Genomic DNA, 115,343 nt, shown 5'->3' with positions numbered 1-115,343 from the left:
TCTACGGTATCGGCTGCTGTAACCCCTAGTCCGACCATAACATAAGGTTTGTCTAGTACTTCTGATGGACGGAAATTACTGTGGTATATGTGCAGCGCCTGAAGTAAATACTCAGGTGCAAAATGGCTAGCAAAGGCAAAAGGCAACCCTAGCTTGGCTGCTAGCTCAGCACTAAAGCCGCTGGAGCCTAAGAGCCAGATGGGAACATTTAAGCCTTCCCCAGGAACCGCGCGTACTCCAGCTGGGCGCGATCCTGCTCCTGCAGGGTCGAAGTAAGCTCTTAGCTCACTTAGCTGCTCAGGGAATTCACTGCCATCGCTTCCGAGCCCGCGACGCAGCGCACGGGAAGCTGGTTGATCAGATCCGGGTGCTCTGCCCAGTCCAAGATCGATCCGTCCCGGATATAGAGATTCGAGAGTCCCGAACTGTTCGGCAATAACAAGTGGTGCGTGGTTGGATAGCATAATGCCACCAGAGCCAACACGTATACTTTGGGTGCCACCAGCAATATGTCCGATCAAGAGTGAGGTAGCAGAGCTGGCAACTCCGATCATATTATGATGTTCAGCGAACCAATACCGATGATAGCCCCACTTCTCAGCGTTCCGAGCTAAATCTAGAGAGTTATGAAAAGAGTCTGCCGCGGTCCCTCCTTCCACAATAGAAGCCAGGTCCAGTATGGAGAATCGAATGTCACGAGGTTGTTTCAATGTTATCCCTCCTATAATAAATGCTCTATGCTCATAGAGCAGTATTTGTAGCTACGAATATCGCTACTCGGATAGTATACCATGTAATAAAACTATATACACACTTTAAGTAAGTCGTTTATCTTCCGAGTGGAGAAAGAGGAAGAAAGATGAATTGTTTAAAGTGATGTAAGCGCTTCAAAAATTCTATTGTTATTTCCAATCGGGCTTGCTATAATCACATCGAAAAGTTCCCTAAAAAAGGAAGTTATCATTATGAAGCCAACCATAAGAGATGTTGCCAGAATGGCCGAGGTGTCGATTAGCACAGTGTCACGTGTTATGAATGCACCGAATTCGGTAGTGGAGAGCAAACGGAATCGAGTGATGGAGGCTGTAGAACGATTGCGGTATCAACCTAATTCATTTGCACGTGGTTTGATTTACAAGAAGTCCTTTACACTGGGCCTGCTTATTCCGGATATTGAGAACCTGTATTTCGCAGGGGTGATTCGGGGGATGCAGGATGCTTGTATCAAGCTTGGGTATAGTCTAATGATCTGCAATACGGACCGCGACAAAGAACGACTACTGTCCTATATTGATAACTTCCATGAGAAGCAGGTGGATGGAATTGTATTCGCCAGTGATTTTCTTTACCCTGAGTATCATGACAAATTGGTCGGTTGTAGAATTCCATTTGTGCTAGTGTCCTCGCATTCCGATGAGTTCGACATTCCAAGTGTGGAGGTGGATGATGAAGCGGCTGCCTATGATGCGGTAAAGTTCCTGATTGATTTAGGTCATAAAGACATTGGTATGATTGGTTTTAACCATGATAATTCCGTATCAGGACCACCACGCTATGAGGGATTTGTAAGAGCACTAACAGAGTCAGGGCTACAGCAGAATATTGTGAAGAGCAAATATGCCAGTCACCGGTTTGAACATGCTTATCAAGCTGCGCACGAACTATTTACGGATTACCCTGAGCTAACTGCTGTTTTCTGTGTTGCTGATGAATTCGCGATGGGGACGATTTCTTATCTGAAGGATCGTAATATTCTTGTTCCAGGTCAGGTATCCGTGATTGGGTTTGATAATCTAAGGATGTCGGGTATGTTCATCCCGAAGCTAACTACGATTGCACAGCCAATTTACGAGTTAGGGTATCGTGCGGCCGAGAAGCTGCATGAATTGCTTACAACAGGTGAAGTGCAGGTATTGAATGAGAAGATGGAGCATAAGCTGATTGTGCGGGAATCTACACGAGAAAAATAGGGGTAGTTCACTTCTGTACCACCCTCTGAAAAGCTTTTCAGAATTCAGCGCTCGTCTTAAGCAACATTTGAATATTTGCTTAGACAATAAAAATAATTTTTACCAAAACATTTCAAATACAGATTGGAAACGCTTACTTCATGTGATACTATAACAAATGTAAGCGCTACAATTAATTGGAATTTGTTATTGGATTCTTTTTTAGTATAGATCCTTAGATTCTGAAAAGCTTTGCAAGGAGGTGATCTGCTACAAGCTGCTTATACATGCCAGGGTACCGGATGATTGAGTCAGAAGCAATCTCTAAAACCATTAAAGGGGATGTACAAAAGATGAAGAAAACCTCAGGACGTAAAAAGTCATTGGCTTTAGTACTGTGTTTATCCTTCACTATGATGCTGAGCGCATGCGGCGGAGGCAATAACAACAATGCAGCGCCTACAGATCCACCTACGGCGACTACCAGCCCAACAGCAGATAACACTGAGAAAGCTACAACTGCTCCTAGCACCGAGCCATCGGGATCTCCGCTAGAGCTAGCCATGAAGGGCGACTATAAAGGAACTAAAGTAACGATGTTCGGCCCCTTCGTAGATGCTGACCAAGTGAAATTTGAGAATAGTATTAAAGAGTTTGAAGAGAAGACAGGAATTGATATTCAATACGAGGGCTCAAAAGAGTTCGAAGCTACGATAAACATTCGAGTAGACGGTGGAAATGCTCCGGATATCGCTGATTTCCCGCAGCCGGGACTGCTAGCCTCGATTGCTAAGACTGGCAAGGTTATCGATTTAACTAACGTGCTGGATCAAGCCAAATTGACGGCTAATTACAACAAGAGCTGGCTTGATATGTCTAATATGGACGGGAAAGACGGCAAGATCATGGCGGGGATCTGGAACCGCAGTAACGTAAAGAGCTTGGTCTGGTATCCAAAAAAGCAATTTGATGAAGCAGGCTACAAGGTTCCTGAGACATGGGATGAGATGATGGCTCTGACGGAACAAATTGCGAAAGATGGTGATCCTGCTTGGGCTATTGGAATCGAGAGTGGTGCTGCAACAGGCTGGCCGGCAACAGACTGGGTAGAAAATATAATGCTGCGCACAACTACACCTGAGAACTACGATAAATGGGTAAAAGGTGAGCTGCCATTTACCTCTCCAGAAGTGAAGAATGCAGTTGAAACCATGTCCAAAATTTGGCTCAACAAGGATTATGTCTATGGTGGTGCAAAATCCATCGTGACGACATCGTTTGGGGATGCCCCAGCACCAATGTTCAATAATCCTCCTAAAGCATGGTTTAATATGCTCGGCAACTTTATTACAAGCTTCTTCCCTGAAACCGCAAAGGTTGATGTAGATTATGATTGGTTCTACCTGCCGCCTATTGACCCTCAATATGGTAAACCAGTACTAGTTGCTGGCGATATTTACGCGATGTTCAACGATCGTCCTGAAGTTCGTGCAGTTATGGAATTCTTTACTACAGGAGAATCCATTAAGAGCTGGGTGCAATCGGGCGGCGTAATTGCTCCAATGAATGATGCTTCCCTGGATTGGTATACCTCAGAATCCGATCGCCGGATGGCGAAGCTGGTTCAGGATGCTTCCACGCTGCGCTTTGATGGCTCTGACCTGATGCCGGGCAAAGTGGGCGCAGGTACCTTCTGGAAGGGCATGACCGACTACGTAAGCGGTACTGCGACGCTGGATCAGGCGTTGGAACAAATCCAGTCTGGCTGGAACAACTAACCTAATATTGAAAGCACACAGTTAAAAGAGGGGCAGCGAGATTTGAAGGTTCTCTGCCCCTCTTTTTGTTTTCCAAAGCACGAGTATAGGAGGAGCTGGAGCTAATATGGGTGGACAATCACAACTACAACCACAACCACAAATGAAGCCACAATTAAAAGCCAAGCAGACGGTAAGCCTTAGGGCGGTATTGCTGTCTCTTTTAGTATTAATAGCCAATGTTGTTGTTAATGGCTCGATCTTTTTATTCTTTCGGGATTCAACGCTAAATCCGCTACTAACGGCGGTTCTGGCTGTTCTATGGGGGGTTCTGGGTGTTTATCTGATCTATTACACACTTACCTGGGCAGTCGAGCAATATCCTGATTACGTACGCCGAAAGGTATTGCCTTATATTTTTATTGGTCCGGCAGTGATTATATTGGGGTGGCTATTGGTGCTGCCTGCGCTGCGGACGCTGTATTTAAGCTTTTTCAATGCTTCTTCAGAGAAATTTGTGGGTCTCAGCAACTATGCAGCGATCTTTAGCGACCATCTAATGGCGACGGCACTGCGTAACAACTTGCTTTGGGTATTCGTTGGTACACTGGCATGTGTAGCTTTTGGGCTCTTGATTGCAATTCTTGCCGACAGAAGCAGCTATGAGAAGCTAGCTAAATCGATCATTTTTATGCCGATGGCTATTTCATTTGTAGCCGCAGGCGTTATTTGGAAGTTTGTATATTACTATCAACCCGGCGATGAACAAATTGGACTTTTGAACGCCATCGTTACTTATTTTGGGGGAGAACCACAGGCATGGACGAGTATGCTTCAGCCGTGGAATAACTTTTTCCTCATCATCATTCTGATCTGGATGCAGACCGGATTTGCGATGGTGATATTCTCGGCAGCTATTAAGGGAGTTCCTGACGACATATTGGAAGCTGCACGAGTGGATGGTGCTAATGAGGTGAAGATCTTCTTTGGAATCATGATCCCCTACATTTCAGCAACCATTCTGACTGTGACAACGACCATTATCGTCTTTACATTGAAAATATTTGACGTCGTCATGGTGATGACAGGAGGTCAATACGATACAGAGGTAGTGGCTACACAGTTTTACCGCCAATTCTTTATGTACCGGAATTTCGGTTACGGCTCCACGCTGGCTATTGTTCTGCTGATCGCGGTGTTGCCTGTGATCATAATCAATCTACGTCAGTTCCGTAAGCAAGGGGGATTCTAATGGCCGGGAAAAAGAAGAGAAAAGGCAGCAAGACGATTGTTAATATCGTGCTGGGTGTGATTTGTTTCATTTGGTTGCTTCCGACCCTTGGGCTGTTCATTTCCTCCTTCCGTCCGGCTGCCGATATTCTGCAGACTGGATGGTGGAAAGCTTTTCCCCATCAGGAGTGGAAGGCTGGAGAGACCCTTCAGCTATCGAAAGATATGGATCTGCGGGAGCCGATCGAGGTGAATGGCAAAACCTATACAGATGATCAGCTGAAGGCAGGCGTGAAGGCCGATGGCAGTCGTTTGATGTGGGAGAACCGCAGAGCGCGTACCATAAATCAACAGGAACAAGGCTGGAAAATGACACCGGATCTCACATTGGATAACTACAATAACGTGCTCTCGGGCAAGGAATACAAGCTCAAGCAAGCCGATGGCAGTGAAACGGTGCAAAAAGGCACCGGATTGTCGCAAGCCTTCTGGAATACACTGACGATTGCTGTTCCAGCGACGGTCATTCCGGTGTTAATTGCTTCTTTTGCCGCCTATGCTTTTGCTTGGCTACGTTTTCCTGGGCGCCGCACACTTTTTGTCATCATTATCGCTATGCTCGTTATTCCAATACAAGTGGCACTTATTCCAGTGCTCAAAGATTATACAGCTCTTGGACTGAACGGAAGTTACTTGGGCATTTGGCTGGCGCATACGGCCTTTGGATTACCGCTGGTTACCTACTTTATGTATAACTTTATCAGTCAGCTTCCTAAGGATTTGTTTGAGTCAGCTTTTATGGATGGGGCGAGCCATTTCACTATTTTCAGTAGGCTGATTCTACCGTTATCTGTGCCCGCACTGGCTTCTATCGGAATCTTTCAATTCCTATGGGTGTGGAATGACTATTTAGTCTCGCTGATTTTTATCGGCAATCAACCGTCAGTGCAGGTCATGTCGATGAAGATCGCCGACTTAGTAGGCTCACGAGGCAACGACTGGCATTTACTCACCTCGGCTGCATTTATCTCCATGCTGATGCCGCTCGCGATTTTTTTCCTGCTGCAAAAGTATTTCGTCAGAGGGCTTATGGGTGGATCAATAAAAGGTTGATTTGAACATTGCAGGAATTATAAGGATGAAGTATAGCTAATTGAACAAAACTGTGTCAGGAGGAGCATAGAGAGATGAAGATGAAACCATACGTACATCCGGCTGCGGTGTATCCTTACCGGGAGTGGAGTCTTGATGAGGAGACTTATGATGAAGAGAACAATCAAAGAAGCGAAAGTGTATTTGCTCTGGGTAATGGATACATTGGCATGCGCGGTAATTTCGAGGAAGGTTACCATGGCCACTCGGGCTCATCTGTAATAGGGAACTACTTGAATGGATTTTTTGATTCCGAGCCTATTGTGTATCCAGAGGGAGCTTATGGGTATCCTTCCCGCAACCAAGCTATGCTGAACGTGACGGACGCCAAGATTATTGAACTCAGCATTGAGGGTCATACCTTTCATTTGAACAGTGGGCAAGTGCACCGTTATGAACGGAAGCTGGATATGCGAAATGGGATCTTGCATCGGCAGGTAGAATGGGAATCTCCTGCCGGACACAGGGTACAGCTGAACATTCGTCGGATGGTGGCCATGCAGCATAAACATTTAGCGGCCATAGATTACGAGGTCAAGGCATTGAATTTTGAGGGAACCCTAACGTTTACTTCATCGATCGATGGTGAGATCCAAAGGCCGGAGGTCACGGATGACCCCCGGCTGGGATCAGGGAGTAAGGAACCCAATTTGCTGCTAGTCGAAACCGGGCATGAGCTCGAGCAGTCCTTTTTGTGGATGAAGCAGAGGACGCGGCATACCGGGTTTGCTCTTTTAACAGGGATAAGCCACAGTCTGAATTGTAGCGCTGGATATGAAAGGCTCGTGCAGCAAGGAGATCAGCGATTATCCATGCAATGGGTTGTTCCAGTGGTAATGGGGGAAAGGATCTCCCTGACCAAGTACATTTCGTATCACACTTCTAAGGATTATGCAGAAGACGAGCTGTTAGGCAGGTGCTTAGAAGTGCAACACTTGGCGGAGAACTGTGGGTTTGAAGCGCTAGTTCATGAACAACGGGCTTTTCTGGATCATTTCTGGGCACATACCGATGTGGAGATTCAGGGCGATCTTGCGCTTCAACAGGGTATCCGTTTTAATGCTTTTCAATTGCTGCAATCCGTAGGACGCGACGGGGTTACGAACATCGGGGCCAAGGGCCTGACGGGTGAAGGATACGAAGGTCACTATTTCTGGGATACTGAGATGTATATGATACCCTTCTTTACATTTACACAACCGGAGATTAGCCGGAAGCTACTCGAGTTTCGTTATGCTACGTTAGATAAGGCACGGGAACGGGCAGCAGTGATGTCTCAGAAGGGAGCACTGTATCCTTGGCGCACCATAGACGGGGCTGAGAACTCTTCCTATTTTCCGGCAGGAACAGCACAAATGCATATTAACGCGGATATTGCCTATGCCATTAAACAGTATGTGCGGGCAACTGGCGATTATGAGTTTCTGGTCCTGGAGGGGGCGGAAATGATATTCGAGACCTCCCGCTTTTGGGTGGATCTGGGTCATTTTAATCCGGCCAGGGAGGGTGCGTTCTGTATTGACGCAGTAACGGGTCCCGATGAGTATACAGCTATCGTTAACAATAATGCATACACTAATCTTATGGTGCGGGATCAACTCTATTATGCATATGAGATAGCCAGACTGTTAGGAAAGCAGTATCCGGAGCATTTTGAACGTCTGAAGGGCAAGATTGGTCTGACTGAGGAAGAGCCTGATGATTGGCTGGTCGCCGCAGAAAAAATGTATGTCCCTTTTGATGAGAAGCTTGGCATCTATGCTCAGGATGATACGTTTCTGACTAAGAAAAAGTGGGACTTTGAACATACGCCAGCGGATAAATATCCACTTCTGCTTCATTACCATCCGTTGGTGATTTACCGCCATCAGGTGCTCAAACAGGCAGATCTGGTGATGGCCATGTTTCTGTTAGGTGATCAGTTCAGCTTGGCGGACAAGATCCGCAATTACAATTACTATGAGCCGCTAACGACACATGATTCTTCTTTGTCACCGTGCATTCACAGTATTATTTCTGCTGAGATTGGTGATTTAACGGGGGCGTACGCCTATTTTGACCGCACGGTACGGATGGATTTAGATGATATTAATCGCAATGTGAAGGACGGGCTGCATACTGCTGCTATGGCAGGATCTTGGCTGTCGATTGTGAATGGGTTTGGTGGGATGCGCTTATGTGGCGGTATGCTATCCTTTAATCCTGCCTTGCCAGCACAATGGGATAGCTATCGGTTTAAAATAACAAGCGGTGGGCATTTATTGGATATTTATGTTGATAGTAAGGTAGTGATCTATACACTACTGACAGGTGAAGTGGTTGAAATTCTACATAAAGGGAGCCTTGTGCAGTTAACTGTAAAGAAGCCGGTGTCCCTTTCAAATGTGAAGCAGCTTGAAGCTGTTATTTTCGAGCTGGACGGGATTATTACCGATTCTAGTGAGTATCATTATCTGGCCTGGAAAGCCTTAGCCGATGAGCTGGCGATTTCTTTTGATAGAGAGAAGCATGTACGTCTGAAGGGCCATAGTCGAATGGAATGTTTAGAGATTCTACTGGAAGGAAGCGGTCTGAATTTACCCCAACCGGTAAAAGGAATGCTCTGCAATAAAAAGAACGAAAAGTATAAACAGCTGATTCAACAAATGACACCGGATGATTTGCACCCGGGTATCCATAGTCTTCTGACCGATTTGAAGAAAAAGCGAATCCCTGTCGGACTGGCTTCCGTTAATGAGAATGCGATGCTGATTCTTGAACGATTGAAGATCGGGCGCTTGTTTCAGGCGATTGCTGACCCTAAAAACATCCGTATGGGCAAGCCAGATCCGGAAATTTATTTACAGGTTACCGAGATGCTGGGCATATCACCTGACTGCTGCGTAGCTATCGAAGATACAGCGGAGGGGATAGCTGCCATCAAAGCCGCTGGTATGAGGTCCGTTGGAGCCGGAAGTCCATCCTTGAAAGAGAGTGCTGAGCTATGGTTTCCTTCTACCGCGGAGTTACATGTGGAGGAATTGGTACAGCTGTTCAAATAATGAAAAGCCGTTCCCCTGAAAAGCAGCAAGCCTCCCTGGTCATAGCCCCGTCAAGTAGACAGTAAAAAAGAAGCCTTTTAAGCGGCGATCTGGTTCCGGTACTCTTCCGGAGACAGGTCGCCGAGTTTTTTCTGGAAGCGTTCCTTGTTGTAGTAAAGGATGTACTCCTTAACCAAATGTTCAGCATCTTCAAGATTCTTGGGTTTCTCCAAATACAATTTTTCGGTCTTAAGGTGAGAGAAGAATGACTCTATACAAGCATTGTCGTAGCAATTCCCCCGGCGGGAGTCGCTACCGACCAAACCCTTGTCCTCTAAAACCTGGGCATACGTCCGAGTAGTGTACTGAAAGCCCTGGTCTGAGTGCAGGAGAGCCTTTGAGTCTTGGAGAGATTTCACAGTATCTACCACTAGCTTCAAGTCATTCCGGACAGAGATTCTCCAAGCCACAACCTCGTTGTTGTACAGATCCATCACTACAGATAAGTAGACAAACTCGTGGCCTGTACGGATATAGGTAATATCCGTGACTAATTTTTGCTGAAGAGCGTGGGCTGTGAATTTCTGGTTGAGTACGTTTGGAAATAAGACAGAAGGCTTACGCCCGGCAAACGGGCGTTTCTTGCGAATCACTGATTGGATGCCTAGCTCTCTCATCAACCTGCGAACTTTCTTATGGTTTACGGGAAATCCCTCTTTGCGAAGCGCTGTACGCATTCTCTTATAGCCATAGGCAGGACGTAGCCGATGAATGGCTAAGATATGTTCCTTGAGGTTCGCATCCTTCTCTTGGCGTGCTTCCCGCAGGTCAGAGGTCTTTTTCCATTTGTAGTATGCAGCCCGGGACAATTCAGCCAGTTTGCACAGCCAAACAATCGGGTATCGCTCGCTCATTTCTTGAATGGATTGGCACCGGGTATTTGTATCCAACTTCCCTCCCCATGTAGATTGGGATTGAGCTTTTTTAAGTATTCGACCTGTGCCTTCAAATACGCGATTTCTTCGTCTTTACTGTCAAAATGTTTTCTTCCACCTTTTCCGCGTCGGTCCTCAAAGGTCTCCCCACTTTTAAATTTACGTATCCACCTCACCAACTGAGCATCGCTCTTGATGTCGAGTTTTTCTAGAATTTGTGAATAGCTCATATGCTCCTCTAAGTGAAGTCGAACCGCCTCGTTCTTCAACTCTTCTGAATACTTCGTAAACGTCTGCCCTTTTTTAGCCATGAAAAATCCCCTCCGGTCGACTGTGTTAAACACATGATACCATGTGCTCTTTTTTCACTGTCAACCATGAGGGGATAATACCATCCAAACCACTTGGAGGCTTGCTGCTTTGTCTATTTTAATACTTTTCGTACCAGCTTGATCTTATTCCCATAGGGTGGGTACACAATCCCGAGGTCGATTCGTGTGCCTCTCTTAACGATGCTTTTGCGGTGGGAAAAGACTTCAAAGCTGTGCTTCCCGTGATAACCGCCGATTCCAGAGTTGCCTACCCCACCAAACGGCAAGCTAGCGTTCGCCACATGCGAGATCGTATCATTGATGCAGCCTCCTCCGAAAGAGACTCGGGAAAGCACCTCTTGTTCAACATTTTTATCCTCTGTGAACAGGTAAAGCGCAAGTGGTTTTGGGTGCTCGTTAATACTCCGGATAGCTTCATCCAATTGATGATATTCCAATATGGGTAGGATCGGACCGAAGATCTCATCTTCCATAGAAGCGTCAGTCCAAGCCGCAGGATAGATTAGTGTAGGTTCAATATAACGTTCTTCTGAAATGACGGTTCCGCCCATAACCACCTTTTCCCGATCCCGTTCAATGAGACTGGCGATTCTTTGCAGCTGGCGCTCATTTACGATCCGGCCATAATCTGTATTCGGCTGCGCATTTGGACCGTAGAATTCAGTAATCTGATGTTTGATTTTGGTGATCAATTCATTAGCAATGTCCTTATGAACGAGCAAATAATCGGGGGCGATACAGGTTTGACCGGCATTTAATAATTTTCCCCATACGATTCGCTTCGCTGCAACATCAAGATTGGCTGATGTGTCGACAATGACCGGACTTTTCCCGCCAAGCTCCAAGGTTACAGGCACTAGATTCTTCGCAGCGGCTTCCATCACGATTTTGCCGACCGGAACACTGCCCGTGAAGAAAATATAATCAAACTTGGCATGGATCAGCAGATTGGTGGTCTCTTTTTCCCCCTGAACTACGCGAATATACTGGGGTTCGAAGGTCTCCTGAATGAGCTGCTCAATAACAGCCGTGATGGATGGTGTGCTCTCTGATGGCTTGAGGACAGCGCAGTTTCCAGCGGCAATGGCGCCTATAAGCGGTTCGATCAGCAACTGAAATGGATAATTAAAAGGACCTATAATGAGCGCGGTACCGTAAGGTTCACTTAAGATATAACTCTTCGCAGGAAATAAATGCAGTGGTGATCTAACCTTTACGGGCTTCGCCCAACGTTTGATATGCTTCATCATGTAACCTAGGCTGTCCAAGGTGAAGCCAATCTCTGTGGCATAAGCCTCGAACTCACTTTTTCCTAAATCCTGTTGTAAGGCAGTGATAATGCGAACCTCGTATCGTTTAATACTGTCTTTAAGTTTCTGAAGCTGACTAAGCCGAAAGGCAACCTCTTTAGTTGCGCCACGATTAAAAAAGTCCTTATGCTCTTCAAGCATCACTTGAATACTAGCCGTTGTATGTGTTGTCATAATACTCCCCTCCTTCATTATAGTAGTTCAGACTATGGGAGCCGATAAAAGGCGAAAGGCTTTCCAAAGCGGAAGGAATCACTTGCCTCATCCAGCTTGCTCACTGTTTCTTCGTTAAGCTGAATGGAGGTACTATGCAAATTCTGTTCCAGCTGCTCCACGCGTGTAGCCCCAACAATAACTGTCGAGACGGCAGGACGATTCATGAGCCAAGCTAAGGAAAGTGCTGTAGGAGAGGTTCCCAGTTCTTCAGCTATCTGCCCCACTTTGTTCCCCAGTTCGATCCGTTCATGATTCAGGAATCTTTTGAAATTAGGATCGGTATCTGCTCTGGATCCTGAAGGTGCGGAACCGTTTGAATTATATTTGCCTGTGAGAATTCCGCCCGCCAGTGGAAAATAAGGAATAATCCCTACACCTTGATCAAGACAAAGGGAGAGAAGCTCATTCTCCGGGGTCCGATCCGCTAAGGAATAGCTACACTGAATTGAAATATATTTAGCGAAGCTCCGTGCCTCACTAATTCCAATCGCCTTCATTAATTGCCATGCTGTATAGTTGGAAGCCCCGATATAGCGTACTTTTCCTGAAGATACCATATCGTCCAAGGTCCGTAACGTCTCTTCGAGTGGCGTATTGGGATCGAAGGTGTGAATCTGGTATAGATCGACATAGTCCGTTTTTAGGCGGCGAAGACTATCTTCTAATTCCTGCATCAAATGGCGCCTCGAGGAGCCGCTTCCGTTAGGTCCGTCATTCTTAACTAAGCCTGCTTTAGTGGCGAGAACAGCCTCATGTCTTCTACTTTCCAAGGCCAAACCGATGATTCGCTCAGATTCGGAGCCGGCGTAAATATTAGCGGTATCGATAAAGTTAATGCCATGATCCAGCGCAGTATGTACGATCTGAATGGAGGTCTCTTGATCTGCCCTTTTACCAAAAGCGTTTGTCCCCAGTCCCAATGCGGATACTTGTAGTCCGCTATTTCCAAGTCTTTTAAAGTTCAACTTCAGCACTCCTCATCATCCATTTCTTTAGGCTTAGTAAAAAGATCCAGAGCTGTCTCCATGAACATCTTTACAGCTATGGAAGTATCGGTAAGCGAGCTGACTGCGATATGTATATCTCTGTAGGCGTCGGGCTGCAGTTCACGGGTTACTACATTTGGAGGTAAAGATAACAAAGATAGCTCAGACATCACACCTACAGCCAGCCCCTCTTGAACCATATTAAGAGCTGTTGCATAGTTATTAACCACATATTTTACATTCAGATAGCTGCTGCTTCTGCGGAATAAATCTACCACCGGTGGTTCATAACCTGCTTTACAGATCAGCATAGGCTCACCCGCTAATTCTCTCACACCTATGACAGAACGCTCGTGCAAAGGATGGTCATCTCTGATTACAGCGTACAGCTTTTCTCTATATAGTGGGATGGTTTCGAACGCCTCGCAAGGAGCGAGCAATAAGCCAACATCAATTTCTTTGGATTCCAGCCATTCTCTGACTTCGGCGATAGAGCCCTCCTGCAGGCTAATCGTAATATTCGGATATCTTTCAGTGATAGAGCTAATAATCTTCGGTAAAAAATAGGCAGAAGCCACTGGAAAAGCCCCAATTCGAATGCTTCCCTTCTCAAGCCCCCTCTCGGCGGAAATCTCCTGATTGACCTTATCAAAGCCCATTAGAATTTCACGAAAAATAACAAGGATACGCTTGCCGATGTCAGTAAGCATTAGACCGTTCCTTCGATCTCGAAGTAATAGCTTTACATCCAGTTCGGCTTCTAAAGAGGAAATTGCTCGACTGACAGCAGGTTGGGTCATATTCAGTTCTACACCAGCTTTGGTAAAACTACCGCTTTCCGCGATTTTGACGAACAAACGAATTTGATTATTGTTCATAACAAATATGATATGCCCCTTATGAGTATTATTCATTTCATTTATATTCTTAATTATTGTATCATTTGTGATGAATCTACACCAAGGAGTGAATACATGAATCAGCAGAAGCAAAGCATCATCCTTCTTATATTTTTGGTGATTGTATGGGGCATAAATTGGCCTATATCGAAAATCGCCTTAGACTACGCTCCACCCTTATTATTTGCAGGTATCCGAACCGTCATCGGCGGATTCATTCTGATTCTAATTGCACTTCCTAAGATGAAGGAGCTTCGCTTCAAGCAGCTATGGCCGATCTATCTGACCTCGGCTATATTAAGTATCGTGTTTTATTATGGATTTCAGACAATTGGCTTGCAGTATGTACCCGCAGGATTATTCTCGTCCATTGTATTTCTGCAGCCGGTATTGCTGGGCATTTTTTCATGGCTGTGGTTAGGAGAGAGTATGTACGGGCTCAAAATGGCAGGTCTGTTGCTAGGGTTCATCGGAGTAGGCTCCCTCAGTATTGGAGGACTTAACGGAAGCATCTCTGTATGGGGAATTGTGCTTGCTTTAGCCAGTGCTTTGAGCTGGGCATTAGGAACGGTATATATGAAACGAAATGCTGTGCGCGTGGATATGCTATGGATGACCGCTATGCAAATAACGATCGGTGGTATCATTTTGCTACTTTCGGGATCTGCTACAGAGAAGTGGTCGGATATCACCTGGAGTGGAACGTTTATAGCCGATACACTGTTTATTGCAGTCTTTGTGATCGCTTTAGGCTGGTTGATCTATTTCAAGCTGATTAACGAGGGAGAGGCAGGGAAGGTCGGATCATTCACTTTTTTGATTCCACTGATCTCGATAGGTACTAGCGTAGTCTTTTTAAATGAGCAGATTACTTTGAATCTTGTGATTGGTCTATTGCTTATTGTTAGCAGCATTGTTCTGGTGAATGTGAGGATAGGACGTGCCGCGAAGCAGTCGGTTTAGTTAATTTATGTGGTGATTGTAGTAATCAGGGGCGTATGAGGGCATATTGATGAATAGGCAAGCATAAACGCCTTCGGCATCCTTATATTTGAACAAAAGGGACACTCCCGAAGCTTATAGCTTCTGGGAGAGTCCCTTTTTAATAAAACGTAAAGCGCGTGCGACTTCAGCCGTTGAGGGCCGAGTGGCTACAACATAAGTAGCAGATTTAGCACGCTCTACTTCCTCCAGCACCCGGTTTAAGTGACTGAAGACCGCACCAAGATCACGAATGCTTGATAGCGAACAATTCCCTTGTAGTTCAGAGAAACTGGCCAATTGCAGGTCACGAGCACGCTCTATACAATCGGCAAGAGAACGTTGGCATTCGGCGTCTGATAAGGTTCTGGTTCCATAAAGAGCAATGCAATCTGCGGTTGATTCCAGCACATCCTTCATCCAGTCCGAAGAGGCGTGATGCGCTGGCAGAAGACGAATATCGTCGGCGATTTCTTTGACGTAGGAATGAATGCTTTTTAGATGTGAGGTAGCCTGTATGAGTCCCTTCAGTTCACCCCGGCACTGATAATGTGTGAGGGTATAGAACATTTCTTTCTGTTCCCGGCTGCTATTCGACAGGAGTTTACCTGCTTCCTCCAGCAAATTATCTTTCGGAGAATCACGTCTTACGCCTACGAGATCTTTTAATGCATCCGCAAGTAGAAGACTTCCTTCGAATGCCAATGCTTTTACCTTGACGAACCTGTTCGGCGGCACGATAATCATATTGATGACAAGGGCGATCAGCACACCAATAAATGTTTCCCCTATTCTCCAAAGCACGTAGTCATTCTGGTAAAAAGTAAGAGCTAGAACGGAAGTAACACCCACCTGTGAGACAGCTTGAATGTTCATCTTACAGGCCGTAGCGATGCCAATCCCGATGAGTAGAATGAGCAGGATAGAAAGCCCACCTACATCAAAAAACTGGCCAACAATTAGGCTAACGATCCCGCCAAGAATAATGCCGATCAGGCGGTAGATTCCTTTTTCTAGCGATGCTTTAACACTGGCTTGGGTGATGAGGATAGCCGCAAGGGGTGCAAAGTATAAATATTGGCTACCATATATGCTGTGTACGGCGACCCATGAAAGTGAAGCGGCCAGCGTAATTCGTATCATGTAAAGTGAGAAACCATATTTTTCAAGGCGGTCTTGTAACCCCTCGTTCATTATCATTCATCTTCTTTCGGAAAAAAATGAAAAAACTGTCTGGTCTTTCAGTTCGTTTTCATTATAACACCTTAAAAAAGGCTTGGAGGACTGGATATTTTACAAAGTTGTTAAGTTTACGCATTCCTTCTCCATGTAAGCTATCGCATATAATGGTACAATCTAATATGCTATATCTATTGGAGTGTCGAATGAGAGGAGGAATTGTCGCTTATTAGCGCTGAGCATGCCCATTCGATTGTTCTCCGCGAGATGCGGGTAAAATAGTATTGTGATACTTTAGGCAGGGAGGTTGTTAGCTATAGCTATTCAGGAAGGCACCATTATTTCATTTGAAGAGGTTACCAAGCAATATGACGACGAAGATCCGGTGTTAAAAGGAGTCAGCTTTGAGATAGAGCGCGGCAAATTCTATACACTACTTGGTCCATCAGGCTGTGGTAAAACGACTATTCTACGATTGATCGCTGGGTTCGCAGAGCCAACAAGCGGTTCTATCTATTTAAACGGTAAAGTGATCAACCACATTCCAGCCAATGAGCGGCAGGTCAATACGGTATTTCAGGATTACGCATTGTTTCCACACCTGAACGTATTCGAGAATGTGGCTTTCGGACTGCGCATTAAGAAGCTTAAGAAAGACGTCATCACGAAGAAGGTGCAGGAAGCGCTAAGTTTCGTTAACCTTGTGGGCTACGAGCAGCGTGCCATTAACGAAATGTCCGGTGGTCAACGTCAGCGCGTGGCCATTGCTCGTGCGATTGTGAATGAGCCGCAGGTTCTTTTGCTGGACGAGCCGCTATCTGCGCTCGATCTGAAGCTGCGAACAGAGATGCAGTACATACTGCGTGAAATGCAGCAACGACTTGGCATTACCTTTATTTTTGTTACACATGACCAGGAAGAGGCACTCGCGATGTCCGACTGGATTTTTGTCATGAACAAAGGAAAAATCGAACAAAGCGGAACACCTAATGATATTTATGATGAGCCAATTAACCGTTTCGTAGCTGATTTTATTGGCGAGTCCAACATTGTTCCAGGTGTTATGATTGAAGACTATCTGGTGGAGTTTAACGGGCGCCGCTTTGAATGTTTCGATGCTGGTCTTAAATCTAACGAATCTGTGGAGATTGTTATACGCCCCGAGGATTTGGAAATTTCAACGCTGGAACAGGGTAAGCTACGTGTGCGAGTGGATTCCCAGTTGTTCCGGGGTGTCCACTATGAAATCAGTTGTTATGATGAATCCGGACATGAATGGCTTGTGCATTCTACACGTAAGGCGACGGTAGGTAGTGAAATTGGCCTTTATTTTGATCCGGAAGCGATTCATGTTATGCGTTTTGGTGAAACGGAGGAAGAGTTCGACAAACGTCTGGAAGCTTACGGCGAGGTGGAGAGTCATGAAGAATAAGGGCAGATCGTATTATCTCATCCCTTATTACCTGTGGATCGCCTTGTTTGTAATCGCACCAGTACTGCTTGTCATCTATTATTCTCTATTTGATCTGGATGGGCATCTTACGCTAGATAACTACGTGAACTTCTTTACACCTGTGTACTTAAAAATGACGCTGACCTCATTCTGGTATGCGTTTTTGATTACAGCATTCTCTTTGCTGGTCGCCTATCCGGCGGCATATCTGTTGACGAGAACGAAGCATAAGCAGCTATGGTTATTGCTGATTATTTTACCGACATGGATTAATTTGCTGCTGAAAACTTACGCTTTTATCGGCATATTTGGTACGTTCGGACCAATCAACAATTTCTTTGATCTGCTTGGAATCGGAGAACAGCAAATTTTGTTTACGGGCTTCAGCTTTGTATTTGTATCTGTGTATATCTTTATCCCATTCATGATCTTGCCGATTTACAGCGCTTTGGAGGATCTTAATTTATCCTTGCTGGATGCGGCACGTGATCTGGGTGCTTCAGGCTGGACGACGTTCCGGCGCGTTATTTTTCCATTGACCATTTCGGGTGTACGTTCCGGATGTATGGCGGTATTCATACCAGCGCTGTCCCTGTTTATGATTACTCGTCTGATTGCAGGCAACAGGGTCATTACACTCGGTACTGCGATTGAGCAGCATTTTCTGGTCACACAGGACTGGGGCATGGGCTCCACGGTTGCAGTGTTTCTGATTGCTATTATGGCGCTGTTCATGATTATTACCGGCGGATCGCGGAAAGGGGTGCGGAATGAGAAATAAAAACGGGTTCTCCAATCTGTACCTAGTGCTAGTGTTCGCTGTTCTGTATGCGCCAATCTTCTATCTGATGTACTATTCGTTCAACAGCGGGGGGACGATGCACAAGTTCGAGGGCTTTACGCTGGATTACTACCGTGAGGTCCTTCAGGATACCCGTCTGATTATCATCATGATCAACACGCTTGTAATCGCGCTTCTGTCCTCGGCTATCGCCACGCTTATCGCTATTATTGGTGCATTGGCCATTAAGAGTGTACAGAACCGCCGTGCTAAAAACACCTTGTTATCTCTGAACAACGTGTTGATCGTTAGTCCGGATGTCATTATCGGTGCATCGTTCCTGATCCTGTTCACCATTGCAGGCATCAAGCTTGGCTTCGTGTCCGTCCTGCTTTCGCATGTCGCGTTCAGTGTACCGATTGCCGTGTTGATGATTCTGCCGCATTTACAGGATATGAGTCCTTCACTGACGGATGCCGCACGTGACCTCGGCGCAAGCCGCAAGGATGTTCTGACTAAGGTTATTCTGCCGATTATCAAACCGGGGATCTTTAGTGGATTCTTCATGGCACTTACGTATTCACTGGATGACTTTGCAGTTACGTTCTTCGTAACGGGTAATGGTTATTCGACGCTATCGGTTGAGATTTATTCCAGAGCTCGGCAAGGGGTGTCGTTATCCATTAATGCGCTATCGACACTGATCTTCCTGTTCACGATACTGCTCGTTGTCGGTTATTACTTCCTGACCCTTAAGAAGAACCGTCAGAATACCTCGGAAGCTGTGGCGGAAGCGGGGGTGCCTAGATGAAACAGCTGGTAAATGCTTTTTTGGCGATCATGATCACGGCATTCGCTCTAATGTACTTGGGCTCCTGGATGAACTCGAGAGAGGGCTATTCCGGAGGGAATACACTGACTATCTATAACTGGGGCGACTATGTCGATCCTGATCTGTTGAAGGAATTTGAAAAAGAGACCGGATTAACGGTCATTTACCAAACTTTTGACTCTAATGAAGCTATGCTTACCAAAGTGGAGCAGGGTGGAACTACTTTTGATGTCGTAATTCCTTCGGATTACGCCATTGCTAAGATGAAAGAAGAAAATTTGCTCATACCGCTGGATCATAGCAAGGTTCCGAATCTAAAGAATATTGATCCGCGGTTTATGGACCTTTCCTTCGATCCTGGCAACAAGTATTCCGTGCCTTACTTCTGGGGAACCGTCGGGATTATCTTCAACCCGGAGATGACCAAAGGGATGGACTTCACCAGCTGGGATTCCCTCTGGGACAGCAGGCTGAAGAACAACATTTTCTTGGTGGATGGAGCACGCGAAGTAATGGGTATGGCTTTGAACAGCCTGCACTATTCCGTTAATGACCGGGATGAGGCTCACCTGCAAGAAGCGCTGACCAAGCTGAATAGGCTGTCTCCTAACGTTAAGGCGATTGTCGGAGATGAGATCAAGATGCTGCTTGCCAATGAAGAAGCTGCGGTCGGGATTGTGTGGTCCGGTGATGCTTCTGAGATCATGGATGAGAATGATAAATTGGATTATGTAGTGCCTGAGGAAGGCTCGAACAAGTGGTTCGATAACATGGTCATTCCACGAACTGCGGATAATGTGGATGGAGCGCATAAGTTCATTAACTTCATGCTTCGCCCAGATGTAGCGGCTAAGAATGCAGAATACGTAGGTTATTCCACACCTAACATCCCTGCGCTGGAGCTACTTCCGAAGGAAACTTCCGAGGATACCCGTTTCTATCCACCTGCTGAGATTACGGATCGGCTTGAGGTGTATGATAATCTTGGTAAACGGATGCTTGCTCATTACAATGAGCTCTTCCTGAAGTTTAAGATGAATAAAAAGTAAGTCGTTTGGAGGTAAAGTCAAACGACTTCAAGAGCGTCTACATGCGGATTACCGTGTTAGACGCTCTTTTTTGAAATATAAGAAAGTATAAGTTTTGCGTTTTCGTGAAACGATCATCACCCTTTAAATGATGCCGAAGGCGTTCCTTCTTGGCTGGAAGTATATTGTAGTATAATGGCTAGGATGGATAACAGGAAAAGAGGGTACGAATGCCTACTATACTAGTTGCTGACGACGATGCGAACATTCGCGAACTCGTCTGTTTATTTCTACGTAACGACGGATTTGACACAGCCGAAGCTGCAGACGGCAAAGAAGCGTTAGCCGTTTATGCCTCAAAGCAGGTTGATCTTGTTGTACTCGATATCATGATGCCGGTTATGGATGGGTGGACGTTATGTAAAGAGCTCCGAAAAGCCAATCCGGATCTTCCCTTGCTTATGCTAACTGCGAGAGGTGAAACATGGGAGAAGGTGAAAGGCTTCGAACTGGGGACAGACGATTATTTGACGAAGCCATTCGATCCGCTGGAATTGACGGTTCGTGTTAGATCCTTATTGAAGCGATACAAGATTGGCTCTACTCAGACGATCCATTTCGGTGACGTCATCCTTGATCGCCAGACCTATAAGGTGATGAGAGGGACGGAGTCATTCACGTTGCCACTCAAGGAGTTCGAATTGCTATATAAGCTCGCTGGAACACCCGGACAAGTCTATACGCGCGAGCAGCTAATCGATCAGATTTGGGGGATTGATTACGCTGGAGATGATCGAACGATAGACGTGCATATTAAACGTCTACGCGAACGGTTTGCGACTACACTTGATTTTCGAATCGAAACGGTGCGGGGGCTTGGCTATCGGCTTGAGGTTTACGAATGATCAAATCCTTATACACGCGTGTTGTTCTAACCTTTCTGATCTCCGTGATCGGAGGCACATTGATTGCTTTATTTGTGACGACCTGGGTATTTCAAGATAAATTAAACGAAAACCTGCGCATTCCATTACTTCGCTTCGGTTCAGACATTGCCAGCATATACGAAGCCTTACCATTACGTGAGGCGGATGCACTCGTAAGTGGAATGAAGCAGCTTGATTCCTATCATATTCGAATTTACGATGAGAACGGCGAGTACCAGTCTTACGGAGTGCTTAATGGAGAGAGCCCTGCTACCGTGACTAAGGAGCAATTAAAGAAAGTATTGGAGGGGCAAGCTGTTCAAGTTAAACCGAATATGGCTTCTTCCAACCTCTTAGGGCTGCCTTTAAAAACTGAAATGGGAACGAAGGCGATGTTTGTGGAGCCGCTTGTGCCTCCTACTATGTCTTCTACGAGGAATTTGCTATTTACTTTTTTGGCGTATTCGTTAATAACGGGAAGCGTGTTGATACTGGTCGCTTCCATGTTTCTAGTGAGACCGATCAAAAGGCTGACAAAGGCGACTAGGCGTATAGCAACTGGGGACTTCAACGTCGAATTGAATATTAAGCAGACGGGTGAGCTAGGTACCTTGGCTAATAGCTTCGAGGAAATGATGCATGATCTGCAGCAGCTTGAGCAAATGCGCAGGGAGTTCGTAACGAATGTATCGCATGAGGTTCAGTCTCCGCTCACCTCCATATCTGGTTATGCTATTGCGCTCAAGAAAGTTGCCCTCACAGAGGATGAACGGAATCGTTATCTCGATATTATTATTGCTGAAGCGGAGCGGATGTCCAAGATGAGCGATAGTCTGTTAAAGCTGAGTGTGCTTGAATCACAATCCCAACAACTGCGACTTATCACGTTCAGTCTTGACGAACAGATCAGACGAGTAATTGTGGCGATACAGCCCCAATGGTCGGCGCGCAACATCAGTTTTGAGCTTGATTTGAAACTAGTAGTCGTATGGGCTGACCATGATTTGTTAAGTCAGGTGTGGACGAATCTCCTTGGAAATAGTATCAAATTCTCCAAGGATGACAGTGTGATTAATGTCAGCATCAAACAAGATTTGAACAATGTAACCGTCCGAATATCCGACACTGGCATTGGTATTTCTCCCGAGGACCAAGAGCGTATATTTGAACGCTTCTTTAAGGCTGATCGTTCCCACAGTCGCAAGTATGGCGGTAGCGGGATGGGACTAGCCATTGTTAAACAGATCGTATCGCTTCATAAAGGGGATATCCGAGTGGAAAGCGAACCTGGCCAAGGAACGACTATCATCATTACCTTGCCAATTATAGCGCCCACAGCGTAATTAGCGTTCAAGGGTATTCTTGCGAGAGGTTGAACGCGCGCCTCATTGTTCATACTACGGTAGCACAGGTAAGATTTCTTGCTTGCGCTGCCGTAGTATTTTTTTGCCTATTCATATTTAGTTCATATTGTGGTCATGAGGAGTACATCATCGTTGGTTAAGATCTCATTAGCGAAACGTTAAGGCGACTTAATAAATAGATTAGGACAGGAGAAGATGAGGGTGACACAAACAGAGGTGATAAAAACGGGGAATGAAAAGAAAAAGCATAAAGTACGTAACCTGTTGCTTAAAATATTAGGAGCTATAGTAATTTTGATCGTGCTTTTTCTAGCCGTTGTTTATACGGTTAATGTGATAAGCAGCAAATCTGATCAGAAAAAAATACATCAATATGGTCAGTTAGTTCCTGTTGACGGAAAAAGTATGAATGTTTTGATCCAAGGTGAAGGTGAACAGACTATTGTGCTTTTACCGGGCTTTGGAACAGGTGCGCCAGCGCTTGATTTTAAACCGTTGATCGATGAATTATCACCTTATTACAAAGTAGTGGCAGTTGAACCGTTTGGGTATGGACTCAGTGATGAAACTAAAAAAGAACGAACCACAGAGAATATCGTAAGTGAAGTTCATGAAGCCGTACAGAATCTTAACATTGACCAATACATTCTAATGGGTCACTCGATTGCCGGTATTTACGGACTAGAATATGCGAAGAAATATCCAAACGAAGTGAGTGCATTTGTGGGGGTTGATAGTAGTGTTCCTGAGCAAGGTGGTATGGATGTTAAATTCCCAATAAAAAAATTAAAGCTGCTCAAAGATTCAGGTATGCTTAGATTGGGACTGCAATTAAGTGGTGACCCTTATGATGGACTGCCATTTGATGATAAAACCAAAAAACAAATGAAATTGATCTCACTCAAAAATATGAATAATTCCACTACCTTAAATGAAATGGAACATATATATCCTAACTTTGTCGCAGCCAGAGGATTAAAATTCGACAAGAATCTTCCCATTATATTCTTTATACAAGCGAATAATACAGGTGTGAAAGATTGGATTCCTTTACATGAAGATCAAGTTAAAGACTCTGTGCATGGAAAAGTGATGACATTTGAGGGTGGACATTATTTACACCATTCCAGATCCAAAGAAATCGCTGAGAACCTAAGGATATTCATGGGAGAAATTAAATAAAAATAAGAAAACGCTCCGGCTTTCCTCCTATAAGGAAAATCGGGGCGTTCTTTGCGCTTAAGGGCGGAGATTATTTGATGCCGATTCTCATCCGATAGCTGACCAGAACCTCTAGGGTGCGTCCTTGAAAATGTTGTTCAACCGCAGCTGTGAAGTCTGCAATGTCCTGATCGAGCAAGGTAGCGTCCTGTTTCAACACGGTTCGTATTCCGCCTTGACTCAGAGCGAGTCCTACATAGCGCTGCGCATCGCAGGATTCAAGATTATGAAATACGATCTCTCTTGCAAAAGAGAAAGCTCCACTAGTCTGAATCCGTGACAAATGCCCTTCTTTGTCCCATTTATGTGCTCTCTCAGCATCAGGTAAGAGTGAGGCGAGCAGTTCCTCGGATTTGGAGATCAGTTGGTTGTAACGTTCTTCTACCTTCTGTTGAAGGGGGAGAGGCCAGTCGCAATCGTAGGCAGCGAAGACACCACCTGTTCTCAAGACCCGGGAGATTTCTCGAAGTGTGCTTTCAGGATCCATCCAGTGGAATGACTGTGAGCAGGTCACTATGTCTACGCTGTCCACTGCAAGTGGAAGCTGGTTAGAATAACCTTGTACAAAAGTGATGGATTGAGGATCTTCTATCCGGCTTAATTTATCGATTGCTTTTCCCAGCATATCTGGATTCGGTTCAATGCCAATTACGTTGTCCGCGGCATCCTTCCACAGAAAAGTAGACAAGCCCGTGCCGCAGCCTATATCTGCGACGACTGAAGGTGTGCTGCCTAAGTAGTCGGTCAGCAGCTTGATGATCATGGCAGGAGCTTCAGGACGGTAGCGGTCATAGTCCTCTTGAAAGCCGAGAAATCGATCGATGTTTTGTTTGCTATTGTTTTCAGGTATCATGTGATCCTCCTTCATAGAACCTATTTATAGGTCTATTGTATAGCCATCGCTTCGCCATGCCAAATAATGGATCAAAGCAATCGCGGGGAATGTCTCAGAACAAGCATAAATGCCTTCGCCGTCCTTATAAGGACGGCAAGCGTTTAAGCGAGAAATATAAGACATAAAGATTGTGTGAAACTTATACTTTCTTATATTTTAAACAAAAATCCCCGGAGGACACCTTATGGTGTACCGGGGATTGTGGGTGATGTCTAGTTTTAAAGTGCGCTAAGAACGTCTAGCAAATGCTACCGAAGTAATGCAGGATCGATGGCAGGTACAAGTCCTTCTGCTGCAGCACGATTTAGTAAGGAGGTGATTGCAGCGTAGCCGTCATCGCCTAGATTCATCGAGAAGTCGTTCACATAGAGATCAATGTGAGATTTAGCCACTTCTGGAGCGAGCTCTTGAGCGTGGCTAAGCACATAGTCTCTAGAATCAGTAGGATGATCCCACGCATATTGTAGAGAGCTGCGAATCCAGCCAGTGATGGCATCGGCATCCAGATCGCGGCGAGCAATGATCGCGCCGAGTGGAATCGGCAGTCCGGTATCGCTTTCCCACCAGCTGCCCAGGTCAGTCAGCATATTAAGACCATAAGATGCGTAAGTAAAACGGGCTTCGTGAATTACCAGTCCAGCGTCGATATGTCCATCGCGTACGGCAGGCATGATCTCATCGAAAGGCATGACGACGATTTCGCCAATCCCTCCCGTTATATGCTGTGCTGCCCATAATCTGAAGAGCAGATAAGCTGTAGAACGTTCGCTAGGTACGGCAATTCTTCGTCCAGCGAGCTTCTCGGGACGTTTAATCGCGGTTGGGCCACTTGCTGTAAGAAGCAACGGCCCGCAGCCACGACCCAGTGCGCCGCCGCATGGCAGCAATTTGTAGCGCTCAAGAACCCAAGGTAGAGCGGCATAGGAGATTTTAAGGACTTCAGGTCCCTCTCCATTAGCAGAAAGCGTGTTGGTAATATCAATGTCGGCATAGGTTACATTAAGTTGTGGTGCATTCGGGACAAGCCCGTGTGCCCAGGCATGGAATACAAAGGTATCGTTAGGGCAAGGGGAAAAAGCGATATTAAGCTCAGTTGTCATTACAGCACCTCCAATAGTATAGCGGCTGCCGCCGTTAATGCTTCCATTGCATCGCCGATCTTCCAGGCGGCCCGGTCGCGGGGACCGACCGGGTTCGAAATGGCGCGGAGCTCCAGTACTGGGAGCCCTAGCGCCTCAGCGGCCACGGCAACTCCGTGGCCTTCCATCGCTTCCGCGACGGCACCGGGATGCCGCGCGATGAGGGCGGCGGCCGTCTCCGCGGTGCCGGTCGCCGTCGAGACCGTAAGCACGGTCCCCGTGCTTACGGTCAGTCCGGCCGCTGCCAGCGCGGCCGAAACAGCCTGTACCGTGCCGCGGTCAGCCGGCACGGACACGCTGCCGAAGCCGAGCTCGGCAGCGCTGCGGAAGCCCTCCGGCGTCTCGGCCCCGAGGTCGGCGGCAATCATCTCGCTGGCAACGACCAGCGAGCCTAAAGGTGCCACCCCCGGGAATCCGCCGCCGATCCCGGCGCTGATTACGCAGCCGTAAGATCCGGCTGCGAGTGCTGCGGCGGTTCCCGCCGCCGCCGCTGCCGTACCTGCGCCGGCAGCAATCACATGGAACCTGTCGCTGCCTTGTAGGCCGCGCAGGACCGCGTCTCGCTCTGCGGCTACAGCTGTTACGATCAACACGCGTCGCGCACCAGCTTGTTCCTCCACCATCAGGTTGCCTCCTTTGAGAGAAGTGAAATCGCTTACTAAATAGTCATTCGTAAAGACAAGAATACGCCGTTTTAAGGGTCAGGTCAAACTTAGAGTGATTTTCATCACGCTCTTAAAAAGTCGTAGAAAGAACATTAACAGCTCGTTAAGCACCTTATGTTATCTTTTTGGAGTAGCGAGGTTGACAAAGGTAGTGTGAGGAAGTATAGTTATCTTAACTTAAAGATATTTAATGTAAAGACATTTACTTTATATTGAACAACATCGCTGTCAAACTGGAGGTGGGAATGATGAGTAATACCGAAGAGAATGTTCGTAATACAGAGAATACTACGGAGATGGATCAGGCGTCTTCTTTAAAGTTATTTGTTGTATTATCTAAGGCTTACAGAAGCTTGATGGATCAAGCTGTGAAGGATATGAAGAGTTATGGGCTGGCATCCGCCGAGTTCATGGTGCTTGAGGTGCTGTATCACCGGACCCGTATTCCACTACAACAGATCGGGGAGAAGATTCTCGTTACGAGTGGAAGCATCACCTATAATATCGACAAGCTGGAGAAGAAAGGTCTGCTGAAACGTGTGCCGTGTAGTGAGGACAGACGCGTGACCTATGCGGAGATTACGGATGCAGGGCGTGAGCTGTTCGATAAGATTTTCCCGCGTCATGTGGCTTCGATTCATGATTTGATGCGTGGACTGGATAAGGATGAGAAGGGTCAGGCGATTGAATTACTGAAGAAGCTAGGCAAAGGTGTGTAGGAGCGCTGAAATATCGCATCAAGGACATTTTTATATGGTCGGAAGCAGTTCGCTGCTTCTAACCACTGAAAGACAAAAATTTTTATCATATATCTTAACGTTAAGATAATTAAATCAAAGAAAATTGGAGTGGATTAACAATGATAAGTGTAGGAATATTATTGATGAGATTAGTGATCGGGATTGCGTTCATAGGACATGGTGCACAAAAGCTATTTGGATGGTTTGGCGGGTATGGCCCGAAGGGCACAGGCGGCTGGATGGAGTCCATCGGTATTAAACCGGGCGTTACGATGGCGGTATTGGCAGGACTTATGGAACTGATAGGTGGATTTATGTTTGCGGCAGGCCTTCTGACGCCTGTTGCAGCGGTGTTGATTGTAGCCACCATGCTGGGTGCCATCGTTAAGGTGCATGCGGCGAATGGCTTCTGGTCCACTTCGAATGGAATTGAGTTTCCGCTTACGGTACTGGTAGTTGCTGCAGGTATAGCACTTACAGGGCCAGGTTCGATTTCTCTGGATGCATTGATTTTTAACTAAGAAGGGGGTTTATCATTATGACACTTCAAACTGCAGGAATCCATCATATTACCGCTTTTGTTGGAGATGCTCAACGCAACGTTGATTTTTACGCCGGTATTCTAGGACTACGGCTTGTGAAGAAGACGATTAACTTTGACGCTCCGGAAGTTTATCATTTATATTTTGGGAACGAACAGGGTGCACCAGGAACGATCATTACATTCTTCCCATCTCCCGTTGGGCGTAAAGGCAGAATCGGCGCTGGTCAGGTTGGTGTAACCACTTATGCAATACCTGTCGGTTCTCTGGCTTTCTGGCAACAACGTCTTGCTGCATATCAAATTTCGGTCACCCTTAGCAATAGAATCTCGGAAACCTATCTATCCTTCGCTGATTATGACGGTTTGCGCATTGAACTCGTGGAACGTGAGGAAGGACCGCTTAGTAAGTGGTCTTTCGGAGGGGTTCCAACGGGGCATGCGATCAAAGGGTTCGGTGGCGCTGTGCTCTACAGTAACAATCCGCTGCAAACGGCAGAGACGCTTGTCCATACGATGGGAATGGAGCATATCGCAGATGGAGACGGGTATAGTCGATATAGAACTACTGGAGATTTGGGTAATATTATTGATCTGAAGACAACACCAATTCCGCTAGGTGCAGGAGGTACAGGTACGGTTCACCATATCGCTTGGCGAGCACAAGATGACGCTGAGCAGCAGGAATGGGGGCTTCATGTGCAGAGTCATGGACACCATCCGACACCGGTTCAAGACCGCCAATACTTTAATGCGATCTATTTCCGCGAAAGAGGTGGAATCCTCTTCGAGATTGCTACGGATCCTCCGGGCTTTGCCCGTGATGAAGCGGTGGATGCCCTAGGTGAGAAGCTGATGCTGCCATCTTGGTATGAACCGCATCGTGCGGCTATCGAAGAAAATTTAAGTCCTTTTCAAATAAGAGAAATTGAGGTGAAGCAGGGATGATTCATGTATTCCATAAAGGTAAAGATGTAACGAAACCCACGCTTGTATTATTTCACGGTACTGGAGGCAATGAGCAGGACTTGCTGCCGCTTGCCGGGTTGTTATCTCCTGATTCATCGGTGCTAGGCATCAGAGGGAATGTGCTGGAGAATGGTATGCCGCGGTTCTTCCGACGGTTAGCCGAAGGGGTATTCGATGAAGCAGATCTAATCTTCCGTACTCACGAGATCAAGCAGTTTCTGGATGAAGCCGCAGCGCAATATGGATTCGATGCCAACAATCTGGTAGCCGTGGGTTACTCTAACGGTGCGAACATTGCGGGTAGCCTGCTGTTCCATTATAAGGATGTTTTCCGCACTGCAATTCTACTGCATCCGATGGTACCACTTCGGAATATTACGCTTCCTTCGCTGGAAGGAGTATCTATCTTCATTGGTGCAGGCACAAATGATCCACTTATCGCTTCTTCGGAGACTGAGGATTTGGAGATTATTTTACAGAAGGCAGGCGCAGAGGTTACAACACACTGGGGCAACCAAGGTCATCGCCTGAGTGTTGCTGAGGCTGAAGCCGCTAGAGATTGGTTGCAAATGCGCAGCACATCTACAAATGCATAAAACAATCAGAATAACCGCCGAATGGCGGTTATTCTTGTTATACAGGCACCTATAACCCTCCATAAAAGGATTGATCAATTCACTTCCTTTACGTTAGTATGAAGAATACAAAAAAAGGCCCAAGGGTTGCTTTAGAAAGGTTGAAGTAAGGATTATGATTGGAATTCAAAATGCTAATAAGCTTGCCGCAGATGGACCCTCACGGAAGCAGAGATTACAGCTGGCTGTGATCCTCGGCTCCATTACAACAATCGGCCCGTTGTCGATTGATATGTATTTGCCGGCACTGCCTACGCTTGTCGCGGATTTCGGTACGACGGCTGCTTTAGTGCAGCTTAGTCTGACCTTCTTTTTGCTGGGGCTTGCTTCAGGTCAGTTGGTCGCTGGACCGCTGAGTGATGTATATGGCCGCCGTCGTCCGCTGCTTATAGGTATGTTCATCTACGCCGTTTCCTCAGTGCTATGTGCTTTTAGTCCTTCGATTGGCCTGCTGATCGTTTTGCGGTTTATTCAAGGTCTTGCTGGTTCAGTGGGGGTGGTTGTCTCTAGAGCGGCTGTTCGTGATTTATATAGTGGCTCTGAACTCACGAAGTTCTTCTCACTATTGATGATTGTGAATGGTCTCGGACCGATATTAGCTCCAGTTATTGGGGGCCAGCTGTTAAGGGTGACTACATGGCAAGGGATATTCCTCGTATTATTTGCTGCCGGAATTATTTTTTGTTTAACTATTTTATTGCGCTTGCCGGAGACGCTGCCGAAGGAGCGACGCTCTAAGAGTGGACTGAAGGGTACACTGCTTACCTTCCGGGTATTACTGGGCAACCGTAAGTTTATGGGTTATGCCTTGTCTCAAGGTTTCGTTACGGCATCTATGTTCGCGTATATCTCAGGTTCTTCTTTTGTATTGCAAAATATTTTTGCGGTTACCCCGCAGGTATATAGTCTGATCTTTGCAGTGAATGGAATCGGGATTATTATTACTGGCCAAATTGCCGGTAGACTTGCTGGAAAAGTAAGTGAGACTAAGCTGTTACTCAGTGGACTATTGCTCTGTACGATGGGGGGCATCTTGCTACTGCTGACGGTTCTAGTAGGAGGAGGACTGATCCCTATTCTGATCTGTCTATTTGCGGTTGTCTCCAGTGTAGGGATTGTCGGAGCGACCAGCTTCTCACTGGCGATGCAAGATCAAGGTGAAACTGCAGGCAGTGCCTCGGCATTAATCGGATTAATCCCCCTGTTGCTAGGTAGCTGTGTAGCGCCACTTGTGGGTCTTGGGGGCGTTGAGTCCGCTCTTCCGATGGCGATTGTGATGGCATGTACGGGAATTCTCTCGATTCTATCTTATGTGCTGCTTGTTAGACGAGGAAAAGCAAGCTCCTAGCAGTCTAGCATTGTAACCTGGCAAGTAGTACTTTCAGCAAACTTTCAGCGGGTCTTAACGTTCCTTACTTGCAAAAGGATTATATTGGTGGTAAGGAAGGGAGGGATAACCATGAGTATATCAGCAGTCTCAGGTTCCACATCGTATACTACCTCGACATCTAGCACTACAGATACCAGTACGCTTGAGAAACAAAAGGCGAAACTGGAAGCAGAACTGGACAAGATTAATGCCAGCTCAGACGATGACAAGACCAAGGAAACGAAAACGAAGCAAATTGAGCAACAGATTAAGACCATCGAGGCACAAATCTCGCAGAAGTCTCAGAGCAGTACTTCCTCTGCTAGCAGTGTTGTAGAGGCACCTGCCAAACCTGCGAACAATACGCTTGCTGCAGCAAGTCCGCAAGAGATAGCTACCGCAACAACGGATAGTAAAGGCAGATTTGATATTCGAGTATAAACGCTAGTTAAACCCGTGCTACATAACAGAGAGGACATCCTTTGCCGTGAGGGATGTCCTTTTTGTTGTGCAATTTTATGTGTAAACTACAGTCTCAATGTTCTTTAGCTAAATAGAATTTCACTAACATTTTTTAACTATTGCAGGGATTATGGCTGTGCTGGCAGTCTAATGTAGTAGGTGTTGATTATCATGGGTTTTTTATTCCAATAATTGTTATAATGAAATGGTTGTAAAAATTGTCTAGCACAACGTGTGTCGGCGGTAAGGGTAGGTGGCCTAATGCAATCAAAACAACAAACATTAGAAAGATTCAAAATTGTAAGGCTGTTCTTAACCATCTATCGGATTCGGGCGGTGAGAGCTCTCTTTCCAGTAGCTATCATAGCGCTGGTGTATTGGGAGGGGCAACATGAGCTGAAGCAGGTTCATTTAGGACTTATTATGCGTGAGCTAAGAAGAGTGCCTACATCTGCCGTTTTGCAAATGATCGGATTTGCACTTCTCGCAGTAGCTGTAATGAGTGCTTATGATTATTTGATACGAGCACATTTTCGTTTAAAAGTAGGGCTGTGGGACACCTTCCGTTATGCTTGGATAGCTAATACATTTAATAATTTAATTGGTTTTGCAGGTCTGGCTGGAGTGGGTTTAAGGACGTTGATGTACAAAAAAAGCGGAGTGTCAACTTCCGTCCTAACGCCGGCAATCGTATTTTTATCACCACTCATGATTACCGGGTTATCTTTACTTTCTTGGGCAAATATTTTTGGTTTACTCCCGGCAACGGCATTGCTGGAAGAGCATCATTGGTTAGTATTTGCGGTATGGGGGATGGCGCTTTATTTGCCGTTTTTTGTGTTTGTACAGCGCTCTGCTCTTTATGCAAAGTGGATTAACCGGGGACAAGGTAGAACACCCTGGCTTACAGTAGTTGCCTCTGTGGGTGCCTCCTTTCTGGAATGGAGTTTTGCTGGTGTAACGTTTTGGACAATCAGTAGTCATCTTTTGCACGAGGTACACTTTCCAGTTATATTCGGCATCTTTACGATTGCTGCTATCGCAGGCATCTTGAGTATGGCGCCTGGTGGTATCGGTGCTTTTGACCTTATTGCATTGCTGGGTCTTACGCAGCTTGGATTTAAAAGTGATCAGGCCATGGCAGTGCTTGTTATTTTTAGATTGTTCTATTATCTCATTCCATGGCTGATCGGATTGGTGCTGGCGGCACTGGAATTTGGTCTGCAGGGAAAAAAGGGTCAAGATCGTTCAGCTCCAGGGTTCGAACCCGCTCTTAACATTTGGCAGAGGATTTGGGGTTGGCCGGGTCAGTATACCTTTCTGAGCGATCTTGGTGTGTGGGCTCTAGGCAAGCTTGTATTAGCTAGCGGGCTTATTCTCTTACTATCAACAGCTACGCCCGGATTGTTGTACAGACTGAAGATTACAGAGGAAATATTGTCATTCTCGATCATGCAGCTCTCACATCATTTATCTGTACTTATTGGCTTTATGCTCATTTTGTTGTCGAGAGGCATTACATTACGGGTTCGTAGCGCGTACATCTGGACCAGCATTTTATTATTTTCCGGGTCTGTGTTTGCGGTGGCTAAAGGCTTTGATTATGAAGAGGCGCTGTTTCTGCTCCTCGTTGCACTCATTCTGTGGATCTCCAGATCTCGGTTCTACCGGATCAGTGCTCCCGTAAGCAGACAGAGTACGATTTGGTGGCTTGCGCTTACTTCAGTAATTGCCCTAAGCTATTATCTATTGGGCAGCCATGTCCATCGTGGATTTCTAAAGCATCTCCCGCCCGGTGTAGAGCCAGAGTGGCTACAGCGGCATAGTCATGTTGCTTTTACAGCCGTAGGGGGACTAGCTTTCTCTTGGATCATTCTTACTTTGCTGATCACCCTTAGACCCCATCGTAAACCGGAGGAGTTATTCGGAAATTTTGATATGGCAAGGCTGAAAAACTTCCTAGGTGAAGTTCAAGGCAATACCTTAACTCATATGTTGTTTTTGGGTGATAAAAGCTTCTTCTGGGCGCAAGAAGGCAAGGTGTTGCTCGCTTTCGCTAGGGTTAGGGATAAGCTTGTAGTCCTTGGTGATCCATTGGGAGAGAGAAGTCTCATGAATGAGGCAATCAGTGAATTTAGACAAGCTGCAGATAAGTACGGTCTGGTCGTAGTTTTTTATCAGGCCACACCTGATTTCTTATCGATCTATCATGAGCAAGGATATCGCTTTTTTAAGCTGGGGGAAGAGGCATTAGTAACGCTCGATACCTTTACGCTCAGTGGCAAAAAGAACAGTGATTTGCGAAGCGTATGCAACCGTTTTGAACGGGAAGGCTATGCCTTCGAAGTTGTAGAAGCACCGCACGCTGAAGATTTGTTACGAGAGCTGCGATCCGTGTCAGACGAATGGTTGAATGGACGCACTGAAAAGGGATATTCACTGGGCTGGTTTAACGAGGCCTATCTACAGCTGGCTCCCGTCGTACTGCTGCGGAATTCCAAAGGGATGATACTGGCATTTGCTTCTATTGCACATGGGTATGATCAGGGCATGACCCTATCGATTGATTTGATGCGCCATCGTAAGAATGTGCCGAACGGGACGATGGATTATTTATTTGTCCGTTTGCTGGAATGGGCGAAATCTAGGGGATATCATCGATTTAATCTAGGTAATGCTCCACTGTCCAGTGTAGGTGAGAATGTTGGGGCTTTGAAAGAGGAGAAATTGGCTCATCTCGTATTTAAAAGAGGGGGGCATTGGTACGGCTTTGTCGGACTTCGCCGATATAAAGAAAAGTTCAGCCCCGAGTGGGAACCGCGTTACTTGGCTTATCCGGCTTCCATAGCGTTGCCGATCCTGACGCTGGATCTGGTGAGGTTAGTATCCCGTCATCCAAAGGCGGAGGAATAAAGGGAGACAAGCGTGAAGTCTCTATGTACATTGGCCTAACTAAAGAAGAGGGTGCCGTCTCAAAGTAGTTTTAGCTACTTGGGTACGACCCTTTTTTTGCGTTGAAGGTTAATTGAAGTTTCAAATGATGGTTTGAGTAAAACACCAATACAACAATTAGGGAATTTCTCCCTGAAATTCTAAGATTACAGGTCATTAGATTTATAATTAGGGAAAATATCCCTAAAATTCATCTGATTTGGTGGGAAATCAAGGCATTACCCTAATTTTTAGGGAGGAATTCCCTAATTTAGTTGATTATAAGCGAATATCGAATATTTTTAGGGAGCTTTTCCCTAATTAGTGTTAAACCCACTCCGCCCACCGCACATCCCCGCTGCATATCCTCATCATCGTCTGCCATCATCACCCAATCTGAAAAGGTTTAATGGTTAAGTGAGATCTTTACTTGGACTATTCCATAAAATAGATGAAGCTGCCCCGTAAGCAGCATTCACTACTTTCGAGAGCAGCCTCATCTATTTTGAGTAACACAACCTTTATTTTTTGTCGACTTTTTCATCAGGCAGAGCCCAGACAGATACGCTGCCACCGTTGACCGGGAAAGTCGCCCAGCCATCTTTTTCAATCGTTATAGTCGCCTTGTGATTATGAGTGAAATCTACCCATGCTTCACCCGCGCGTTGTTCCCCTACGAACATTCTTTTCTGACCGTTCTCACCGTTACTAATCACAACCGCACAGCCGGAGCGTTCGATGTCTTTCACGCCGAGTCGTGTCCAGCCAATCGTGTTGGGATGATCGAAATAATCCTTCTGCTCACCATAGGCTTTGTGATAGCGGGTATATAGCAGCGGGTCTATCGCCTCTTTTTTGCCTGCGACAGGTGTAGGTCCCTCGATCCCATAATAATCTCCATAAAAGACCACAGGATATCCATCGCGTCGCAGTAGGATAAGTGCATAGGCACTTTGCTTAAACCAATCATCTACCCAAGATTCCAGAGCTTCATGGGGTTGAGAATCATGATTATCAACGAACGTTACAGCATTGGTAGGATGGGTCTGCACCAGTGTGTCGTCGAGGATTTTGGTTAAATCAAAGTTTCTACCCCCCAAGGAAGCTGAATGCAGCTTGTAGTGAAGGGAGACATCGAAGAGGTCGATCTTATAATCGACGGTATTTAGAAATTGTCGGCAGGATTCTAAATCCGAATTCCAGAACTCACCCACGATATAGAAATCCTTCTCACATTTATTAAACATTTCTACCGCGAATTGTTTCACAAACTCATGGTTGATATGCTTGATGGCATCTAAGCGAAAGCCGCTGCAGTGGAGCGTGTCCACCAGCCATTTTCCCCATTGGATCATTTCTTTTTTGACTTCTGGATGACTGTAATCAATATTTGCGAACATTAGATAATCGTAGTTGCCGAACTCGTCATCAACATTCTGGTTCCATGTTTTATTCTCGCCTGCGATACGGAATACACCTGTTCGCCCCGACTTGGCGTCAAAATCAGTGCCGTTAAAATGATTGTGATTCCATTTAAAGGAAGAGTGTTCATCACCGCGGCCGGGGAAGGTGAATTTAGTCCAGCCCTCAATCTCGAAAGGCTTGGAGATTTCTTTCATCCGGTCATTAGGGTCGACCTCGATCACCTGGAAGACTTCCTTTTCATCCGCTCCTGCCTTGTGATTCATGACCAAATCAACGTACACGGCAATGCCGTTTTTTTGACATTCCGAAATGGCTTCAATCAGTGCTTGTTTGGTGCCATATTTGGTGCGTACCGTACCTTTTTGGTCATATTCGCCCAGATCGTATAGATCATACACGCCATAGCCTGTATCGTCGGCGGAGACGGCCTTTGTCACAGGAGGTACCCAAACAGAATCAATGCCTACGGCTTTTAGTGCGGAAGCTGTTTCTTTCAGGCGATCCCAGTGTTTCCCATCCGCAGCAACATGCCATTCAAAAAATTGCATCATTGTATGGTTCCTCATTATTTCTTGCGCCTCCATATCCATAAAGCGAATTTTTTCTACACTCTGATTAGATTTTCAGATAACTCTTATTAAACGTAAAAACAGACTATGAAAAATAAGGCAGGCTGATGAATGCGCTGGGAGGGACAAAGATGCGATTTATATAGGCTTGAAAAGTGTAATTTCTGACCTCTGGGAGAGGTGGACAGCATTGCGTCCGTTTCGTTTGGAACTGTACAGAGCATGGTCAGCTTCTGACAGTAGCTCTTCTAGAGTGGCTTTAGGACTTAGGGCTTCTACTACTCCGAAGCTGGCAGTCACGTTAATGGACCCGATGAGCGTATACAAGACACTTTGTTCAATATCTGCGCGGATAGTTTCGCAGAGTTGTGCGGCTTGCTTCAGCGACGTATCTGGCAAACAGATCACAAATTCCTCACCGCCATAACGTCCGAAGATGTCACCCTCCCGGATATGTCTGTTGCATACCTCGACAATGTGCTGAAGGGCTTGATCTCCATATTGATGTCCGAATCGATCATTAATGCTTTTGAAGAAATCTACATCCAGCAAAATAATCGATAGTGAACTCCGATTGCTCGCGGCCTGAACAAGAAGCCCTCGGCTCAGCTCCAAAAAATAGGTACGGTTATAAATCCCCGTCAGACTATCCATCGTAGCCAATTGACGCAGCTTATCTTGAAGCAGTATTCGTTCAGTTACGTCAATCAGCATGATCATTTGTCCTGCTATGTATCCCCCTTGTTTCTGTACGGGAGAGGACCGGATTTGGTAGTAACAAATCTCGTCTCCTTTGATCCAAGCAACTTCCCGTTCTTCACGTAGCAGTGGCTCTGTATCCATAACATAGGACAAGGCATCTTTGCCGGCATTAAGAAACAGTTGAGCCAGCGGTTTACCAATCGCCGAGGAATTAAGTCCTTCTATCATATCCGCGGCTGCGCGATTGTAATCGACGAGCATGTCCGAACGATCGGTGACAAGCACCCCATCTCGCATGCTTTCAAACAGATTCTCACGGGCGATAGGTGCAGCTGTTAGCATACCTCTTGATAGGATAGCCCAGATATATAGGGTGGAAGTGATACTCATAATGATGGGAACGGGATCCATCCCGTAGGGAGTCAGGCCCATTAAATATAAAAAAGAGCCTAACGTTGGAAGGCTTAGTCCAATTAGAATGGTAACGATTTGTCTCCGGTATACCCGTTTCATCCGGTTCCACTGCCATAACATAAGGCAGATAGCTGCCAGTAGACAGCCAAAAGTAAAGCTGCCGTGAACGATATACCAAGGTCCCATCACTACATCAACGAGTGGGGAGGGCGTATTGTCTCGCAAATAAATGGATTTATAGAAGAGGTGGTGGTAATCATTGGTCCACACCATCAGTGTTGTGATGAACGGTATTATATACAGCGCTGCTCGCATGCCCTTTTTAATTAGACTCTCCAGCCCTACGAAATGCATCACCATAATAAGGCTGGCGGGCGCTATAAAAGGCATCCCCAGGTACTCTACTTTAATCCAAAAACCCATTTCCTCCAGTGTTTTGCCCGACAGTTCTAGTGCGAAGCCGAAGGTATAAATCGCGGAAGTGAAGGAGCTTATAACAAAGGCTCTAATTCCTAAGAAATCCGTTTTTTTATAATAGGCGAAAAGGGCTAGTAAAACGCTCAGGACACCAGATATAGCCACAATAACAATATAATTCGAAATTACAGATCCCATGGGTCTATTGTCTCCTACTGAGGAAAGATATGGATAAATATTACCACAAATCTACAAATATTTAAAAATCACTTCATTTGAAACTCGAATAAATGTCCCCCTAGACAAAATGACGTGATTTAGCGGGAGCTATTTTACTAATTGTCTAATGAGAGTCCAGTGAGCAGCGTGTAACATGTTAGTTAATACTACACAACAGAAGATTTTAACTCGACACACTCTCTAATGAGTCAGATTAATTAACATTAATTGCATAGCTTATTTTGATAAGGGGGGGCTGAGGATGTCATTACTCGCGACAAATATTCCTGAAATTCAGCTGGAAAATGTTGAAATGCGCTATAGGGCAGAAGCTGCGGAAGTGCTTGCACTGCATCAGGTGAGTCTTGATATTGCAAAGGGGGAGTTCGTCTCACTGCTCGGACCTTCAGGATGTGGCAAAACAACGCTTTTGAGACTGATGGCCGATCTCATCGCGCCAACGGGCGGGAACATTGTAGTCGCTGGAAAAAGTGCTAAAGAGGCAAGGCTGGCGCAGAAATATGGCATTGTTTTTCAAAGTCCTGTGCTGTATGACTGGCGGAAGGTGAAGCATAACATCACATTGCCGCTAGAATTGATGGGAGTTAAAAAGTCGATCCGTGAGGAGAAAGCCCTAGAGCTTCTTGATCTAGTGGGCTTGCAGAGTTTCGCGGATAAATACCCTTGGCAGCTTAGTGGGGGGATGCAGCAAAGAGTTGCGATTGCCAGAGCGCTATCGATGGAACCGGAAATTCTACTGATGGATGAACCGTTCTCTGCGCTGGATGAGTTTACACGTGAGCGTCTGAACGAAGAACTGTTATCTGTCTGGAGCAAGGTGCAGAACACGATTGTCTTCGTAACACATAGTATTCCTGAGTCGATATTCCTCTCTGACCGGGTGTTTGTTCTTTCCCCGCATCCAGGTCGCTTATCCGCTGTGGTTGAAATTCCTCTGCCACGTCCGCGAACGGCGGAAATGAGAAACAGCCCAGAGTTTTTCGAACTGATCGCAAGTATTCGCGACAGCTTTGAAGGGGTGTAGGGATGAAAGGGGGCAGTATCTTTGTACGGGGTCGCCTGCTGCCGTTGTTTGTCTGGATATTTGGTTTGCTGCTAGTTTGGGAAGGAACCTCCTGGATGCTGCTCCATGTAGTGGAGACACCGTTAGCTCAGTCCAAGTTGCCCTACGTTCATGAGGTGCTATCCACGCTGTGGAAGTATAGTGGCACGCTTCTGAAGGAGGGGGCTGCCACCTTTGGCAATGCTGGTGTTGGCTTCCTGATTGGTGCGGTGGCTGGTGCTTCACTGGCGGTGTTAATGAGCTTGTCGAAGACGATAGAGCAGTTAACTTTTCCTTACGCTATCGCCTCGCAGATGATTCCGATCCTGGGGCTGGCGCCGATCATTTATGGGATTGTGAGAGATGAGCAGACTTCACGGATTATTATTTCGGGTTATATTACATTCTTCCCAGTGGCTCTCAATATGCTGCGTGGCTTGCGAAGTGTAGATCCTTCCGCGCTGGAATTAATGCATTCTTACGCTGCGAAGCCGTGGGCAGTCTATTGGAAACTCAGATTTCCGGCTGCCCTGCCGGGTTTGTTCGGAGGGCTTAAGATTGCTGCTCCGCTCGCAGTGACTGGTGCTATCCTGGTAGAGCTCATGGGTGCGCAGCACGGGATTGGCGTAATCATGCTGCGTAATCTCTACTATGGCAGCTCCCATACCTATATGTTCTGGTCTACGGTGATTGTCGGCGCTTTGTTGGGGATTGTAAGTTACTGGTTGATCAGTCTGATAGAACGTTTGGTGGCGCCGTGGCAGCCTGAATTTCGACCGAAAGGAGGCAGCCGTTAATGGAAACCAACTCCGTTCGGGAGGCTTCATTTATAGGCTCTAGTGGTAAAGAAATGGCTCAGCCGGCGCTAACGGCTACACAAAAGAATGCTGTAGCCGTTCCAAAACCTGCGGAAGCTACCGCGAGTCGAGGCGGCTCACGAATGCTGAAGAGGATATTTAGCGCAGGGGTGCTGCTGCCTGTATTGGCGGGGGTGTTGTTTCTTGGGCTTTGGGAGTTCGAATTCTTTCATAAGATCTTTGATCTGAAGAAATATCAGCTGCCGTTGCCCACAGCAATTGCCACGACCATGAGGGATAATTTCAGCATGTTGCTATCCTATACCGGATACACCCTTACTGAGGCTGTGCTGGGAATGTTGGTTGGTTCTGCTATCGGATTTCTGATCGCTTTAGCTGCTACGGCGTGGCCGCGTTGGGGAAGTGGAAGTTTAACTTTGGTTGCTGCTCTAAATGCTGTGCCCATCGTCGCTCTCGCGCCCATTATGAATCTGTGGTTTGGAGATGGGATAGGCTCACGAATTGCCATAGTAACAGCAACTACAATGGCAGCGATGGCGATCAACGCCTATAAAGGCATGGCGGCGATTGATCCATTGGCGCTGGATCTGATGCATTCCTACGCGGCAGGTAAGCCGGCAGTGTTTCGTTATCTGCGGATTCGCAATAGCCTGCCCTATGTATTTACAGCACTGAAGATCAACGCGACGGCGAGTATGATTGGCGCCATTGTTGGGGAATTCTTTTTCTCCTCAAAAGGGCTTGGGTATCTGCTCTCCAATTCCATTAAAGTTGCCAAAATGCCGCTGGGCTGGTCCTGTATTGTGCTGGCCGCAATTGCCGGCGTGCTCTTCTACTTAGTGGTTGAGCGGCTGGAGAAAGTATTCATTAAGTGGCATCCTTCGCAAAGATAACCTTACCATCAGTACATCCAGTCCTAATGGAGAAAGAGAAACCACCCACGGCTGTATGCATACAACGCACCACGATGATTGTCCATACTGTGCTACTTGAAATATAAGGATTTATAAGTTTCACACTATACATCATCCTTATATTTCTCGCTTAAACGCTTATCGTCCTTATAAGGACGACGAAGGCGTTTACGCTTGTTACAAACTTAAATTACGATAGGGGGAGTTCGATTGATGAACGGGAAAAAACACAAATTTCGTGGTGGTTTGTTGGCAATCGTGATGATGTTAAGTGTTTCTTTAATGGCGGGTTGCGGGGGCAACAATAATAACTCGGCAGCCGAAGCTACGACTGCCCCTGAAGCTTCTACAGCTCCTGAGGCAAGTGCTACGGCTGAACCAGCGGCTGATCCAGTTACAGTGAAGCTGCAGTTGAAATGGGTGCCGCAGGCACAATTCGCTGGGTATTTTGTGGCGCAGGATAAAGGTTATTACAAGGAAGAAGGGCTAAGTGTAGAGATTCTGCCGGGGGGTCCTGATATCGTTCCGGAACAGCAAGTGGCAGGCGGCTCCGCAGATATCGGTGTGGGTTGGGTAGCCAGCTTGCTGCCGAGTCTTGAAGAGGGAATGCCACTGGTGCAGATCGCGCAAATCTATCAAAAGAGCGGATTGGTCCTGGTCTCCAAAAAATCGGCGGGCATCAACTCAGCCGCTGATCTTAAGGGTAAAAAAGTCGGCAACTGGATGGGCGGCAACGAATTTGAACTATTAGCGTTATTCGATAAATATAAGTTCGATCCGAATAAGGATCTAAGCTTTACGAAGCAAGGGTTCACGATGGATCAGTTCTTGGGCGATCAGATCGATGCGGCCTCAGCGATGACTTACAACGAGTACCAAGTAGTGCTGGAGTCAGGCGTTAAGGCTGAGGATCTGAATGTCATCGATATGAATACAGAAGGCGTAGCGATGCTAGAGGATAATCTGTTCGCTAATAAGGAATGGCTTGCGGAGAACAAGGAGACTGCGGCAAAGTTTGTGCGTGCCTCCCTGAAGGGCTGGAAAGATGCAATTGCCGATCCTGCGGCTGCGGTGGATAGTGTAATGAAGCAAGCAGAAGACGGCAGTACTACTAAGGAGCATCAATTGACGATGATGACCGAGGTTGCCAAGCTGATTCTGCCTGAGGGCTTTGACAGTGCGAAGATGGGATATACCGATGCAGCGGCGTTCCAGCAAACGGCTGATATTTCGCAAAAGTTCGGTGTTATTAAAGAGCCTGTTAAGGTAGATGAGGCGTACACGAACGAAATCGTAGAAATGGCGGCAAAATAACTAGCCGAACTTATAGTTATAATAGATGGCCGCCCGTTCTGGCGGTCATCTATTATAATCAGCAGTCCATCAGTGCATCTGAAACAGAGAAAGAGGTGTGAGCTATGTCTCTCCTAGTAACGCAGGCTGAAAGAGTTAAAAATTATGTGAATGGAGCTTGGGTAGAATCGTCGTCCGGGCGAGATGAAGAGGTATATAATCCGGCGACGGGTGAAGTGATTGCTTATGTGCCCATTTCCAGTAAGGAAGAGCTGGGTGCGGCAGTAGAAGCGGCTGCGGTGGCATTTCAAGCGTGGAAAAGGGTCGCTGTGCCGCGTCGTGCCCGCTACTTTTTTCAATATCAACAGCTGCTGGTAAAGCATTGGAATGAGCTGGCCGAGCTGATTACGCTGGAGAATGGCAAAAGTCTGGAAGAGGCGCAAGGTGAGGTGCAGCGTGGCATTGAGTGTGTGGAATTTGCCGCAGGCATCCCCACTTTGATGATGGGCAGCCAGCTTCCGGATATTGCTACCGGAATTGAATCCGGGATGTACCGCTATCCGCTGGGGGTCATCGGTGGGATTGCTCCGTTCAATTTTCCGATGATGGTCCCTTGCTGGATGTTTCCGCTTGCCATCGCTTGTGGAAACACTTTTGTGCTGAAGCCTTCTGAGCGTACGCCGCTGCTGGTCAATCGGTTAGCTGAATTATTTGCTGAAGTGGGCTTTCCACCAGGTGTGCTGAATGTGGTTCATGGAGCGCATGAGGTGGTGAACGGGCTGTTGGAGCATGATGAAGTGAAGGCAATTTCGTTCGTCGGTTCGCAGCCGGTTGCGGAATACGTATATAAGACAGGGACGGCGCAGGGGAAACGGGTGCAGGCGCTAGCTGGAGCTAAAAATCATTCAATTGTGTTACCTGATGCGGAGCTGGATAATGCGGTGAAGAATATAATTGCCGCTGCGTTTGGCTCAGCGGGTGAGCGGTGTATGGCTTGCTCGGTTGTAGTGGTTCATGAGGATATTGCTGACGAGCTAGTGAGTCGTCTGGCTGCGGCTGCAGATGAGCTTAAGATTGGTAATGGTGCCGATGACGGGGTGTTTTTGGGTCCAGTAATTCGCCAGTCGAATAAGGATCGTACTCTTTATTACATTGAGACTGGTGAAGCTGAACAAGCCGAGTTAGTGAGAGATGGGCGGAAAGATGCTGCTGTGGGCGGTGTGGGTTATTTTATCGGACCGACGATATTTGATCATGTACAGCCGGGAATGACCCTCTGGAAGGATGAGATTTTTGCACCGGTGTTGTCTGTGATCCGTGTGAAGAGTTTAAGTGAAGCTATTGCGGTGACGAATCAGTCTCCATTCGCGAATGGGGCGTGCATTTACACAGATAGCGCTAAAGCGATCCGCGAGTTCCGGGAAGAAATTGATGCAGGAATGCTGGGTGTGAATCTGGGTGTGCCTGCGCCCATGGCCTTTTTCCCCTTCTCGGGTTATAAGAAATCATTCTATGGAGACCTGCATGCCAATGGCCGTGATGGGGTGGAATTCTATACGCGTAAAAAGATGATCACTGCCCGTTATTAGAGAAAATGAGCTGCTGAGAGGAGAAGATGTTATGCAGAGTCTGGGGAATGATAGTGAGCTTGCGGTGAGCAAGGATCGGAAATATTTATGGCACAACATTACACCTTATAGTGAAAAAAATCCGCCTATGATTGCCGCCTCGGCAAGTGGGTCGTGGATCACGGATATACAAGGCAATCGATTTTTGGATGGGATGTCTGGCCTGTGGTGTGTAAATGTGGGATACGGGCGCAAGGAGCTGGCGGAAGCTGCTTACAATCAATTGCTAACGCTGCCTTATTTTCCTCTGACACAAAGTCATCTCCCGGCGATTGCGCTGGCGGAGAAGCTGAATGAATGGCTCGGAGACGATTATGTGATCTTTTTTTCCAATAGTGGATCGGAAGCCAATGAGGCTGCTTTCAAAATGGCCCGCCAGTACCAGCAGCAAATCGGCCAGCATTATCGCCATAAATTCATTGCCCGTTATCGTGGGTACCACGGTAGTTCGCTTGGGGCATTATCTGCAACGGGCCAGGCCCAACGCAAATATAAATATGAACCGCTGACAGGCGGGTTTCTGCATGTAGCTCCCCCGGACAGCTATCGCCGCCCGGCCGGGATGACTGTGGAAGAATTCAACCTCCAGTGTGCACAGTCCATAGAGGATATGATCATCTGGGAAGGCGTGGAGACGGTAGCTGCGGTGATTATGGAGCCTGTAATTACGGGTGGTGGCGTCATTGTACCGCATCAGGTTTATTTGGATCGGGTGCAGGAAATCTGCCGTAAGCACGGTGTGTTGCTCATTATGGATGAGGTGATTTGTGGATTCGGACGCTCTGGACGTAAGTTTGGTCATCACAACTTTAATGTGAAGCCTGACATCGTGACAATGGCTAAGGGGTTGACTAGTGCTTATCTTCCCTTATCTGCCACTGCTGTTCGTAAGGATATCTATGAAGCGTTCAAGGATAATAGTGATGATTATGGTCATTTTCGCCATGTGAATACTTTTGGTGGCAATCCGGCTTCGTGTGCACTAGCGTTACGCAATCTGGAAATTATCGAGCAGGAGAAGCTGGTGGAGCGTGCAGAGCTTTTGGGCAAAAGACTGAACACTGCATTCACCGAGTTACTGGATCACAAGCTTGTGGGTGATGTTCGCAGCTTTGGTTTAGTGACAGGCATCGAGTTGGTTGAAGATAAGGTTAGCAAAAAGCCAGTTGATCTGAGTATTGTGAAAGGCATTATTGCTGAATGCAAATCAAAAGGACTTATCATCGGCAAAAATGGCGATACCGTAGCTGGGTTCAACAATGTGCTTACCTTCGCCCCGCCGTTATCCTCCACGGATGAAGATATAGAATTTATTATCGACACCTTTAAATCTGTGCTGAACGGGGGCTAGGTAAAGTGATTTTGTCTGGATATAGAAATTGGTAGGCGCGCAGGGCGACTTGAATGGAGATGCGATTCTCTGGCTGCATGAAGTCTTCACCCAGTAGCTCTGTTATTTTGTCCAGGCGATAATACAGTGACTGTCTAACGATGAATAAATTCCGAGCGGCAATCTGTTTGGAGCCATCATGATCAAGGTAAACACGAAGGGTAAGCAGCAGCTCGCTGCCTTTGGTTTGGTCGTGGTCGATTAGCGGGCCGAGATAACTGGAAATGAAGTTCTGCAACGTTTTCCCATCATTTAGGCTAAGTAGTAATTGGAATACGCCAAGCTCATCGTAAAAGAGCAGTGACTTCTGATAACAAGAGTATAGAGACAAAGCTTGCAAAGCTTCTTGATAACCGGAATAGGCCTGTATTAGGCGCTTATGCGATTTACTGACTCCGATGACCAGTTGCAAATCCTTGAGCTTCTCGTCGGAGCGGATATGTTGAAGGGCTTCAAGTGCTTGCTGAAGCCGCATTTTTCCAGGCATTTTCGATTGAATGTCGAGTGCGATGACGGTGAGGCGATTGTTCTTAAGGGTGATCAGCGGACGCAAAGAATATTTCTCGAAGATGGAACGCAGGATGAGCGAAAGGTGGAAGGTAATTGATTCCCATTCGTTCTCTGAGCTGTTCCATTTTACGTCTCTAGGGTTCTTGATTTCGATAAGGCATACACGGTAAGGGAGTTCGTTGACCATGTTGAAATTGGAACCGATCAAGCCTTTTAAGCGATTGTCATCCTCTATACGACCATTGATCAGCTCGTCGACCCATAGATTTTCTGAAAAAAGCTTACGCTCCTCCATATATCGGGTACGCAGCAGCTCTTGAGCAATGGACAACGAGGCGGAATCCAGCAGCAGGCAATCAAATTCCTGTGGCTTATGATTACAGACCATCAGGATATAAGCCCAGGTCTGATCCAGCGCGCCTACAGGCTTGATTGCAATTGTCTTTTGTCCATATTCTCGGGTGTAAGGGGCGATGTCTGGTTGAATGCCTTCCATCTCGTCACCGAAGGTGGTGAAGAAATTCAGCAGGGGAGTTTGCTCATCGGGCGGAAGTGCCGGGAAAAATAAGGGTTTACCTTGCAGCTGCATATAGACAATTTGTGTGCGGGTGCTTTTACATAATAATTGCAGCACCTTCACTGTTCCTTGTGAGGTTAACGTCAGACGGTGGAATTCACGAGAGATGCTTTCTAGTTCTTGCAGCATCCGGTGATGCCGATTGATGATGATCGAATGAAGATCCAGCGTGATATCTACGAAGCGAACCGTGCGGGTGAAGATGATTAGCGGAAAGTCATGCCTGTTGGCTAAGTCGATCATCTCTTGCGGGATGGTGCTGAAATACGTACCTAACTCAATACATAGGCAAGCTGCATTTTTGTCGATTAGGTTCTGCATAAACTCCAAGGAGGATGGGAGATCGACACTTGCACCAATCCCCGTAGTCAAAATCATTTCTTCGCCATGAATCAGAGTCTCGAAGTTGGCACTTTCCAGCACATGCACCCAGCGAATGGCACGGCTTAGGCCGCTTTTCCCGCCGAACACCTCGGCTTCTGCGAATAGTGGTCTTTTTAAAGCGTCACGAATGGTTAATACAAGCTCCCAGTCCATAGTTACTCCCCCTCGCTCTTCTGTGCTATGCCCACTGTTAACGTCCTGTTATTCTCAGCCTATTCTCACACGTAAAAAATACGGTTTTGAAATTAGACAAAGTGTCTAATGCAACGAAAATTCGAAATGACTATAGTTTGATTAACGGATGTTAGTATATATAACTTAATCAGGAAGAATATTGAGAAATAATTTCTGTTAGTGCTTATATTACTACAATAAATTAAAGATGTAAGCAAAATATTCAGACAAAACTTGAAATAATGTAATATTATATAACACAAATATGAAAAATTACCCATAAGGAGGGACTAGTGATGGAGCATTCTTCTCCGTTAACAGCATTTACACCTGATATGTTCATGCGTAACTTCGCCGAGGCTGAGCCGCCTTTGACCCATAAGGGTGCGATGGATGAGTCCAATCGCTGTCTATATTGCTACGATGCCCCATGTATTAAAGCATGTCCGACCAGCATTAATATTCCCTCCTTTATCAAACGGATCGCCACTGACAATCTGAAAGGCTCGGCACAGACGATTATGGATTCCAATCCTGTGGGTGCCAGCTGTGCTCGTGTTTGTCCTACAGATGAGCTGTGTGAAGGCGCCTGTGTGTTAAACGATGCCTCGGCACCGATCCAGATCGGACTGCTGCAGCGTTATGCGACAGATTGGGCGATGAACAGCGGAGTTCAATTATTTAAGGCAGGCATTCCTAACGGGAAAAAGGTAGCTGTAATCGGTGGTGGTCCTGCGGGATTGTCAGCGGCTAGGGAGCTCGCCCGTGAAGGTTTTGCTGTCGTGATCTACGAAGCGAAGGCGTTAGCGGGTGGGCTGGATACGCATGGGATTGTGTCGTTTCGGCTTCCGCAGTCTGTATCTCTTTGGGAAGTGGAGCAGATAGAGAAGCTGGGTGTGGAAATACGTACAGGTGTAAAAGTCGGAGTAGATGTTTCTGTAGATGAGCTGAAGTCGAATTATGATGCCATCGTTTTGGCAGCAGGTATGGGTTATGTGCCTCCAATAGGGATTGAAGGTGAAAAATTGGTTGGCGTATATGATGCCATTGCGCTCGTAGAATCCACTAAGACTGGCATTCCTCTACTAGAGCTGATGGGTCAGCGGGTCGCTGTCATTGGTGCAGGGAATACGGCTATTGATGCAGCGACTTGCTCAGTGCGGCTGGGAGCCACCAATGTGAAAATAGTCTACCGCCGGACCCGCGAAGAGATGACGGCATATGACTTTGAATATGAATTCGCGAAGCAGGAAGGTGTGGAGTTCAACTGGCTTACCTTACCGAAACGTATCGTGGGTGATGAGTTTGGGAATGTAACAGCACTGGAGTGTGTGCAGATGAAGCTGACAGAGGAGCTGGGCAAAGATGGACGTCCAGTACCTATGCCGATCGAGGGTTCTGAGTTCTTGATTCCTGTAGATGCGGTTGTAATAGCTATTGGTCAAAAGCGTCGCCTAGATCTAATAGATTCCTTAGGCCTTGTGCATGACCGTGGGGTTGTAAAGGTGGATGAAGCCACCTGTCAAACCTCCGATCCGCAAATTTATGCCGCTGGCGATATCATATTTGGTTCAGGCAAAGGCGAGGCCATGGTTGTATCGGCGGCACAGCAGGGAAAAGATGCGGCCCATGCGATTGTTAAACAATTCTCAGGCCAGCAGGATGCCGTTATTAGATCTGCGGGTTGAGCGTAGAGATCAAATTGGATTTAACATGACAGGGAGGGAATATCAATGGCAGATTTAAGTATTAATCTCGCAGGAATCAAATCACCGAATCCGTTCTGGCTGGCCTCTGCGCCGCCTACGAATACAGGTTATCAAGTGCAGCGGGCCTTTGAAGCAGGTTGGGGCGGGGCGGTGTGGAAGACGCTCGGCGATCCGATCATTAATACCTCATCGCGTTTTGCGGCAGTAAATTTTAATGGGCAACGGGTTGCGGGCTTTAACAATATTGAACTGATCACCGACCGTCCGCTTGAAGTCAATCTGAAGGAAATCTATGAAACGAAAAAAAGGTTCCCGAATCATGCGATTATAGCCTCCCTGATGGTAGAACCAACGCAGCATAAATGGCATGAGATTGTTAAGCGGGTAGAGGATGTGGGTGTAGACGGTCTGGAGCTTAACTTTGGCTGTCCGCACGGGATGGCTGAGCGTGGAATGGGCGCTGCTTCGGGGCAGCAGCCTGATCTGGTGCAGGCACAGACCACCTGGGTAAAAGAAGTTGCGACGACCCCGGTGATTGTGAAGCTGACGCCTAATATTACGGATATCACCGTCGTTGCCCGCCATGCGGTTAAGGGGGGAGCGGACGCGATTAGTATGATCAATACGATCAACAGTCTTGCTGGTGTAGATATTCATAGCTGGAATACGATTCCGAACGTTGGAGGTCAAGGTGCGCATGGAGGTTATTGTGGTCCAGCTGTGAAGCCTATTGCGCTTAGCATGGTGGCCGAGTGTGCCCGTGACCGGGGAGTAGGCATTCCTATCTCCGGTATTGGAGGGATTTCGACCTGGCAGGATGTTGTGGAGTTTATGCTAATGGGTGCTACAGGTATTCAGGTATGTACAGCGGTTATGCATCATGGTTTCCGGATTGTGGAGGAAATGATCGATGGGCTGAACAACTATTTGGATGATAAAGGGTTAGCTTCTGTAACAGAGCTAATCGGCAAATCGGTATCCAGATACTCCAACTGGGGTGATCTGGATCTCAACTATAAGGTCGTTGCCCGTATTAATGAGAACAACTGCATCAACTGTAATAAATGCCATATTGCCTGCGAAGATGCTTCACATCAATGTATTGATATGTTAACTAATGCAGATGGGAAAGCTATTCTACAGGTCCGCGAGGAAGATTGTGTAGGTTGTAATCTTTGTTCAATTGTCTGTCCAGCGGACGGCGCGATCGATATGGTTCCAGTGGATACCGGGGTAGCCCCTCTGACCTGGAATGAAAGGCAGAAGGTGATCAGTAGCTTGAATGGCTCCTATTCGGAAGTGGAGGTGGTGTAAGGATGAAAAAGATTATTAAAAATGGCATCATCGTTACCGCAGCAGATACTTATACAGGCGATGTGGCAATTGAAAACGGGGTTATTACGGAGATTGGCCTTCATTTGGATGTCCCTGGTGCGGAAATTATAGATGCCTCGGGGTGTTATGTTTTTCCTGGAGGCATTGATCCTCATACGCATCTGGATATGCCTTTTGGCGGCACGGTTACAGCCGATGATTTCGAGACGGGAACCATTGCGGCTGCATATGGCGGAACGACCACAGTCATTGATTTTTGCTTAACCACCAAAGGACAACCGCTACAGCAAGCCGTAGATACATGGCATCATAAGTCACAGGATAAAGCGGTGATTGATTACAGCTTCCACCTTATGGTCTCGGAATTAAACGATAAGGTACTCGGTGAGCTTCCGGAGATAATTGAGAATGAAGGCATTACCTCGCTCAAAGTATTTATGGCATATAAGAATACTTTTCAGGCGGATGACGGCACACTTTTTAAGACCCTTCAAGCTGCGAAAAAAGAAGGTGCACTCGTGATGGTGCATGCGGAGAATGGAGATGTCATTGAATATCTTGTAGAGCAGGCTTTGGCCGCAGGCAATACCGACCCGATCTTTCATGCGCTGACCCGCCCGCCGGAGCTGGAGGGTGAAGCTACGGGACGCGCAGCTTATCTAACCGAACTGACAGATTCTCAGCTGTATGTTGTACACGTGACCTGTGCGGAAGCCGCTTGGAAGATTGCTGAAGCGCGTAAAAAGGGACTGCGCGTCTACGGCGAGACTTGTCCACAGTATTTAGTGCTGGATCAGACGGCGCTGGAAAAGCCTAATTTCGAAGGTGCCAAATACGTGTGGTCTCCGCCCCTGCGTGAGCAGTGGAATCAGGATGTTTTATGGGATGCGCTATGGAGCGGCAGCTTGCAGACGATTGGCTCTGACCAGTGCTCGTTTGATTTCAAAGGACAAAAGGATCTGGGGCTAGGCGATTTCTCCAAAATCCCGAACGGTGGGCCGACCATCGAGGATCGGTTTACGATTCTCTATTCAGAAGGTGTGCAGAAAGGCCGGATCTCATTGAACAAATTCGTAGACATTATTGCTACCTCTAGCGCCAAGCTGTTTGGCTTGTATCCGCAAAAAGGTACGGTCTCGGTAGGCAGTGACGCTGACTTGGTTATTTTTGATCCGGCTGTAGAAAGAATACTCTCCGCAGAAACACATCATATGAACGTCGATTATAATGCGTTTGAGGGCTTTGAAGTAAAGGGAGAGCCTGTTTCCGTCCTCAGTCGAGGCGAATTTGTGATTCGAGACAAGCAATTTGTTGGTAAACCCGGGTCGGGAAAATATTTAAAGCGCAAGCGTTTTGCAGCGAAGGCTCCTCTTCCTTCCAAGGCGGAAATCAGCGGAGGTGTAGTCTAATGTCTGCTTTTACGGAATATGCCAAAGAACAGCAGGAGATCGACGGGCTGCTCTTTAAAGGATATACGATTGCTAGTATCCAAGAGGATTTGGACGGTGCCCGAATAAAGTTTGTCAGAGGGGAGCCGGCTAAAAGCTCGGTAGAGCTGCTACTACTGACAGCGGATGCTCGTAAGTACGTGACAACCCTTGTGGTTGCGGAGCTGAGGGCGGAAGGTGCGCAGGCGGGTTGTTACAGTGCAGAGGTTTGAAGTGAGGGGATTTGAAGCTGAGTAGTGAGCTCCTGAACCGGGAGCTTGGAGCTCGGCTTTTTGTTGTGATGATGAAAATTTAAAGGCCACCCTGCAAAAGGATGGCCTTTTCTCTGAATTATTGAACTAACTAACAAGCTAGTTTAATTAGGCTCAATGAGGCCAACGGTTTGTAAATCCTCAATGTTAAGATACATAGTGCCCTTATATTTCTTTACACGTATGTCGCTTAACGTGAATTGGCCTGTTTTTGCTTTTTTGTATTCATCTGTCACAACGATATCGTATCTTACTAGGCCCATCTCAGCATATTTACCTATGCTAAGGGTGTTGGAATCACTATTTCCAAGATTAATGATTTTTTCAATTTCGGAGAGCATAGATAAGGAAATCCAACCTTCGCTCATAAGCGGAGGCAAGGTTTCCTTGTTTCCGGCTGCGGTTACATAATTGGCGTCAAAATAATCAGGGTATCCTTTATAGCCGGGATCTTTGGATTGTTCTTGTGTTGGCGGTACTCCGACAATACGAATTTTGGGAGCGTTAGCTGCGAAATCTTTAATGGCATCGATCTCAGCTATTTCCTTTTGTAAATTCATGTCTTTTAATGCGTTGGGACCAAACAAGACAGTTCCATTGGCGTTGAATAAGATCGGGATGCCGTCAATGGTGTAAGAGGCACCTTTAAAAGATGGGCTATTAATTTGAATCACATCTGCTGCTGCTGAATAATAAACGGCGTTCCCGGTTGCTTCACCAACGATACGAACCGGAATTAACGTAGTGCCATTCTGAGCAAACGGCGCCGCCTGCAGCATTTTTTTCTGGCCATTCACGTATGCTGTTTTGCTACCAATAGTAAAAGTTATCTTCAAGTCGCCTTTGGTGCCCGTAACTTGTTTCAGTTTTGCGTTATAGTCTATACTCATCTTAAGTTTCTCGAATAATTCTCGGAAAGGGACGAACGAAACTCCGTTTTTGCTCACAGATCTCGAATTTAGTGGCACCCCATCCACAAAAATGTGGGATCCCTTAGAAGCTGCTGACGCTGGAGCAGGAATAAGACCTACAGAAAATATCAAAACGCATATCATTGCTAGAACCGACAATCTCTTCAACAAATAACGCCCCCATAAATTCATTTTATTTCCATCAACTCTCATCTTACTATTAATCGTTGTGCTGTCAAGATAAGTGTCCTGAAGTCCCTTTGTAATGAAGTAACTTAATCTTATTTTGTCTATCGTAACGAAGAACTTACCCACTGTCATTCATGTAGTTCTAGCTTGTTTTCTTTATATTGGAAGAGCTGTAGGAATGCTCGCAACTTCGTGTATAATTGAGACCAGGTGTTAAGAATTCCAATCGGATGAGGAGATCAGCTGGTTATGTACTTTCTTGATATTATGTCTTGGCTGACAGAGGATAATCTGCGGCATCTGCTTGAACAATATCGTTCGTTTGGGCCCTTTCCGGGCATTGCGTTAACGTTTTTGAAATCATTTATACCACCACTACCAACTATTGCGATCGTCGGATTAAACGGGGCTGTATATGGTTTATGGTTAGGTTTTTTGTATTCTTGGATCGGCTTGGTTGCGGGCTGTGTGACAACATTTTGGATTATTCGCAAAGTAGCTTCGCATCGGTATCTGCGAAAATGGGCAGAACGGCCAAAGGTAGCCAAAAGTATGACATGGGTGCGGCAAAGCGGATTCAGTTATGTATTTCTGCTTAGTATATTCCCGGTTGGCCCCTTCGTTGTAATTAATATGGCTGCTGGTCTTGCTGGTATGAGGTTTCGTTCATACCTCCTTGCGCTCACTGTGGGCAAAGCGATCATGGTATTCGCAGTTTCATATATTGGAAATGATCTGGAACGATTTATCCGCCAGCCGTGGGAGATCATCTATGTCTTGGTGTTTATTGGATTGTCACTATGGGGAGTTAAAGCCATCGAGGCGCGGTTCGCTAGAACGGTGGAAGATGGAAACAAGGCCGCTTAGTACTGTGAATGGACTATTTTAATAAAACAAAGGAGGAAATGATGATGAAATATCGTAAACTTGGCAGTACAGGGATGAATGTATCGGTGATCGGATTGGGTACTTGGCAGTTCGGTGGAGAGTGGGGCAAGGATTTCACTCAAGCAGAAGTCGATGCCATGCTAGATAAGGCTGGAGAGCTCGGTATTAACCTGATTGATACGGCAGAATGTTATGGAGATCACTTGTCAGAGAAGTTCATCGGGGGTTATCTGGCTCGCCGGAAACGTGAGGACTGGATTGTAGCTACGAAATTTGGTCATCATTTTCAGGGACATTTGCAGCGGGAACAGTTATGGCGTGCTGAGGATGTGCTGAAGCAACTGGACGATTCCCTGCGTGCACTTCAGACTGAGTACATCGACCTCTATCAATTCCATTCCGGAACGGATGAGCAATTCGATAATGACAAGCTGTGGAGCATGCTCGACAGACAGAAGCAGGCAGGGAAAATCCGTCATTTAGGCGTCTCGATAAGTGCATCAGTCTCGGGTGTACATCAGACCTCTGCAGCAGCGGATGTGCAAGCAGAGGCCATACAAGTAGTATATAATCGCCTGGATCGTCAACCTGAGGAAGAGATTCTTCCGCTCTGCATCGAGCATAAATTAGGTGTGTTGGCGCGTGTTCCGTTAGCGAGTGGTTATTTAAGCGGCAAGTACAAGCCGGATGCGGTATTTGGTCAGGGTGATGTGCGTGCTAACCATAAAGAGGATGTAAGGCAAAAACAGCTGCGCGCTGTAGCTGAAATTGCTGCCAATGAAGTCCCTTCTGGACTCGATATGGCGCAGTGGGCTTTGGCGTGGTGCCTTCAGCATCCCGCAGTAACCAGTGTAATTCCAGGTTGTAAAAATGTAGAACAAGTTATCTCCAACGCTAGTGCTGCCGATCTGGACATGGTGAAGGACACTACACAATAAGCTGGAAACTACACCGAAAAAAGTGCTTTGACCTTCGCCTCAGCGGGATCCTCATTGTAGATATGGGTCCAACTGTTCGTAGAAGCATCATAAAAATAGTCCTGTTTCCATTGTTGGAAATGGATCACGATATTTCGTACAGCGGATACAATTCTCTCTACCTCCTGATTCGTCATAATGGGGTGTAGAGAGATGCGGATCCAACCCGGTCTAAGCGACTGGTCTCCTACAGTAATTGCCTCAGCGATCTGAGCAGATTGCGCCCACCCTAATTCAAGTAAGTAATGCCCATAAGGACCTGCACAAGAGCAACCACCCCGGGCTTGTATACCAAAGCGATCATTCAGTAGTTGAACTGCAAGATTATAATGAATATCACGTAGTGTAAAAGAGACAATGCCATGACGTTCTGTATAATGTCCAGCTAGCAGCGAGCATTCGGGTATGCTTCGGAGCCCGTTCATAAATTGCTGGCATAGCTCGTGCTCTCTAATCACCATATATTGACCGTTTCCATTCATCTGTTCCTTCAGCTTCACGCAAAGTGCCGTCCGAAAAGCTTGCAGAAACCCCGGTGTTCCCCCGTCTTCCCGCATCTCTATTTCGTTGGTGTAGCGCCGTCCTCCCCAAGGATTAACCCAAGCCACTGTACCTCCACCCGGTTCGTCAGGAATACGTCCATTACTTAGAGCCTCATCAAAAATTAGAACGCCATTCGTGCCCGGTCCACCCAGAAATTTATGCGGAGAAAAAAAGACTGCATCCAGCTTCTCCAGCGGTGAGACAGGATGCATATCGATAGGCTCATAGGGTGCACTGGCGGCAAAATCTACAAAACATAGGCCTCCGTGGCGGTGCATAATCGCGGCAAGCTTCTGGTAGGGAGTCTGAATTCCGGTCACATTGGAGCAAGCCGTAAATGAACCGATTTTCCAGCGGCGATGCTGATACAATTTCAACTGGGCTTCAAGCTGCTGAAGATCTATATTTCCGTTTTCTCCGGGAGGAACAGTCACAACATCACCAATCCCCTCCTGCCAGGGAAGGATATTGGAATGATGCTCCATATGGCTGGTGAAGATCACAGGACGTTCCTCCATCGAATGGGAGCTATAGTCCTGAATCCACTCAGGGAGTCTTAAGCCCATGATACGCTGCAGCTTGTTTACGGCTCCCGTTGTTCCATTTCCGCAGAAGAGCAGGATGTCCTGAGGGCCAGCATTTACATGCTTTTTAATAATTTGTCGCGCTTCATTATAAGCCAGTGTCATGGTTAATCCGGTCGTGTTGGAGTCTGTATGTGGATTACTAACATATGGACCGAAGGCTTCCTGCAGCTTCCGTTCAATCGGTTCATATAAGCGTCCGCTTGCGGTCCAATCGGCATACAGCAGGGGCTGTCTACCATAGGGTGTGGTGATCTGATGCCGAATTCCAATGGTGTGCTCACGAAAAATCTCGAAATGGTTTTGTAGTGAAGCGGGCGTCTCTGCAGAAGAGGCGTGGATGATGTTTAGCACGGATTTCCCTCCAGCCCGTACGCCGATAGTGGTAAGGTCATAGTTTATTTTCGGCGTGCCAGTAGTTTCTATGGCATCAGTATATGCTTGCTTGGAGAATTGGGTTAAAGCCTAGGTGGAGTTTATAGGAATAACAAATAAAGGAGATAGAGGTGAATGGTGTAATTAATATACAACATTGTTTTTTATTTACTTATAATGAAACTTTTTGAGATCTACTGCGTCAAATAATACGATTTGAAATAATGAATGTACCATGAAGTAAAAGCATTGTCTCGGTAGGGGTGAAAGTGTTTTTACAAGGAATATAAGAGGACGGTAAAGATAGGGCCACTTATATTTACAAATGGAGCAGAGGAGTCAAATCATGCATTTAAAAAAACTATCATTAGTTGTACTATTGGCCGTATCTCAGACTGCTGCGGCAGTGCCCGTTTTTGCTGAAGCTGGAAATGTTACCTCCAGTAACACCAGTGGAGTAAGAGTGGCTACTACATCTGTTGCGGAAGTAATTCCAGAAGCTACTGATCCATTGCCATCATTGACACGTCCGGTAGCAGAAGGGGCAACAGCAACAGCAACAGCAACAGCAACACCAACGCCAACGCCAACGCCAACAGCGACAGTAACGCCAATTACAGGGGTAACAACCGATTCTACTTTAACAACGTTACCATCCCCCACACCGAGTCCAAGTCTTACACTTATACCTGCGACCACCACACCACCGATTACAACAGATATAGTTAATGCAGGGGCTAGCAATCAGCTTGTACTTATGATGAATAGTAACAAAATGTATCAGAATGGCATTGAATATTTGGCTAATCAGCCAATGGCAGTGAAGAATGGCGTTTCCTACGTTTCGATTAGAGCTATGGTTGAACGTGTAGGTGTGAAATACATTTACGATTATAAGACGAAAGAGACTATTGTTACTAAAGGCAGCGACGTTATGCGGTTCAAGACAGACAGTAAGATTTATTCCGTAAATGGTAAGAATGTGACAATGAAAGGTCCAGCTTATCAATTCAAAGGAACCTTTATGATTCCATTGACGTCCATTACTGGGGCGCTGGGCATTCCGTATACCGTGGATAATGTGCAAAAACGAGTCATTCTTTCGCTAAATTTGAAGCCTAAAGCTTCTTTTACAGTACCGGCTATAATTTATGCTGGTGATCCAGTGAATTTCTTGACTTCTAGCTCTTCACCGATTGGTTCAGCCATAGTTGAAGAGAAGTGGGAAGGGAAGCAGGATATCTATGATACACCTGGGCAATATGTAGTATCCTACTCTGTTAGGGATGCTAATGGACAATGGAGTGATCCCTACTCCACGACGATCACGATTCTAAAACCGAATACACCGCCGGTTGCAAATTTTACGACCGATAAGAATTCCTACAAAATGGGTGAGATGATCACTTATACGGATATGAGCACCGACCCAGACGGAGATGCACTTAAAACAACGACCTGGACGAATAAAGCGGAAGCTTTCTTCACGCCTGGTCCTGCAACAGTTTCTATTCAAGTAGAAGATTCACATGGCGCAATCAGCACTTTTGAAAAAGTCATTAATATTACGGGTGAAGTCTTGTACAGTAAGGAAGATTTCTATAGATTGTTCGCTTCTCCGGGTAGTGTATTTGATATTGACGGATCCAATGTTCCAAACTGGCAGAAGGTAGCTTATACGCTCACTTCTGAGCCTTATAATCTTATTCGCGCTAACAGTCCAGAAACCGTAAATATGGAAGGGATTACTTATCGTGAAACATCGTTCGGTGGAACCCGCTTTTTGATTCACCACAAGAATAATATGAATACTAAAATGAAGGTATATGTGATAGCTAAGAACAACAATCTATCCCCTACGACGATCACAACAGAATATTTAGGCGTTGGAGGCCCACACCCCTTTCCAGAAGCTACGGGTAAACTCTCAGTGCAACGTTACTGGGAATCCATGCAAACGAAAAAAGATTACAAGACAACGGTCCTGCAACCTGGTGAAAGCGTCTCTATCCTGTCTGATCTGAATAATATTGCAATAAAACCGAGCGAAATCGTTTCACTCCAAGCGGACTTTTATAGTGATTATCCTATTGAATACAATGTTATGATGATTGATGCGAATAAAGATCCGTTAACCACACTTCCTATGCTTCCAATACTGGATCGTGATGGCGTGCATAACCGAGGGACTTATGCTGATTCTACACGTATCATGACTGTTACGGATGAAGTAGGGAGAACACCTGCGAGACTTCTCATCGGTGATAATTCAAGTGATTTGAATTTGACGGGCACCGACCCTATGTCAGGAACTGGTGCATCCAATGCAGGCAACTTCGGAGTACTATACAAAATCAAATTTGAACATGTTGCTCCAAATTCATTAATTACCTTTAACCCGCGTGGTGGTAATTATATGGGACCTGTTATGGTGAATGGTCAAATTGTTCAAATGCCAAGTACCGGCAGTATTACAAATGCAAACTTGAATAGTGTGGTTTATCGTACAGGTGATGAAGGGGGCTCTGTTGAGATATTGTTCACTGCAGCGTCTGGTAGTAATTTGCCGGTTAACTTCCTGATTACACCGCAACCACCGAAGAGATAGTTATGCAAAGTAATCATTAGGGGACCAAAAGGCGAGATTCCATTCAGCTATGAATGAGAATTCGCCTTTTTTAAAAAATATACGGAAGTATAAGTTTCACGCTATACTTTATCCTTATATTTCTCGCAAAAACGCTTTCCGTCCTTTAAGGACGCCGAAGGCGTTTTTGCTTGTCATTTCATGTGATCTTTTCGATACTCCCTTGCGGTCATGCCTAGATGCGTCTTGCAGTAGGTAGAGAAGTAGGCAGAGGAAGCGAAGCCGAAGATATCACTAATATCCTGAAGCGCCATATTTGTATGGATCAGGAAGTTCTTGATCGCATCTATTCTTTCTTTATGGATGAAGTTGAGGACAGTGCTCCCTGTTTCTTGTTTGAAAAGCGTTGCGAGATAATTCGGATGCAACTGCACGATTTCCGCAACTCGCTCTAGCGTAGGCTTCTCTTCAATGTGCTTTTTAATATAGGCGATCGTCTTATTAATGATAGGTCCATACGAATACGAACGATGGGTTGAGATGACACTAATAAAGCTATTTAGCATGAGGTATTCAATCTCAACGGTCTTCACGATCGAGTCGCTCTCATCAATTAAGTTGATGTAATGGTCACTGAGAATGAACGCGGACTCGGAATCGACTCCCGCCTCAATGATCGCACGCGTAAAAATGGTGCAGCTAGCGACTAGAGAATATTTCAACGACTGCAAAGGCTTCGGTGACAGGTTGGCTCGTTCCAGCAGGTTGATTTCATTCAATATTTTAACGGCACCTTCACGATCAATGCGTTGGATTGCATAGACGAGCTTCTTTTCGTGCTCATAGGAAGGGTGCATATAGTTCTGATAGCGATTCTTCGCCATATTGCGTTCGAGGACGGCAGTAATGTCTAGCATGGATAATCTCCTTTAGGCTACCTGTTTAAGGGAGGATTTTACAATATAATCCGTATTTATAAATCGAAACTAATGTTAAGAATTTATAATTAAGTGTTATATTATCGTGTAATATCAGTTTTGTAAAGGCTTTCAATTTTAGAAATACAAATAAAAATTATGAAATCTTCAGAAGAGGGGTATTGCAGATGAAGAAAAAAGTAGGGGCAGCATTATTATCTGTAGCTATGTTATCCACGTTAGTCGCTTGTGGAGCAAAAAGTGATGATGGGGCAAACAAGGCAAATAGCGCAGACACAACGTCTAAAGGAACTGGTAAAAAAGCGGTTATTACAATCATTCAGAATAAAGTAGAAATCCAAAGTGCACTAGAGGATGCAGTGAAAGAATTCAATAAAACTCAAGATAAATATGAAGTACAAGCATTAGGAGCAGCAGGTGACAACCTGATGACGGTGCTCCAGACACAATTCAGCTCCGCACCTGAAAAAGCACCAACCATTTTCACAACAGCATCTGGCTCAGAGTTTCAAAAATATCTTCCATATATGGCACCCTTGGATGATATGAAAGCGGCTAGCAAAATTGTTGAAGGACAAGATACAGCAGCGCGTAATGATGGTAAATTATATGGCTTGCCAGTTGCGCTTGAAGGCTTCGGACTTATCTATAATAAGGATATGTTCAAGGAAGCAGGCGTGAATGCGGATGATATTAAGACATGGGATGACCTTGTTGCAGCAAGCACGAAGCTAGAGCAAGTGAAAGGCGTGAAGAAGGCCATAGCGTATGCACAAGAGTCTTACTTCCGTTTCATGCATCCATTTAACTGGCCATTTGCATTAATGAAAGATACATCGGGTACGATTGCTAAGATTAATGCTGGCGAATTGAAGCTTCAAGATATTCCTGAATTGAAAGAGTACGTTGCTGATCTGGACAAGATCAAAGACCATACGAACTTGAGTAAAGATACGTATGATGAACAAGTTGCAGGCTTCGCGGCAGGACAATATGCGATGATTCACCAAGGAAACTGGGCACAAGGTCTCTTGAACGATTATGATGTGAAATTTGAATACGGTTTCTTGCCAGTACCTTTCGAAGGTAATCAAGGTATTGCGGTAGGTAACAGTAACTTCTTCCGCGTGAACAAGCATGCATCGGAAGATCAACAAGCGGGTGCGAAGGCGTTCTTGGATTGGTTGCTAACAGATCCAGCGGGTCAGCACTATGTAACGGATGAGTTTAACTTTATCCCTGTGTACTCCGGTTTTGATACTAGCAAAATGGATCCGTTATCCCAAGAAGTGAACCGTTATGCAAGTGAAGGCAAGACAGTGAAATGGGTATTCGATCAATTCCCAGCGGGAGCAGATCAAGAGTTTGCGAACCAAATGGAAAAATACTATGCAGGAAAATTAACGGGCGAGGGCTTGTTAGAAGCACTTCAGAATGTTTGGATGACTGCGGTTAAAAAATAATCGTATGGCTATGGAGGCTGCTTCTCGAATATTCGTTAAGCGGCCTCTTCCTGTTTTGTAGAAATGGATAAGAGGTGAAACCATTGAAGAAAAGTGTAAAGAGAAATTTAATAGCCGCAGCTTTTATTGTTCCATCATTATTCATCTTTATAAATGTAGTCATCATTCCATTCGTTATGGGGATTGTGTACTCTTTTACAGATTGGGATGGGTTTAAATTTGCAGGTTCTAACTTTGTAGGCTTCGATAATTATGTACGGGTGTTTCAAGATTCAGATTTTCTTACATCCTTCGGCCTGACATTTAAATATGCCGTATGCATGATTATTCTCGTTAACGTTATCGGACTTTCACTCGCGATGCTGGTGACTTCCAAAATTAAGTCGCGTAATCTTTTACGCTCAATATACTTCCTGCCGAACTTGATCGGTGGTCTGATCCTAGGTTTCATCTGGAAGTTCGTATTCACGAAATTCTTCGTACAGGTTGGAGAAGTAATGGGGAATAGCTCGATCTTCTTCAATTGGTTGGATGATCCGACGGCTTCCTTCTGGGCGCTGGTCTTCGTAGGAACATGGCAAATGGCCGGCTACGTCATGATCATCTACATCGCAGCTATTCAAGGTGTTTCGGATGAGGTGCTGGAGGCAGCTGATATGGATGGCGCAGGCGGATGGATGCGATTCCGCAAAATTATGTTCCCACTCATTATGCCAGCCTTCACGATCAGCTTGTTCTTGACGCTGTCGAACGCATTCAAACAATATGATACCAATATCTCACTAACGAACGGTGGTCCTTACGGTACAACCGAGCTTGTTGCAATGAATATCTTTAAAACCGCGTTTAGTATGAATCAATATGCGCTCGCGCAATCCAAGGCGATTATTTTCTTCCTCGTCATCTTAGTTGTGACGGTTACGCAGGTCGTTATCTCGAAGAAAAGGGAGGTTGAACAATAATGAAACGTCGCAATAAATCAACTTCAATATTGCTTGAAGTTATAGCTTGGGTTAGTGGACTTCTTATGCTGTTGCCTATGTATATTATGTTTGTGAATTCGTTCAAAGGACGTGCCGAGATATTCACCGATACGTTCGGCCTGCCGAAATCCTTTTCCTTCGAGTACTATGCTGCGGCAATGGATAAAATGAACTTTTTGACAGCATTTAAAAACTCGCTCTTAGTGAGTGTCATTAGTATTGGGCTTATTATTATCTTCTCAGCGATGACATCTTGGATGCTTGTTCGCATGAAGAATAAATTGTCCAATGGCATTCTCCTCTTATTCGTAGGTACGATGCTCATCCCGTTTCAATCGGTGATGATTCCGCTAATGCAATATTTAAACAAATGGGATATCCCATCACTTAATTTCTCTATGATTAATACACATTATGGCCTAATTTTCATGTATATCGGATTTGGGCTAAGTATGTCGGTCTTCCTTTATCATGGTTTTATTAAAGGGGTACCGATTGCTCTTGAAGAAGCGGCGATGATAGAGGGCTGTAATACGTGGCAGACATTCTGGAAGGTTGTATTCCCAATGCTTACGCCAATTACGATGACTGTAGGAATCTTGAATCTATTGTGGATTTGGAATGACTATTTACTTCCATCCTTGACCTTAACAAGCCCAGCGCTTCGTACCATTCCATTGTCAACCTTCTTTTTCTTTGGAGAATTTACAATTCAGTGGAACCTTGCAATGGCAGGACTTGTCGTATCGATTATTCCGGTTATTATCTTTTATCTGTTCGCACAGAAATACATTATTAAAGGCGTTATGGCAGGTGCTGTGAAATAAAATTGGATGAGGGGGCCTTCATATGAAGTCGGGCTGGATTATTGAGAATCATAGGGATATGCAAGACCTCGGCGTTAGTGAGAGTATTTTTAATGTGGCTAATGGTTATGTAGGTGTTCGAGGTAATTTTGAAGAAGGTTACGAAGGTGACGAGCCAACGGTTCGTGGAACATATATAAATGCATTTTATGATATTACACCGATGCTATATGGGGAGAGTGCGTATGGCTTTCCCGATACACAACAGAAACTTGTGAATGTGATGGATGTACAGGATGTGACCATTCATATCGGGGAGGAGAAGTTCAGTCTTTTCACAGGAACGGTCGTATCTGGGCGGCGTTATCTCGATATGCGCGAAGGTAAGTACGTACGGCTCGTGCACTGGATATCACCACAAGGTAAAGAGGTCGAAATTTCATTCACACGCATGGCGTCATTGACAACACTCGAATTGTTCACGATAGATATTGAGGTAACTCGTATCAATTGTCAGGATGAAGTGACGATTACCTCTGGCGTGAATGGCGATGTGAGTAACTATACGAATGCGAATGACCCTCGTGTTGCATCGGGTCATGCCAAGCTATTGGATATGAAGAATATCGAGGTGTTCGACGAGACCTCCTTACAAATCGTACTTGAGACAAATACATCGAAGCTACAAGTGGCGGCAACAACAGTTCATCAGACAACGCCTGCGGTTAACAGTGAACTGATCAAGGGTGAGAAAAGTGTAATGGTGCGGTATGCGTTCCCAGCCGGTAAGGATATTGTTCAATTCACAAAATTCAACGTATTTACAGATACACGTCGACACGAAGATCCAGCTGCTCACGGACGTGAGTTGATGGCTTTGGTATTAACGCAAGGGATTCAAGCGGCTTACATGGCACAAGAAGTATATTTACAACATTTTTGGGAAATTGCAAATATCGAGATCCAAGGTGATGAGGTACTTGAGCAAGGTCTTCGATATAACGTATATCAGTTGCTGCAATCTGTGGGTAAAGATAAATACAGTAACATCGCAGCCAAAGGCTTAAGCGGTGAGGGCTACGAGGGACATTATTTCTGGGATACCGAAATCTATATCCTGCCGTTCTTCATCCTCTGTCAGCCAGAGCTGGCGAAGCAGTTGCTTCGTTACCGTTATACGATTCTAGGCGAAGCGAAGAAGCGTGCGCTAGAGCTAGGCCACAAGAAGGGGGCCGCTTACGCATGGCGTACCATTACAGGGGAAGAGTGCTCGGGGTACTTCCCAGCCGGTACGGCACAGTATCATATTAATGGTGATATTGCTTATACGTATATTCAATATTATCTCGCGACAGGTGATAAAGATTTCATTGCGGAATTCGGTGCGGAAGTCGTATTTGAAACTGCAAGAACTTGGATGGAGCTAGGTCATTATCATGAAGGTCTATTCAAGATTGATGATGTAACAGGTCCGGATGAGTATACGGCCATCGTAAACAATAACTATTACACGAATGTACTTGCAAAATATAATCTAGAGTGGGCTGCATCGTGGTATAAACAGCTGGCAGAAACTCATCCTGGAGCATGGGAAGCTTTGTGTAGTCGCATTGGCTTAACAACAGATGAGATTACAGCATTTGAAGAAGCGGCTGCGAAGATGTATCTGCCTTTCGATGAGAAGTTGAACATTCATGCACAAGATGATTCATTCTTAGCGAAGAAGGTGTGGGATTTCGAGAACACTCCGGAAGAAAAACACCCACTGCTGCTTCACTATCACCCGCTACACATCTATCGTCATCAGGTGTTGAAGCAGGCCGATACGGTGCTGGCGCATTTCTTGCTCGAGGATGGCATTTCAACCGATGTCTTGCGGAACTCCTACGATTATTACGAGAAGCTGACAACTCATGATTCGTCCTTATCCTGCGCGATCTATAGCATCATGGCTTCGAAGTTAGGTTACTCGGACAAGGCGTACGATTATTTCATTGAAACGGCACGAATGGATTTGGATAACACTCATGGCAACACGAAAGACGGATTGCATATGGCGAACATGGGTGGTACATGGATGTCGATCGTCTATGGCTTCTCGGGTGTAAGGATCAAGGATGATCATTTGGCTTTGAACCCGACATTGCCGAAGCAATGGAAGGGATACACCTTCACGATGCGTTACCGTCAAGCGACGATTACCGTGGAAGTGAATCATTTGAAGACGCAATTAATCGTGGATGCACAAGAGCTGATTCATATCAAAGTAATGGAGAAGCACTTCAAGATTCCAATGGGCAAGACAATCATCACGGTATAATTTATATCCTTACAATTGAAATCCGAAGCGGCATGGGAAATTCCCCATGTCGCTTTATGTTTTCTTATATTAATTAATTTCAACCGCTAAATGAACAGCTGAACATCACTCTCCAAAGCATCTCTTAAATACGCCGCAGCATCGATAATCTCGACCTCTGGCAGCAGTTCTTCTGTTTTAAAGCCCATGATTTCGACGGAGAGCTTACAGGCATAGAACTTGATGTTTTTTTTACGAGCCCCTTTTAGAAAATGAATCAGCTTCGGCGCGCCTTGCTCCTCCATCATCTCCTCTAGCATCATCCGGCCCAGCCCGCTGAAATTCAAATGGGAGAGTGGCAGCTGCCCAGGGCCCTTTGGCGTAATGACATCCATCAGCTTCTCATAAATACTTTTATCCTCTAGCGTCATCTTCTCCGGATCACGCACCAGAAACAAACCCCAGAAAGAGAAAAACATCGTAACCTCTACATCAATATCTCTCGCGGCATTCGCTAGGATCAATCCCGCCATGGCTTTGTCGTATTCTCCGCTGAACATCAGAAGATTTATTTTTTTACTCACCTGGATAGTCCTCCCGTTACTTATATTGAATTATAAGAAAGTATAAGTTTCACGATATACGTTATCCTTATAATTCTCGCATAAACGTTTAGCGTCCTTAAGAGGACGCCGAAGACGTGTTAGCTTGGAATGTCATTAGTATGGTTATGGAGGGGAGAAGTATGCGAAGGGACCTTCCGAATTCACAAAAAAAGCCCCCTTACGGGAGCTTCATCACCTTTATTTTGTTACCTAGCTTCTACTAATGTACTTCAGAATCTTTGGATTCTGGATCTAAGGTGCTGCGGATGTCATGGTAACGGGCGGAAAGCCAAATGCTTCCGGTAAATAATACGATGAGTCCAAGAACGATAGAAAATCGCCAGTCGCCTGCTTTGAAGTTCAGCTGAAGTACCGTTAGTACAAGCGAAACCTGGGTCCAGACCAGTGTTCTTTTGCGAAAAGCCGCAATATCTCCAGACATCTTTGGGATATTCCGAATGATCCAATAGGCAATAACTGCGAGAATAAGCGCAAATATAGCGGTTACGGCTAATTCAGAAGAGGATAGGACATGCATGGTCTCAGGCATCCTTTCGGCTTGCAAAAGTTAGGATTCAAAAAAGGTGAGTTACTATTTCTTGAAAATACCTAGCGGAGCTCCGATCGGTAAGAAAGTGCGTCCGAAATGAGCGTTTAGCACAGAAGCGCCACATCCGTATAAGGATACGATACCAATTCCAAGTTCGGCACAAGCAGCAAGCTTATGGAAGAATTCTGGAGCGATACCAAAGGAATCGAAGGTTAGTCCAATAAAAAGGAAATCTATCAATACAAAAATGATAAGCAAAACTCTATTAGCCTCAACCGCGCCAATGGTCATAAAGATTGTAAAGATCAAGTAACCCAGAAATACAAATCCGAGCTGCTTAGGATCTACAGCCTCTGCAAGCGTTGGGCCGAATACGCCGAGCTTGATCAGCCAGCTGCTAGCCATGCCGAACCAAAAGAAAGCGTAGGCGCCAAAGGCGGTCATACCAAAGGTGTTGTTGTGCTTAGCATCTTGAATTGCGGCGAATAGTTGAGCAAATGCTCCGAGGAAGATAGCCCAAGGAATGACGTAGCTAAGTCCTGTTGTAAACTCAAGCTTCTGTGAAGAAGCAACCAATGTGACAATAGCCAGTCCGAATAGCCCGATGGCGCTAGGGTCTGCGGTGACGATTTTGACAGATTGGGTGTTAGGGGATTGCGCTGACATGACAGTAAAAGCCTCCATTATTATATATAGTTTTACGCTCTTAAAAACAGCACTCAAGGAGCGCTGTTCATAGGCTTGCCTATCATATCATATTGGTATGTGCTTGCCTATAAAACAGCGCTCATTTTTTGTTGTAAAAGGGTGGCCTTATGTCCAATAAGAGGTTATTTACATTTTTAGCTTCAACGAAGAAACCTTTTAGCCAAACAAACCGAGGTATTATGTCAAGATTAGACATTATATGCAGTGATAATCTTCACAATCTGTTGAAAATTGATGTATAATAGTCAGTGATAATTATTATCAAGTCATAATGAAAAGGCGGTAAGCTTGAAGTGAGCAAATGGACATTATTTACGAAGGCGACCCGGTTTTGGAGTTTTTCAGTTATGCTTATCCCGATTGTTTTAGGTACAGTTGGGGCATATGTATGGGAAAGGGCATTCCATCCGGTCTTATTTATTCTAACCTTAATAGGAGCGATTTCAGCGCATCTGTTTTCCAATATGGTGAATGATCTGTGGGATTATCGCAACGGAACAGATACAGAGGCGAAGAATTCCGCTGGTGAAATCAGCACAAACTCCGGGCTACTGACAGGTGGAATCCTCTCGGAGTCTTTTTATGCAAAGATGACCTGGAGTATGTTGGCGATTGCCCTCATCTGTGGTGGAATCCTAAGTATATATAGCGGTTGGAATATCCTCTGGTTTGTACTTGCAGGTGCTTTAATCGCTTATTTCTATGTAGCCCCACCCCTGCGGTATGGCTATCGCGGCAAAGGTTACAGTGAGATGGCTATCTTTATAGCTTTTGGGATCATGCCTGTGTTAGGTTCCTTTTTCGTACAAACCGGTCATTTTAGCATGAAGCCTGTCATCCTTTCATTGCCGGTTGGATTCTTGACTACATTGCTATTGTTTAATCATCATTTCTTACATTGGAAAGCGGACGAGCAGGCTGGAAAACTTACGCTTGTTGTAGTGTGGGGTGAACAGAAGGCACTTGTCTTCTCGCGTGTGCTTCTCTTCACCGGTTATGCTTCTGTGGTGATCTGTGTGCTGATGGGCGTACTTCCAGTTTATGCACTATTGGCTTTGGTTACGGCCTTCTGGCCAATTCGTATTTATCGTGGACTGAAGCCGCATAATGCTTCACTAGCCTATATCCCGCTCATGGGTGCTTCACAAAAAGCCTCCGTTCGTTGCGGAGTAGTGATGGCAGCAACCTTACTAATTCAAGGATTATTCTGAAGATATAAGAATATATAGGTTTCACGCTATACATTATCCTTATATTTCTCGCATAAACGCTTACCGTCCATTAGGGACTCTGAAGGCGTTTTTGCTTGTACTAATAATTACCATAAAGAAGGAGTGAGCTTTCATGGAAAAGAAGGACAAGGAACTGTTGAAGGAAGAACAAAATGTTAAAGGCAATCAAATGGTGCTTGGAGATTTCCACTCCATTTTAGAAGAAGGAAAGGTCTGGAAGACAGGTGGATTTACACTGCCTGATGGGTCCTTTTGGGCTTATCGTGAACCGGAAGCAGTAGTTATTGTTCGTAATGATACGCTGTATGTGCGTGCGAAATTGTCCCGCGAGAACCATCAAGTACAAATTCTAGACAATGCTAAGCATATGTATTACTCCGCGGAGCCAGTGGTAATTCCTGAGGCTGGAGAGATTAGCTTTGAGCTGCAAATTCGTAGCCGTACACAAGGAACAGCACCTGGAGATTTGTACGATGGTTATGTATCGCTGAACTTGCTTGATTTTACGACAGGTGCGGCGCTAGACTTTTTTGCGGGAAATGATAAATATGCTAGTGTATATGGTATTTTGCCGTTCCCGGGGGTACAAGTACCAGAGAGCAAAGGAACGAAATATTTCTGCATCTTTAAAGAAGATACGGATTTCAAACCACGTGAATTTAATACCTACCGCATAACGTACCACCGTGGCAACAATGAGGCTGTATTCTATTTGAATGGCAAAGAAGTGCGCCGTGAGAAAAATATTCCGATCAAATTCAACAACTTTACAGTCGCGCTTGGAATTATGACAGAGAAGGATCTGAGTCCTGAAGGCAGTGTGTCTGTGCATGGACAAACAGTTATTGCAGAATGGTCCCCAGTGAAGATTACAACGACTGAACAGTAATACCTTGCAGGCTCAATTGATAAATAAGGGTGTATGGTGTGAATATTAAAAGCTTTCTAAGATTTGTGGAGCTGCCGACAAAAGTAGCCAGTATGATCCCCTTTCTGATGGGAACGCTGTATGCCCTGTATCGGTTTGAGGATTTTTATGTGTTGCGTTTTGGTCTGATGTTCGTTTCCCTGCTTAGTTTTGATATGGCAACGACGGCGATTAACAACTATTACGATTTCAAAAAAGCTTCCAAAACTCACGGCTATGGCTATGAGACGCATAATGCGATTGTGCATTTTAAGCTAAAAGAGAGCACTGTCGTGGCGACGATTGTTATTTTGCTGGCTCTGGCTGCAGGGGGCGGGATTGCGCTTGTTACGCAGACGGGTTTGCTGGTCTTTTTGCTGGGTGGGCTATCTTTCTTAATAGGTATCCTTTATTCATTCGGGCCGATTCCGATCTCAAGGATGCCGTTAGGTGAGCTGTTCTCGGGTTTGTTTATGGGCTTTGTCATTATTTTTATTTCTGCCTATATTCATACGGACGAGCATGTGGTATCGCTGTTGCTTCAGAACGGTTGGGTCAGCTTGAATATCAATATTATGGAAGTGCTGTACCTGTTCTGGTTCTCTGTTCCTGCCATTTTGGGGATTGCAGGGATTATGCTCGCTAATAATATTTGTGATATTGATGAAGATGTGGAGAACCGCAGGTACACGCTTCCGGTCTACATTGGCCGACGTAATGCGCTTGTGCTGTTTAAATATCTATACTATGTCTCTTATCTGGATCTTGTAGTGCTGCTGATCTTGGGGATTAACCCTATTCTTGTCTTGGCGATTCTACTTACACTGATCCCATTGCACCGAAATATCGATTTGTTCAAACAGAAGCAGGAGAAGGCGAGTACCTTTATTCTGGCTGTCAAAAATTTCGTGTTGATGAACGCGGCGCGAATTGCTGTACTTGGTGCGGCTGTGCTGTTAAATATGATAATGTAATTTTTCCACTGGATTAAAAAGCAGTATCTATCGGAGTCGAATCTCCTTTGGGTGCTGCTTTTTGCGCTCTGACTGTACTTTTCTATTAGTGATGAGTTTCATTCTATGATAAGGTGTCTTAAAGTATAGTAACTAATCCAAGGGAAGAGGTGTAGCCATTATGGTACAAAAACTTCGGTGGGGAATCATAGGCTGTGCGCAGATTGCGACTGGCTCAGTGATGCCAGCTATCATGAATTCAGATTCGGGAGTGATTACAGCGGTAGCGAGTCGTGGCTTGGAAAAAAGCAACGCTGTAGCCGCAGAGTTCGGAATAGAGAAAGCATATGGCAGTTATGAAGAGTTACTTGCGGATAAAGAAATCGATGCGGTGTATGTTCCGCTCCCTAATCATCTTCATCGAGAATGGGTGATCCGTGCGGCAGAAGCAGGTAAGCATGTGTTATGTGAGAAACCGATCGCACTGAACAGTGCAGAGGCTGCAGAGATGGTGAAAGCATGCAACGATGCAGGCGTCCACTTAGCAGAAGCATACATGTATCGGCATCATCCACGGATTGCTGAACTCCAGGACATTATCGCTAGCGGTGAAATCGGAGAATTACGCTCGATTCGAGGTACATTTACTTACAATGATGCTACAGACACTTCAAATATTCGTTTTAAATCGGCTTGGGGTGGCGGCTCGCTTTATGATGTTGGCTGTTATCCTTTAAGTGCGGCACGACTGTTGTTTGGGACGGAGCCGGAAGCTGTGAACGTGCATGCGATGTTCTCCCCTGAGCATGATAATGTAGATATGATGGCTTCAGGGCTGGTGGAGTTTCCAAATGGTTTAAGCTTGATCTTTGATTGCGGAATGTGGGCATATAACCGCCAGCTCTTAGAGATTCTTGGGACCGAGGGACGAATTGAGGTGCCTATGCCTTTCAACGCTAGAGACGAGGATGCGGAATTCTTTGTGTATACTGGTGATGAGGTGAGACGGGTCGATGCCACAGGGGCTAATCCATACATTCGGCAGGTGGATGATTTTGCAGCCGCTGTGTTCACAGGTAAGAGACTCATTGCACCGGAGGATCCGGTGCTAAGTATGAGGCTGGTTGAAACCTGCCTTGCTTCAGCTAAACAACGGCAAAGAATTAGCATGGTGTAACAGCGAATCTAATATGAATTCACAAAAAAACCTCCGGCTTGCTGCTATAAGCAGCTGCCGGAGGTTTTTTTGCTTGCATGTTCGGATTTTAAACTGTGCTCAAGAGAATATCATCTTCGTCATCATTGCTATTAAAGGCTTCGCGGTCAAATTCACCTTCTGAATTCGCGACCAACAACGCGGTTACAGCTGTTCCTGTTGCATTTACAGCGGTACGACCCATATCGATGAGCGCTTCTACACCTGCAACGATAGCGATTCCTTCAAGCGGCAGGCCAAGAGCGGTTAAGACTACCGTAGTGGAGATTACGGCTGGTCCAGGTACGCCAGCTACACCAATCGAAGAGATAATACTTACTAAGACCAGCGTAATGTAGTCAGTCCAGTTCAGATCAATACCGAATACTTGGGCGGTAAACACAGCCACAATCGCCGGCCAAATGCCACCGCACGCATTAAAGTTGACCGATGCTCCTAACGGCGCAATAAAGCTCGCGATCCGCGGGGAGACATGAAGGCGCTTTGTAATCACTTCAAGATTGACAGGAAGTGTTGCGTAGCTGCTTCTAGTCGTGAAGGCAACGGTAATGGTTGGATAGATTTTGCGGAAGAAACGGATTGGATTCACCTTCGCTACTAATAGAACCAACCCGCCAAAGATAAGAACAAAATGAATAATCATTGCGACATATGAGGTAATGATTACGCTGCCCAGTTCCTGCAACGTTTCCCAGCCATAACGTGCGGTAATTCCTGCAATCAGTGCGAAGACACCGTAAGGCGTCAAGCGAATAATGAATTTCACGACCTGATGCAGTATCAGTGTCAGGGATTCAATAAGATCACGTACAGGTTTCACGGCTTCCGGTTTCTTGGAGCCAATTTTGATTATAGCTACTGCTAGGAAGATAGCAAAAATGAGCAGAGGCACAACCTTACCCGTAGCTGCTTCATTCACAGGGTTAGATGGCACAAGATCCAGAATAACCTGTGAGAAGGTCGGAATTTCCCGGGCGGCGAAATCTGCTGGTACATCCTGTTGTATCCCTTGACCAGGATTGAACAGCAGCGCAACCGATAGGCCGATAATAGAAGCGATACCCGTCGTTCCGAGGAACCAGGCGAAGGTTTTGATCCCTATTTTGCGCAGATACTCCAGATTAGTTAAGGAAGAAATACTGTTTAATACGAGTATGAATACTAAAGGGATGACGAGCATGCGAATCAAGCTGACATAAATGCTGCCGAATGTACTGATAGCTTTGGTCTCTAAATCGAAGTATTGAAAGAATATTCCGGCAATAAGTCCGATGCCAAGTCCGATGAGTACCCGAGTACCAAATCCAATGCGTTTACGTGCCAGTAGAAACAAAATTGCAAAAACAAATATGGAAGCTACAAATCCATACCAGTTCGTTTCGATGGCGGATAACAAGTTGTTATCTATGTTCACTACCAATACCCCCTTAAACCTAGTTTTTTAATGTGATTAATCCTATTGAGATCAATCTATATACAATTTATAGTAAAGTCAATGTAATAATATGTTAAAAATAATTAATCCCGATAAAAACCATGTGAAAAATAAAAATTGATTGACAAGGCGCATCGTCATGAATAATATGGAACTTAATCACAAGCCAATTGGAATCGACTGGACAGCCGGAGATTCAACGAAAGACGCGTGTTTTGCGTCTCGTTGAGTCTCTTTTTTTATTTTAGAGAAGGGAGAGGTAATGGAGGTAAAGTGCAAAAATGTAGTGAAGTGGCATGGATCTACTGGACAGCCAGAGATTCAACAGGTACGTAATACGTGCCGTGTTGAGTCTTATTTTATTTGAAAAGGATGGTACACATTATGAAAAAACTTACGATATCTTTGGTTGCTGCAACTGTCGTCTTTTCCGCACTGACGTATGCCGCAGTATCCGCTAATAAAAAGACAGCAGAGGCAGCATCCATTGAAGCAAGCAGTAATACAGCAGTATCGGTTTCAGCAGCGGCACCTGTAGCTACTTCTGCAGCCGTAGTCGTTGTTCAGGCAGAAGCCACTTCGGCTCCTGTTACTGAAACGGTTCAGCCGGAATCTTCAGCTCCAGCAGTGGAGACTGTCTCCGCAAAAGCGACTGCTGTCCCAGACGCAACCGTTGATTCTGCGGAGAAGACTGTTGCCTCAGCAGTTCCAGCGGTGGGTGAAACTCAGCCTAAGGCGACCGCAGCTCCAGCCGCGGAGACCGCTAAGGTAGCTATAACTACAACCACGGTAGCTGCGACTGTCAAAACGCAAACTCAAACTCAAACAGCTACACCGGTTCCAACGGCTGCGCCTACGACAGCTCCCAAAGCAATCGTAACTGCCAAAGCAGCTCAACCGACATCTGCTCCTGTCGTATCTGCTCAGCCTAAGGCCACTGCGGCTCCTGTAGTAACGGCAACGGAAGCACCTTCGAAATCGAAATCCATTACTTTCTCCACAACTGAGGTGGTTAAAGCGACAGCCGCTCCGGTAGTTGAGTCTGCCCAACCGAAGACATCGTCTTCTGCACCTGCATCATCCACGGTCAGCGCACCAGCATCTGCTCCAGCGGAAACGGTTCAGGCACCGGCACCAGCCGCTGAGGAAGAGGTTTGTCCTTGATGAGCGGCAGGCTCATTCAGGATTCCTTTCAGCCCATACATCACATAAACCTATTTAAGGCGAGGTGCACATAATGATACGACCATTAACCTTTAAAAAAATTCTAACGCTGCTGCTGGCAGCCTCCCTGCTAATTTTGCCTACTCAGGCAGGAAGAGCTTATTCTAATCCGGATAACGCAGAGGCGCTAACTTCTTTTGGCTCAAGTAGTGGTGTAAGCCACTTTGATTATTTCAGTCATGTCTATGACCGTCTGAATGATCCTAACCATGTATTTAAAACGGCAACCTATGAGGATATCGTTCATCTTTTTGAGAGTGAAGGCACTTACGCTGTTCTGGTTGGCGGCGCTTGGAGCGAGAATACACAGGCCGATATCGGCTTTATCAATGAAGTAGCTAAAGAATATGGTATTTCTACGATTTATAACTTTGATACTAAGCTGGACGGTGACACGCTCCAGATTGCAGACAGCAATAATAAATTTGCTTACAAATACGTTGACCTGGTAAACAAATATTTAAAGAATTTGAATCTGTCCTCGAAGGATATTCCAGAACGCAATGTTAGCTATACCAATAAAAACGGGGATGTCGTAACTGCTAATAAGATCGAATCTCCATTTCTCTTGGTATACAACAAGGATCACAAGGATGCACAAGGAAATATCGCTCCTGTTGTATCCTATCTGGATAAAAGCTACTCGTGGAATGAGTTCCTGACGAACGGAACCCTTGATGCTGAGAAGGTTAATGCGTATAAAGCATCAGTAAGAGAGGTGCTTAGTGCCGCTTCTGGGTATAACACGATCGATGAATCTGCCTATATCAAGGCGGCATTTAACAAGAACTACGAGGGCGAAAATGAGGGCAAACCTACGATCTTCAACGAATCGGACGGTACGCTCGTGTATGAACATGTGACCTACCATCAGCTGAAGCAAATTTTGGCGAGTGATGGCAACTATGCGATTTTGTTAGGTGGATCATGGTGCCCCAACACGCAAGCGGTTATCAAATATATTAATGAGTATGCCAAAAAGCATAATATCGATAAGGTCTACTTCTTCGATACGAAGCTCGACTCTGGGGTGACGGTTGCTGAACCAAGCAACAACAGCGGCACCAAGGGCAATGCCAATCCGCACAATAATAATGAGCTTCAGATTAGAACAACCAATCACCCATATGCGAAGTTGTATGTTGATCTGGTCCGTACTTATCTGACTAATATCCAGACCGAGAACAATACAGCAGCCAAACCATCTGTGATTAGTTATGTGAATGAGCTTGGAGACACCGTGATTGGAGATAGACTTCAGGTTCCATATCTGTTCACGTACAACAAGGATAACAAAGATACAGACGGCACTAATACACCTATTCTAGGGCATATTGAGCTTATGTACAGCTGGACGAACATCCAACCGGATTACGTGCAGGCGAATTACCCAGTCGGAGCCAGATACACTAACACTACAACAGCTCTGGATAAGCTATTCTCTAAACTGGAAGCTGTGCCCGCTGGACTTACAGGTGTAGCACCAACCGCAGCAGACAGTAAGGATGGGCAAATCTTGGGCACAAGTTCGGCCTTGGAATATAAGCTGGCTGGAGATACGGCATATACGCCAGTATCAGGATCAGCGATTACAGGGCTTGCGCCTGGTGTTTATAAAGTAAGATATGCGGCTACATCAGGATATCAAGGTCCAACGAACGCAGCGGGACCAACGATCATTCCTTATAATGCTGGAGAAGACGTAAGTGTGGAGGTGCCTGCTTATATCCATCAACAAGCAGCTCCAACAGGTCTATTAGGCGTAGCTCCTACTTCTGAAGCTAACGATGATGGGCAAATTACGGGCTCAGCTGAAGGGCAGGAGTATAAGGGTGTTGGAGAAGCTGATTATAAGCCTGTAACAGGCGTAGCCATCACAGGTCTTACTCCGGGCTTTTATAATGTAAGATTTGCGGCAAAAGAAGGATACAGCTTAGGTAAAGATGCTACTGTTGAAGTTCCGGCCTATGGCGAGCAAGCAGCTCCTGTAGGGCTAGTGGGGGTGGCACCGACTACTGCAGCCAATAATGATGGCAAAATCACAGGGACTACGAAAGCGTTGGAGTATAAGCTATCAACAGTTACCGATTATGTCTATGCAACAGATGTAGAGATCGTTGGACTGGTACCGGGAACGTATCAGGTAAGATACGCAGCCAAAGAAGGGTTTAATGCAGGCAGAGCAGCAGAAGTGATTGTTCCAGTATTCACTGCAGAGCAAGCAGCGCCATCTGGTTTACAGGGGGTAGCACCTACCTCTACAGCGAACAATGATGGGAAAATTACAGGAACCACAACAGCCTTAGAATATAAGCTGTCCAGTGTGACTAATTATGTGTATGCACCAGATAAAGAGATTACAGGTCTAATACCAGGTACGTATCAAGTTCGATATGCAGCGAAAGAAGGTTATAAGGCGAGTCCAGTAACTAATATTATTGTCCCTGCTTATGTATCTATTTCAGACCCAGGAACAAGCGGGCCTGGCGGCAGCAATCCTGCGCCGAGCACGACCACACCAACGCCAACAGCAAGCCCTCAACTGGTTGATACAACAACAACCGGTAACACTGTGAATTTATCATCAACAGCAGCAACCAAAACGGATAAAACGACAGGAGTAACCACAGCAACAATCACGAAGGAAGCGGCTACCGAGCTTGTGAATCTTGCTAAAAAGGCAGAAGCGGATGGGAAGAAAGCCGTACTTGAAATTAAAGTAGCAGCTACTTCTGAAACCCAAACAGCCGAGCTTACGCTACCGAGGAGCATAATTAACGAGTTGGTCTCTGGTACAAAGGCCGAGATTACCATTCATTATGAGAATGTAGGTACGATTACGCTTGATGCCAAATCTTTGGCAAGTATCAGCGCAGCCTCGGATGCAGGAGATATTGTCATAACCATTGCTAAGGTTTCGTTAACGGCAGAAGGTAAGGCCGTTCTCGGGGACAGACCGGTTTATGATTTGTCGGTAAAAGCAGGTCAGAGTACCATTTCCACCTTTGGTGGGGGCATTATCCATATCAGTGTGCCGTATACACTGCAAGCAGGAGAACAGAAAGATGCGGTCATCGTATACCATATCAATACCAACGGAAGCTTGGAGAATGTACGCGGGAATTATAACGCTGCCAAGGGAACCGTAGATTTTGTTACCACACATTTCTCCCAATATATTATTGGATATAACAAGGTGAGCTTTGCGGATGTTTCAGAGACTTCGTGGTATAGCAGTGCAGTAGGTTATCTTGCGGCACGCAGTATCACATCCGGCACGGACGCAGAGCATTACAGTCCGAATGCTGCAATAACTAGAGGGCAATTCATAGTCTTGCTCTTGAATGCTTATGGCATCACACCCGACGCTACCGCAACTGATAATTTTGCGGATGCGGGCAATACGTATTACACGAATTATCTCGCGACTGCTAAGCGCCTTGGGGTAGCCACAGGTTCGGGAGATAATCAATTCCAGCCAGAGGTTCAGATCACTAGACAGGAGCTATTTACACTCCTGTATCGCTCACTTGTAGCGCTAGGTGAACTGCCATCCGAGAAGAAGGCTGTAGCTCTTTCTGATTTTGGTGATGCAGGGGAGATTGCTGGCTATGCACAGGAAGCCCTTCAGGCGCTGGTGGAAAGAGGTATAGTGACCGGAGCGAATAGCAAGCTGAGTCCTAAAGAAGTTACTACAAGAGCGCAAGCGGCACAGGTCATTTATAATTTATTATCGAAATGATTGGCGGTAGCTGAATATAACAGTAGAACCCCCCTGCTTTTTTACAGGGGGGTTCTACTGTTAAAACTTAATGCAGATTTTTCCGAAGTGTGTACCCTTAGCCAAGTATTGCAATGCTTCAACAGATTGTTCAAATGGAAATACAGCGTCAATGATAGGGCGAAGTCCATTTTGTTCGACCGCACGGTTCATCGTCTCAAACATGTCACGGCTTCCGACATTGATGGCTTGAAGGCGTGCTTTTCTCAGAATTGCAGGGATGATTTCAAAGCCCTCGACTTGGAAGCCCGACAGACCGCCTACCAGGCTGATCCTTCCACCCACCCGCAGCGCCCCGATTGACTTATTTAATGTGGATGATCCACCGAGATCAACAATATGGTCTGCCCCGCGTCCCCCTGTCAGCTCAAGAACAGCCTTCTCCCATTCAGGGGTCTTTAAATAATTGATACCGAAATCCGCTCCCAATCCCTTTGCACGCTTAAGCTTCTCATCGCTGCTTGATGTGATGATCACCTGTGCACCGTGAAGCTTGGCAAATTGAAGCGCGAATAGTGAAACTCCACCCGTTCCTTGTATCACTACAGTCTCTCCAGCCTTCACCTTTCCTTCTTCAACAATAGCATGCCAAGCTGTAACACCAGCACAAGGAAGTGTTGCCGCTTCTTCATCAGTTAATAGATCTGGAACACGAACCAATCCCTCCTCGGGAAGCACAACATATTCTGCAAGCAACCCATCAAGCGGACTTCCAAGTGAGCTCACCCAATTTTCTTGTGTAGGTTCTCCCGAAATCCAGCTTTGAGTAAAAATACCGCTTACCCGGTCACCAATCTTGAATCTGGACGTATGCTCACCTAAAGCGACAACTTCACCAACACCGTCCGATACCGGAATTAAAGGAGAGTTCAAAATTGGGTTATAAAAACCATCAATGACACCTAAATCTCTAGCGTTAAGGGAAACTGCCCGCATTTTTATACGAACTTCACCAGAACGAGGGTTAGGAATTGGACGTTCGGCTACCTTCAGTTGATCGAGCCCAAATTCACTTTGAATTTCGTATACTTTCATGTGCAATCTCTCCTTCTTGAAGTGCATAGACATACAATAATCCATAAATTACACTTAAGTAAGGAGGCACTTTATAGTGTCCAGGGAACCAAAAAGTGCACGGGAGGACTTTATATGAACAATCCATTTTCGACGAATACCGTAGAGCCTGATATCTCGCTATCGATTTGTGGGTACAGTAAGGTCCTTGACATTATCTCCAATAAATGGACAGCTTTGGTCATCTATGCCATGGAAGATGGAATCATTCGTTACAGTGATATCAGAAGACGTATCGAAGGCATCTCTAAAAAAATGCTAACTCAAACTTTGCGGCAACTGGAACGAGATGGGTTGGTAAAGCGTGAGATTACACCTTCCGTTCCACCCATCGTAGAGTATTCTCTAACACCCCTAGGGGTATCTTTACTTGAGCCTATGAGAGCGTTAAATCGGTGGACGAGTCAAAATTATGTATGGGTTGAAAAGGCCAGAGCTTCATATGATCAAGTGGATCAAACAGAATAATTTGTGTGGGATAGATCTCTACACTCTAAGGGGGAACCAATGGTTCTCCCTTTTGTGCTGAACAGGGCATTAGCATTCATAGATATAAGATTAGTGAGTTAAATTATGGAGTGGGATTCAGTTGAATGATACAATTATTGTAATTTTATGAAATAGTAATTTTTAACATCGTCAATTAGTCGCTAGAGAGGGGATTAGGATATGGGCCTTGCTGATGATCCAGTCATTGCGATTTCTGGTTTATGGATGAACTACACGGACCGAATGGTGCTAAAGGGCATTGACCTTAAGGTATACAGCGGACAAATTATTGGCTATATCGGCCCTAACGGGGCAGGAAAGAGTACAACTGTTAAGATTATGCTCGGTCTGGTAGAAGGCTATAACGGCAAAGTAGAGATTTTCGGTAGGGATATTGCGGATGGAGATGTTTCTTACAAAAAAAGAATAGGTTATGTGCCGGAGGTAGCCGAATTATATGATAGCCTCACCGCTAGGGAGTATCTAACTTTTGTAGGTGAGTTGTATGGCATGAAACGTAGTGATGTAGATTACAAGGCTGGAAAATTAATGGCCTTGCTAGGTCTTGAGAAAGCTTATGATTCGCGGATCGCAACCTTCTCCAAAGGGATGAAACAAAAGGTACTGCTGATCTCCAGCATGCTTCATGATCCCGATATTCTGTTCCTAGATGAACCGTTGAGCGGTCTGGATGCCAATAGCGTAATGGTGGTAAAGGAGATTTTTGCATCTTTGGCGGCACAGGGCAAGACCATTTTCTATTCTTCACACATCATGGATGTAGTTGAGAAGATCAGTAGCCGGATTGTTTTGATCGATGGTGGAGATATCGTGGCGGATGGGAGCTTTGCTGAGCTAAGAGAGAAAGGCCGCGAAGGGTCGCTTGAGGATATTTTTAATCAACTAACTGGATTTGATAAATACCGTGATATTGCTGGGGAATTTGTTGCGGTCATGCAAGAGGGATATTCTCATGACTGATTTCTATGTACTGAAGCTTCTGGATAAGCTGCGAGGTGGGTTTAGCCGAATCGGAGTTGATTATGATGTGATGCGGAGTATTCTGCAGGTCAAACTGACGATGGACGGAAGAAGAACACCAACAGTGCTCGCTGGAATGCAGAAGAAGGAGGAGAAGAAAGAGGGCTCGCCGGTGCGGGTGCAATGGATTTATTTACTTTTTGGCGTCATGTTAATTCCTCTTATGATGTTAACGGGGAACTATATGCTGCAGATGAGTCTAGTGTTTGGTGTAGTGATGTTTATGATTACGACCACACTGATCTCTGATTTCTCTTCCGTGATGCTTGATCTTCGGGACAAAAACATACTGGCTTCAAAGCCAGTGAACCGCCGTACCTTGAACATGGCGAAGAGCATCCACATTCTCATTTATTTATTTTCAGTGACGCTGACCTTGACCGGACCTTCGCTGATTTTGTGCCTGTTCAAACAGGGAGTACTATTTTTTCTAATATATGCTGTTGAGATCATTCTGATGGACTGCTTTATTCTCGTCATTACGGCGCTGCTTTATTTACTGATCATGAAGTTTTTCGACGGGGAGAAGCTCAAGGATATTATTAATTATGTACAGATCATTTTGACTATAGGGATTACAGTAGGGTATCAGCTCGTTGTTAGACTGTTCGATATTGCTGAATTGAGCCTCTCTTTTAAGCCGGCATGGTGGCAGTATTTGATTTCTCCGATTTGGTTTGCGGCTCCATTTGAGATGTTGATTGGCGGGGCGAGAGATACACACTTCGTGGTGCTTTCAGTGCTAGCTTTAGTAATTCCGGTTCTGCTGATTGTGGCTTATATTAAGCTGATGCCTTTATTCGAAAAGAGCTTACAGAAGCTTTCAGAGCAAGGGAACGTTGGCAAAAGTAACGCCCGAATGGTGGACTGGTTGTCGAAAGTAACTTGTAAGAACCCGGTAGAGGGCATGTTCTTTCGTTTTAGCTGGTCAATGATGAAGAATGAGCGTGACTTCAAGTTAAAGGTATATCCGGCAATCGGTTATTCCATTGTCTTCCCGTTCATTTTTATATTTGGGATCTTTTGGGATGGAAATGCATCGTCAATCAAGGATTCGAACACATACCTGATGATTTATTTCGGTGCGACGTTACTTCAGACGGTTGTTCTAATGCTAAGGTACTCTGCGGGTTATAAAGGCTCTTGGATTTATAAGCTGATTCCTCTGCCAAACACCGCACCCATCTATCGTGGAATGCTTAAGGCAGCGATAGTTCGCCTGCTATTACCTTTATTCGCTATAGAAGCGATAGTGTATCTTTGGTTGTTTGGGCTGCGGATTGTGCCTGACTTGGTAGTCGTGCTGTTTGCAATGCTGATCTATGCGGTCATTTGTTTCCGTTCTTATCCTCCGGTACTACCTTTCTCAGAACGTTATGAGGCAGCTAAACAGAAGGATTACACCGCAAACTCCTTTGGGTTGCTATTTTTGCTGATGGGGATGGCAGGTATTCATTATGTCTTCACTTTGTTTATGGGTGGAGTTTATATCTACCTGTTGGTTCTGGTAGTTTTTAATCTATGGATATGGCGAATTACCTTTCCAAAAAATGTATCATCAACAGGTCATGGTTCAAGTTTTCCGGGTTGAGTGATTGTGTCAAATATGGACATTTTTCGCGTAATAAAAAAGGGTATAAATTCCAGTATTTACTTAGACAATCTTCTGAATACAGAGTAGAATACATCTAAAGTTTCTTTTTATGGATAACCTATAATCTTTACGCACTCTTCCATATCTGATATTCGTGTACTGATTTTTTACTTGAGAAATACGCTGAGCGATTACGGGATTCAAAACCGGTGAAGAGGTTAACTAATGGATAAAATGGGAATCCACTTTAATGTTTGGATTGTTTTACTATCATTTGTGCTAGCGGCGACAGTTACTTATTCTGCACTAAATCTGATTTCGCAAGTTTCGCGTTCTACTGGCAAAATCCGACGTCTGTGGTTGATCTCGGGAGCTTGTGTGTTAGGCTGCGGTATATGGGCAATACATTATGTTGGGATAATGGCGAATCGCTTTCCGGCGGAGGTCAATTATTATCCAGGCAGATCTATAATATCACTATTAGTTGGTGTGTTATTCTGCTATTTGGCATTCCGGATCACATCTGTTCCTCAGTTAAAGATATGGAATTTAGTAGTAGGTGGTATTCTCTTGGGAAGCGGCTTTTCGGCTATGCATTATATCGGAATGTCTTCTATGAAGATTGCGACGAGGATTCATTATGATATATGGATTCAAGCCGTTGCTGTAATTCTGGTTTTGGTTTCGTCTTATATCGGATTATTGATGTTTCAAAAGTTTAAAGAATGCGCAGGGTTTCAGCGATGGAAGCTATACTCGGCGTTGTTTATCGGATTTTCAGTTACCGGATTGCATTACACAAGTGTAAAGGCTTGTCATTTTGAATATAGCAACTTACCTGGAAGCAAACCTTTTTTTGTAGAGACTGATGTTATACTGTTAATGGCATTTTCGCTGGCAGCGCTACTTATGCTCGCAGTTTCTGCTGGCGCCGTATTTCTGGATCGCCATGTGCTTGAACGAATGGCTTATCAAGATCCACTAACAGAGCTGCCGAATCGACATGGACTAGAACGCTATTTTAAAGATGAATTTTTTGAAAGTAGATCTGGTGCTGTTTTTATTGTAGATCTAGATCGCTTTAAGTCGATTAATGATACGCTGGGACATGATATAGGTGATATGTTACTACAGGAGGTCGCTGTTAGATTAATTCGTTCTGTAGGGGATAAAGGAAAGATCTTCCGTTTAGGCGGTGACGAATTCCTGATTGCTCTTCCAGATTGCACGCTGGAGGGTGCGCAGGAAGAAGCAGGGAGTATTATGCATGAACTTAAGGAATTCTATCGTATTCAGGGCAATGAGCTATATGTTACTGCAAGTGTTGGAATCAGTATGACTCCTATGCATGGGACTGATCGCTCAGCGCTAATGAAGGCTGCGGATACGGCTCTTTATACCTCTAAAGATTCAGGTAAGAATAAATGCAGTGTGTTCGACCAGGAAGTAAATCGCCATCAGTTACGGCGGATGTCTCTAGAGAAGGATCTTCGAAAAGCTTTGGCTCGTTCTGAGTTTATGGTTGTGTATCAGCCGAAATGGGATTCTTATATGAATGTTACGGTGGGTCTTGAAGCGCTGCTGCGCTGGAGACACCCAGAGCATGGGATCATTTCACCAGCGGAATTCATTCCTATTGCAGAGGAGACCGGACTGATCGTTCCGATTACCTATTGGATGCTACATGATGTGTGTAGCCAGAACAGGTTCTGGCATAAGGAAGAGATAGCTAACGTACCGGTCTCTATTAATATGTCCGCACGGATGTTTGAGGATGGGAGTCTATACGATGTTGTAGCGGAAGCACTCACATGTGCAGAATTAGAGCCACACTTTCTCGAACTGGAGATTACAGAGTCCATTGCGATGCATAACATGAAAGAGACGGTTGCACAGCTGTCTAGACTTCGAATGCTTGGGGTAAGAGTATCGCTGGATGACTTTGGGACAGGCTTCTCCTCCCTTGGTAATTTGGATGAAATCCCAGTGAACACACTCAAGATTGACCAAGTATTTATTCGTAACAGCAAGATGCACTCCAAGAAAGCTATTATCAGTAATATTATTGCGATTGCGACTCATCTTAATATGGAAGTCGTGGCAGAAGGTGTGGAGACACCAGAGCAGATTGAATTGCTGAAATCACTGGGTTGTAGAGTCATGCAGGGTTATTATTACGGTCGGCCTATGCCTGTACATGAGCTGGGTGAGTGGTTTATAGCGAATACGGCAGCGTCGTGATCTCAATACATAGAAGAGGGGCTAGCGACCAAGCAGAATTTCTCTGCTTGGTCGCTAGCCCCTTTAAGTTTAAGAACTACCATGAATAAGAAGAATTATACTTTGAAACGTTCAATTAGAATCTGTAGCTTCTCAGCTAGCGAGGACAGGAAACCTGCAGCTGACTCCACTTCTTCCATGGCTGCCAGCTGCTCTTGTGAGGAGGCGGATAATGTTTCCGCACCGCTTGCTGTCTGATTAGCGACGTCTACAATATTCTGTAGAGTAGTAACGAGACCATCGGAGATGGAGGCTAGCTCGCGGACTGTTCCGGAAATCTGCTGACTTTGTGAAGCCATCCCAGAGACGGACATCTCAATCTGGGAGAAGGATTTACCTGCCGTAACGATTAATTCCCGGCCTTGATCCATCTCTTCTGTAGAGCGCTTCATGGTTTCTCCTGCTTGGTCCATCTGATTTACGATGATGCTTACGAGTTGTCCGATTTGAGCAGCAGATTGGGCGGATCGCTCGGCAAGCTTGCGTACGGATTGTGCAACTACCGCAAAGCCTCTTCCCTCTTCTCCGGCTCTTGCAGCTTCAATGGCTGCATTCAGCGACAGCAGATTGGTTTCTTCTGCGATGCTCGCAATCGTGCCCACAATATTCTCAATTTCCTTGGAGTAGCCGCCCAAGGTCTCAATAATGACAGCTAAATCAGTGATGCTGTCACTGACGATGCTCATCTGTTGTGTAGTAGAATCCATTGCTTCTCGACCTGTACGAGCCTTTTCGGCGTTACTGGTAGCATTATTCATTGCATTATCAGCATTTCCTGCAATCTCTGTAATGAAGTGTGACAAGTTTTGTACAGACTTATATCCACCCTCCAAATTTTGCAATTGTGTATTAGCTCCATCGGCAAGTTCAATCGAAACGTTGACACTGTACTCACCAGCACGGTTAGTTTCCTGTGCACTGGCAGAGAGCTCTTCGGATGAAGACGCCACCTGCATGGAGGTTTCATTAACTTCGGTAATGAGCATGCGCAAGCTCTGCGTCATGCCGTTGAAATTTCGAGCTAGTGTACCAATCTCATCCTTGCTGTTGAATGAAATAGGATCATGAGTAAGATCACCCTGTGCAACAAGATTTACGCCTCTGGATAGCTTCGTTAGTGGACTTACCATTCGGCGGATTAAGAGATATGCTACCACAATAGCAATAACTAGAATGGAAGTCCCGATAATAAAAGGCTGAACAATGATGTCTCGGGTCCGTTCTTGAATTAATGGGCCATCGAAGTTAATAGCCATTAGAGCGACTATAGGCTTGGACGGATCATGATCCTGATAGATGGGGCCGTAACCCGTCTTAAGTGAGGTACCTTCGTATGTATAAACCTTGGAGTAGGCGGAATGCTTAGATGTAGTGATCAATTCCTTCTCTTCATCTGAGAAATAAAAAGTGTCGCCTGCTTTATAACCTCTTGCTTTGAAGCTTGAATCTGCGGCGAGGATCTTTCCGTCTAGCGATAAAATGAACGCCTCTTTAAAAATAGCCTTATGTGCCACAATCCAACCGATCCGGTCCTCGACAGCCTCCAGTTTGCTTTGATCTCCTGCAATTAATGCGGTAATGTCTGATGGGTCAATCAGCCCGGTTGTAATATTGGCGCATCCTACCAATTCGATACCTGCTGCTTCGTCTACTTGCTTGTAAGCAGTACGATATCCGAAGAACCCGATGGATGATCCAACAAGAAGTAACACGATGAACATCATCCAAGTTAATTTAGTTGCCAATTTCATTTTTTGCACCAACCTTGACAAATTATGTTTTCGGTGACAATCGCTCTCACTGCTACGATTATAGCGTATCGTTAAGCTTAGAACCTTACATAGAATATAGTATTTTTGTGTCGGATATTGTAAAATGGTGGAAAAAATATGGAAATAAACGTGATTATGAAATGTTTAGTAGACAAAAGCATTGAATCCTAACCAGTTCTAGTGGTACGCTTGAGTTATTAAAAACGGATTGGGAGTTGAAACAAGGATGCCGCATCAATTAGATCCGTTAATAGAGCGTCTTGGATTATCCATGTGGAGAGTACAGCGTAAGATCATGTCTCAAAGGACTTTGCATAAAGAACTCGGACTTACCGTACCTCAGATGGGTCTGTTAAATATAGTAGCGAAAGAGAAAAAGTCGCGGGTGGTACAACTTGCGGAGTCTATGGAGGTCAAATCCAGTGCCATTACCGTGATGCTCGATCGCCTGGAAGCGCTGGGTTTTATTAAGCGTGAGACGGATGGATCGGACCGGAGAGCGGTTGTGGTGACCATCACCGAGCAAGGTCAGCAAATACTTGAAGAAGGACATTTCCGTTCAAAACAGCTGCTTGCTGAGCATTTATCTATACTGAAGCCGGAAGAGCTGCAAAAGTTTGCGGAGTACTACCGTATGATCGAGGATCAGGAACGGTAAATCTCTAGCTTTAGCTTATAGATACAGAAAGAAGGCCACCTTCTCCGGAGAGAAGGTGGCCTTCTTTGAAATATAATAATGATAAGTTCTAAGGTTCAATTGGTTTGTCTGGCAGCTGCGTAATATAGCTATGGGAAAGCTGTAGAAGTCTCAATGCTCGGTTGTATTCATCCTCAGTAGCAGCCGGTACTTTTCCATTATAAATAGGGTATTGGGTATTATCTTCAAAGCTGTTACCCGGAATAAGCAGTCCTGAGCTGGAGATGAAAGATCCAGAAGGTAAATAATATCTTTCTGGCAGCAAATTATAAGTCTGACTGAGTAGATCTTGACCGAAAACTAGGTTATTCTCTAATGAAATTCCAAGAAGACCAGCAGCAGTTGGCATAATATCCACTTCGCCACCGACTTGCTCTAAGGTCTGTGGTGCTGTGCTGTCTCCTGCATGAATGAGCAGAGGAATGTTTAACATATCCGCATAGGAATATTCATGACCATAAATTTCAGTCATTAATTGCTTATCATCATGATCGAGAGAATAAATAGGCAGTCCCATATGGTCTCCATAAATCATGATCACGCTGTTATCCCATACGCCATTCGCTTTAAGCTCTTCTACGAAATGTCCGAAGGCATCATCCGCATAGTTCTGGGAACGGATATAGTCACCCACAAAAGTACCTTCGTAACGCTCTGGTAGCTTCATGCGGTATTTTTCCTCAGGAATTGTGAATGGATGATGCGCTGACATCGAAATGATCTGAGCGTAGAAGGGTTGACCCTCGTTGCTCATTTCTTTCAGTTTGTCGGCAGTTTTACTATAGAGCGTATCATCAGAAGCGCCGAAGAAGAAAACATCATCTTCACCAAAGAATGAACGATCATAATAATGATCGAAGCCCAGTGAGTCATACAGCTCACCACGGTTCCAGAACTCTACGACATTGGTGTGGAAGGTTGCGGTCTGATACCCATTGTCTTTAAGCAAGCGTGGCAGACTTGGGAGCACCTTATCCACATAGGACATCGTTGCCGCACCACGTGGAGGGATGTAGGCGGATGTGTTCACTACGAATTCTGCATCCGACGTATTCCCTTGACCTACCATTTGATAGAAATTAGGGAAGTAAAGACTATCCTTCATTACCTTGTTCAGGTTCGGTGTAATCTCTTGCCCGTCTAGCTCAAGACCCAGCAAGAAGTTCTGGAAGGATTCCAATTGAATGATAATAAGATTTTTGCCTTTAGCCGTGCCATGAAGTGGAGAACTAACCGCAGTATTAATCCCCTTCACTTTGTTGATGGCATCTTGTGTAATGTCACTTGATTGCACAAGCTCTGGTTCTTCTTTTGCAAAGATCGTATAGGCTTCATAGTTAAGAATACCCATCTCCTGAGCTTTCTTAATTTCGTTCATACTAGCCTTATTAGGCAAAATGTTGAACAAGCATAAACCAAGTGAGACTGCGAATAGAACACTATATTTTATTTTTCCGTTACGACGGTTGATATTCTCTTTTTTATAGACACGGCCTTTCTTATTAAAGAAGAAATAGCCTCCTAGGACAATTATATCTGTAAAGATTAACAGGTAGTAAGGATCCATCAGTGAGAATACGCTGTTGCTGACGGCTGTGACTTGATTCACCTGTTCCGCGGCATGGTAAGTTACAATGACACCATAATATTTAAAATACATAATGGCTGCGAAAAAGATGGCTGTTACTAATAAATTGACTGTCATGTAATATCCAAGTTTTCGTTTGGAGGCGAACCGCTCAATAATACAGAAGAGCGCCCAGGCAAAAGGGATTTCTGTCAGTAATGATTTCCAAGGCAGCACATCATCAAAAATGACGCCCCAAGCCAGAAATGCTTTTAGGATAAAAAGTATTGTGAAAAACACAAAAGGTTTAATGATCCAACGTTTAATATTAAAGGATGACACAGCTTCCCCCTCTTTCTACATGATAAAACGCCATTTCTCAAACAGGACGAAACAGCACCAAGACAAAATGACTCCATAGTAATAAAATTTATTATGCAGGGCTAGCAGAAGAAAGTCAAAAACCGAAAGCGTAAGTATAAGCTTTGTGGAGTGCGTAAAGTTAAACACGCATAGGTGAAAGATGATGTTTATGCTATCCCATGGGGTTATACAGCGATTAAAGGACCGAAATAGACATTGGGAACAAAAAGGATATATGGCTAATTAAGGGAGGTGAGAATAGTTGGATCATACTGTAACCCTATCCGTTAGAACTCTCGTCGAGTATGTTTTTCGCAGCGGTAGTATTGAGCCTGGATTTCATGGTACTTCCTCTATGGTTGAAGGAACACGAATTCATCAGAAAATCCAAAAGCAATATAAGGAGGGTGACCGCAAGGAGGTCTATCTGAAAACAGAGATCCCTTATGGTAGCTTACTCTATATTGTAGATGGGCGCTGTGATGGACTGCTTGTTTCGGAGGATGGGAGCCTAACGGTCGAAGAAATCAAATCAACCTCCGGACTGCTGGACATGCTGGAAGAGGGACATGAGGTTCATTGGGCTCAGGCGCTGATGTACGCATATATGGTATCGCTGGAGCAGGAGCTTTCTTCTATTCAAGTAAAGCTTACCTATGTCCACCGGGCTACTGATGAGCAAAAAAGCTTGTACCGAACGTTGTCTTTAGATGAACTGATCTCATTTGCTAATGATACCGTAGCCAGATATGCTCCGTACGCTGAGATGATGGTTCGTCATGATGCTAAGAAAGAGCAGAGCCTTCGAGAGTTACAATTCCCGTTTCCTTCTTATCGAAAGGGACAACGGCATTTTGCCGGAGCGGTGTACAAATCCATCGTAGAAAAGGTCAGTCTGTTCGCTCAGGCGCCCACAGGCATCGGAAAAACAATGTCGACGCTGTTTCCGGTCCTTAAAGCAATGGGCGAAGGACAAGCTAAAGGATTGTTCTATTTAACGGCTAAGACGGTTACCCGTTTTGCCGCGCAGGAAGCAATCTCGCTACTGCTGACGCAGGGACTTCAGCTGCACGTCATCACACTTACTGCTAAAGAGAAGACCTGTTTTCATGATGAAGGGATTTGCGGTAAGGATTCCTGTCCCTATGCGGAAGGCTATTATGATCGGATTAATGATGCGGTAATGGATCTGTTAGAGCATGAGACACTGATGAGCAGAGACACCCTAGCACTGTATGCTCACAAACATAAAGTGTGCCCGTTTGAGTTCTCGCTGGATGCAGCCTATGCCTGTGATGCGGTGATTTGTGATTACAATTATATATATGATCCTCGGATCAGCCTGAAACGGCTAACAGAGGAGAGAAAGAGAGAAACGGTGCTTCTGGTAGATGAAGCGCATAATCTGGTAGACCGGGGGCGAGAGATGTTCTCTGCCTCTTTGCTGAAGGCCCCCTTTCTAGAAATCCAGCGTCAGTACAAGGAAGTAAACCGTAATTTGAGTGCTGCAGCTAAATCGGTGAATGCTTTTTTCATCTCCCTTCGCAAAATTTGTAATGAAGAGGGGCAAGGGCAGTGGGCTACGTTCCCGGAGGAGCTGCCAGCCTTGCTTGAGATATTTTCTTTGGAGGCGGAACAGGAACTTATTCACCCGAGCGCCAGCATTGTTCCTCAGAATGGAGAAGGAGAGAATGTTCTTCTGGATACCTATTTTGCAGTTCAAGGGATGCTTCGCACCTTTAAGACCTATGATGAACGCTACATAACCTATGCTGAGGTTCGGCGCGGCGATGTGTACTTGAAGTTATTTAATTTGGATCCATCGCATTTACTCCAACAAATGTCTAAGAGCTTTCGAAGTCAGATTCTGTTCTCTGCTACGCTTTCTCCATTATCGTACTATCGGGATATGATTGGTGCGGTGGAGGAAGATTACAGTTTAACGGTCTCATCTCCTTTTCAGAAGGAGCAATGGGAAGTGACCGTGCTGCCTGTCTCCACACGTTATCATGACCGGGAAGCTTCCCTACTCCCGTTAACTCAGGCATTGAATCAAATGGTTTCAAAGAAGGGCAATTATCTGGTGTTTTTTCCTTCATATCTTTATTTACAAAACGTATATCAGGTCTTTACGGAGAATTACCCCGAAGTACGGACTTTGATGCAGGATACAGGCATGAGTGAGCAGGCTAGAGAAACTTTTTTAGCTTCATTTAGTCCAGAGAATGACGAGACGCTGTTAGGATTTGCTGTACTCGGAGGGATTTTTTCGGAAGGTGTAGATCTGCCAGGAGACCGTCTCAACGGGGTAATGGTTGTTGGTGTTGGCCTACCACAGCTTGGTCTTGAGCGTAATCTGCTGCGTCAGTATTTTAATGCCAGAGGTAAAAAAGGCTTTGATTATGCTTATGTCTACCCGGGAATGTGCAAGGTATTGCAAGCTGGAGGCAGGCTGATTCGAAGTGAGACAGATACAGGCATTATTGTGCTTGCGGATGATCGCTTTTTGCAGAGTCCTTATAAGCATTTGCTTCCCGAAGAATGGAGAGATTATCTTATCCGCTCATAAGAGGGTATAATCTATGAAAAGGTATTCATAATCAATCGGCAGGAGGAAAAAGAATGACATTAAAAGTGGGTATTGTGGGTACGGGCTGGTTCTCTAAGGTACATGCTGATTTACTAGCAGAGATGGATGATGTCCGTTTGCAGGCGGTCTGTGGAAGCAGTAAGGCTAAAGGCGAAGATATGGCACGTCCTTACGATGCTGCTGGATATGGTGATATTACGGAGATGCTGGATGCGGAGAAGCTCGATGCTGTTTATATTTGTGTGCCTCCACAATCTCATGGTGCGATCGAACGATCATTAATCAAGAGGGATATTCCCTTTTTTATAGAAAAACCGCTTAGTATGACTACTGAAATTCCCGCAAGCCTACTTCAGGATATCAAAGAACATAATTTGTTAACCTCGGTAGGATATCATTTCCGCTATCAGGAGAACATTAAACGTCTGAAAGAAACTTTGCGTGGTGACAAAGTCGGTATGGTTATGGGGCAATGGATGGGCGGCATGCCAGGCGTAGCTTGGTGGCGTGATCAGAAGCAATCCGGAGGACAATTCACAGAGCAGACTACACATATCGTTGATTTGGTGCGCTATCTAGCCGGAGAAGTAAAGGAAGTTTACGGCATGTTCGGAAACCGGATTATGCATGAGCAGCATGAAGGTGTGAGCGTGGCAGATGTAGGTACCGTATCCCTGAAGCTTGAAAATGGAATTATTGCTAATATTTCAAATACATGCGTTTTACCTGATGAGGTGGGAAGTGTAGGTCTTAGCTTCTATAATGATCGGGGACTTTTGGACTGGAACCCGGATCGTCTCTTGGAAGTGCGAAGTGGCAATAGCACCGAATTTGCGAATACAGGAAACCCATATTTAGTAGAAAGTGAAGCCTTTATACATGCTGTACGGACGGGGGATCGCTCGCGCATTTTATGCGACTATGAGGATGGATACAAAACCCTCAAAGTCACCTGTGCGGCCTATGATTCAGCGCAAAGCGGGTTGCCTGTTAAGTTCTAAGGTTCGATTCATAGAAAAAGGACATGCTACTTTAGATGTACTAAAGAGACATGCCCTTGGCCCAAGCTGGGTTAGCCTAGTGGAGGAATATCGCGAGCAAAGCTGGCGCCACACCTATAGATAACAGCGCGGACAGAATCATCGCAATACTGGAGATGGTTCCGGTCAGTGAACTAAGCTCGAAGGCTTTGGATGTTCCTGTACCATGTGCAGCGGTTCCCAGCGATACACCGCGCGCAATTTCATTCTCAATGCGGAAGATGCGAAGTACAGTAGGGCCCATCATTGTACCAAGTATCCCGGTAATAATGACGAAGACTGCCGTAATACTCGGTACACCGCCGATACTTTGCGAGATGCTCATAGCGATCGGTGTAGTTACCGAACGCGGGACCAGACTAGCTGCCAGATCGCCGCTAACATGCAGCCATTTGGCGAGCAGAATGGAAGAGATCACCGCAACTATCGTCCCTGATAGCACGCCTGCCGCAATTTCGGCGGCGTGCTTTTTGAGTACCTTGAAGTTCTTATGCAAAGGGATGGCAAAGGCCATGGTTGCTGGTTGCAGCAAATCCGTCAGCCATTTTCCTCCCGCATTGTATGAGTCATAAGTAATGCCTGTTATAAGCAGAAAGATGATCATAATCACTGGTGTGATGATTAATGGAGAGGTGTAGACTTTACCGGTAGAAGCATAGATACGTTTCGCGAGTAAATACACCGCGACCGTGAGACCAAAGAATAGTAGAGCGTTTAACATGATTCTTTCCGCTCCTTCGCTTTATAAATTCTACTGGTAAGTAATCCGGAACTAGCCATCACAACAAATGTGCCTAAGACGACAACGGCAAGAATGCGTAATCCATCGGTTTCCAGAATATTAGCGTATTTCATTACACCTATAGCAGATGGAATAAAGAACAGCAGGAGCTCGGCGAGTAGCCAAGAAGCACCAACTTCTACCCAATTCAGACGAATGACACCGAACTCAAGCAGGAGAAACAATATAATCATTCCGAGTATGCTTCCGGGAATAGGGATATGCAATAATGGGGTCACAGCATTGATAAGTAAAGAGAATAACATAAGTCCCGCTACCTGCAGCAAGCCTATAACAATCTTTTTCATAAGGCTTCGCTCCTTTCATGATAATGAAAGTTTACATCAATTGTTTTCATAGGTAAAATGAATAGATCGAATAAATGACATTCCTTTTGTCTATGGATTAGGGGGAACATAAATGGATATCCGACAATTAGAATATTTCGTTCAAGCGGCACGAATGAAAAGCTTTACCAGAGCTGCTGAATCATTATATATAACACAGCCCACGATCAGTAAAATGATTCGGAATATGGAGGTCGAACTGGAGGCAGACTTGTTCTACCGTGAAGGGAAGAGTGTAAGGCTTACAGACGCAGGGGAAATTTTGTTCACCAAAGCGCAAAATATCGTGGAGTCTTTCGCTAGCTTGTCTTCCGAACTGGATAACTTACGGAATCTGGAGCAGGGCCACATCCGCATCGGCTTGCCTCCAATGGTAGGAGCGAGCTTTTTTCCATCGGTGATTGGTCAATTTCATAAACGTTATCCGCAGGTTACGATTCGTCTCCATGAGGATGGGGCCAAAAAAGTGGAGGAAGATGTAGAAACGGGACTGCTGGACATTGGAATGGTCGTATTGCCTGTAGATACAGCCAAACTACATTGTTTTACCTTTGTTGAAGAGAAGCTGAATCTTATTTTGCCTATGGGACATCGGCTGGCCGAGGCACAGCTTGTTCCGCTAAGTGAGCTGGCAGAAGAGGAGTTCGTGCTATTTCGAGAGGATTTCACGCTGCACGATCGGATTATTACGGAATGTGTAAAAGCTGGATTTCAGCCGAAGGTTATATATGAGAGTTCACAATGGGATTTAATCAGCAAGATGGTAGCCGCAGGAATGGGAATCGCATTATTGCCGGAAACCATTTGCCGTGACATGGATCGCTCACGATTGGTAGTCATTCCTTTGACAGAACCGGTAATTCCTTGGCAGATCGCTATGGCTTGGCGTAGAGACCGTTATTTATCATTCGCAGCACGTGAATGGATTTCTTTTGCAAAGGGACTATTGAGAGAACAGTATCCAAATGAGCTTCCCCACGAGCCTATATAGCATCCGAATAAATAGCTGTTTTATTTTTTGTGGATGTTCTGCAAATTTTTCTTTTTTTTTGAAAATATGTTTTTTGGTATCATGGATTATGATAGGAAGAGATGTTGATAGAGAGAAGGAGAGAGTTGTGACACTATATCAAGGTTCTTCCGAGAAAGCTTATAGAAGAGACTACAGAGAAGATGAGCTGTTTGTGACTATAGAGAGCCTTAGATGCGAATTGCTGGAAGTCGCGGAGCAACGGAGTCTTAGTGACCATGCTGTCCTAGAGCTAAGCGAGCGATTGGACGGTTATATTTTGCTGGCACAACATAAGATGATGGAGAACTTGCGCAGTCGCAAGGCAAGTGCAACAGCTTACTGCTGAAGCTCAAATGCCGCTATTACAATAAATTAAACTCGATACATCCATAGAATTACACTATTACAAAGATCCAACCGATAAAGAGGAGAGAAATACGCTCCTCTTTTTGTCGTACGATCTATTGGTTGTACAATCCATAACTTTCACCTATAATGTCAATTAATAGAATCTTTTCAAGTCAAACTTTGGGGGTGCCGAGTGGAGGGAAAGTTAACAACTATACGCTCAGAAATTGAGAAAAATCTGTCCCGCTCCGGCCATAATCTCGCCTCATTCGCAAAAATATGTGGCCTGAATCGTGGAAGTCTCAGTGCAATTTTGCACGGGAATCCGCCGAAGCCTATGTCCCTGGGACAAATAGATGCAATCATTAAAGCCTTTGGATTTCCTGACGGTTGGTTGTATCCTTTATATATTGATGAATGCTTTAATGAGGAGAAGGTCTCACGCCGCAGGGTGGAGCCTTTTTTAATACGTTGCGCTGAACTAGGTAAGCAGCAATGCATTGATGATACCTTAAACAGATTATTGGAATATCCGAAATCGCTAGATATCGTTTATTCGATAGCCGAAAAATTGTTTAATAAAGGTAAAATAGATGAATCCATGTTTTTCTATAAAATTGTAGCAGAGAATGAGTCCGACAGCTACTCAGAGAGATTGGCTATCAGTCATTATCGTATTTTTAGAGCAATCTTATCAATTGTCGATTCTGATGAGAAGCTGCATGCAGTTATTACATTTGAACCTTTCAGGAATCGACTGCCAGAAAATATGCAGTTAGATGGTCTACTTACTCTAACGCAGTTGAGCTTTGATCTTCGGCGATGGATTAAAATGGAGTCGTTCGCTGATGAACTAAGAACGTTGGCCAATGCTGTTTATCGTGACCAATTACGAAAAAGTCAGGATAGAAGAAAGGAAGTTCTTCATACTGAACGTCCGCTTGTTGTTTATTATGGACATGGATATCTACTTAAAGCGATCTCACTTACCAAGCAGGGTAAATATGAGGAAGCTAAGAAGTATACTGCAGGCTATGCAGACCTTAGCTGGTTTGAAATGATTAACGAAGAAGGTCGTCAGGCTGTAGAGCAATTCCGGTTATTCGCAATTGGTAATGGATTCACGATAGAGATGTTGATGGGCAATGTGGATGTTTTGCCTAACTATACGGATTTTTTGGCAGATCACCCGGGCGAAATCTTGGCAGGACTTATTACCATTATGGATGCGGCTAATCGATATGGGTTCTCTGCTGATAATATACTTACACGATTCTCACGAGAAATGTTGAGATTTGAAGGGTTTCAGGAGCCGAATAACGTGGACCGTGTATTCCGTTTGTACTATCAAGTAGCGATCTATCAAATAAATAGGAAACGTTATGTTACAGGTGTGGATTATCTTGTGAAATCTCTCGAGTTATCTATTAAGCAGAATAATGGAAAAGACTTTATTAATTGTATAACTTTATTTGAAATGAGTAGAGATTATGCTAATACTGCTCAACAGGAGAAATATAGAGAATTAGTAAAGGGGGTGAGAAAAAATGAAAAAATCACTATTGATGATGGTAAGCGTGTTAGCATTGTTTAGCTTCATCATTATCGGACCTGTAGGCTCTGGAAGCAATGGAGGCATTACAACGTACGAGCATGGAGCTTGGTTCTAAGAATACAGAAATCTATTCAGTATTCTTATAATACAGAGTAATACATATACGAAATTGGACTCCCTTGCCATTGTGCTGGGGAGTTTTCTTTTTCGTAATAATTGATACCGTATTCAAAATTTGACAAAGCCTTGCGCCGAAAATATAATTAGGTAGCCTAAATAATACAGTGTTTAATAATTAGCTGACCTAACTAAATTAGAGGTGAAAGAAATTGGGATAAACGGAGGAAATACAGAAAATACTGAAAATTCAGTCGCACACGAGCTTTTTGCGGCGATGAAACGGCTGCATAAAGGCCAATGGCAAAAGGGTGTTGAAGGCCATAAGCCGAGTGAGATGACTTTAATGATATGCATTGAAAAATGGAATCATTCTGATGATGAGGGTCTAAAGATATCTGAAATCAGCCGACTTCTCGGATTCACACCTCCAACTATTACGCAGTTGATTAATAGTCTTGAGGCGAAACAGATGGTGGAAAGACACGCAGATCCTTCGGACCGAAGAGTCGTACGCGTGAAATTGACGGAGAGTGGAAAAAAACTCACACGAAGAGCAGAGCAATATAGAGACGCAATGTTTGATGAGCTCGTACGTTACTTAGGTGAAAAAGAGACTAAGCAGCTCACAGAACTGTTGCTGAAAGTACATGCATTCGTTGAGGATAATCCACCACCTAATTGGGATAGGCTACAAATGAACGGAGATGAGAAGCTTGATTAAATTATTTAAACAACTGAAGCCATTTCGAGTAGCTATTGGTGCTGTATTAATTCTTGTGTTCTTGCAGTCCATGGGCGACTTATACCTCCCTACGCTGATGTCCGACATCGTCGATAAGGGTATTGTTCAGGGAGATCGAACTTATATTTGGAAAATAGGTAGCTTCATGCTTTTAGTTGCAGGGGGCGGGGCCTTATGTTCAGTCATTGCCAGCTATTTATCAGCAAAAGTGGCAGCAGGGTTCGGTAAACTTACCCGTGCTCGTGTGTTTAACCACGTAGAGAATTTCACGCTGCATGAATTCGATAAGCTCGGTACCGCATCTTTAATTACCCGTACAACGAATGATATTACGCAGGTACAGACCGTACTTACTATGATGCTGCGTATGATGATCGGTGCACCGATGATGATGATTGGTGGTATCATCATGGCGGTATCTGAAGATGCGAAATTATCGTTGATCTTTGTAGTAGTTATTCCGGTACTCGTTGGCGCAATTTTCTTTATCGGGATGAAGGGATTACCACTGTTTAAAGCGATACAGATCAAGCTGGATAAATTAAATCTGGTTCTACGTGAGCATTTGACGGGTATCCGTGTTATCCGTTCATTTAACCGGATTGATCATGAGAATAAACGCTTCTCCGAGGCTAACCGTGATCTGACAGACACAGCGATCAAAGTAAATAAAATCATGGCCGGTTTGATGCCGCTTATGATGATTGTTATGAACTTTTCCATGATCGCAATTCTTTACTTTGGTGGGATTCGAATCGGCGATGGCGATTTACAAGTCGGCTCACTAATGGCATTTATTCAATATGCGATGCAAATCATGTTCTCCCTGATTATGGTGTCGATGATGTTCGTGCTGATTCCTCGTGCTTCAGCTTCAGCCTTGCGTATCAATGAAGTGCTCGATATGCGGCCGGAGTTCACAGATCCATCAGAGAGTGAATTACAAACAACGGCTCAAGCAACTAAAAAAGACGGCCGTGATCATATGCGTGGTTTTGTTGAATTCGATAATGTCTCCTTTTCTTATCCTGGCGCGGAACAACCTGCACTTTCGAAAATTAGCTTTAGTGCTCGTCCAGGTGAAGTTACTGCGATTATCGGCGGTACAGGTTCAGGTAAATCTACGCTGCTCAGCTTGATTCCAAGGTTTTATGATGTTAACGAAGGTGCTGTTCGTGTGAACGGAGTAGATGTTCGTGAGATGACTCAGGAAGAGCTACGGAGCAAAATTGGTTACATCCCTCAAAAAGCGGTATTGTTCTCAGGTACGATTAACGAAAACATTCGCTACGGTAAAGAGGATGCTACCGATGAAGAAATCATTCATGCAGCCAAGGTAGCTCAGGCCTACGATTTCGTGTCAGCAATGAAAGATGGATTTGATTCGGAAATTGCTCAAGGCGGCAGTAATGTCTCTGGTGGTCAGAAACAGCGGCTGTCCATTGCACGTGCGCTTGTGAGAAAACCTCAAGTTTATCTGTTCGACGACAGCTTCTCTGCACTTGATTTCAAAACAGATGCTAAGCTTCGTGCGGCACTCAAAGATGAAACCACAGAATCCACTGTTCTAATCGTAGCTCAACGGGTTAGTACCGTTATGGATGCCGACCGGATTATTGTTATTGATGAGGGTGAAATCGCCGGAATGGGCACTCACCGTGAACTGCTCGCGAGCAGTGATGTGTACCGCGAGATCGTATCCTCGCAGCTGTCAGAGGAGGAAATAGCATGAGCGAACAAAACAATAAACCTGCTGCTCCGCGCGCCCATAAAGGTCCTGGACCTGGTGGCGGCCCTGGCATGCGGATGCCTGCAGAAAAGGCTAAAGACTTCAAGGGTACACTTCGTCGTCTGATTAAGTATTTAAGACCTCGTATGGTTCAATTGATTATCGTTCTTGTAATGGCAATTGCCAGTACTGTATTCAGTATCTTCAGTCCTAAGGTTATGGGTAAAGCAACAACTAAACTATTCGAAGGTGCTTACGGTAAATTAATGGGTGTTGAGGGAGCTTCCATTGATTTTGGATATATTAATGATATCCTGATCATACTTGCGGGTCTGTATTTGCTTAGTGCTCTATTTAGCTATATTCAGCAGTACGTAATGGCTGGCGTAGCTCAGAAGGTCGTCTACGACATGCGTGAGCAGATCAACAGCAAGCTGGAACGTTTGCCTTTGAAATATTTTGATTCCCGTACCCATGGGGAAATTCTAAGCCGTGCTACGAATGATGTGGATAACATCAGTACTACACTGCAGCAGAGCTTAACTCAACTGATTACTTCTATTGTCACCATTATCGGTGTCATCGTAATGATGCTTACCATCAGCCCATGGCTGACGTTGATTACAATTGTTACATTGCCACTCAGCTTCGTTGTGATTATGGCTATCTCCAAGCGTTCGCAGACTTATTTTGTCGGACAGCAGAAGTCACTCGGTCAGTTGAATGGTCATGTAGAAGAAATGTATACAGGTCACCGGATTATTAAAGCATTTGGTCGTGAACCGCAGTCCCTTAAGGATTTCGATGAAATTAACGATAAGCTTTACGACTCTGGCTGGCGTGCCCAATTCATGTCCGGTATGATTATGCCGCTCATGATGTTTATCGGTAACTTGGGTTATGTAATGATTTGTGTAGTCGGCGGTATCTTTGTTACTAGAAAAATGATTGATGTCGGGGATATTCAAGCTTTTATTCAGTATTCCCGTCAGTTCACCCAGCCGATTGCACAAACGGCTAATATTGCGAATATTATTCAATCCACTATTGCTTCCGCAGAACGTGTATTTGAACTTCTGGATGAAGAAGAGGAAGTTAAGGAAGTTAATACTACACTTGCGAAGCTTGATGAAGGTACTCCGGAAGGTTCCGTTGAGTTCCGTCATGTGAAATTCGGATATAAAGAAGATGCGATTCTGATTGAGGACATGAATATTGAGGTTAGTCCAGGTCAGACCATAGCGATTGTCGGTCCTACTGGTGCTGGTAAAACCACTCTGATTAACCTGTTGATGCGCTTCTACGAGCTTAATGATGGGGAAATTATCATTGATGGCGTCAATATTACCAACATGAGACGGAGTGACCTGCGCAGCAAATTTGGTATGGTGCTTCAGGATACTTGGCTGTTCAATGGTACGATCCGCGATAACATTGCTTATGGACGTGAAGGTGCCTCAGAGGCTGATGTGGTACGTGCGGCCAAGGCTGCTCATGCCGATCACTTTATCCGCACACTTCCGCTTGGCTATAATACGGTGTTAAATGAAGAAGCTTCTAATATTTCTCAAGGACAGAAGCAGCTGATTACGATTGCGCGTGCGATTCTGGCTGATCCGTCGATTCTCATTCTTGATGAAGCAACGAGCAGTGTCGATACACGGACAGAATTGTTGATTCAAAAAGCAATGAAGGCATTGATGCAAAACAGAACCAGCTTCGTAATTGCTCACCGTCTTTCGACGATTCGAGATGCTGACCTTATCCTTGTTATGAATCAAGGTAGTGTAATCGAGAAGGGCAATCACGAGGAACTGCTTGCACAAGGCGGATTCTATGCTGATCTTTACAACAGTCAGTTCTCCGAAGGAGATTTGGACGCGGGCTAAGTTGAAGTGAAAGAAAAAGTATAGCAAACCATAAACCCCTCTTTTCACATGTTGCTGATTTTATATGTGAAGAGAGGGGTATTTTATATGTGATGAGGTGTTTTGATTTTTCGGAAAAATAAAAAAAGTTTGATTAAAAATTAAAGCATATATATGATAGAATTAAAAATGACCCGCGGCTCATTTTTAAGGCGGGAAGGTAAAGGAGAGGATGAAGGGAATGTCAGGCTACGGTAAATGGGTGGCAGGAAAAAAGACGAAATGGATTACTCTTCTCGTATGGATAGTGCTAGTAGGTGCACTTTCCCTATTATGGCCTGCAGTGAATTCTCAAGTTGCTAATAATGCGCCCAATCTCCCAGATGATGCACAATCAATACAGGCAACAGTAATTGCAGAACAAGAGTTTCCAAGTGGAAGCGGAGTACCTGCATTGCTCGTATGGCATAGAGAAGGTGGGCTTTCGCAAGACGATTTAGTACATATCACTGCTGTATACAACAAGTTGGAGCAGCAACCGTTACCCCATCAGAACTTTGTTCCCCCATTAGGGAAGCTGCCGCCGCAGGCACTGCAAGCCTCATTATCTGAGGATCTTAGTACACTGGTAACCCCGGTGCTTTTTGATAAAACGGCAGATAGTGATCAGCTCGGTGAAGCTGTGACAGAAATGAAGAAGATCATAAACACAGAGACGGGTGGAGACCCCTCCGCGGCTAAGGTAGATGGAAAAGACCTGAGTTTACGTGTTACGGGTCCAGTGGGCATCTCTATAGATGCTTCAGGCCTGTTTCAGAACGCTGACGTTTCCTTGTTAATTGCTACGGTTATGCTTGTGCTGGTGTTCTTATTAGTGATTTATCGTTCGCCGATCTTGGCGTTTATTCCACTTATTGCAGTTGGATTTGCTTATGGTGTAACTAGTCCGATTCTTGGAAAAATGGCGCAAGAAGGCTGGATCACCGTGGATTCACAGGCAGTATCCATCATGACAGTTCTGTTGTTCGGTGCGGGTACGGACTATTGTTTGTTCCTGATCTCACGGTTCCGGCAGTTGTTGAAGGTAGAAGAGAGTAAGAGTCGTGCGCTTCTTCGCTCCATTACCGAATCTTCAGGCGCCATCGCTATGAGTGGCTTCACCGTCGTGCTCGCGCTGTTTGCGTTATTGCTGGCTAAGTATGGAGCTTATCATCGTTTTGCAATACCGTTCAGCGTGTCGATTTTCATTATGGGAATTGCTAGCTTAACGCTTGTACCTGCACTTTTGGCGATCTTCGGACGGACCTCGTTCTTCCCATTCATTCCGCGCACGCCGCAAATGGAGGTTGAACGAGCTAAGGCTAAAGGAAAACCAGCTCCAGAACCCAAAGTCTCCCATAAAAAAGGGATTGGCGGATTTGTAGTTTCCAGACCTTGGGCTATCGTAGGAGTGACTGTCATCGGACTGGGGATTCTGGCTTCATTCTCTAGTGGAATCAAGTTTACGTATGATATCCTCTCTTCTTTTCCTAAAAATATGGAGTCCCGCGAAGGGTTCGACCTCATCGGTAAGCAGTTTTCTCCGGGGGAATTAGCTCCCGCTAAGCTAATTATTGATACTAAGGGGCAAGCGAGTGGAGAGGATCTTAAAGTCGTTCTCGGAGGGCTCACGTATGTGGACACGGTTTCCGATCCGCAGCAGGGTGCTGTGAACAAGGATATTCTGGGTTACGATATCGAATTTAAGAACAATCCTTATTCACTTGAAGCGATGGGGCATATTCCAGCCCTTCTAGCAACAGCAGAGCAAGCGCTGATTGATGTAGGGGTAGAGAATCCTTCAGATCATGTGTGGGTAAGTGGTCAGACAGCGACGCAGTATGATACCAAAAAAATCGGAGATCGTGACACCGATCTGATTATCCCTGTTGTTATCGGGTTGATCACTTTGCTGTTGTTGATATATCTGCGTTCGATAGTGGCGACTATTTATCTGGTCGGAACGGTCATTCTCTCCTTCTTCTCTGCACTTGGCTTAGGCTGGATTATCATTCATTATGTGATGGGCGCAGATGCCATTCAGGGAGCGATCCCGCTCTATTCCTTTGTATTCCTGGTGGCACTTGGAGAAGATTACAACATCTTTATGATCTCGAATATTTGGAAAAAGCGTAAGACCATGCCGCTTAAGCAGGCCATCGCGGAAGGCGTGAATGAGACCAGCTCGGTAATTACCTCTGCGGGCCTCATTCTGGCAGGTACTTTTGCTGTATTAGCTAGCTTACCGATTCAGGTGCTTGTGCAATTTGGTATCATCACCGCTCTAGGTATTCTACTTGATACCTTCGTAGTACGTCCGTTCCTAGTGCCCGCTATTACGACACTTTTTGGTCGGTGGGCATTCTGGCCGGGGAAACATCAAGAGGTGGAGCAAGCTCTGCCTCGTAGTAGTGAGCAATAAGCGACACACTGTAAAAACAAACAGGGATGTCTCAAAGCCATATTGGCTTAGGGCATCCCTGGTGTTATTGTCGTGGTCGAAACCCAATGCTTAATTGCTGGTACCGGGTGTTCGGCTGATCATCAGCTTATATTTGTCGATCGAAGCACCAAGAATGGCTTCATTTCCACCAGCACCGCGGTGTGATTGACGGAAGGATTCACTGGATGTCCAGCCTTTAAATGCCTCCTCATTCTCCCACATGGTACAGATTTTTAATTCCTCAACACCTTCTTTGGCACTTCCTTGCCAAACCTCCATGCGGACGAATCCTGGCATATCCTGTACACCATTATTTCCTCCGAAACGTTGAGCAATGGCTTCACCATGACCTTCTTTAACTTTAATGGTATTTGTTACTACTAGCATATTAGGTAAACCTCCGTTCAGTAGTGTGATATCCATACATAAACATTAGGCTGAATATATAATTGCACTTTATACACTTAAAGGTTCTGGTTCGTTAGAAACGAAGACGATAAGTGTATTCTCTGCAACTAAATTAGAAGAATCTGGCGAATGGTCGAGAATTGCCTGCTTTTAGTTGCACAGAGTGCAATTAAAGTATGGCGGATCCTCTCACTACACTGAATAGATGTACAAAGTGCAACTATCGTCTATTCGAACGCCAAGTAGTATTCAGAGCCGAAGCGCCCAGCGTAACTACAGTACTCAACTACAACACAACACACAACACAACGTAACTATAAGTATCTATAATTAAATAAATACTTAATCTCTATTTACCTACTCTAGCGTTAAAGTAACCTACTCTAGCTTAAAGTGGAGTTTGATTGCAGAATATGCAATAGAATAGCCCGAAAATAGTCTACATAAGGTATTCTGTTGCACTTTGTACAATTGAATCGGGTTAAATCGCATGAAAGTACGGTTTTCCTCCAGTTTGATTGCACAAAATGCAATCGAACCAAGTTTCTCTCACGACCAGAGACATTCTATTGCACAAAGCGCAATCAGAGCTTGAATTAGAACCAGCTAGCTCGCTTTTTATTGCGGATTAGTGGTCCAGAGTCCAGCTGTTTTTAGGAAGACACGATCCGGCAGCTTCAAGGCTGTTAAAGCCAATTCAGCTACATCCTCAGGCTGCATCATACGGTCTTCGTCACCGATCTTAAGTCCAGCGTTGGAAGCTAATCCAGTGTTAACAGTGCTTGGAGTCAAGGCTACGACGCGGATGTTATGCTTACGCACCTCTTGTGCGAGAGCTTCGGTCATGCCCATCAGTGCGAACTTGGATGCGCAGTAAGCCGAGCCTGTCGCGAAACCGCGTTCTCCAGCGGTAGAAGAGATATTGATGATATTTCCACCATTTTTCTCAATCATAGCTGGCAGTGCAGCGCGAGTTACATAATACGTACCGTAAAGATTGACTTGGATATGACTTTCCCAATCGGCAGGGTCCATTTCTACTAAAGTGCCGAATTTTGCAATTCCGGCATTGTTGATTAATGCGTCAAATGTTCCTAGCTCGTTTTGCAGGTAAGCAACCGCACGTTCAGCTTCTTCGCGTACAGCGATATCTGCTACGGCGATGCTGACTTTCACGTCGTATACTTCCGTTAAGGCTGATTTTAACGCTTCGAGATCGCCTGAAGTTCTGGAGATCAGGCCCAAATTAGCACCTTCCTTAGCTAGTGCCATGGCTAAGGCTTTACCGATCCCTTTGCCTGCACCAGTAATCACAACACTCTTTCCTCTCAAATCCATCTCTAACGTCACGCTCCTTTAAACATTTTTGAAGCTAATGCTTCGTTCATGTCCTATTATACCTGAATGCTATAGGGCATTCACAATCGCCGAAGGAAAACGATTTGAAAACTTCCATGTATAGCGATGTTATTTTCCATGAATCCATCATTTGTTTCCACGAATGAAATAATTTATTCGTAAAGCTTCGTCAGCGGCACGGATGCGGGTCCCTCTAAGACTTCTCCATCATAGGAGAAACGGGAGCCGTGGCAAGGGCAATCCCAAGAACGGTCGCCATCGTTCCATTCGCACTCACAGCCCATATGTGTACAGGTTCTATCTACCAGATGAAGCTTCCCTTCCGGATCCTTATAAGCTCCCACACGTTTGCCGTCATGGAAGACAACAGCCCCTTCGTCTGCCTTCAAATCACTTGTCTTTTTATGGACGATTTCTACTTTGCCCGCTACAAGCTCTTTTGCCACATTGGCATTTTGAACGAAGAAGCTTTTTAGGCTGGCGCCAGCTTTGAAGCGGGATGGATCGTATAGCTCTGTATATGGATTATCCTTACTCTGAATCTGATCGGAGATAATTTGAGCGGATAAGGTACCGCTTGTCATGCCCCATTTTCCGAATCCGGTAGCGATATAAATCTCTTCGTTGTCCGAAATCTTGCCGATGTAGGGGACCTTGTCCAGCGTAATTAAATCCTGTGCTGACCAGCGGTAAGGGATCGATTTGATGCCCAGCAAGTGGCCTGCGAACAGTTCCAGATTCTCATAATGACCTATCGTGCAAATGCCTTGGCCCGTCTTATGATTCTCACCCCCGACGATAACCAGATTCTGGCCTTCCCACTCCACTGCACGCAGAGAACGGGTTGGTTCGCTGGCACTTAAATACATTCCACCCTCAAAATCCGTTTCGGGCTGGATCGCCAGACAGTAGGAACGTTCAGCATGCAGTCGCGAGAAATATAACGCACCTCCGTCGTAGAAGGGGAAATGAGAAGCCGACACAGCGTAACGGCAGGTGATGCGGAAGTCATTTTTTTCCGTAAAAAGCGTAAGCTTATCGTTCTTCTCCACCTTGTCCGCCATCATCGTATGCTCATAGATTACGCCACCGTTTTCCACTATAACCTTCAACAAGACCTTCAGATATTGCAGCGGGTGAAAGCGGGCTTGTCCTGGTAATTTAATGGCACCACTCGCCATCAGAGGGATAGAAACGTAGTCCAGCCATTCACCGGCCAGGCCCAATTGTTCATAGGCTTTAAACTCTTGTTCCAGCTGTTTAAGCGTTTTATGATCTTCAGCATCTGCGTATAGATAGGCCGCCTCACGTTTCATGCCACAAGACACTTCGAGTTCTTCAGCCGTGTCTAAGATCCAATCCAAAGCCCCATTGTTCGATTGATAATAGAGGCGGGCATTCTCTTCACCAAAATGCTTGATCAAATGATGATAGATTAACCCGTGCTGTGCTGAGATTTTTGCACTGGTAAAACCCGTAGTGCCACTAAGAATTTCCCCTGCCTCCAAGAGTGCGACTTTGTATCCGGCTTTGCTTAAGAGATAGGCTGTTGTAATTCCTGTAATACCGCCGCCCACCACAGCGACATCTGTAGAAATATCTTCATTCAGCTTTGGAAAGGTCGGTAAATCTGTAGTGTCACGCCATATTGATTCTGGAAATTGCGGAAGACCTTGCGTTATTTTACGGTGTGGATCCATCTTATTATCCCTCCATCTGTACAATCCTCATCTCATTTATTACCACAGTCCGGTTAAAAGAAACTCCGTATTCATATGTGCAGTGCATGAATTCAGAGAAATAGTGCCAAAATAAGGTGGCATTCGGGGAGCGCAGGATAAATAGGAGGGATGATCCATGTCAGTTCAACAGGATAAGCACAATGTTTCTCTGGAATGGATCAAGGGTGAGTTAAACGGATTCGCCGATTTAATCGATAGAACGCTCGTTGCACCTTTTGGGCAGATCAACTTACTTTATATTAAAAGCGTTACAGATTTCCAGACTCTCAGTCGCCATGTGATTACGCCGTTCTATGAGATGGGGAGTAATAACGCTTACAGGGATTACATTACGACGTATCCGGGCACGGAAGAGGAGACTACGAAGGAAATAGCGATTGAGCTTTTGCTTAGTGGGTATGTTCTTCTTAGCATAAATGATGTGATTTGTTTTTTCGACGCGATGAGTACGGAAAGTAGTGGTGTTAGTGAAACGTCTGCAGAAAGCATTTCACAGGGACCTTCAGATGCACTGACGGAGGATATTGCGGTTAATCTGAACATGATTCGTCGGCGTTATCAATCCACTAATCTTAAAATGGAAACCATGGTCATCGGCGATGTCTCCAAAACAAAAGTGGCAATCCTATACGACATCAGTCGTGTTGATCATAATGTATTAGCGGAATTAAGGGAGAAGATGAATACACTAAAGGTCGATGTATTGCAGGCTACGGGAGAACTTGAGAAATTTATAAGCAGTGATAGTCTGAGAATATTGCCTAAGTCCATTGTGACCGAAAGGCCGGATAGAGTCGTATTTAATTTGTCGGAAGGAAAAGTAGCGATACTCCTGGATACAACGGGATATGCGATCGTATTGCCTTCCATATTTAACGATTTCTTTACATCCATGGATGATAAAATCCAATTTCCTATTGTGGGCCGTTTCTTAAAGCTACTCCGAATTATCGGTGTGTGCATGACGTTGTGGCTGCCTGCGATCTATGTAACACTTACCTCTTATAACCCAGAGATTATTCGTGTGCAGGTTGCACTACTCATTTCGGGTAGTCGCGCGACCGTGCCTTATCCATCTTTTGTGGAAGTGCTCTTAATGCTTATGATGATGGAATTTCTGACCGAGGCGAGTTTACGGCTGCCCAAAGCGATTGGTCCTACGGCCACGACGGTCGGAGGTCTAATCTTAGGTCAGGCAGCTACGGCGGCAGGGCTTGTAGGTAATATTATGATTATATTGGTCTCTGCCGTTGCGATATCCAATTTTCTGATTCCTCTGAATATGATGAGCTTGTCGATACGCGTGCTGAAGTACATTTTTCTTATAGCTGCCGCTGTTCTAGGAATGGTTGGTGTAGTGGTCTGTGTTGTGGGATTCGCGATGTATTTATGCAATCAGCGTAGCTTTGGACAACCTTATTTCAGATTGTTTTTTCTTGATAACCTTGGTAAGAAGAAGGGCGGGGAACATTGATGGCCAAAAGCCGTTATTTCTACTGTCTTTTTCTGATGAACAGCTTGATCAATATCATTAATTTTGTTCCTAGGGAACTAATAGACAGACGCTTTGACGGTGCTTTGTTTTCCATACTAATTGCAACGATCCTTGGCACTTTGTTTGTCTATATATTTACTGTATTGATTGCTAAATTTCCTGGAAAGGGATTTCCGGAAATATTTAACCCTCTTCTTCCTAAGCTGCTAGTCAAACCTTTACTTGTCTTTTTTGCGGGTTTATGGTGTGTGGCTGGGGGGGTTACCTTGCTTTCTTTTGTAGATATTACGTTGAGATATATCAGTCCGGATTCAAGCCCATATACTGTCATGATCAGCTTTCTGATATTGGTCTGCATCTGCTGTCGCTTTGATTCACTATCACTTTTGTATGGTCTTGAAATCATTCTTTTCGTTACATTACCGTTAATTGTCTATGGCATTGTAAAGGCGCTGACCAATCCGGATTTCAATTGGGATTCTGTTCTGCAGATCACTACATACATCTGGCATAAGCCGGATCTGATGAGTCTTTCGGCAGCTACCTTTTCTTTCAGTGGTTATATTAATCTAGCCATCTTTAATCGGGTATTTCATGGGTTAAAGCTAAAGCATGTCTGGATTTTAGGGGTGGAAGGACTTCTCGTACTTCTCGTAACCTTTTTGGTCCCTATCGGTTATTTCGGTACTGTTGCGATTGAGAGACATGTATATACGTGGTTCTCGACGGCAGACAGTATCCGGATAGAATCCTTTATTATTGAACGTATGCTGTTTATTTTTTATTTTGCCTACATGACTTTATCTCTGGTGAGTGTAATTGTTCACTGGCATGTAGGGTTAGGGTTATTCAAAGGTGCTATTTCATCTACGAAAAAACAATCCCAGAAGGCAGAGCAGTGGAAAGAGTGGCTCATCCTGTGCTTGTTTAGCGGAGTGGTCCTCTCCTTAATATGGATGGATCAATATCAGCTCAACGTGTTGGGCATTTGGTTTCTACAGATCCGCTGGTTTGGTGAGATGTTCTTAATCGCTCTGCTGTTTTATTGTTATCGCAAAGTAAGGAGGCAGAGGTTGTGAGAAAAGCACTTAGTGCAATAGGAATTGTGTTACTGCTACTCCTTGCCGGCTGTGACTTCAAAGAAATTGATTTACGGATATTCGTACTGGCGATCGGTGTTGACCCTGGTGAAGAAGAAGGGGCTTTCAAGATTAGTTTGAAGCTTGCCATCCCTCAGGGTGATGTTACCAAGATTGATGAGAAAATGCAGATATTAACAGAAGAGTCTCCGAGTATTTCGGAGGCGCTTCGCAGAATGAAATCTAGGGTAGCGAAGGAGCTTGATTATTCACACTGTAAATCGATTATTTTGGGGGAAGGGATTGCACGCAAGGATATCCAGCATGTGATGGATTGGGCGGTGCGGCGCAGAGATATTCAGCTTATTCTCAATTTTGGAGTTGGGCGTCCGGAGGCCCTACGAGTGCTGCAGGTAAGGCCGAAATCGGAACATATCCCTTCGAATTCTCTTATTTTGGCTATGAGTGGACAAGGCACGGAGTCTCCATTTATTTCTAGTGTATATTCCTTTCAGCTGATGAGAAATATTTACGAGAAGGGGATTGATCCGATTCTGCCAATTATCGAGGTCACTGAGGACGAAGAGTTTTTAATTAATAAAATCGCTTTGCTGGATAGCCAGAAAATTAAGCTGGTTCTTACACCAAATGAAACCCGGCTGTACAATCTACTGTCGCGCTCGAATCTGCGGACCAATTTACCAGCCCATTTTGTGGGAGTCATGTATCAGTATTACACAGAGAGATCATCGTCGGACTACAAGATACTAAATGCGGAAAGCGGGAAAGTTACTATTCGATATCATATTAAGATTAAAGGTATCCTCGAAGAAAGTAGCAGCCCGGATCTGGTGACTCATAGCATGCTGGAGAAAATTGCAGTTGCTGGGGGAAAGGAACTGGAAGCGGATGTTTTAGCGTTGTTGACTAAAATTCAAGCTAGTGGTCTGGATCCTTTTGGATGGGGGCTGCACTATGGAGCAAGGCACTTTAATAATGATACCGAAATGGAAGTGTGGGAGAGACTTTATGCTGGGCTTGATTTTCAAGTCAAAGCTGACGTAAGCATCAAATATTCTGGATTGATTAAGTAACTGAGAAAGTAATGAGTGGATAAAAGTGGGATTGACGTTCCTACATTCACGATTTATACTTGATCTAAAAACAAGTTAGAGGATGATAGCAATGAAAAGCCTAAATTTGACTTCCCAACGTCAAGCCGTTTACGATATCGTCCTTAATTCACATGACCATCCCACTGCTGCGGAAGTAATGAATCGGCTAGTAGAACAAGGTCATAGCTTAGCATACGGTACTGTATACAACTCCCTACGTTATCTTTCAGATAAACAAATGATTCGTGAGCTTAAGCTTGGTGAGGCTGCCAGCAGATATGATGCCCGCATGGATGATCATCAGCATATCATTTGCGAGGTTTGTGGAGCGGTTGATGAGGTAATGAACCAAGTTCCACGAGACTGGATGAACACAGTGGCCAAGGATACTGGTTATACGATTGGTCATGCCCATGTAGTATTCGGAGGCGTATGCCCGAACTGCAAGAACAAAAGTATGAACTAGGAAAAGAGAACCGGAGCCTTTTGCTGCGGTAATGATAAGGAAATAGGCTAATTTGAGTAGACCGCTCTCTTTAAAGCGGTCTTTTTGTTGCGTTTATATGACAATTCATAAGAATGATGAGAAAAATGAAGAAAGATAGGAGGAAAATCGGTTCCAAAGGAGGATATATAATTATATATTAAGTCTGGTAAATATGTCCTTGTTTAAGACTCGAAGAGAGAGAGTGTGATGACATTTATGAACAAAAAAGCAGGTATGAGTATTCGAACCAAGTTAATTCTTACATACCTATTAGTTCTGCTGTTGCCCAGTATCATAATAGGCTGGCGAACCTATCAATCTGCCAGCCATGAAGTGGAAGATCAACTGGTGAGCAATGCTACCGAAAGTGTTGTGGCAGTTAATGAAATCATCAACTCGAATATTCAATCTAAAATAGATGCTGTTTCTTATTTTTCCACTGAATTCACCGCTGAGGGGACCAACAGTGAGGCAACTGGGAAGACGGTTGCTTCTATGAAGGACAGATTAAAGGAATATGCTGTGCTACATCCGGATGTGCTAGACATTTATGTTAGTACAAGCAGAGGAGAATCTATCCATGCTTCGGATGCCAAGCTGCCTGAAGGCTACGATCCCAGACAGGAAAGTGCCTATATTAATTCTTTGAAACACGGGAAAGGTGCCGTGATTTCTCCTGCCTTTCAAACCGTAAATCAGGAAACGGCGATTGCGATATCAACGGTCTTGGAGAGCGGAGACGGGGTAGTAACCTTGAATCTCAACTTATCCGCATTAGGAGATTTGACCTCGACGAAGGTTGGCAAGGAAGGATATATTATTATCCTTGATAACAGCAAGAAATATCTTGTACATCCAACAGAGGCTATTGGACAGGAATCATCCGATGATTTTGTAAAGAGAATGTTCGAGGACGAACAAGGTTCTTTTGATTATGTCTACAAGGATACGCACAATAAGATGACGTTTATGGTGAACGAGCTCACGGGCTGGAGAGTCGGAGGTACGATAAGCATAGATGAAGTGACTTCGGCAACGAGCGATATCCGTAATACAGCAATGCTTGTTATCGTAGTTTCCGTGCTGTTCGCATTGATCGTGATCTATTTTAATATTCAATCTATTTTGCGGCCGCTTCTCCGGCTTCGGAAAGCAACTGCAGTGTTAACGAAAGGTGATTTGTCCGAGAATATTGGGGCTTTCCGCAGAGATGAAATTGGTATGCTTGCTGAGAACTTTCAATTAATGGTGCTCAGCTTGCGGGAGATGATCGTTGGCGTACAGGAGATGACGGGCAATGTCTCCTCTTCAGCCGAAGAGTTAACCGCCAGTGCTGAGCAGAATGCCCAAACGATCGAGCAGATGACGATAGCGATTCAAGAGGTAGCGGCAGGGACAGAACGGCAGGTTATCGGTGTGCGAAAAGGAATGGAAAGTACAGCGGCGACGACAAGCGAGGTGGATCATATTTCTGTATATATGGAGCAGGTGTCTGAGATGATGGACAAAACTTCGCTTTCTGCTTCAGAAGGAAATGATTCGGTCATCGGCGTGGTGGATAAGATCAATGGTATCCATGAAACGGTGGGAGAGCTTGGCAGTGTAATCGACAAGCTGAACGAAAGAACGGGTCAAATTGAAGGCATTGTCGGCGTCATCACAGGGATTGCCCGTCAGACTAATTTGTTAGCTCTAAATGCTTCTATTGAGGCGGCCAGAGCTGGAGAACATGGCCGTGGATTCGCCGTTGTTGCCGCTGAAGTGCGTAAGCTGGCAGAGGAATCAGAGAGATCAGCGCATCTGATTGCAGAGCAGATCACCGCCATTAATAGTGAGATGACGCTGGTGACCCATACGATGGAAGATACAAAGCAGCGTGTAACAGAAGGGATAGAGGCTGTGGATACTTCCGGACGTTCCTTCTCCCGTATCCGAAGAGCGGTCAAGAGTGCCGCAGAGAAGATTGAGGCAATGGGCGGGGCTGTACAGACCTTAATGGTGGAATCCGATCATATGGAGAAGGCTATTGGAGAGATTCGCGGAATCACCGAAGAAGCGGCTGTAAGTACAGAGACCATCGCAACGGCAGCGCAAGAGCAGCTCGCATCTGTTGAAGAAATGGCATCTTCTTCTACCGACCTTAGCCGTCTTGCGGAGGAACTGCAAAAGCTTGTGAGTAGCTTTAAAATACACTCTTCCTAGCATTAATATATATTTCAGATAGGAGAACGATGCTTTTATCTTCCCTTTTGCAGCCCTTTGCAAGTATACTGATAAACAATAATGTTGGGTTAGGCAACGGAGAGAGGAGAGATAATAGTACATGGCAGAGCAATTGAAAGGGTTCACGGTCGCCTTGGCGGGTCCGCGTAAATCGGAAGAAATGGCCAAGCTGGTCCAAAATATGGGGGGGACGGCGTTATGCCGACCTGCCCAAGGTACTGTATTTCTTGATGATGAGGCATTGGAGGATGGATTGAATTCATGGATCAGCCATCCTCCTTACTTGGTGATCCTTACCACAGGCATGGGACTGGATGCTCTCTTCGAAACGGCTGAACGCCTGAATACCGCTGATCGTTTCTTAGAAGTACTTTCTGGTTCTATTATTGCCGCACGGGGTTATAAGACAGTGAATGCTTTGAAGAAAAGAGGGCTTACGCCAGAGGTTCGCGACGACGACGGAAGTACGATCGGACTGATTCGTGGCCTTCAATCCCTGGATTTGCAGGGCAAGGAAGTTGTTCTGCAGCTGCACGGTGATCCAGCTCCTCGTATGCTCACATGGCTGCAGGAGGCAGGGGCGAATACACGCCAAGTGCTGCCGTATCGTCATACTCCACCAGAACCGGGTGAGCTTGAAAGACTGCTCATAGAAATTACAGAAGGCAAGATTGATGCCGTGGCTTTTACAAGTGCGCCACAATTTCGTTTCCTCTCTCAATTTGCTCGGGAACAGGGCAAGCTGGAGGAGATGCTGAGGTCTTTCGAGGATAAAGTGCTTGCTGTTTCTGTAGGGCGTATTACCTCTGAGGCTCTAAAAGAAGAGGGCCTACAACGTATCATCATGCCTGAGCATGAACGGATGGGAAGCATGATTGTAGAGTTGGGCAAATATGTGGCGGCGAATCGCTAGACCACAGTGTGCGGAAGCTTTACAAGATTTACGTTACTATTCAGAAGCATTCCCGCCGGATTCAATGGGTGGGGATGCTTTTTTACCCGGAAAGGATGCCTTAAGAGTAGTAAACCTGCCATCTGCATGGACATTCGCAGCAGTTTTCCTTAGAATATAGGCAACATGTGATGAATAATAACAATGAATAAGGAGGAGGATCCCCATGGACAAAAGAAAATGTCTGTTACTTGGTGATTATACCCATCCCCGTTTCCATCCACTTCAAGGAGTGGACCAACAAATTAGCGAGATCTTAAATGATTTATTAACCGTTCAGTGTTCAGAAAATAAAAAAATGATGCGCATTGAGCATTTAGGAAGTTATGACTTATGCATTGCCTACAACGAATTATGGAATGAAACTGTATCTCCTCAGCAAACCGCTGGCCTACTCAGCTATGTGAGCGGTGGTGGAGGACTGATTGTTCTTCATACAGGTGCTTCATTGACGAAGCGTAACGAACTAGCTCAGCTGATCGGTGGACGCTTTAATGGTCACACCGCTTACGAGCCAATGAATTTTAAGGTGCTAGAGCATGACATTACTGAGGGCGTTGAAGACTTCCAGCTGGATGAAGAGCCTTATCATTTCGAATTTGATCCGTTCACAGATCGGACTATTCTTCTTCAGTATGAATCGGAGGGTCAATGGCTTCCAGCTGCATGGTGCCACAGCTATGGTTTAGGACGAGTAGTATTCCTTATGCCTGGGCATCATGAGCCATCCTTCCGCCATCCAGCACTACGTAAACTGATCTTGCAGGCAGCTACTTGGGCTGCACGTATTCCGGTAAGTAACTAAGGGATATTGCGTTTTTTTGAAATACGCACACAGTGAGGTATACTTTAATCATCAACTCCGTTTGTAACGAAACGGAATCTTTGGGAGGAAGTACTATGAGTGATTTGTTTAAAAAAGCGATCTCTTTAGGAGTGGGCCTCACCATTGTCAGTAAGGAAAAAGTAGAAAAGGTTGTTGAGGAACTAGTGAAGCGTGGGGAGCTTGCTCCTTCGGAGTCTAAGGCCCTAGTTGACCGTCTGATTGAACGCGGTGAGGAAGAGCGAGGTATGCTCAAGTCTGTTGTACAAGAACAAGTACAACGCGTGTTGAAGGAAATGAAGGTTCCTGTACAAAGTGAAATTGACGAGTTGGAAGGCCGAATTGCTGTGCTGGAGCGTCGATTGGCCGAGCTGGAGGGCATTTCCCATCTAGAAGGAACATCGGCGGAAACGCGTACGGACTAAATGGCAGTACGTATCAGACATGCCGGACGATACCGGTCCATTGCCATGGCGCTTATGCACCATGGTTTTGGCTATATGGTGGAGGAGCTGGGGCTCTATCATTTATTATCCCTTCCACGCCGTCTTGTAACGCAAGAAGCTCATACAAGCCTTACGCTCGGGGAGCGGATTCGGCTCGTATTGGAGGATTTGGGCCCAACCTTTATAAAGCTTGGACAACTCGCCAGTACACGTTCGGATCTGCTGCCTGATTCTATTATTCAAGAATTGGTAAAACTACAGGATAATGTGCCCCCGTTCCCTGTGGAGCGCGTGCGCACGATTGTGGAGCATGAACTCGATCAACGGATGGATGAAATCTTTAATTCCTTTGAGGATACTCCTCTTGCGGCTGCGTCGATCGGTCAAGTGCATAGAGCTGTTCTTCACAGCGGGCAGGTCGTGGCTGTTAAA

Annotated in this window: 94 protein-coding genes (2 of these 94 running past the window's edge); 67 read left to right on the top strand and 27 right to left on the bottom strand. The window is 45.3% G+C overall.

Features of this window, described 5'->3' with window-relative positions:
- Positions 1 to 710, bottom strand: partial view of an LLM class flavin-dependent oxidoreductase gene (locus tag PAENI_RS12275; RefSeq protein WP_149645430.1) — the 5' portion only. Its footprint begins 304 nt before the window's first position; only the first 710 of its 1,014 coding nucleotides appear in the window; it begins with the start codon at positions 708 to 710; its stop codon lies off the left edge, out of view.
- A gap of 255 nt (positions 711 to 965) precedes the next feature.
- On the opposite strand from PAENI_RS12275, the gene PAENI_RS12270 reads away from it, so the two are divergent.
- From PAENI_RS12270 to pgmB, 5 genes are all read left to right on the top strand, one after another.
- Positions 966 to 1,970: a LacI family DNA-binding transcriptional regulator gene (locus tag PAENI_RS12270; protein WP_076297981.1), complete on the top strand. Its 1,005-nt coding sequence runs from the start codon at positions 966 to 968 to the stop codon at positions 1,968 to 1,970.
- Between the two features lie 332 nt (positions 1,971 to 2,302).
- Positions 2,303 to 3,727 (top strand): ABC transporter substrate-binding protein, encoded by a 1,425-nt coding sequence (locus PAENI_RS12265; protein ID WP_149645429.1) that lies wholly within the window; start codon positions 2,303 to 2,305, stop codon positions 3,725 to 3,727.
- A gap of 142 nt (positions 3,728 to 3,869) precedes the next feature.
- A complete protein-coding gene (locus PAENI_RS12260) occupies positions 3,870 to 4,958 on the top strand; it encodes a carbohydrate ABC transporter permease (protein ID WP_042194677.1) in 1,089 nt (362 codons plus the stop codon).
- Positions 4,958 to 6,049: a carbohydrate ABC transporter permease gene (locus PAENI_RS12255; RefSeq protein WP_149645428.1), complete on the top strand. Its 1,092-nt coding sequence runs from the start codon at positions 4,958 to 4,960 to the stop codon at positions 6,047 to 6,049. The genes PAENI_RS12260 and PAENI_RS12255 overlap by 1 nt, the downstream gene beginning before the upstream one ends.
- 74 nt (positions 6,050 to 6,123) lie before the next feature.
- Positions 6,124 to 9,129, top strand: coding sequence for a beta-phosphoglucomutase (pgmB, locus tag PAENI_RS12250; RefSeq protein WP_149645427.1), 3,006 nt, complete (start codon positions 6,124 to 6,126; stop codon positions 9,127 to 9,129).
- A gap of 77 nt (positions 9,130 to 9,206) precedes the next feature.
- Here pgmB and PAENI_RS12245 read toward each other — a convergent pair.
- The 4 genes from PAENI_RS12245 to PAENI_RS12230 all read right to left on the bottom strand — a co-directional run bounded on the left by PAENI_RS12245 (position 9,207) and on the right by PAENI_RS12230 (position 13,765).
- A protein-coding gene (locus PAENI_RS12245; RefSeq protein WP_149645426.1) for an IS3 family transposase occupies positions 9,207 to 10,354 on the bottom strand; the annotation gives its coding sequence in 2 pieces (ribosomal slippage) (positions 9,207 to 10,096 and positions 10,096 to 10,354; 1,149 coding nt in all).
- A 113-nt stretch (positions 10,355 to 10,467) separates the two neighbouring features.
- Positions 10,468 to 11,859 (bottom strand): aldehyde dehydrogenase, encoded by a 1,392-nt coding sequence (locus PAENI_RS12240; protein ID WP_149645425.1) that lies wholly within the window; start codon positions 11,857 to 11,859, stop codon positions 10,468 to 10,470.
- A gap of 32 nt (positions 11,860 to 11,891) precedes the next feature.
- Positions 11,892 to 12,866, bottom strand: a complete 975-nt coding sequence (locus PAENI_RS12235) for an aldo/keto reductase (RefSeq protein ID WP_149645424.1) — start codon at positions 12,864 to 12,866, stop codon at positions 11,892 to 11,894.
- A 2-nt stretch (positions 12,867 to 12,868) separates the two neighbouring features.
- Entirely contained in the window at positions 12,869 to 13,765 is an 897-nt protein-coding gene (locus tag PAENI_RS12230; protein ID WP_149645423.1) for a LysR family transcriptional regulator, read from the bottom strand.
- A gap of 96 nt (positions 13,766 to 13,861) precedes the next feature.
- Between PAENI_RS12230 and PAENI_RS12225 the strand changes: the two genes are divergently transcribed.
- Positions 13,862 to 14,749 (top strand): DMT family transporter, encoded by an 888-nt coding sequence (locus PAENI_RS12225; protein WP_149645422.1) that lies wholly within the window; start codon positions 13,862 to 13,864, stop codon positions 14,747 to 14,749.
- Between the two features lie 114 nt (positions 14,750 to 14,863).
- Here PAENI_RS12225 and PAENI_RS12220 read toward each other — a convergent pair whose 3' ends face one another.
- Positions 14,864 to 15,967: an FUSC family protein gene (locus tag PAENI_RS12220; protein WP_081382670.1), complete on the bottom strand. Its 1,104-nt coding sequence runs from the start codon at positions 15,965 to 15,967 to the stop codon at positions 14,864 to 14,866.
- Between the two features lie 301 nt (positions 15,968 to 16,268).
- Between PAENI_RS12220 and PAENI_RS12215 the strand changes: the two genes are divergently transcribed.
- From PAENI_RS12215 to PAENI_RS12185, 7 genes are all read left to right on the top strand, one after another.
- Complete coding sequence (locus tag PAENI_RS12215) at positions 16,269 to 17,378, top strand: ABC transporter ATP-binding protein (RefSeq protein WP_149645568.1); 1,110 nt, start codon at positions 16,269 to 16,271, stop codon at positions 17,376 to 17,378.
- Positions 17,368 to 18,180, top strand: coding sequence for an ABC transporter permease (locus tag PAENI_RS12210; protein ID WP_042192705.1), 813 nt, complete (start codon positions 17,368 to 17,370; stop codon positions 18,178 to 18,180). The genes PAENI_RS12215 and PAENI_RS12210 overlap by 11 nt, the downstream gene beginning before the upstream one ends.
- The gene (locus PAENI_RS12205; protein WP_149645421.1) at positions 18,170 to 18,991 is read left to right on the top strand and encodes an ABC transporter permease; all 822 of its coding nucleotides are present in this window, start codon (positions 18,170 to 18,172) and stop codon (positions 18,989 to 18,991) included. Before PAENI_RS12210 ends, PAENI_RS12205 begins: the two co-directional genes overlap by 11 nt.
- A complete protein-coding gene (locus PAENI_RS12200) occupies positions 18,988 to 20,061 on the top strand; it encodes an ABC transporter substrate-binding protein (RefSeq protein WP_076284904.1) in 1,074 nt (357 codons plus the stop codon). The genes PAENI_RS12205 and PAENI_RS12200 overlap by 4 nt, the downstream gene beginning before the upstream one ends.
- A 209-nt stretch (positions 20,062 to 20,270) precedes the next feature.
- Positions 20,271 to 20,945 carry a response regulator transcription factor gene (locus tag PAENI_RS12195; RefSeq protein ID WP_149645420.1) on the top strand — a complete coding sequence of 225 codons (675 nt, stop codon included), beginning with the start codon at positions 20,271 to 20,273 and terminating at the stop codon, positions 20,943 to 20,945.
- Positions 20,942 to 22,309: a sensor histidine kinase gene (locus tag PAENI_RS12190; protein ID WP_149645419.1), complete on the top strand. Its 1,368-nt coding sequence runs from the start codon at positions 20,942 to 20,944 to the stop codon at positions 22,307 to 22,309. Before PAENI_RS12195 ends, PAENI_RS12190 begins: the two co-directional genes overlap by 4 nt.
- 222 nt (positions 22,310 to 22,531) lie before the next feature.
- The gene (locus PAENI_RS12185) at positions 22,532 to 23,512 is read left to right on the top strand and encodes an alpha/beta hydrolase (RefSeq protein WP_149645418.1); all 981 of its coding nucleotides are present in this window, start codon (positions 22,532 to 22,534) and stop codon (positions 23,510 to 23,512) included.
- A 70-nt stretch (positions 23,513 to 23,582) separates the two neighbouring features.
- Here the strand turns inward: PAENI_RS12185 and PAENI_RS12180 are convergent, their stop codons facing one another.
- The 3 genes from PAENI_RS12180 to PAENI_RS12170 all read right to left on the bottom strand — a co-directional run bounded on the left by PAENI_RS12180 (position 23,583) and on the right by PAENI_RS12170 (position 26,208).
- Complete coding sequence (locus tag PAENI_RS12180; protein ID WP_149645417.1) at positions 23,583 to 24,404, bottom strand: class I SAM-dependent methyltransferase; 822 nt, start codon at positions 24,402 to 24,404, stop codon at positions 23,583 to 23,585.
- Positions 24,405 to 24,694: 290 nt separating this feature from the next.
- On the bottom strand, positions 24,695 to 25,546 hold the full coding sequence (locus PAENI_RS12175) for a 1,4-dihydroxy-6-naphtoate synthase (protein WP_149645416.1): 852 nt from the start codon (positions 25,544 to 25,546) through the stop codon (positions 24,695 to 24,697).
- A complete protein-coding gene (locus PAENI_RS12170) occupies positions 25,546 to 26,208 on the bottom strand; it encodes a futalosine hydrolase (protein ID WP_149645415.1) in 663 nt (220 codons plus the stop codon). The genes PAENI_RS12175 and PAENI_RS12170 overlap by 1 nt, the downstream gene beginning before the upstream one ends.
- A 290-nt stretch (positions 26,209 to 26,498) precedes the next feature.
- On the opposite strand from PAENI_RS12170, the gene PAENI_RS12165 reads away from it, so the two are divergent.
- From PAENI_RS12165 to mprF, 7 genes are all read left to right on the top strand, one after another.
- The gene (locus tag PAENI_RS12165; protein ID WP_081393105.1) at positions 26,499 to 26,969 is read left to right on the top strand and encodes a MarR family winged helix-turn-helix transcriptional regulator; all 471 of its coding nucleotides are present in this window, start codon (positions 26,499 to 26,501) and stop codon (positions 26,967 to 26,969) included.
- Between the two features lie 140 nt (positions 26,970 to 27,109).
- On the top strand, positions 27,110 to 27,511 hold the full coding sequence (locus PAENI_RS12160; RefSeq protein ID WP_149645414.1) for a DoxX family protein: 402 nt from the start codon (positions 27,110 to 27,112) through the stop codon (positions 27,509 to 27,511).
- Positions 27,512 to 27,528: 17 nt separating this feature from the next.
- Positions 27,529 to 28,479, top strand: coding sequence for a ring-cleaving dioxygenase (locus tag PAENI_RS12155; RefSeq protein ID WP_149645413.1), 951 nt, complete (start codon positions 27,529 to 27,531; stop codon positions 28,477 to 28,479).
- Positions 28,476 to 29,096 (top strand): alpha/beta hydrolase, encoded by a 621-nt coding sequence (locus tag PAENI_RS12150; RefSeq protein WP_149645412.1) that lies wholly within the window; start codon positions 28,476 to 28,478, stop codon positions 29,094 to 29,096. The genes PAENI_RS12155 and PAENI_RS12150 overlap by 4 nt, the downstream gene beginning before the upstream one ends.
- A gap of 154 nt (positions 29,097 to 29,250) precedes the next feature.
- A complete protein-coding gene (locus PAENI_RS12145) occupies positions 29,251 to 30,483 on the top strand; it encodes a multidrug effflux MFS transporter (protein ID WP_149645411.1) in 1,233 nt (410 codons plus the stop codon).
- 111 nt (positions 30,484 to 30,594) lie between these two features.
- The gene (locus PAENI_RS12140; RefSeq protein WP_149645410.1) at positions 30,595 to 30,945 is read left to right on the top strand and encodes a FlxA-like family protein; all 351 of its coding nucleotides are present in this window, start codon (positions 30,595 to 30,597) and stop codon (positions 30,943 to 30,945) included.
- A gap of 282 nt (positions 30,946 to 31,227) precedes the next feature.
- Positions 31,228 to 33,879, top strand: a complete 2,652-nt coding sequence (gene mprF, locus PAENI_RS12135) for a bifunctional lysylphosphatidylglycerol flippase/synthetase MprF (RefSeq protein WP_149645409.1) — start codon at positions 31,228 to 31,230, stop codon at positions 33,877 to 33,879.
- Between the two features lie 539 nt (positions 33,880 to 34,418).
- Here mprF and PAENI_RS12130 read toward each other — a convergent pair.
- Both PAENI_RS12130 and PAENI_RS12125 read right to left on the bottom strand, forming a co-directional pair.
- The gene (locus tag PAENI_RS12130) at positions 34,419 to 35,891 is read right to left on the bottom strand and encodes an alpha-amylase (RefSeq protein ID WP_149645567.1); all 1,473 of its coding nucleotides are present in this window, start codon (positions 35,889 to 35,891) and stop codon (positions 34,419 to 34,421) included.
- 138 nt (positions 35,892 to 36,029) lie between these two features.
- Positions 36,030 to 37,622 carry a histidine kinase N-terminal 7TM domain-containing diguanylate cyclase gene (locus PAENI_RS12125; protein ID WP_149645408.1) on the bottom strand — a complete coding sequence of 531 codons (1,593 nt, stop codon included), beginning with the start codon at positions 37,620 to 37,622 and terminating at the stop codon, positions 36,030 to 36,032.
- Positions 37,623 to 37,905: 283 nt separating this feature from the next.
- Between PAENI_RS12125 and PAENI_RS12120 the strand changes: the two genes are divergently transcribed.
- The 6 genes from PAENI_RS12120 to PAENI_RS12095 all read left to right on the top strand — a co-directional run bounded on the left by PAENI_RS12120 (position 37,906) and on the right by PAENI_RS12095 (position 44,710).
- Positions 37,906 to 38,688 (top strand): ABC transporter ATP-binding protein, encoded by a 783-nt coding sequence (locus PAENI_RS12120; protein WP_149645407.1) that lies wholly within the window; start codon positions 37,906 to 37,908, stop codon positions 38,686 to 38,688.
- Positions 38,689 to 38,690: 2 nt separating this feature from the next.
- Positions 38,691 to 39,503 (top strand): ABC transporter permease, encoded by an 813-nt coding sequence (locus PAENI_RS12115; RefSeq protein WP_149645406.1) that lies wholly within the window; start codon positions 38,691 to 38,693, stop codon positions 39,501 to 39,503.
- The gene (locus PAENI_RS12110) at positions 39,503 to 40,417 is read left to right on the top strand and encodes an ABC transporter permease (RefSeq protein ID WP_149645405.1); all 915 of its coding nucleotides are present in this window, start codon (positions 39,503 to 39,505) and stop codon (positions 40,415 to 40,417) included. The genes PAENI_RS12115 and PAENI_RS12110 overlap by 1 nt, the downstream gene beginning before the upstream one ends.
- A gap of 234 nt (positions 40,418 to 40,651) precedes the next feature.
- Entirely contained in the window at positions 40,652 to 41,752 is a 1,101-nt protein-coding gene (locus PAENI_RS12105; RefSeq protein WP_149645404.1) for an ABC transporter substrate-binding protein, read from the top strand.
- A 104-nt stretch (positions 41,753 to 41,856) separates the two neighbouring features.
- Complete coding sequence (locus PAENI_RS12100) at positions 41,857 to 43,320, top strand: CoA-acylating methylmalonate-semialdehyde dehydrogenase (protein ID WP_149645403.1); 1,464 nt, start codon at positions 41,857 to 41,859, stop codon at positions 43,318 to 43,320.
- Positions 43,321 to 43,351: 31 nt separating this feature from the next.
- A complete protein-coding gene (locus tag PAENI_RS12095; RefSeq protein WP_149645402.1) occupies positions 43,352 to 44,710 on the top strand; it encodes an aspartate aminotransferase family protein in 1,359 nt (452 codons plus the stop codon).
- On the opposite strand, the gene PAENI_RS12090 is transcribed toward PAENI_RS12095, so the two are convergent.
- Positions 44,685 to 46,373 carry a PucR family transcriptional regulator gene (locus tag PAENI_RS12090; RefSeq protein ID WP_149645401.1) on the bottom strand — a complete coding sequence of 563 codons (1,689 nt, stop codon included), beginning with the start codon at positions 46,371 to 46,373 and terminating at the stop codon, positions 44,685 to 44,687. The two genes, PAENI_RS12095 and PAENI_RS12090, sit on opposite strands and share 26 nt — an antisense overlap.
- Before the next feature lie 317 nt (positions 46,374 to 46,690).
- Between PAENI_RS12090 and PAENI_RS12085 the strand changes: the two genes are divergently transcribed.
- From PAENI_RS12085 to PAENI_RS12070, 4 genes are read left to right on the top strand one after another with little or no spacing between them, the layout of a single operon-like run.
- Positions 46,691 to 48,082, top strand: coding sequence for an NAD(P)-dependent oxidoreductase (locus PAENI_RS12085; RefSeq protein WP_149645400.1), 1,392 nt, complete (start codon positions 46,691 to 46,693; stop codon positions 48,080 to 48,082).
- Between the two features lie 45 nt (positions 48,083 to 48,127).
- Positions 48,128 to 49,417, top strand: a complete 1,290-nt coding sequence (gene preA, locus PAENI_RS12080; RefSeq protein WP_149645399.1) for an NAD-dependent dihydropyrimidine dehydrogenase subunit PreA — start codon at positions 48,128 to 48,130, stop codon at positions 49,415 to 49,417.
- Positions 49,418 to 49,419: 2 nt separating this feature from the next.
- The gene (gene hydA / locus PAENI_RS12075; RefSeq protein WP_149645398.1) at positions 49,420 to 50,847 is read left to right on the top strand and encodes a dihydropyrimidinase; all 1,428 of its coding nucleotides are present in this window, start codon (positions 49,420 to 49,422) and stop codon (positions 50,845 to 50,847) included.
- Entirely contained in the window at positions 50,847 to 51,098 is a 252-nt protein-coding gene (locus PAENI_RS12070; protein ID WP_149645397.1) for a hypothetical protein, read from the top strand. Before hydA ends, PAENI_RS12070 begins: the two co-directional genes overlap by 1 nt.
- 143 nt (positions 51,099 to 51,241) lie before the next feature.
- Here PAENI_RS12070 and PAENI_RS12065 read toward each other — a convergent pair whose 3' ends face one another.
- Positions 51,242 to 52,369: a copper amine oxidase N-terminal domain-containing protein gene (locus PAENI_RS12065; protein WP_149645396.1), complete on the bottom strand. Its 1,128-nt coding sequence runs from the start codon at positions 52,367 to 52,369 to the stop codon at positions 51,242 to 51,244.
- A gap of 117 nt (positions 52,370 to 52,486) precedes the next feature.
- Here PAENI_RS12065 and PAENI_RS12060 point away from each other — a divergent pair, with 117 nt between their 5' ends.
- Both PAENI_RS12060 and PAENI_RS12055 read left to right on the top strand, forming a co-directional pair.
- The gene (locus PAENI_RS12060) at positions 52,487 to 53,104 is read left to right on the top strand and encodes a TVP38/TMEM64 family protein (protein WP_042192646.1); all 618 of its coding nucleotides are present in this window, start codon (positions 52,487 to 52,489) and stop codon (positions 53,102 to 53,104) included.
- 44 nt (positions 53,105 to 53,148) lie between these two features.
- Entirely contained in the window at positions 53,149 to 54,063 is a 915-nt protein-coding gene (locus tag PAENI_RS12055) for an aldo/keto reductase (RefSeq protein ID WP_149645395.1), read from the top strand.
- Between the two features lie 8 nt (positions 54,064 to 54,071).
- On the opposite strand, the gene PAENI_RS12050 is transcribed toward PAENI_RS12055, so the two are convergent.
- Positions 54,072 to 55,583 (bottom strand): aminotransferase class V-fold PLP-dependent enzyme, encoded by a 1,512-nt coding sequence (locus tag PAENI_RS12050; RefSeq protein ID WP_149645394.1) that lies wholly within the window; start codon positions 55,581 to 55,583, stop codon positions 54,072 to 54,074.
- A 367-nt stretch (positions 55,584 to 55,950) separates the two neighbouring features.
- Here PAENI_RS12050 and PAENI_RS12045 point away from each other — a divergent pair, with 367 nt between their 5' ends.
- Positions 55,951 to 58,212 carry a copper amine oxidase N-terminal domain-containing protein gene (locus PAENI_RS12045; RefSeq protein WP_149645393.1) on the top strand — a complete coding sequence of 754 codons (2,262 nt, stop codon included), beginning with the start codon at positions 55,951 to 55,953 and terminating at the stop codon, positions 58,210 to 58,212.
- Between the two features lie 173 nt (positions 58,213 to 58,385).
- On the opposite strand, the gene PAENI_RS12040 is transcribed toward PAENI_RS12045, so the two are convergent.
- A complete protein-coding gene (locus PAENI_RS12040; RefSeq protein WP_081382667.1) occupies positions 58,386 to 59,108 on the bottom strand; it encodes a helix-turn-helix transcriptional regulator in 723 nt (240 codons plus the stop codon).
- A gap of 188 nt (positions 59,109 to 59,296) precedes the next feature.
- On the opposite strand from PAENI_RS12040, the gene PAENI_RS12035 reads away from it, so the two are divergent.
- The 4 genes from PAENI_RS12035 to PAENI_RS12020 all read left to right on the top strand — a co-directional run bounded on the left by PAENI_RS12035 (position 59,297) and on the right by PAENI_RS12020 (position 64,701).
- Positions 59,297 to 60,592: an ABC transporter substrate-binding protein gene (locus tag PAENI_RS12035; protein WP_076297952.1), complete on the top strand. Its 1,296-nt coding sequence runs from the start codon at positions 59,297 to 59,299 to the stop codon at positions 60,590 to 60,592.
- An 83-nt stretch (positions 60,593 to 60,675) separates the two neighbouring features.
- Positions 60,676 to 61,554, top strand: a complete 879-nt coding sequence (locus tag PAENI_RS12030) for a carbohydrate ABC transporter permease (RefSeq protein WP_231573358.1) — start codon at positions 60,676 to 60,678, stop codon at positions 61,552 to 61,554.
- Positions 61,554 to 62,402 carry a carbohydrate ABC transporter permease gene (locus PAENI_RS12025; RefSeq protein ID WP_149645392.1) on the top strand — a complete coding sequence of 283 codons (849 nt, stop codon included), beginning with the start codon at positions 61,554 to 61,556 and terminating at the stop codon, positions 62,400 to 62,402. The genes PAENI_RS12030 and PAENI_RS12025 overlap by 1 nt, the downstream gene beginning before the upstream one ends.
- Before the next feature lie 22 nt (positions 62,403 to 62,424).
- A complete protein-coding gene (locus tag PAENI_RS12020; protein WP_262495585.1) occupies positions 62,425 to 64,701 on the top strand; it encodes a glycoside hydrolase family 65 protein in 2,277 nt (758 codons plus the stop codon).
- 86 nt (positions 64,702 to 64,787) lie between these two features.
- Here PAENI_RS12020 and PAENI_RS12015 read toward each other — a convergent pair whose 3' ends face one another.
- The 3 genes from PAENI_RS12015 to PAENI_RS12005 form a co-directional block, all read right to left on the bottom strand.
- Positions 64,788 to 65,264 carry a DsrE/DsrF/DrsH-like family protein gene (locus tag PAENI_RS12015; RefSeq protein WP_042192628.1) on the bottom strand — a complete coding sequence of 159 codons (477 nt, stop codon included), beginning with the start codon at positions 65,262 to 65,264 and terminating at the stop codon, positions 64,788 to 64,790.
- A gap of 241 nt (positions 65,265 to 65,505) precedes the next feature.
- Positions 65,506 to 65,823: a hypothetical protein gene (locus PAENI_RS12010; RefSeq protein WP_042192626.1), complete on the bottom strand. Its 318-nt coding sequence runs from the start codon at positions 65,821 to 65,823 to the stop codon at positions 65,506 to 65,508.
- A 54-nt stretch (positions 65,824 to 65,877) separates the two neighbouring features.
- Complete coding sequence (locus PAENI_RS12005; RefSeq protein WP_042192624.1) at positions 65,878 to 66,501, bottom strand: acetate uptake transporter; 624 nt, start codon at positions 66,499 to 66,501, stop codon at positions 65,878 to 65,880.
- Positions 66,502 to 66,836: 335 nt separating this feature from the next.
- Between PAENI_RS12005 and PAENI_RS12000 the strand changes: the two genes are divergently transcribed.
- From PAENI_RS12000 to PAENI_RS11985, 4 genes are all read left to right on the top strand, one after another.
- A complete protein-coding gene (locus PAENI_RS12000; protein ID WP_262495584.1) occupies positions 66,837 to 67,754 on the top strand; it encodes a prenyltransferase in 918 nt (305 codons plus the stop codon).
- Between the two features lie 133 nt (positions 67,755 to 67,887).
- Positions 67,888 to 68,664, top strand: a complete 777-nt coding sequence (locus PAENI_RS11995; protein ID WP_149645391.1) for a DUF6081 family protein — start codon at positions 67,888 to 67,890, stop codon at positions 68,662 to 68,664.
- Positions 68,665 to 68,702: 38 nt separating this feature from the next.
- Entirely contained in the window at positions 68,703 to 69,656 is a 954-nt protein-coding gene (menA, locus tag PAENI_RS11990; RefSeq protein ID WP_149645390.1) for a 1,4-dihydroxy-2-naphthoate polyprenyltransferase, read from the top strand.
- A gap of 160 nt (positions 69,657 to 69,816) precedes the next feature.
- The gene (locus PAENI_RS11985) at positions 69,817 to 70,812 is read left to right on the top strand and encodes a Gfo/Idh/MocA family protein (RefSeq protein WP_188114539.1); all 996 of its coding nucleotides are present in this window, start codon (positions 69,817 to 69,819) and stop codon (positions 70,810 to 70,812) included.
- A gap of 88 nt (positions 70,813 to 70,900) precedes the next feature.
- Here the strand turns inward: PAENI_RS11985 and PAENI_RS11980 are convergent, their stop codons facing one another.
- Positions 70,901 to 72,259, bottom strand: coding sequence for a dicarboxylate/amino acid:cation symporter (locus PAENI_RS11980; protein ID WP_042194660.1), 1,359 nt, complete (start codon positions 72,257 to 72,259; stop codon positions 70,901 to 70,903).
- Positions 72,260 to 72,670: 411 nt separating this feature from the next.
- On the opposite strand from PAENI_RS11980, the gene PAENI_RS11975 reads away from it, so the two are divergent.
- Both PAENI_RS11975 and PAENI_RS11970 read left to right on the top strand, forming a co-directional pair.
- On the top strand, positions 72,671 to 73,450 hold the full coding sequence (locus PAENI_RS11975; RefSeq protein ID WP_149645388.1) for a hypothetical protein: 780 nt from the start codon (positions 72,671 to 72,673) through the stop codon (positions 73,448 to 73,450).
- A gap of 73 nt (positions 73,451 to 73,523) precedes the next feature.
- Positions 73,524 to 77,252 (top strand): S-layer homology domain-containing protein, encoded by a 3,729-nt coding sequence (locus PAENI_RS11970; protein ID WP_149645387.1) that lies wholly within the window; start codon positions 73,524 to 73,526, stop codon positions 77,250 to 77,252.
- A gap of 60 nt (positions 77,253 to 77,312) precedes the next feature.
- On the opposite strand, the gene PAENI_RS11965 is transcribed toward PAENI_RS11970, so the two are convergent.
- On the bottom strand, positions 77,313 to 78,326 hold the full coding sequence (locus tag PAENI_RS11965) for a zinc-dependent alcohol dehydrogenase family protein (protein ID WP_149645386.1): 1,014 nt from the start codon (positions 78,324 to 78,326) through the stop codon (positions 77,313 to 77,315).
- Between the two features lie 114 nt (positions 78,327 to 78,440).
- Between PAENI_RS11965 and PAENI_RS11960 the strand changes: the two genes are divergently transcribed.
- From PAENI_RS11960 to PAENI_RS11945, 4 genes are all read left to right on the top strand, one after another.
- A complete protein-coding gene (locus PAENI_RS11960) occupies positions 78,441 to 78,833 on the top strand; it encodes a winged helix-turn-helix transcriptional regulator (RefSeq protein WP_076297946.1) in 393 nt (130 codons plus the stop codon).
- Positions 78,834 to 79,034: 201 nt separating this feature from the next.
- Positions 79,035 to 79,835: an ABC transporter ATP-binding protein gene (locus PAENI_RS11955; RefSeq protein WP_149645385.1), complete on the top strand. Its 801-nt coding sequence runs from the start codon at positions 79,035 to 79,037 to the stop codon at positions 79,833 to 79,835.
- On the top strand, positions 79,828 to 81,486 hold the full coding sequence (locus PAENI_RS11950) for a hypothetical protein (protein ID WP_149645384.1): 1,659 nt from the start codon (positions 79,828 to 79,830) through the stop codon (positions 81,484 to 81,486). Before PAENI_RS11955 ends, PAENI_RS11950 begins: the two co-directional genes overlap by 8 nt.
- Positions 81,487 to 81,714: 228 nt before the next feature.
- Positions 81,715 to 83,730, top strand: a complete 2,016-nt coding sequence (locus PAENI_RS11945; RefSeq protein WP_149645383.1) for a bifunctional diguanylate cyclase/phosphodiesterase — start codon at positions 81,715 to 81,717, stop codon at positions 83,728 to 83,730.
- A gap of 95 nt (positions 83,731 to 83,825) precedes the next feature.
- On the opposite strand, the gene PAENI_RS11940 is transcribed toward PAENI_RS11945, so the two are convergent.
- Positions 83,826 to 85,520, bottom strand: a complete 1,695-nt coding sequence (locus PAENI_RS11940) for a methyl-accepting chemotaxis protein (protein WP_149645382.1) — start codon at positions 85,518 to 85,520, stop codon at positions 83,826 to 83,828.
- Between the two features lie 247 nt (positions 85,521 to 85,767).
- Between PAENI_RS11940 and PAENI_RS11935 the strand changes: the two genes are divergently transcribed.
- Positions 85,768 to 86,199, top strand: coding sequence for a MarR family winged helix-turn-helix transcriptional regulator (locus tag PAENI_RS11935; protein ID WP_081382665.1), 432 nt, complete (start codon positions 85,768 to 85,770; stop codon positions 86,197 to 86,199).
- Positions 86,200 to 86,287: 88 nt separating this feature from the next.
- On the opposite strand, the gene PAENI_RS11930 is transcribed toward PAENI_RS11935, so the two are convergent.
- A complete protein-coding gene (locus tag PAENI_RS11930; protein ID WP_149645381.1) occupies positions 86,288 to 88,147 on the bottom strand; it encodes an LTA synthase family protein in 1,860 nt (619 codons plus the stop codon).
- 283 nt (positions 88,148 to 88,430) lie between these two features.
- On the opposite strand from PAENI_RS11930, the gene PAENI_RS11925 reads away from it, so the two are divergent.
- Positions 88,431 to 90,737 carry a helicase C-terminal domain-containing protein gene (locus tag PAENI_RS11925; RefSeq protein ID WP_188114538.1) on the top strand — a complete coding sequence of 769 codons (2,307 nt, stop codon included), beginning with the start codon at positions 88,431 to 88,433 and terminating at the stop codon, positions 90,735 to 90,737.
- A gap of 53 nt (positions 90,738 to 90,790) precedes the next feature.
- Complete coding sequence (locus tag PAENI_RS11920) at positions 90,791 to 91,759, top strand: Gfo/Idh/MocA family protein (RefSeq protein WP_076285610.1); 969 nt, start codon at positions 90,791 to 90,793, stop codon at positions 91,757 to 91,759.
- A gap of 76 nt (positions 91,760 to 91,835) precedes the next feature.
- On the opposite strand, the gene PAENI_RS11915 is transcribed toward PAENI_RS11920, so the two are convergent.
- Both PAENI_RS11915 and PAENI_RS11910 read right to left on the bottom strand, forming a co-directional pair.
- The gene (locus PAENI_RS11915) at positions 91,836 to 92,519 is read right to left on the bottom strand and encodes a CidB/LrgB family autolysis modulator (protein WP_042192587.1); all 684 of its coding nucleotides are present in this window, start codon (positions 92,517 to 92,519) and stop codon (positions 91,836 to 91,838) included.
- Positions 92,513 to 92,887, bottom strand: a complete 375-nt coding sequence (locus PAENI_RS11910; RefSeq protein ID WP_042192585.1) for a CidA/LrgA family protein — start codon at positions 92,885 to 92,887, stop codon at positions 92,513 to 92,515. The genes PAENI_RS11915 and PAENI_RS11910 overlap by 7 nt, the downstream gene beginning before the upstream one ends.
- 112 nt (positions 92,888 to 92,999) lie before the next feature.
- Here PAENI_RS11910 and cidR point away from each other — a divergent pair, with 112 nt between their 5' ends.
- From cidR to PAENI_RS11875, 8 genes are all read left to right on the top strand, one after another.
- The gene (cidR, locus tag PAENI_RS11905) at positions 93,000 to 93,917 is read left to right on the top strand and encodes a cidABC operon transcriptional activator CidR (RefSeq protein WP_149645380.1); all 918 of its coding nucleotides are present in this window, start codon (positions 93,000 to 93,002) and stop codon (positions 93,915 to 93,917) included.
- A 127-nt stretch (positions 93,918 to 94,044) separates the two neighbouring features.
- On the top strand, positions 94,045 to 94,284 hold the full coding sequence (locus PAENI_RS11900; RefSeq protein ID WP_042192581.1) for an aspartyl-phosphate phosphatase Spo0E family protein: 240 nt from the start codon (positions 94,045 to 94,047) through the stop codon (positions 94,282 to 94,284).
- A 195-nt stretch (positions 94,285 to 94,479) separates the two neighbouring features.
- The gene (locus PAENI_RS11895) at positions 94,480 to 95,880 is read left to right on the top strand and encodes a DNA-binding protein (RefSeq protein ID WP_149645379.1); all 1,401 of its coding nucleotides are present in this window, start codon (positions 94,480 to 94,482) and stop codon (positions 95,878 to 95,880) included.
- A complete protein-coding gene (locus PAENI_RS32595; protein WP_262495583.1) occupies positions 95,834 to 95,956 on the top strand; it encodes a hypothetical protein in 123 nt (40 codons plus the stop codon). Before PAENI_RS11895 ends, PAENI_RS32595 begins: the two co-directional genes overlap by 47 nt.
- A 279-nt stretch (positions 95,957 to 96,235) precedes the next feature.
- On the top strand, positions 96,236 to 96,682 hold the full coding sequence (locus PAENI_RS11890; protein WP_042192575.1) for a MarR family winged helix-turn-helix transcriptional regulator: 447 nt from the start codon (positions 96,236 to 96,238) through the stop codon (positions 96,680 to 96,682).
- A complete protein-coding gene (locus tag PAENI_RS11885) occupies positions 96,675 to 98,435 on the top strand; it encodes an ABC transporter ATP-binding protein (RefSeq protein WP_042192573.1) in 1,761 nt (586 codons plus the stop codon). Before PAENI_RS11890 ends, PAENI_RS11885 begins: the two co-directional genes overlap by 8 nt.
- Positions 98,432 to 100,321, top strand: a complete 1,890-nt coding sequence (locus PAENI_RS11880; protein WP_149645378.1) for an ABC transporter ATP-binding protein — start codon at positions 98,432 to 98,434, stop codon at positions 100,319 to 100,321. The genes PAENI_RS11885 and PAENI_RS11880 overlap by 4 nt, the downstream gene beginning before the upstream one ends.
- A 211-nt stretch (positions 100,322 to 100,532) precedes the next feature.
- A complete protein-coding gene (locus PAENI_RS11875; RefSeq protein WP_149645377.1) occupies positions 100,533 to 102,761 on the top strand; it encodes an MMPL family transporter in 2,229 nt (742 codons plus the stop codon).
- A 90-nt stretch (positions 102,762 to 102,851) separates the two neighbouring features.
- On the opposite strand, the gene PAENI_RS11870 is transcribed toward PAENI_RS11875, so the two are convergent.
- The 3 genes from PAENI_RS11870 to PAENI_RS11860 form a co-directional block, all read right to left on the bottom strand.
- Positions 102,852 to 103,169 carry an antibiotic biosynthesis monooxygenase gene (locus PAENI_RS11870; RefSeq protein ID WP_042192566.1) on the bottom strand — a complete coding sequence of 106 codons (318 nt, stop codon included), beginning with the start codon at positions 103,167 to 103,169 and terminating at the stop codon, positions 102,852 to 102,854.
- A gap of 639 nt (positions 103,170 to 103,808) precedes the next feature.
- Positions 103,809 to 104,528 carry a 3-ketoacyl-ACP reductase gene (locus PAENI_RS11865; RefSeq protein WP_042131427.1) on the bottom strand — a complete coding sequence of 240 codons (720 nt, stop codon included), beginning with the start codon at positions 104,526 to 104,528 and terminating at the stop codon, positions 103,809 to 103,811.
- Positions 104,529 to 104,701: 173 nt separating this feature from the next.
- A complete protein-coding gene (locus PAENI_RS11860; RefSeq protein ID WP_149645376.1) occupies positions 104,702 to 106,249 on the bottom strand; it encodes an FAD-dependent oxidoreductase in 1,548 nt (515 codons plus the stop codon).
- A gap of 157 nt (positions 106,250 to 106,406) precedes the next feature.
- Here PAENI_RS11860 and PAENI_RS11855 point away from each other — a divergent pair, with 157 nt between their 5' ends.
- From PAENI_RS11855 to PAENI_RS11815, 9 genes are all read left to right on the top strand, one after another.
- Positions 106,407 to 107,765, top strand: a complete 1,359-nt coding sequence (locus PAENI_RS11855) for a spore germination protein (protein WP_149645375.1) — start codon at positions 106,407 to 106,409, stop codon at positions 107,763 to 107,765.
- On the top strand, positions 107,765 to 108,865 hold the full coding sequence (locus tag PAENI_RS11850) for a GerAB/ArcD/ProY family transporter (protein WP_149645374.1): 1,101 nt from the start codon (positions 107,765 to 107,767) through the stop codon (positions 108,863 to 108,865). The genes PAENI_RS11855 and PAENI_RS11850 overlap by 1 nt, the downstream gene beginning before the upstream one ends.
- Positions 108,862 to 109,959: a Ger(x)C family spore germination protein gene (locus PAENI_RS11845; RefSeq protein WP_188114537.1), complete on the top strand. Its 1,098-nt coding sequence runs from the start codon at positions 108,862 to 108,864 to the stop codon at positions 109,957 to 109,959. Before PAENI_RS11850 ends, PAENI_RS11845 begins: the two co-directional genes overlap by 4 nt.
- Positions 109,960 to 110,050: 91 nt before the next feature.
- Positions 110,051 to 110,446, top strand: coding sequence for a Fur family transcriptional regulator (locus tag PAENI_RS11840; protein ID WP_149645372.1), 396 nt, complete (start codon positions 110,051 to 110,053; stop codon positions 110,444 to 110,446).
- 255 nt (positions 110,447 to 110,701) lie between these two features.
- The gene (locus PAENI_RS11835; RefSeq protein WP_223178939.1) at positions 110,702 to 112,669 is read left to right on the top strand and encodes a methyl-accepting chemotaxis protein; all 1,968 of its coding nucleotides are present in this window, start codon (positions 110,702 to 110,704) and stop codon (positions 112,667 to 112,669) included.
- A 121-nt stretch (positions 112,670 to 112,790) separates the two neighbouring features.
- Positions 112,791 to 113,603, top strand: a complete 813-nt coding sequence (locus PAENI_RS11830) for a uroporphyrinogen-III synthase (protein WP_149645370.1) — start codon at positions 112,791 to 112,793, stop codon at positions 113,601 to 113,603.
- Positions 113,604 to 113,808: 205 nt separating this feature from the next.
- Positions 113,809 to 114,447 carry a ThuA domain-containing protein gene (locus PAENI_RS11825; RefSeq protein ID WP_042192549.1) on the top strand — a complete coding sequence of 213 codons (639 nt, stop codon included), beginning with the start codon at positions 113,809 to 113,811 and terminating at the stop codon, positions 114,445 to 114,447.
- 95 nt (positions 114,448 to 114,542) lie between these two features.
- Positions 114,543 to 114,890 (top strand): phasin family protein, encoded by a 348-nt coding sequence (locus PAENI_RS11820; protein ID WP_149645369.1) that lies wholly within the window; start codon positions 114,543 to 114,545, stop codon positions 114,888 to 114,890.
- Positions 114,891 to 115,343, top strand: the start of a protein-coding gene (locus PAENI_RS11815) for an ABC1 kinase family protein (protein WP_149645368.1). Its footprint extends 1,215 nt past the window's final position; the window shows 453 of its 1,668 coding nt (coding positions 1-453); its start codon is at positions 114,891 to 114,893; the stop codon falls past the right edge of the window. It abuts the gene before it with no gap.

Source organism: Paenibacillus sp. B2(2019), assembly GCF_008370385.1.
Classification (GTDB): Bacteria; Bacillota; Bacilli; order Paenibacillales; family Paenibacillaceae; genus Paenibacillus_AQ.
The sequence above is the reverse complement of the archived record's forward strand: the minus strand, read 5'-3'. Positions and strand labels throughout refer to the sequence as shown.

Bases quoted from the DNA above. Each gene is read 5' to 3' on its own strand.
- PAENI_RS12270 (WP_076297981.1), top strand. From the start codon at position 966: ATGAAGCCAACCATAAGAGATGTTGCCAGAATGGCCGAGGTGTCGATT.
- PAENI_RS12265 (WP_149645429.1), top strand. From the start codon at position 2,303: ATGAAGAAAACCTCAGGACGTAAAAAGTCATTGGCTTTAGTACTGTGT.
- PAENI_RS12260 (WP_042194677.1), top strand. From the start codon at position 3,870: ATGAAGCCACAATTAAAAGCCAAGCAGACGGTAAGCCTTAGGGCGGTA.
- PAENI_RS12255 (WP_149645428.1), top strand. From the start codon at position 4,958: ATGGCCGGGAAAAAGAAGAGAAAAGGCAGCAAGACGATTGTTAATATC.
- pgmB (WP_149645427.1), top strand. From the start codon at position 6,124: ATGAAGATGAAACCATACGTACATCCGGCTGCGGTGTATCCTTACCGG.
- PAENI_RS12240 (WP_149645425.1), bottom strand. From the start codon at position 11,859: ATGACAACACATACAACGGCTAGTATTCAAGTGATGCTTGAAGAGCAT.
- PAENI_RS12230 (WP_149645423.1), bottom strand. From the start codon at position 13,765: ATGAACAATAATCAAATTCGTTTGTTCGTCAAAATCGCGGAAAGCGGT.
- PAENI_RS12225 (WP_149645422.1), top strand. From the start codon at position 13,862: ATGAATCAGCAGAAGCAAAGCATCATCCTTCTTATATTTTTGGTGATT.
- PAENI_RS12220 (WP_081382670.1), bottom strand. From the start codon at position 15,967: ATGATAATGAACGAGGGGTTACAAGACCGCCTTGAAAAATATGGTTTC.
- PAENI_RS12210 (WP_042192705.1), top strand. From the start codon at position 17,368: ATGAAGAATAAGGGCAGATCGTATTATCTCATCCCTTATTACCTGTGG.
- PAENI_RS12205 (WP_149645421.1), top strand. From the start codon at position 18,170: ATGAGAAATAAAAACGGGTTCTCCAATCTGTACCTAGTGCTAGTGTTC.
- PAENI_RS12200 (WP_076284904.1), top strand. From the start codon at position 18,988: ATGAAACAGCTGGTAAATGCTTTTTTGGCGATCATGATCACGGCATTC.
- PAENI_RS12195 (WP_149645420.1), top strand. From the start codon at position 20,271: ATGCCTACTATACTAGTTGCTGACGACGATGCGAACATTCGCGAACTC.
- PAENI_RS12190 (WP_149645419.1), top strand. From the start codon at position 20,942: ATGATCAAATCCTTATACACGCGTGTTGTTCTAACCTTTCTGATCTCC.
- PAENI_RS12180 (WP_149645417.1), bottom strand. From the start codon at position 24,404: ATGATACCTGAAAACAATAGCAAACAAAACATCGATCGATTTCTCGGC.
- PAENI_RS12175 (WP_149645416.1), bottom strand. From the start codon at position 25,546: ATGACAACTGAGCTTAATATCGCTTTTTCCCCTTGCCCTAACGATACC.
- PAENI_RS12170 (WP_149645415.1), bottom strand. From the start codon at position 26,208: ATGGTGGAGGAACAAGCTGGTGCGCGACGCGTGTTGATCGTAACAGCT.
- PAENI_RS12165 (WP_081393105.1), top strand. From the start codon at position 26,499: ATGAGTAATACCGAAGAGAATGTTCGTAATACAGAGAATACTACGGAG.
- PAENI_RS12160 (WP_149645414.1), top strand. From the start codon at position 27,110: ATGATAAGTGTAGGAATATTATTGATGAGATTAGTGATCGGGATTGCG.
- PAENI_RS12155 (WP_149645413.1), top strand. From the start codon at position 27,529: ATGACACTTCAAACTGCAGGAATCCATCATATTACCGCTTTTGTTGGA.
- PAENI_RS12150 (WP_149645412.1), top strand. From the start codon at position 28,476: ATGATTCATGTATTCCATAAAGGTAAAGATGTAACGAAACCCACGCTT.
- PAENI_RS12145 (WP_149645411.1), top strand. From the start codon at position 29,251: ATGATTGGAATTCAAAATGCTAATAAGCTTGCCGCAGATGGACCCTCA.
- PAENI_RS12140 (WP_149645410.1), top strand. From the start codon at position 30,595: ATGAGTATATCAGCAGTCTCAGGTTCCACATCGTATACTACCTCGACA.
- mprF (WP_149645409.1), top strand. From the start codon at position 31,228: ATGCAATCAAAACAACAAACATTAGAAAGATTCAAAATTGTAAGGCTG.
- PAENI_RS12125 (WP_149645408.1), bottom strand. From the start codon at position 37,622: ATGGGATCTGTAATTTCGAATTATATTGTTATTGTGGCTATATCTGGT.
- PAENI_RS12120 (WP_149645407.1), top strand. From the start codon at position 37,906: ATGTCATTACTCGCGACAAATATTCCTGAAATTCAGCTGGAAAATGTT.
- PAENI_RS12115 (WP_149645406.1), top strand. From the start codon at position 38,691: ATGAAAGGGGGCAGTATCTTTGTACGGGGTCGCCTGCTGCCGTTGTTT.
- PAENI_RS12110 (WP_149645405.1), top strand. From the start codon at position 39,503: ATGGAAACCAACTCCGTTCGGGAGGCTTCATTTATAGGCTCTAGTGGT.
- PAENI_RS12105 (WP_149645404.1), top strand. From the start codon at position 40,652: ATGAACGGGAAAAAACACAAATTTCGTGGTGGTTTGTTGGCAATCGTG.
- PAENI_RS12100 (WP_149645403.1), top strand. From the start codon at position 41,857: ATGTCTCTCCTAGTAACGCAGGCTGAAAGAGTTAAAAATTATGTGAAT.
- PAENI_RS12095 (WP_149645402.1), top strand. From the start codon at position 43,352: ATGCAGAGTCTGGGGAATGATAGTGAGCTTGCGGTGAGCAAGGATCGG.
- PAENI_RS12090 (WP_149645401.1), bottom strand. From the start codon at position 46,373: ATGGACTGGGAGCTTGTATTAACCATTCGTGACGCTTTAAAAAGACCA.
- PAENI_RS12085 (WP_149645400.1), top strand. From the start codon at position 46,691: ATGGAGCATTCTTCTCCGTTAACAGCATTTACACCTGATATGTTCATG.
- preA (WP_149645399.1), top strand. From the start codon at position 48,128: ATGGCAGATTTAAGTATTAATCTCGCAGGAATCAAATCACCGAATCCG.
- hydA (WP_149645398.1), top strand. From the start codon at position 49,420: ATGAAAAAGATTATTAAAAATGGCATCATCGTTACCGCAGCAGATACT.
- PAENI_RS12070 (WP_149645397.1), top strand. From the start codon at position 50,847: ATGTCTGCTTTTACGGAATATGCCAAAGAACAGCAGGAGATCGACGGG.
- PAENI_RS12065 (WP_149645396.1), bottom strand. From the start codon at position 52,369: ATGACAGTGGGTAAGTTCTTCGTTACGATAGACAAAATAAGATTAAGT.
- PAENI_RS12060 (WP_042192646.1), top strand. From the start codon at position 52,487: ATGTACTTTCTTGATATTATGTCTTGGCTGACAGAGGATAATCTGCGG.
- PAENI_RS12055 (WP_149645395.1), top strand. From the start codon at position 53,149: ATGAAATATCGTAAACTTGGCAGTACAGGGATGAATGTATCGGTGATC.
- PAENI_RS12045 (WP_149645393.1), top strand. From the start codon at position 55,951: ATGCATTTAAAAAAACTATCATTAGTTGTACTATTGGCCGTATCTCAG.
- PAENI_RS12040 (WP_081382667.1), bottom strand. From the start codon at position 59,108: ATGCTAGACATTACTGCCGTCCTCGAACGCAATATGGCGAAGAATCGC.
- PAENI_RS12035 (WP_076297952.1), top strand. From the start codon at position 59,297: ATGAAGAAAAAAGTAGGGGCAGCATTATTATCTGTAGCTATGTTATCC.
- PAENI_RS12025 (WP_149645392.1), top strand. From the start codon at position 61,554: ATGAAACGTCGCAATAAATCAACTTCAATATTGCTTGAAGTTATAGCT.
- PAENI_RS12020 (WP_262495585.1), top strand. From the start codon at position 62,425: ATGAAGTCGGGCTGGATTATTGAGAATCATAGGGATATGCAAGACCTC.
- PAENI_RS12010 (WP_042192626.1), bottom strand. From the start codon at position 65,823: ATGCATGTCCTATCCTCTTCTGAATTAGCCGTAACCGCTATATTTGCG.
- PAENI_RS12005 (WP_042192624.1), bottom strand. From the start codon at position 66,501: ATGTCAGCGCAATCCCCTAACACCCAATCTGTCAAAATCGTCACCGCA.
- PAENI_RS11995 (WP_149645391.1), top strand. From the start codon at position 67,888: ATGGAAAAGAAGGACAAGGAACTGTTGAAGGAAGAACAAAATGTTAAA.
- PAENI_RS11985 (WP_188114539.1), top strand. From the start codon at position 69,817: ATGGTACAAAAACTTCGGTGGGGAATCATAGGCTGTGCGCAGATTGCG.
- PAENI_RS11975 (WP_149645388.1), top strand. From the start codon at position 72,671: ATGAAAAAACTTACGATATCTTTGGTTGCTGCAACTGTCGTCTTTTCC.
- PAENI_RS11970 (WP_149645387.1), top strand. From the start codon at position 73,524: ATGATACGACCATTAACCTTTAAAAAAATTCTAACGCTGCTGCTGGCA.
- PAENI_RS11965 (WP_149645386.1), bottom strand. From the start codon at position 78,326: ATGAAAGTATACGAAATTCAAAGTGAATTTGGGCTCGATCAACTGAAG.
- PAENI_RS11960 (WP_076297946.1), top strand. From the start codon at position 78,441: ATGAACAATCCATTTTCGACGAATACCGTAGAGCCTGATATCTCGCTA.
- PAENI_RS11955 (WP_149645385.1), top strand. From the start codon at position 79,035: ATGGGCCTTGCTGATGATCCAGTCATTGCGATTTCTGGTTTATGGATG.
- PAENI_RS11950 (WP_149645384.1), top strand. From the start codon at position 79,828: ATGACTGATTTCTATGTACTGAAGCTTCTGGATAAGCTGCGAGGTGGG.
- PAENI_RS11945 (WP_149645383.1), top strand. From the start codon at position 81,715: ATGGATAAAATGGGAATCCACTTTAATGTTTGGATTGTTTTACTATCA.
- PAENI_RS11940 (WP_149645382.1), bottom strand. From the start codon at position 85,520: ATGAAATTGGCAACTAAATTAACTTGGATGATGTTCATCGTGTTACTT.
- PAENI_RS11935 (WP_081382665.1), top strand. From the start codon at position 85,768: ATGCCGCATCAATTAGATCCGTTAATAGAGCGTCTTGGATTATCCATG.
- PAENI_RS11920 (WP_076285610.1), top strand. From the start codon at position 90,791: ATGACATTAAAAGTGGGTATTGTGGGTACGGGCTGGTTCTCTAAGGTA.
- PAENI_RS11915 (WP_042192587.1), bottom strand. From the start codon at position 92,519: ATGTTAAACGCTCTACTATTCTTTGGTCTCACGGTCGCGGTGTATTTA.
- PAENI_RS11910 (WP_042192585.1), bottom strand. From the start codon at position 92,887: ATGAAAAAGATTGTTATAGGCTTGCTGCAGGTAGCGGGACTTATGTTA.
- cidR (WP_149645380.1), top strand. From the start codon at position 93,000: ATGGATATCCGACAATTAGAATATTTCGTTCAAGCGGCACGAATGAAA.
- PAENI_RS32595 (WP_262495583.1), top strand. From the start codon at position 95,834: ATGAAAAAATCACTATTGATGATGGTAAGCGTGTTAGCATTGTTTAGC.
- PAENI_RS11890 (WP_042192575.1), top strand. From the start codon at position 96,236: ATGAAACGGCTGCATAAAGGCCAATGGCAAAAGGGTGTTGAAGGCCAT.
- PAENI_RS11880 (WP_149645378.1), top strand. From the start codon at position 98,432: ATGAGCGAACAAAACAATAAACCTGCTGCTCCGCGCGCCCATAAAGGT.
- PAENI_RS11875 (WP_149645377.1), top strand. From the start codon at position 100,533: ATGAAGGGAATGTCAGGCTACGGTAAATGGGTGGCAGGAAAAAAGACG.
- PAENI_RS11870 (WP_042192566.1), bottom strand. From the start codon at position 103,169: ATGCTAGTAGTAACAAATACCATTAAAGTTAAAGAAGGTCATGGTGAA.
- PAENI_RS11865 (WP_042131427.1), bottom strand. From the start codon at position 104,528: ATGGATTTGAGAGGAAAGAGTGTTGTGATTACTGGTGCAGGCAAAGGG.
- PAENI_RS11860 (WP_149645376.1), bottom strand. From the start codon at position 106,249: ATGGATCCACACCGTAAAATAACGCAAGGTCTTCCGCAATTTCCAGAA.
- PAENI_RS11855 (WP_149645375.1), top strand. From the start codon at position 106,407: ATGTCAGTTCAACAGGATAAGCACAATGTTTCTCTGGAATGGATCAAG.
- PAENI_RS11850 (WP_149645374.1), top strand. From the start codon at position 107,765: ATGGCCAAAAGCCGTTATTTCTACTGTCTTTTTCTGATGAACAGCTTG.
- PAENI_RS11840 (WP_149645372.1), top strand. From the start codon at position 110,051: ATGAAAAGCCTAAATTTGACTTCCCAACGTCAAGCCGTTTACGATATC.
- PAENI_RS11835 (WP_223178939.1), top strand. From the start codon at position 110,702: ATGAGTATTCGAACCAAGTTAATTCTTACATACCTATTAGTTCTGCTG.
- PAENI_RS11830 (WP_149645370.1), top strand. From the start codon at position 112,791: ATGGCAGAGCAATTGAAAGGGTTCACGGTCGCCTTGGCGGGTCCGCGT.
- PAENI_RS11825 (WP_042192549.1), top strand. From the start codon at position 113,809: ATGGACAAAAGAAAATGTCTGTTACTTGGTGATTATACCCATCCCCGT.
- PAENI_RS11820 (WP_149645369.1), top strand. From the start codon at position 114,543: ATGAGTGATTTGTTTAAAAAAGCGATCTCTTTAGGAGTGGGCCTCACC.